This window comes from Sphingobacterium sp. SG20118 (assembly GCF_044740685.1).
Classification (GTDB): Bacteria; Bacteroidota; Bacteroidia; order Sphingobacteriales; family Sphingobacteriaceae; genus Sphingobacterium.
In genome coordinates this window covers 2,710,559-2,825,901 of record NZ_CP172826.1, presented here as the reverse complement: position 1 = coordinate 2,825,901, position 115,343 = coordinate 2,710,559, and the positions used below count along the sequence as shown (strand labels likewise).

The 115,343-nt window shown below is 36.2% G+C and carries 105 protein-coding genes and 2 pseudogenes (2 of these 107 running past the window's edge); 66 read left to right on the top strand and 41 right to left on the bottom strand.

Features of this window, described 5'->3' with window-relative positions:
- A protein-coding gene (gene nanU, locus ACFX5U_RS13160) for a SusD family outer membrane lipoprotein NanU (RefSeq protein ID WP_400261010.1) crosses the window boundary here: on the top strand, nucleotides 1-732 show its 3' portion. 804 nt of this gene lie to the left of the window's left edge; 732 of the gene's 1,536 nt are visible here — the last part of the coding sequence; its start codon lies beyond the left edge, outside the window; the stop codon is at nucleotides 730-732.
- Between the two features lie 87 nt (nucleotides 733-819).
- On the top strand, nucleotides 820-1,740 hold the full coding sequence (locus ACFX5U_RS13155; protein ID WP_400261009.1) for a dihydrodipicolinate synthase family protein: 921 nt from the start codon (nucleotides 820-822) through the stop codon (nucleotides 1,738-1,740).
- 76 nt (nucleotides 1,741-1,816) lie between these two features.
- On the opposite strand, the gene ACFX5U_RS13150 is transcribed toward ACFX5U_RS13155, so the two are convergent.
- On the bottom strand, nucleotides 1,817-2,347 hold the full coding sequence (locus tag ACFX5U_RS13150) for a GNAT family N-acetyltransferase (protein WP_400261008.1): 531 nt from the start codon (nucleotides 2,345-2,347) through the stop codon (nucleotides 1,817-1,819).
- A 402-nt stretch (nucleotides 2,348-2,749) separates the two neighbouring features.
- Between ACFX5U_RS13150 and ACFX5U_RS13145 the strand changes: the two genes are divergently transcribed.
- Genes ACFX5U_RS13145 through ACFX5U_RS13125 form a run of 5 tightly spaced genes read left to right on the top strand, consistent with a single transcriptional unit; the run spans nucleotide 2,750 to nucleotide 9,329 of the window.
- Complete coding sequence (locus ACFX5U_RS13145; RefSeq protein ID WP_400261007.1) at nucleotides 2,750-4,687, top strand: DUF1549 domain-containing protein; 1,938 nt, start codon at nucleotides 2,750-2,752, stop codon at nucleotides 4,685-4,687.
- 1 nt (nucleotide 4,688) lies between these two features.
- On the top strand, nucleotides 4,689-5,507 hold the full coding sequence (locus tag ACFX5U_RS13140; RefSeq protein ID WP_400261006.1) for a DUF1553 domain-containing protein: 819 nt from the start codon (nucleotides 4,689-4,691) through the stop codon (nucleotides 5,505-5,507).
- 5 nt (nucleotides 5,508-5,512) lie between these two features.
- Complete coding sequence (locus ACFX5U_RS13135; RefSeq protein WP_400261005.1) at nucleotides 5,513-7,006, top strand: DUF1501 domain-containing protein; 1,494 nt, start codon at nucleotides 5,513-5,515, stop codon at nucleotides 7,004-7,006.
- Between the two features lie 11 nt (nucleotides 7,007-7,017).
- The gene (locus ACFX5U_RS13130) at nucleotides 7,018-7,899 is read left to right on the top strand and encodes a sugar phosphate isomerase/epimerase family protein (RefSeq protein ID WP_400261004.1); all 882 of its coding nucleotides are present in this window, start codon (nucleotides 7,018-7,020) and stop codon (nucleotides 7,897-7,899) included.
- Entirely contained in the window at nucleotides 7,896-9,329 is a 1,434-nt protein-coding gene (locus ACFX5U_RS13125; RefSeq protein WP_400261003.1) for a c-type cytochrome domain-containing protein, read from the top strand. The genes ACFX5U_RS13130 and ACFX5U_RS13125 overlap by 4 nt, the downstream gene beginning before the upstream one ends.
- A gap of 212 nt (nucleotides 9,330-9,541) precedes the next feature.
- Here ACFX5U_RS13125 and ACFX5U_RS13120 read toward each other — a convergent pair whose 3' ends face one another.
- The 4 genes from ACFX5U_RS13120 to ACFX5U_RS13105 all read right to left on the bottom strand — a co-directional run bounded on the left by ACFX5U_RS13120 (nucleotide 9,542) and on the right by ACFX5U_RS13105 (nucleotide 15,623).
- On the bottom strand, nucleotides 9,542-10,045 hold the full coding sequence (locus tag ACFX5U_RS13120; RefSeq protein WP_400261002.1) for a GNAT family N-acetyltransferase: 504 nt from the start codon (nucleotides 10,043-10,045) through the stop codon (nucleotides 9,542-9,544).
- Nucleotides 10,046-10,290: 245 nt separating this feature from the next.
- On the bottom strand, nucleotides 10,291-11,973 hold the full coding sequence (locus tag ACFX5U_RS13115; RefSeq protein WP_400261001.1) for a RagB/SusD family nutrient uptake outer membrane protein: 1,683 nt from the start codon (nucleotides 11,971-11,973) through the stop codon (nucleotides 10,291-10,293).
- Between the two features lie 10 nt (nucleotides 11,974-11,983).
- The gene (locus ACFX5U_RS13110) at nucleotides 11,984-14,962 is read right to left on the bottom strand and encodes a SusC/RagA family TonB-linked outer membrane protein (RefSeq protein ID WP_400261000.1); all 2,979 of its coding nucleotides are present in this window, start codon (nucleotides 14,960-14,962) and stop codon (nucleotides 11,984-11,986) included.
- A gap of 391 nt (nucleotides 14,963-15,353) precedes the next feature.
- Complete coding sequence (locus tag ACFX5U_RS13105) at nucleotides 15,354-15,623, bottom strand: DUF2809 domain-containing protein (protein WP_400263596.1); 270 nt, start codon at nucleotides 15,621-15,623, stop codon at nucleotides 15,354-15,356.
- On the opposite strand from ACFX5U_RS13105, the gene ACFX5U_RS13100 reads away from it, so the two are divergent.
- Nucleotides 15,538-15,720, top strand: coding sequence for a hypothetical protein (locus ACFX5U_RS13100; RefSeq protein WP_400263631.1), 183 nt, complete (start codon nucleotides 15,538-15,540; stop codon nucleotides 15,718-15,720). The genes ACFX5U_RS13105 and ACFX5U_RS13100 overlap by 86 nt on opposite strands.
- Before the next feature lie 109 nt (nucleotides 15,721-15,829).
- On the opposite strand, the gene ACFX5U_RS13095 is transcribed toward ACFX5U_RS13100, so the two are convergent.
- Both ACFX5U_RS13095 and ACFX5U_RS13090 read right to left on the bottom strand, forming a co-directional pair.
- Nucleotides 15,830-16,822 (bottom strand): aldehyde dehydrogenase family protein, encoded by a 993-nt coding sequence (locus ACFX5U_RS13095; RefSeq protein ID WP_400260999.1) that lies wholly within the window; start codon nucleotides 16,820-16,822, stop codon nucleotides 15,830-15,832.
- Nucleotides 16,823-16,868: 46 nt separating this feature from the next.
- Nucleotides 16,869-17,213: pseudogene (locus tag ACFX5U_RS13090) on the bottom strand (hypothetical protein); the annotation flags it as partial.
- A 322-nt stretch (nucleotides 17,214-17,535) separates the two neighbouring features.
- Here ACFX5U_RS13090 and ACFX5U_RS13085 point away from each other — a divergent pair.
- Together ACFX5U_RS13085 and ACFX5U_RS13080 are read left to right on the top strand one after the other, a co-directional pair.
- Nucleotides 17,536-17,889: a lipocalin family protein gene (locus ACFX5U_RS13085; RefSeq protein WP_280566891.1), complete on the top strand. Its 354-nt coding sequence runs from the start codon at nucleotides 17,536-17,538 to the stop codon at nucleotides 17,887-17,889.
- A 329-nt stretch (nucleotides 17,890-18,218) separates the two neighbouring features.
- A complete protein-coding gene (locus ACFX5U_RS13080; protein WP_400260998.1) occupies nucleotides 18,219-18,461 on the top strand; it encodes a hypothetical protein in 243 nt (80 codons plus the stop codon).
- Nucleotides 18,462-18,823: 362 nt separating this feature from the next.
- Here ACFX5U_RS13080 and ACFX5U_RS13075 read toward each other — a convergent pair whose 3' ends face one another.
- Nucleotides 18,824-18,991, bottom strand: a complete 168-nt coding sequence (locus ACFX5U_RS13075) for a hypothetical protein (RefSeq protein ID WP_400260997.1) — start codon at nucleotides 18,989-18,991, stop codon at nucleotides 18,824-18,826.
- Between the two features lie 487 nt (nucleotides 18,992-19,478).
- On the opposite strand from ACFX5U_RS13075, the gene ACFX5U_RS13070 reads away from it, so the two are divergent.
- The 3 genes from ACFX5U_RS13070 to ACFX5U_RS13060 all read left to right on the top strand — a co-directional run bounded on the left by ACFX5U_RS13070 (nucleotide 19,479) and on the right by ACFX5U_RS13060 (nucleotide 22,497).
- A complete protein-coding gene (locus ACFX5U_RS13070; RefSeq protein ID WP_400260996.1) occupies nucleotides 19,479-20,354 on the top strand; it encodes an AraC family transcriptional regulator in 876 nt (291 codons plus the stop codon).
- Between the two features lie 121 nt (nucleotides 20,355-20,475).
- On the top strand, nucleotides 20,476-21,582 hold the full coding sequence (locus ACFX5U_RS13065; protein WP_400263595.1) for an iron-containing alcohol dehydrogenase: 1,107 nt from the start codon (nucleotides 20,476-20,478) through the stop codon (nucleotides 21,580-21,582).
- A 474-nt stretch (nucleotides 21,583-22,056) separates the two neighbouring features.
- Nucleotides 22,057-22,497 (top strand): SRPBCC domain-containing protein, encoded by a 441-nt coding sequence (locus tag ACFX5U_RS13060; protein WP_400260995.1) that lies wholly within the window; start codon nucleotides 22,057-22,059, stop codon nucleotides 22,495-22,497.
- Between the two features lie 172 nt (nucleotides 22,498-22,669).
- On the opposite strand, the gene ACFX5U_RS13055 is transcribed toward ACFX5U_RS13060, so the two are convergent.
- Nucleotides 22,670-23,788, bottom strand: a complete 1,119-nt coding sequence (locus ACFX5U_RS13055) for a glycoside hydrolase family protein (RefSeq protein ID WP_400260994.1) — start codon at nucleotides 23,786-23,788, stop codon at nucleotides 22,670-22,672.
- 706 nt (nucleotides 23,789-24,494) lie between these two features.
- Here ACFX5U_RS13055 and ACFX5U_RS13050 point away from each other — a divergent pair.
- Entirely contained in the window at nucleotides 24,495-25,337 is an 843-nt protein-coding gene (locus ACFX5U_RS13050; RefSeq protein ID WP_400260993.1) for an aspartyl protease family protein, read from the top strand.
- Nucleotides 25,338-26,392: 1,055 nt separating this feature from the next.
- Here the strand turns inward: ACFX5U_RS13050 and ACFX5U_RS13045 are convergent.
- Entirely contained in the window at nucleotides 26,393-26,671 is a 279-nt protein-coding gene (locus ACFX5U_RS13045; RefSeq protein ID WP_280566910.1) for a hypothetical protein, read from the bottom strand.
- Nucleotides 26,672-27,009: 338 nt separating this feature from the next.
- On the opposite strand from ACFX5U_RS13045, the gene ACFX5U_RS13040 reads away from it, so the two are divergent.
- From ACFX5U_RS13040 to ACFX5U_RS13020, 5 genes are all read left to right on the top strand, one after another.
- Nucleotides 27,010-27,594: an RNA polymerase sigma factor gene (locus tag ACFX5U_RS13040; protein WP_038699029.1), complete on the top strand. Its 585-nt coding sequence runs from the start codon at nucleotides 27,010-27,012 to the stop codon at nucleotides 27,592-27,594.
- Nucleotides 27,595-27,649: 55 nt separating this feature from the next.
- A complete protein-coding gene (locus ACFX5U_RS13035) occupies nucleotides 27,650-28,864 on the top strand; it encodes a FecR family protein (RefSeq protein WP_400260992.1) in 1,215 nt (404 codons plus the stop codon).
- A gap of 108 nt (nucleotides 28,865-28,972) precedes the next feature.
- A complete protein-coding gene (locus ACFX5U_RS13030) occupies nucleotides 28,973-32,572 on the top strand; it encodes a TonB-dependent receptor (protein ID WP_280566914.1) in 3,600 nt (1,199 codons plus the stop codon).
- Nucleotides 32,573-32,592: 20 nt separating this feature from the next.
- Entirely contained in the window at nucleotides 32,593-34,353 is a 1,761-nt protein-coding gene (locus tag ACFX5U_RS13025) for a RagB/SusD family nutrient uptake outer membrane protein (protein WP_400260991.1), read from the top strand.
- Between the two features lie 107 nt (nucleotides 34,354-34,460).
- Nucleotides 34,461-35,345, top strand: coding sequence for an endonuclease/exonuclease/phosphatase family protein (locus ACFX5U_RS13020; RefSeq protein ID WP_400260990.1), 885 nt, complete (start codon nucleotides 34,461-34,463; stop codon nucleotides 35,343-35,345).
- A 145-nt stretch (nucleotides 35,346-35,490) separates the two neighbouring features.
- Here the strand turns inward: ACFX5U_RS13020 and ACFX5U_RS13015 are convergent, their stop codons facing one another.
- From ACFX5U_RS13015 to ACFX5U_RS12990, 6 genes are all read right to left on the bottom strand, one after another.
- Nucleotides 35,491-35,781: a hypothetical protein gene (locus ACFX5U_RS13015; RefSeq protein WP_400260989.1), complete on the bottom strand. Its 291-nt coding sequence runs from the start codon at nucleotides 35,779-35,781 to the stop codon at nucleotides 35,491-35,493.
- A 240-nt stretch (nucleotides 35,782-36,021) separates the two neighbouring features.
- A complete protein-coding gene (locus ACFX5U_RS13010; RefSeq protein WP_280566926.1) occupies nucleotides 36,022-36,387 on the bottom strand; it encodes a hypothetical protein in 366 nt (121 codons plus the stop codon).
- A 124-nt stretch (nucleotides 36,388-36,511) separates the two neighbouring features.
- A complete protein-coding gene (locus ACFX5U_RS13005) occupies nucleotides 36,512-37,027 on the bottom strand; it encodes a hypothetical protein (protein WP_400260988.1) in 516 nt (171 codons plus the stop codon).
- A 23-nt stretch (nucleotides 37,028-37,050) separates the two neighbouring features.
- The gene (locus ACFX5U_RS13000; protein WP_400260987.1) at nucleotides 37,051-38,307 is read right to left on the bottom strand and encodes a hypothetical protein; all 1,257 of its coding nucleotides are present in this window, start codon (nucleotides 38,305-38,307) and stop codon (nucleotides 37,051-37,053) included.
- A gap of 28 nt (nucleotides 38,308-38,335) precedes the next feature.
- Complete coding sequence (locus tag ACFX5U_RS12995) at nucleotides 38,336-40,891, bottom strand: SEL1-like repeat protein (protein ID WP_400260986.1); 2,556 nt, start codon at nucleotides 40,889-40,891, stop codon at nucleotides 38,336-38,338.
- A 22-nt stretch (nucleotides 40,892-40,913) separates the two neighbouring features.
- Nucleotides 40,914-41,774, bottom strand: a complete 861-nt coding sequence (locus tag ACFX5U_RS12990; protein WP_400260985.1) for a WG repeat-containing protein — start codon at nucleotides 41,772-41,774, stop codon at nucleotides 40,914-40,916.
- 160 nt (nucleotides 41,775-41,934) lie between these two features.
- Here ACFX5U_RS12990 and ACFX5U_RS12985 point away from each other — a divergent pair, with 160 nt between their 5' ends.
- The 4 genes from ACFX5U_RS12985 (at nucleotide 41,935) to ACFX5U_RS12970 (ending at nucleotide 46,918) form a co-directional block, all read left to right on the top strand.
- Entirely contained in the window at nucleotides 41,935-44,241 is a 2,307-nt protein-coding gene (locus tag ACFX5U_RS12985; RefSeq protein WP_400260984.1) for a hypothetical protein, read from the top strand.
- Nucleotides 44,242-44,467: 226 nt separating this feature from the next.
- The gene (locus ACFX5U_RS12980) at nucleotides 44,468-44,878 is read left to right on the top strand and encodes an Rrf2 family transcriptional regulator (RefSeq protein WP_038698992.1); all 411 of its coding nucleotides are present in this window, start codon (nucleotides 44,468-44,470) and stop codon (nucleotides 44,876-44,878) included.
- A 46-nt stretch (nucleotides 44,879-44,924) separates the two neighbouring features.
- A complete protein-coding gene (locus tag ACFX5U_RS12975; protein ID WP_280566937.1) occupies nucleotides 44,925-45,773 on the top strand; it encodes an SDR family oxidoreductase in 849 nt (282 codons plus the stop codon).
- A 614-nt stretch (nucleotides 45,774-46,387) separates the two neighbouring features.
- Nucleotides 46,388-46,918, top strand: a complete 531-nt coding sequence (locus tag ACFX5U_RS12970; RefSeq protein WP_280566939.1) for a hypothetical protein — start codon at nucleotides 46,388-46,390, stop codon at nucleotides 46,916-46,918.
- Nucleotides 46,919-47,056: 138 nt separating this feature from the next.
- Here the strand turns inward: ACFX5U_RS12970 and ACFX5U_RS12965 are convergent, their stop codons facing one another.
- From ACFX5U_RS12965 to ACFX5U_RS12955, 3 genes are all read right to left on the bottom strand, one after another.
- Nucleotides 47,057-48,133 (bottom strand): hypothetical protein, encoded by a 1,077-nt coding sequence (locus tag ACFX5U_RS12965; RefSeq protein WP_400260983.1) that lies wholly within the window; start codon nucleotides 48,131-48,133, stop codon nucleotides 47,057-47,059.
- Between the two features lie 87 nt (nucleotides 48,134-48,220).
- On the bottom strand, nucleotides 48,221-48,826 hold the full coding sequence (locus tag ACFX5U_RS12960; RefSeq protein ID WP_400260982.1) for a GrpB family protein: 606 nt from the start codon (nucleotides 48,824-48,826) through the stop codon (nucleotides 48,221-48,223).
- 189 nt (nucleotides 48,827-49,015) lie between these two features.
- The gene (locus tag ACFX5U_RS12955) at nucleotides 49,016-49,378 is read right to left on the bottom strand and encodes a hypothetical protein (protein ID WP_280566945.1); all 363 of its coding nucleotides are present in this window, start codon (nucleotides 49,376-49,378) and stop codon (nucleotides 49,016-49,018) included.
- Nucleotides 49,379-50,223: 845 nt separating this feature from the next.
- Between ACFX5U_RS12955 and ACFX5U_RS12950 the strand changes: the two genes are divergently transcribed.
- Entirely contained in the window at nucleotides 50,224-51,588 is a 1,365-nt protein-coding gene (locus tag ACFX5U_RS12950; RefSeq protein ID WP_400260981.1) for a tetratricopeptide repeat protein, read from the top strand.
- Here the strand turns inward: ACFX5U_RS12950 and ACFX5U_RS12945 are convergent.
- The 5 genes from ACFX5U_RS12945 to ACFX5U_RS12925 form a co-directional block, all read right to left on the bottom strand.
- Nucleotides 51,583-52,590, bottom strand: coding sequence for an energy transducer TonB (locus ACFX5U_RS12945; protein ID WP_400260980.1), 1,008 nt, complete (start codon nucleotides 52,588-52,590; stop codon nucleotides 51,583-51,585). The two genes, ACFX5U_RS12950 and ACFX5U_RS12945, sit on opposite strands and share 6 nt — an antisense overlap.
- A 75-nt stretch (nucleotides 52,591-52,665) precedes the next feature.
- The gene (locus ACFX5U_RS12940) at nucleotides 52,666-54,399 is read right to left on the bottom strand and encodes a TlpA family protein disulfide reductase (protein WP_400260979.1); all 1,734 of its coding nucleotides are present in this window, start codon (nucleotides 54,397-54,399) and stop codon (nucleotides 52,666-52,668) included.
- 37 nt (nucleotides 54,400-54,436) lie between these two features.
- The gene (locus tag ACFX5U_RS12935; protein WP_400260978.1) at nucleotides 54,437-54,886 is read right to left on the bottom strand and encodes a hypothetical protein; all 450 of its coding nucleotides are present in this window, start codon (nucleotides 54,884-54,886) and stop codon (nucleotides 54,437-54,439) included.
- Between the two features lie 412 nt (nucleotides 54,887-55,298).
- Complete coding sequence (locus ACFX5U_RS12930; RefSeq protein ID WP_400260977.1) at nucleotides 55,299-55,991, bottom strand: DUF1080 domain-containing protein; 693 nt, start codon at nucleotides 55,989-55,991, stop codon at nucleotides 55,299-55,301.
- A 302-nt stretch (nucleotides 55,992-56,293) separates the two neighbouring features.
- Nucleotides 56,294-56,908, bottom strand: coding sequence for an MCP four helix bundle domain-containing protein (locus ACFX5U_RS12925; RefSeq protein ID WP_400260976.1), 615 nt, complete (start codon nucleotides 56,906-56,908; stop codon nucleotides 56,294-56,296).
- A gap of 342 nt (nucleotides 56,909-57,250) precedes the next feature.
- Here ACFX5U_RS12925 and ACFX5U_RS12920 point away from each other — a divergent pair, with 342 nt between their 5' ends.
- From ACFX5U_RS12920 to ACFX5U_RS12905, 4 genes are all read left to right on the top strand, one after another.
- On the top strand, nucleotides 57,251-57,610 hold the full coding sequence (locus ACFX5U_RS12920; protein WP_400260975.1) for a hypothetical protein: 360 nt from the start codon (nucleotides 57,251-57,253) through the stop codon (nucleotides 57,608-57,610).
- Complete coding sequence (locus ACFX5U_RS12915) at nucleotides 57,582-58,373, top strand: VWA domain-containing protein (RefSeq protein ID WP_400260974.1); 792 nt, start codon at nucleotides 57,582-57,584, stop codon at nucleotides 58,371-58,373. The genes ACFX5U_RS12920 and ACFX5U_RS12915 overlap by 29 nt, the downstream gene beginning before the upstream one ends.
- A gap of 65 nt (nucleotides 58,374-58,438) precedes the next feature.
- A complete protein-coding gene (locus ACFX5U_RS12910; RefSeq protein WP_400260973.1) occupies nucleotides 58,439-59,674 on the top strand; it encodes a sigma 54-interacting transcriptional regulator in 1,236 nt (411 codons plus the stop codon).
- Nucleotides 59,631-59,906 (top strand): hypothetical protein, encoded by a 276-nt coding sequence (locus ACFX5U_RS12905; RefSeq protein WP_400260972.1) that lies wholly within the window; start codon nucleotides 59,631-59,633, stop codon nucleotides 59,904-59,906. The genes ACFX5U_RS12910 and ACFX5U_RS12905 overlap by 44 nt, the downstream gene beginning before the upstream one ends.
- Before the next feature lie 190 nt (nucleotides 59,907-60,096).
- Here ACFX5U_RS12905 and ACFX5U_RS12900 read toward each other — a convergent pair whose 3' ends face one another.
- Nucleotides 60,097-61,062: a glycoside hydrolase family 43 protein gene (locus ACFX5U_RS12900; protein ID WP_400260971.1), complete on the bottom strand. Its 966-nt coding sequence runs from the start codon at nucleotides 61,060-61,062 to the stop codon at nucleotides 60,097-60,099.
- 298 nt (nucleotides 61,063-61,360) lie between these two features.
- On the opposite strand from ACFX5U_RS12900, the gene ACFX5U_RS12895 reads away from it, so the two are divergent.
- From ACFX5U_RS12895 to ACFX5U_RS12885, 3 genes are all read left to right on the top strand, one after another.
- Entirely contained in the window at nucleotides 61,361-62,428 is a 1,068-nt protein-coding gene (locus ACFX5U_RS12895; protein ID WP_400260970.1) for a family 43 glycosylhydrolase, read from the top strand.
- A gap of 23 nt (nucleotides 62,429-62,451) precedes the next feature.
- Nucleotides 62,452-63,537, top strand: coding sequence for a glycoside hydrolase family 43 protein (locus ACFX5U_RS12890; protein ID WP_400260969.1), 1,086 nt, complete (start codon nucleotides 62,452-62,454; stop codon nucleotides 63,535-63,537).
- A gap of 129 nt (nucleotides 63,538-63,666) precedes the next feature.
- Entirely contained in the window at nucleotides 63,667-64,764 is a 1,098-nt protein-coding gene (locus ACFX5U_RS12885; RefSeq protein WP_400260968.1) for a Fic family protein, read from the top strand.
- A 99-nt stretch (nucleotides 64,765-64,863) separates the two neighbouring features.
- Here ACFX5U_RS12885 and ACFX5U_RS12880 read toward each other — a convergent pair whose 3' ends face one another.
- The 3 genes from ACFX5U_RS12880 to ACFX5U_RS12870 form a co-directional block, all read right to left on the bottom strand.
- Nucleotides 64,864-67,935, bottom strand: coding sequence for an AAA domain-containing protein (locus tag ACFX5U_RS12880; RefSeq protein WP_400260967.1), 3,072 nt, complete (start codon nucleotides 67,933-67,935; stop codon nucleotides 64,864-64,866).
- Between the two features lie 413 nt (nucleotides 67,936-68,348).
- Nucleotides 68,349-68,594: a DUF2798 domain-containing protein gene (locus ACFX5U_RS12875; RefSeq protein ID WP_400260966.1), complete on the bottom strand. Its 246-nt coding sequence runs from the start codon at nucleotides 68,592-68,594 to the stop codon at nucleotides 68,349-68,351.
- Nucleotides 68,581-69,348: a hypothetical protein gene (locus ACFX5U_RS12870; protein ID WP_280566976.1), complete on the bottom strand. Its 768-nt coding sequence runs from the start codon at nucleotides 69,346-69,348 to the stop codon at nucleotides 68,581-68,583. The genes ACFX5U_RS12875 and ACFX5U_RS12870 overlap by 14 nt, the downstream gene beginning before the upstream one ends.
- Nucleotides 69,349-69,500: 152 nt before the next feature.
- Between ACFX5U_RS12870 and ACFX5U_RS12865 the strand changes: the two genes are divergently transcribed.
- The 12 genes from ACFX5U_RS12865 (at nucleotide 69,501) to ACFX5U_RS12810 (ending at nucleotide 79,690) form a co-directional block, all read left to right on the top strand.
- Complete coding sequence (locus ACFX5U_RS12865; protein WP_400260965.1) at nucleotides 69,501-69,863, top strand: winged helix-turn-helix transcriptional regulator; 363 nt, start codon at nucleotides 69,501-69,503, stop codon at nucleotides 69,861-69,863.
- A gap of 157 nt (nucleotides 69,864-70,020) precedes the next feature.
- Entirely contained in the window at nucleotides 70,021-70,542 is a 522-nt protein-coding gene (locus ACFX5U_RS12860; protein ID WP_400260964.1) for a Crp/Fnr family transcriptional regulator, read from the top strand.
- 171 nt (nucleotides 70,543-70,713) lie between these two features.
- The gene (locus ACFX5U_RS12855; RefSeq protein WP_400260963.1) at nucleotides 70,714-71,304 is read left to right on the top strand and encodes an NAD(P)H-dependent oxidoreductase; all 591 of its coding nucleotides are present in this window, start codon (nucleotides 70,714-70,716) and stop codon (nucleotides 71,302-71,304) included.
- Between the two features lie 11 nt (nucleotides 71,305-71,315).
- Nucleotides 71,316-71,792, top strand: a complete 477-nt coding sequence (locus ACFX5U_RS12850) for a DUF4405 domain-containing protein (RefSeq protein WP_400260962.1) — start codon at nucleotides 71,316-71,318, stop codon at nucleotides 71,790-71,792.
- Nucleotides 71,793-72,233: 441 nt separating this feature from the next.
- The gene (locus ACFX5U_RS12845; RefSeq protein WP_400260961.1) at nucleotides 72,234-73,160 is read left to right on the top strand and encodes a sensor histidine kinase; all 927 of its coding nucleotides are present in this window, start codon (nucleotides 72,234-72,236) and stop codon (nucleotides 73,158-73,160) included.
- Nucleotides 73,157-73,912, top strand: coding sequence for a LytR/AlgR family response regulator transcription factor (locus ACFX5U_RS12840; protein ID WP_400260960.1), 756 nt, complete (start codon nucleotides 73,157-73,159; stop codon nucleotides 73,910-73,912). The genes ACFX5U_RS12845 and ACFX5U_RS12840 overlap by 4 nt, the downstream gene beginning before the upstream one ends.
- A gap of 139 nt (nucleotides 73,913-74,051) precedes the next feature.
- Complete coding sequence (locus ACFX5U_RS12835; RefSeq protein ID WP_400260959.1) at nucleotides 74,052-74,207, top strand: hypothetical protein; 156 nt, start codon at nucleotides 74,052-74,054, stop codon at nucleotides 74,205-74,207.
- Nucleotides 74,208-74,307: 100 nt separating this feature from the next.
- The gene (locus ACFX5U_RS12830; protein ID WP_400260958.1) at nucleotides 74,308-75,225 is read left to right on the top strand and encodes a DUF6268 family outer membrane beta-barrel protein; all 918 of its coding nucleotides are present in this window, start codon (nucleotides 74,308-74,310) and stop codon (nucleotides 75,223-75,225) included.
- On the top strand, nucleotides 75,225-76,106 hold the full coding sequence (locus ACFX5U_RS12825; RefSeq protein ID WP_400260957.1) for a lysophospholipid acyltransferase family protein: 882 nt from the start codon (nucleotides 75,225-75,227) through the stop codon (nucleotides 76,104-76,106). The genes ACFX5U_RS12830 and ACFX5U_RS12825 overlap by 1 nt, the downstream gene beginning before the upstream one ends.
- 59 nt (nucleotides 76,107-76,165) lie before the next feature.
- Nucleotides 76,166-76,354: a hypothetical protein gene (locus tag ACFX5U_RS12820; protein ID WP_400260956.1), complete on the top strand. Its 189-nt coding sequence runs from the start codon at nucleotides 76,166-76,168 to the stop codon at nucleotides 76,352-76,354.
- Between the two features lie 543 nt (nucleotides 76,355-76,897).
- Entirely contained in the window at nucleotides 76,898-78,667 is a 1,770-nt protein-coding gene (locus ACFX5U_RS12815; protein ID WP_400260955.1) for a hypothetical protein, read from the top strand.
- A gap of 264 nt (nucleotides 78,668-78,931) precedes the next feature.
- The gene (locus ACFX5U_RS12810; protein WP_400260954.1) at nucleotides 78,932-79,690 is read left to right on the top strand and encodes a hypothetical protein; all 759 of its coding nucleotides are present in this window, start codon (nucleotides 78,932-78,934) and stop codon (nucleotides 79,688-79,690) included.
- Nucleotides 79,691-79,775: 85 nt separating this feature from the next.
- Here ACFX5U_RS12810 and ACFX5U_RS12805 read toward each other — a convergent pair whose 3' ends face one another.
- Both ACFX5U_RS12805 and ACFX5U_RS12800 read right to left on the bottom strand, forming a co-directional pair.
- Nucleotides 79,776-80,351 (bottom strand): hypothetical protein, encoded by a 576-nt coding sequence (locus ACFX5U_RS12805; RefSeq protein ID WP_400260953.1) that lies wholly within the window; start codon nucleotides 80,349-80,351, stop codon nucleotides 79,776-79,778.
- A 244-nt stretch (nucleotides 80,352-80,595) separates the two neighbouring features.
- A complete protein-coding gene (locus tag ACFX5U_RS12800) occupies nucleotides 80,596-81,363 on the bottom strand; it encodes a DUF4382 domain-containing protein (protein ID WP_400260952.1) in 768 nt (255 codons plus the stop codon).
- 125 nt (nucleotides 81,364-81,488) lie between these two features.
- Between ACFX5U_RS12800 and ACFX5U_RS12795 the strand changes: the two genes are divergently transcribed.
- The 3 genes from ACFX5U_RS12795 to ACFX5U_RS12785 all read left to right on the top strand — a co-directional run bounded on the left by ACFX5U_RS12795 (nucleotide 81,489) and on the right by ACFX5U_RS12785 (nucleotide 82,671).
- The gene (locus tag ACFX5U_RS12795) at nucleotides 81,489-81,662 is read left to right on the top strand and encodes a hypothetical protein (protein ID WP_400260951.1); all 174 of its coding nucleotides are present in this window, start codon (nucleotides 81,489-81,491) and stop codon (nucleotides 81,660-81,662) included.
- Between the two features lie 111 nt (nucleotides 81,663-81,773).
- The gene (locus tag ACFX5U_RS12790) at nucleotides 81,774-82,475 is read left to right on the top strand and encodes a flavin reductase family protein (protein ID WP_400260950.1); all 702 of its coding nucleotides are present in this window, start codon (nucleotides 81,774-81,776) and stop codon (nucleotides 82,473-82,475) included.
- 1 nt (nucleotide 82,476) lies between these two features.
- Complete coding sequence (locus ACFX5U_RS12785) at nucleotides 82,477-82,671, top strand: hypothetical protein (RefSeq protein ID WP_400260949.1); 195 nt, start codon at nucleotides 82,477-82,479, stop codon at nucleotides 82,669-82,671.
- A gap of 110 nt (nucleotides 82,672-82,781) precedes the next feature.
- Here ACFX5U_RS12785 and ACFX5U_RS12780 read toward each other — a convergent pair whose 3' ends face one another.
- The gene (locus tag ACFX5U_RS12780; protein ID WP_400260948.1) at nucleotides 82,782-82,958 is read right to left on the bottom strand and encodes a hypothetical protein; all 177 of its coding nucleotides are present in this window, start codon (nucleotides 82,956-82,958) and stop codon (nucleotides 82,782-82,784) included.
- Nucleotides 82,959-83,068: 110 nt separating this feature from the next.
- Between ACFX5U_RS12780 and ACFX5U_RS12775 the strand changes: the two are divergent.
- Both ACFX5U_RS12775 and ACFX5U_RS12770 read left to right on the top strand, forming a co-directional pair.
- Nucleotides 83,069-83,203, top strand: a pseudogene (locus ACFX5U_RS12775) (transposase); the annotation flags it as partial.
- A 120-nt stretch (nucleotides 83,204-83,323) separates the two neighbouring features.
- The gene (locus tag ACFX5U_RS12770) at nucleotides 83,324-84,562 is read left to right on the top strand and encodes a retropepsin-like aspartic protease (protein WP_400260947.1); all 1,239 of its coding nucleotides are present in this window, start codon (nucleotides 83,324-83,326) and stop codon (nucleotides 84,560-84,562) included.
- Between the two features lie 190 nt (nucleotides 84,563-84,752).
- Here the strand turns inward: ACFX5U_RS12770 and ACFX5U_RS12765 are convergent, their stop codons facing one another.
- Nucleotides 84,753-84,929: a hypothetical protein gene (locus ACFX5U_RS12765; RefSeq protein ID WP_400260946.1), complete on the bottom strand. Its 177-nt coding sequence runs from the start codon at nucleotides 84,927-84,929 to the stop codon at nucleotides 84,753-84,755.
- A 243-nt stretch (nucleotides 84,930-85,172) separates the two neighbouring features.
- On the opposite strand from ACFX5U_RS12765, the gene ACFX5U_RS12760 reads away from it, so the two are divergent.
- The 13 genes from ACFX5U_RS12760 to ACFX5U_RS12700 all read left to right on the top strand — a co-directional run bounded on the left by ACFX5U_RS12760 (nucleotide 85,173) and on the right by ACFX5U_RS12700 (nucleotide 101,975).
- Nucleotides 85,173-85,460, top strand: a complete 288-nt coding sequence (locus ACFX5U_RS12760; protein WP_400260945.1) for a putative quinol monooxygenase — start codon at nucleotides 85,173-85,175, stop codon at nucleotides 85,458-85,460.
- Between the two features lie 37 nt (nucleotides 85,461-85,497).
- Nucleotides 85,498-85,905 carry an SDR family NAD(P)-dependent oxidoreductase gene (locus ACFX5U_RS12755; RefSeq protein WP_400260944.1) on the top strand — a complete coding sequence of 136 codons (408 nt, stop codon included), beginning with the start codon at nucleotides 85,498-85,500 and terminating at the stop codon, nucleotides 85,903-85,905.
- A gap of 1 nt (nucleotide 85,906) precedes the next feature.
- The gene (locus ACFX5U_RS12750; protein ID WP_400263594.1) at nucleotides 85,907-86,344 is read left to right on the top strand and encodes an SDR family NAD(P)-dependent oxidoreductase; all 438 of its coding nucleotides are present in this window, start codon (nucleotides 85,907-85,909) and stop codon (nucleotides 86,342-86,344) included.
- Nucleotides 86,345-86,447: 103 nt separating this feature from the next.
- A complete protein-coding gene (locus tag ACFX5U_RS12745; protein ID WP_400260943.1) occupies nucleotides 86,448-87,197 on the top strand; it encodes an SDR family oxidoreductase in 750 nt (249 codons plus the stop codon).
- A 98-nt stretch (nucleotides 87,198-87,295) separates the two neighbouring features.
- Nucleotides 87,296-88,189 (top strand): helix-turn-helix domain-containing protein, encoded by an 894-nt coding sequence (locus ACFX5U_RS12740; RefSeq protein ID WP_400260942.1) that lies wholly within the window; start codon nucleotides 87,296-87,298, stop codon nucleotides 88,187-88,189.
- 1,158 nt (nucleotides 88,190-89,347) lie between these two features.
- Nucleotides 89,348-89,605, top strand: coding sequence for a hypothetical protein (locus ACFX5U_RS12735; protein WP_400260941.1), 258 nt, complete (start codon nucleotides 89,348-89,350; stop codon nucleotides 89,603-89,605).
- A complete protein-coding gene (locus ACFX5U_RS12730; RefSeq protein ID WP_400260940.1) occupies nucleotides 89,586-90,218 on the top strand; it encodes a hypothetical protein in 633 nt (210 codons plus the stop codon). Before ACFX5U_RS12735 ends, ACFX5U_RS12730 begins: the two co-directional genes overlap by 20 nt.
- A 119-nt stretch (nucleotides 90,219-90,337) precedes the next feature.
- On the top strand, nucleotides 90,338-92,308 hold the full coding sequence (locus ACFX5U_RS12725; RefSeq protein WP_400260939.1) for a hypothetical protein: 1,971 nt from the start codon (nucleotides 90,338-90,340) through the stop codon (nucleotides 92,306-92,308).
- A gap of 30 nt (nucleotides 92,309-92,338) precedes the next feature.
- A complete protein-coding gene (locus tag ACFX5U_RS12720; RefSeq protein ID WP_400260938.1) occupies nucleotides 92,339-92,632 on the top strand; it encodes a hypothetical protein in 294 nt (97 codons plus the stop codon).
- Nucleotides 92,619-93,158, top strand: coding sequence for a phytanoyl-CoA dioxygenase family protein (locus ACFX5U_RS12715; RefSeq protein ID WP_400260937.1), 540 nt, complete (start codon nucleotides 92,619-92,621; stop codon nucleotides 93,156-93,158). Before ACFX5U_RS12720 ends, ACFX5U_RS12715 begins: the two co-directional genes overlap by 14 nt.
- A gap of 88 nt (nucleotides 93,159-93,246) precedes the next feature.
- Nucleotides 93,247-97,467, top strand: a complete 4,221-nt coding sequence (locus ACFX5U_RS12710) for a hypothetical protein (RefSeq protein ID WP_400260936.1) — start codon at nucleotides 93,247-93,249, stop codon at nucleotides 97,465-97,467.
- Nucleotides 97,468-97,483: 16 nt separating this feature from the next.
- The gene (locus ACFX5U_RS12705; RefSeq protein ID WP_400260935.1) at nucleotides 97,484-101,350 is read left to right on the top strand and encodes an RHS repeat domain-containing protein; all 3,867 of its coding nucleotides are present in this window, start codon (nucleotides 97,484-97,486) and stop codon (nucleotides 101,348-101,350) included.
- A 52-nt stretch (nucleotides 101,351-101,402) separates the two neighbouring features.
- The gene (locus ACFX5U_RS12700; protein WP_400260934.1) at nucleotides 101,403-101,975 is read left to right on the top strand and encodes a TIGR02466 family protein; all 573 of its coding nucleotides are present in this window, start codon (nucleotides 101,403-101,405) and stop codon (nucleotides 101,973-101,975) included.
- An 8-nt stretch (nucleotides 101,976-101,983) separates the two neighbouring features.
- Here the strand turns inward: ACFX5U_RS12700 and ACFX5U_RS12695 are convergent, their stop codons facing one another.
- Both ACFX5U_RS12695 and ACFX5U_RS12690 read right to left on the bottom strand, forming a co-directional pair.
- Complete coding sequence (locus ACFX5U_RS12695) at nucleotides 101,984-102,739, bottom strand: class I SAM-dependent methyltransferase (protein WP_400260933.1); 756 nt, start codon at nucleotides 102,737-102,739, stop codon at nucleotides 101,984-101,986.
- Nucleotides 102,732-103,919: a cytochrome P450 gene (locus ACFX5U_RS12690; protein WP_400260932.1), complete on the bottom strand. Its 1,188-nt coding sequence runs from the start codon at nucleotides 103,917-103,919 to the stop codon at nucleotides 102,732-102,734. Before ACFX5U_RS12690 ends, ACFX5U_RS12695 begins: the two co-directional genes overlap by 8 nt.
- Before the next feature lie 1,225 nt (nucleotides 103,920-105,144).
- Here ACFX5U_RS12690 and ACFX5U_RS12685 point away from each other — a divergent pair.
- Entirely contained in the window at nucleotides 105,145-105,912 is a 768-nt protein-coding gene (locus ACFX5U_RS12685; protein ID WP_400260931.1) for a class I SAM-dependent methyltransferase, read from the top strand.
- Between the two features lie 1,065 nt (nucleotides 105,913-106,977).
- Nucleotides 106,978-107,613 carry an alpha/beta fold hydrolase gene (locus ACFX5U_RS12680; RefSeq protein ID WP_400260930.1) on the top strand — a complete coding sequence of 212 codons (636 nt, stop codon included), beginning with the start codon at nucleotides 106,978-106,980 and terminating at the stop codon, nucleotides 107,611-107,613.
- Nucleotides 107,614-107,659: 46 nt separating this feature from the next.
- Here ACFX5U_RS12680 and ACFX5U_RS12675 read toward each other — a convergent pair whose 3' ends face one another.
- Nucleotides 107,660-108,517 carry a hypothetical protein gene (locus ACFX5U_RS12675; protein ID WP_400260929.1) on the bottom strand — a complete coding sequence of 286 codons (858 nt, stop codon included), beginning with the start codon at nucleotides 108,515-108,517 and terminating at the stop codon, nucleotides 107,660-107,662.
- Nucleotides 108,518-108,530: 13 nt separating this feature from the next.
- Nucleotides 108,531-109,232, bottom strand: a complete 702-nt coding sequence (locus tag ACFX5U_RS12670) for a hypothetical protein (protein WP_400260928.1) — start codon at nucleotides 109,230-109,232, stop codon at nucleotides 108,531-108,533.
- Between the two features lie 36 nt (nucleotides 109,233-109,268).
- On the opposite strand from ACFX5U_RS12670, the gene ACFX5U_RS12665 reads away from it, so the two are divergent.
- The 3 genes from ACFX5U_RS12665 to ACFX5U_RS12655 all read left to right on the top strand — a co-directional run bounded on the left by ACFX5U_RS12665 (nucleotide 109,269) and on the right by ACFX5U_RS12655 (nucleotide 110,616).
- A complete protein-coding gene (locus ACFX5U_RS12665) occupies nucleotides 109,269-109,430 on the top strand; it encodes a hypothetical protein (RefSeq protein ID WP_400260927.1) in 162 nt (53 codons plus the stop codon).
- Nucleotides 109,431-109,654: 224 nt separating this feature from the next.
- Nucleotides 109,655-110,194 (top strand): Rpn family recombination-promoting nuclease/putative transposase, encoded by a 540-nt coding sequence (locus ACFX5U_RS12660; protein WP_400260926.1) that lies wholly within the window; start codon nucleotides 109,655-109,657, stop codon nucleotides 110,192-110,194.
- On the top strand, nucleotides 110,191-110,616 hold the full coding sequence (locus ACFX5U_RS12655; RefSeq protein ID WP_400260925.1) for a PD-(D/E)XK nuclease family transposase: 426 nt from the start codon (nucleotides 110,191-110,193) through the stop codon (nucleotides 110,614-110,616). Before ACFX5U_RS12660 ends, ACFX5U_RS12655 begins: the two co-directional genes overlap by 4 nt.
- A 186-nt stretch (nucleotides 110,617-110,802) precedes the next feature.
- Here the strand turns inward: ACFX5U_RS12655 and ACFX5U_RS12650 are convergent, their stop codons facing one another.
- The 5 genes from ACFX5U_RS12650 to ACFX5U_RS12630 all read right to left on the bottom strand — a co-directional run.
- Nucleotides 110,803-111,342: an AAA family ATPase gene (locus ACFX5U_RS12650; protein ID WP_400263593.1), complete on the bottom strand. Its 540-nt coding sequence runs from the start codon at nucleotides 111,340-111,342 to the stop codon at nucleotides 110,803-110,805.
- Between the two features lie 23 nt (nucleotides 111,343-111,365).
- The gene (locus ACFX5U_RS12645) at nucleotides 111,366-113,810 is read right to left on the bottom strand and encodes an outer membrane beta-barrel protein (protein WP_400260924.1); all 2,445 of its coding nucleotides are present in this window, start codon (nucleotides 113,808-113,810) and stop codon (nucleotides 111,366-111,368) included.
- Nucleotides 113,811-113,891: 81 nt separating this feature from the next.
- Nucleotides 113,892-114,509: a M56 family metallopeptidase gene (locus ACFX5U_RS12640; protein ID WP_400260923.1), complete on the bottom strand. Its 618-nt coding sequence runs from the start codon at nucleotides 114,507-114,509 to the stop codon at nucleotides 113,892-113,894.
- On the bottom strand, nucleotides 114,421-115,200 hold the full coding sequence (locus tag ACFX5U_RS12635; RefSeq protein WP_400260922.1) for a M56 family metallopeptidase: 780 nt from the start codon (nucleotides 115,198-115,200) through the stop codon (nucleotides 114,421-114,423). Before ACFX5U_RS12635 ends, ACFX5U_RS12640 begins: the two co-directional genes overlap by 89 nt.
- Before the next feature lie 20 nt (nucleotides 115,201-115,220).
- A protein-coding gene (locus ACFX5U_RS12630) for a BlaI/MecI/CopY family transcriptional regulator (protein ID WP_400260921.1) crosses the window boundary here: on the bottom strand, nucleotides 115,221-115,343 show its end. 282 nt of this gene lie beyond the right edge of the window; 123 of the gene's 405 nt are visible here — the last part of the coding sequence; its start codon lies off the right edge, out of view — the gene reads right to left on this strand; its stop codon occupies nucleotides 115,221-115,223.

Sequence of the window (115,343 nt, the reverse complement as noted above, 5' to 3'; positions counted from 1 at the left end):
TTCGATGTCAAAAGCAATGGTAATAATGAAATGATATTGGGTATTAGACATAAATTGAATGAAGCTAGTCTCGGGTTCATCAGTGACTTCGTCCCTAATGCAAATATTCTTGTTAATTTCTATGACTCATTATCTAATCGTAGTTTTAGCGTCACTCAGGATAATTATGGTGGTATTCTACGTGTCCCGACTCGGATCAATACCTATCGTAACTATCATGATTTAGATGAACGAAAAAACAGTTCTATACAGGCTGCTTATAGCAAGGATGATGTGGGAAATTACAAGATAGCAGGTTGTTTTCTATATAAGTATCAAGGAGAGCAAAATGCTGGATCAAGAGCTTATAGCAATGATTTTCCAATATACCGTTACGCAGATCTTTTATTACTCATGGCTGAAGCGAAAGTCATTTTAGGCGAAAGCCCAAAAGAGGAAATCAATCAAGTTCGTGCGCGAGCTTTTGGTAGCCATTATCAGGAAAGTATTTTTGGATATCCAAATCAAATTATCGATAAGGATCCAGTAGAAGCGATTCTAAACGAGCGTAAATTAGAATTTTTGGCAGAAGGTAAGTACTGGTATGATTTAAGAAGATTTGGTGATAAGTATGTCTTTGCACATACAGGTCTTTCTTCTCAGGAAGCATATAAACTCCTTTGGCCAATTGATCGCAAATCGCTTACCAACAATAGGGCACTTAAACAAACAGCAGGCTACCCTCAATTCTAACTTGATAAAAGCATGTGAAATTTTATTCTAATTCATACAAATCAGTATGAATTAGGATTTTTAATAGATCTTAAACATTTAAAATAAATGATAATTAAAAAAATCGAAGGCTTAATTGCTGCTCCATTCACACCATTTGATGAAAACGGTGATTTAAATTTAGAACAAATTCCCGCATACTATCAATCCTTAAAAAGTAATCAAGTAAAAGGTGGGTTTATTTGCGGTTCGACGGGCGAGGGAGTTTCCTTGACATTTCAAGAGAAAGTCGCAGTGGTACAGGCTTGGTCAACCCTAACAAAGACTGATCCAGATTTTAAATTAATTGTACTTTTGGGAGGAACCAATATTAGAGAATGTATAGAGCTGGCTAAAATTTCGGAAGAAGAAGGAGTCGATGCCATTTCATTCACATCGCCATTCTACTTTAAGCCTGCTAATGTTGGACAATTAGCGGCCTGTTGTGTCGAGATAGCTGCAGCAGCTCCAAATACTGCCTTTTATTATTATCATATCCCTGTCCTGACTGGAGGGAACTATCCAATGATCGATTTATTGAAAGCAGTAGATGGTGTCATTCCAAACTTTGCCGGTATTAAATATACACATGAAGATTTTATGGACTTCTTATCTTGTATGAATTTTGCTGGTCGTAAATACGATATGTTGTGGGGTAGAGATGAAAACATGCTTTCTTCTTTGATTTTAGGAGCAAAAGGAGCTGTTGGCAGTACCTATAATTATGCTGCACCGTTATATCATGATTTGATATCTGCATTTAATGCTGGTGATTTTGAACGCGCAAATGCTTTACAGCAAAAGTCTATCGATATGATTACGTTATTGGGTAAATATGGTGGAATATCGGTAGGGAAGACCTATATGAAATTAATTGGATTAGATTGCGGAAAATTTAGATTACCAATCAAGAATATGTCTCAGGAACAATTTGTAGCATTTCAATCTGATGTAGCAGAATTGGAATTCGCTTCCTTTTCTTCCAAATAATGAGATAGACTATAGTTTTTTTACGATTATAATAAATATGGTTGATGAGGGGCTTATGTGCATATACATAAGCCCCTTAGCTGTAAAATTCTTTTGCATATTCGACCATTCCATTTACACCTTTTAATACATTTGTTCTTAATTCTTTTACCATACAGTTTTCCTTAGGTACGTCAAAGGGTAATTGAATACCATGCTTTTCAGCTGGCTGATATCCAAATTTAGGATAATAGTTTTCATGTCCTAATACTACCACAGCACCATAGCCTAAAGTTGCAGCTCTGCTGTGCGCTGTACGGATGAGCTGAGCACCGATGCCTCTTTTTTGATATGCTGGTAGAACAGCCACTGGGGCCAATGCTAGTGCCAGATGTTCATCTATACCATTTTTTATCTTAATTTTTGTTAGTAATATATAACCTACTATTTCTTTATTAAATTCAGCTACCAATGATAATTCGGGCTCGAATACGTCCGAATCTCTAAGTTTTTGCACTAGAAATTGCTCTTGATGATCGCTATATTTTTCATTTTTAAATGCAAGTTCAATGAGATTGAAAACTTTACTAAAGTCCTCCTCCGTTTCTTTTCTGATTTCTGCTTCCATAATAAGTTGAGATTATTGAAATTCAATAGTCAATTGTAAAGTTCTATATTTTCAATAAAATTATAGAATTTAAGACATAAAATCATTCCAAAAGTATCAGATAAAGATTGTCCTCCTTTTTTAATTTCCAATTAGGCAATGCAATAAAAAGATAATCATTATTCTTCTTTCAATTATTGAACCAATCTAAGGGGTAATATAGTGTCAGTAATAGCAAATATGGTTGTAATATTTTGTTTTTATAACGTGTAATTTAGTAAATTAACAAAATGATGATTAATACAACATCAATCATCACTAACCTTTTTTATTATATACACCTAAATAACGAAAAAAGCGATAGGCCATTTTGAAAGCCAGTTTGGTTGTCCATCATACCTAAAGTTATAAATCGTATTGAAAATGAAAAGAAAACTTGTCGTCGTATCCCTCTTATTGTGTGCAATCGTTGCTATCGGATTGTTCACCTTTCAGAAAGAAGATTCTGTGGATTTTAGTGCTGATGTAAAGCCCCTTCTCAATAAGCATTGTATTACTTGCCATGGGGGAGTAAAGAAAAATGGGAATTTTAGTTTACTTTTTGAAGAGGAAGCCTTTGCTAAAACAGAGTCGGGAAAGCCAGCTATCATCGCAGGAGATGCGGATCATAGTGAATTTATAAAACGTCTTACCAGTGAGGACCCTGAGTTAAGGATGCCCTACAATGCTCCAAAGTTGACTGATGAAGAAATCAGTATTTTGACTAGATGGGTAAATGAAGGAGCGAAATGGGGAGAACATTGGGCTTATACTTTACCAGAACATGTTGAAGTACCGAAACCCTTTTCTTTTGCAAGCTTATTTGGTATGAAACCTAAAGGGATATCCAATAATATTGATTTTTTCGTACAGGATAAAATGAATCAAGAAGGCTTGACCTTTTCTGATCAAGCAGATAAAGAAACTTTACTACGTAGGCTCTATTTGGATATTGTGGGTATACCACCAACGCTAAAAGAAGTGGAATCATTTATTAATGATAACAGAGAAGAAGCCTATGAATTGCGAGTAGATAGTTTACTCGCCTCGCAACAATATGGAGAAAAATGGGCGAGCTGGTGGCTCGATTTGGCACGTTATGCCGACACAAAAGGCTACGAGAAAGATGCTTCTAGACGTATATGGCCATACCGAGATTGGTTGATAAAATCCTTGAATAAGGACATGCCTTATGATGAATTTACCATAGAGCAGCTAGCCGGTGATTTATTGCCAGAGCCTACTAAAGACCAGTTAATCGCTACAGCTTTCCATCGCAATACCATGAATAATGATGAGGGAGGAACAGATAATGAAGAGTTCCGGGTAGCATCTGTACTCGATCGGGTCAATACGACTTATCAAGTTTGGTTGAGCACCACATTCGAATGTATACAATGTCATAGCCATACATATGACCCTTTTAAATTTGAAGAATACTACAAATCTGTTGCATTTTTCAACAACACGCGAGATGAAGATACACAAGGTGATCATCCGAGGTTACGCTTTTATAAACCGGAGGATGAGAAACGTGTAGATAGTATCAAATATTGGTTGACAAAGAATGGTCATCAAGATTTAATTCGTTCGACCGATTTGTTTTTACAAACATTAGAACCCAAAATTCATGCACATTACAGTGATCAAGTAGAAAATGGTGCTTTATATGATACCAAATGGTTAGGGGTACGTTCAGGAGGAAGTGCACGTTTGAAAAATATTTCGCTGCAAGGTAAGAAGCAACTCTATATCAATTATTGGACTGATTTAAAAGGTGGAGTCATTGAAGTGAGAAAGGGTAGTAAGGATGGGCCATTGTTAAGTGAAGTACAGCTTCCTAATACTTCTGGTAGACAGGTGATTCAGGCAGCTATTAAAGATGAAGCTGGAGTTCATGATCTCTACCTCATCTTTAGAAATCCAAGCGCGGGAAAAGATCAACCGATTTGTATGATTGAGTGGTTTGCGCTACGAGAAGGACTACCTGTTGCAAATAATGTTGAATCGCAAAGCATGAAAAATACATTTTTACAGCTGATCAATACGAATCCTGAAAGTGTGCCGATAATGATTGAAAATCCAGCAGATATGCATCGAAAAACACATGTTTTCGAAAGGGGGAATAGATTGACATTAGGAGAAGAAGTGCAACCAGGAGTACCAGCAACTTTGAATGCATTTCCTGAAGGAGCGCCAAAAAATAGATTAGGTTTTGCAAAATGGATTGTGAGTAAAGATAATCCATTGACTGCACGTACCTTGGTTAATAGGGTATGGGCACAATTATTTGGAAGAGGGTTGGTAGAAACCGCTTGGTGATATGGGTACGCAAAGTATTCCTTCTATGCATACAGACTTGTTAGATTACTTAGCATTAGATTTGATGCACTCTAAAAAATGGAGTATGAAGAGCTTAATCAAAGATATAGTCATGTCATCTACTTATAAACAATCTTCAAGTTTAAAGAAGAGTGATGCTGATAAGGATCCTGCAAATATTTATTTAGCTCGTGGACCAAGATTTAGGCTTTCTGCTGAGCAAATTCGTGATCAAACGTTAGCTGTTAGTGGTCTGCTAAGTAAAAAAATGTATGGTCCATCGGTGATGCCTTTTCAACCTGATGGTGTTTGGATGACCGTATATAGTGGCGAGTCTTGGGCTACAAGTGAGGGTGAAGATCAATATAGAAGAGGACTTTATACCTTTCTGAAGAGAACAAGTCCTTACCCTTCATTTATTTCATTTGATGCTTCCAGTAGGGAAGTCTGTTTGGGCGATCGTATTCGTACGAACACACCATTGCAAGCTTTAACCACATTAAATGATCCAGTTTATATAGAGGCTGCTAAGCATTTATCTCGGCGGATGCAAAAAGATGGTGCAGGTAGTCCGAAATCTATAATTAGTCATGGTTACAAAGAGCTCATGTTAAAGAGCCCTACTGAAGATAAAGTCGTGGCATTAGAGAAATTGTATCAAGCGGCACTCCAAAATTTTAATAAGAAACCTGCTGAGGCCGCTAAATTTATGGCTGCTAGTGCAGATGAATCTAAGGACCCATCATTAACATCAAAAGCCGCCTATATGGTTGTGGCAAATGCATTGTTAAACTTGGATGAATTTCTAACAAAATCGTAAGGAAAATGAAAGATCTTAATAAATTATTTAGTGAATTGCAGCAACAAAAATTGCAAGCAGTCACGCGTAGACATTTTTTGAAAGACTGCGTGGCAGGTGTTGGAAGTATAGCGCTAGGTAGTTTTCTAGCAAGTTGTGGTGGTAATACGAATACGGGTGGAGCTTTTGATCTGAATGCTTTAAATCCCTTGATTCCAAAATCTCCACATTTTCCTGGAAAAGCAAAAAGTGTTATTTATCTGCATATGGCAGGTGCACCTTCTCAATTGGAATTGTTTGACTATAAACCGGTGCTACAAACATTACATAACCAACCTTGTCCGGAATCACTTTTGGCGGGTAAGAAGTTTGCTTTCATACGGGGTATCCCTAAGATGTTGGGCCCGCAGGCCACCTTTAAACAATATGGACAAAGTGGTGCTTGGGTATCGGACCATTTACCACACTTTAGTAAAGTGGTGGACGATGTCAGTTTCCTAAAGGCGGTACATACGGATCAATTCAACCATGGCCCTGCACAATTATTTATGCAGACAGGAAGTGCAAGACTTGGAAGACCGAGTATCGGCTCTTGGGTAACCTATGGTTTGGGATCAGAGAATAGTAACTTACCAGGATTTGTTGTTTTGACCTCAGGAGGGAAAACGCCCGATGCAGGAAAAAGTGTATGGGGTTCGGGTTTCTTGCCGTCAGTTTATCAAGGTGTGCAATGTCGTTCCAAAGGTGATCCTGTACTTTATCTTGCTGACCCCGATGGTATGGATAGAGACTTAAAGAGACATGCCATAGATGCCATCAATGAAGTGAATAAAGACGAATATGATACTTACAAAGATCCTGAAACACTATCGCGAATAGCCCAATATGAGATGGCTTACAAAATGCAGGTCGCAGTTCCAGAAGTGATGGATATCAGCCAAGAGCCTGCACATATTCATGAATTGTATGGTACAGAACCTGGGAAAGAATCCTTTGCAAATAATTGCTTGTTAGCGCGTAAGCTCGTTGAGCAAGGTGTGCGTTATGTACAATTATTCGATTGGGGCTGGGATAGTCATGGTACCAATGCTTCCGATTCTATAGATTATGGATTTCGAAATAAATGTAGAGAGATAGATCGACCGATGACGGCATTGATCATGGACTTGAAACAGCGCGGATTGTTGGATGAAACATTGGTCGTTTGGGGTGGTGAATTTGGTAGAACTCCGATGCAAGAAAACCGAGATAACAGCGATATGCCCTTCTTAGGACGTGATCATCATACCGATGCTTATACGATATGGATGGCTGGCGGTGGAGTCAAGCCCGGAGTGACCTATGGAGAGACGGATGAAATCGGTTTTACTGGGATCAGTGGTAGGTCTTCAGTGCATGATGTACATGCTACTATGCTCCATTTACTCGGTTTCGACCATGAAAAATTTACTTATGAATTTCAGGGAAGGCCTTTCCGTCTTACGGATGTAGAAGGCAACCTGATCAGTGCAATTGTTTAACTTATACCTGAATGAAATATTTATATAGCATCATGCTGTTTTGTTTGTGGGCTTTACCAAGTCAAGCTCAAGTGAAAGATAATCTTAAAATTAAGTATTACTGTACCAACTGGGGTACGGCAGAATCATGGGACAGTTACTGTGCCAAAGTGAGCCAGGCAGGATATGATGGTCTAGAGACTTGGTTACCTGCTGCAGGGCCCGATCGTACAGCAATGTTCGAGGCATTAAAGAAACATAAACTCTCACTTGGACTATTGAGTGGAGGTGGTGGTGCAAATTTTGAGCAGTACCTGAGCTCATTTGCCAAAAATGTCGAGGAGGCTGCTCAACAGAAACCTGATTATATCAATTGCCATACCGGTAAAGATTATTATACCTTCGAGCAGAATAAAGCATTGATTGATGCAACAACATCCATATCCAAAAAAACAGGTATTCCGATAACACACGAAACCCACCGTGGAAGATTTAGTTTTGCAGCGCATATCACAAAAAATTATTTGCAACAAATCCCAGAGTTGAAGTTAACTTTGGATATATCGCATTGGTGCAATGTTCATGAATCTATGCTATCTGATCAGAAAGAGGCAGTTCAATTGGCATTATCAAGAACAAGCCATATCCATGCTCGAGTAGGTCATCCTCAAGGGCCACAAGTCAATGATCCAGCAGCACCAGAGTGGAAATCCACATTAGACCAACATTTGGCATGGTGGGATGAAATTGTGAGACTTCATAAGGAGAATAATGTAGGAATTTTAAGGATTACTACCGAGTTCGGTCCTGCAGGTTATTTACCTACTTTACCTTATACACAACAACCTGTTGCTGATCAGTGGAGTATCAATGTATTCATGTTAAATCTTTTAAAAACACGCTATAAATCATGATGTTGTTTTTTGAAGAGTTGATGAATTTTACTGGTAGATGGCACCCTCTATTGGTGCATTTACCTATTGGAATGTTGATTGTAGCTTGTATATTGGCAGTCTTTTCAAGAAAGGAAAGCTATCGTACTATTGGACCAGCGATATCTTTATCTCTATTACTTGGCGGTGTTGCTGCTTTATTGGCATGTTTTACAGGATATTTATTGTCTTTACAGGGAGGATATGAACAGGAAACATTGGATTTTCATCAATGGTTAGGGATAGCTGTCGCAGTAATCAGTCTTTTTTTATACCAATTATATAGAGAGGGTACGCGCTATTCTTTTATTGAAAAAATAAAACCATATCGACTGTTGCTATTGTTTCTGATGTTTATTCTTATTGCTTTCACTGGCCATTTTGGTGGTACACTGACACATGGAAAGGGATATTTTAAAGATGCACTTCCGACGGCAATTAAAGAAGTCGTTGGTATCGAAGAACCAATAGAGGAGATGACTCTGCTGACTAATGTACAGGAAGCGCAAGTATACAGTGGGATCATTCAACCCATATTGAAACAAAGATGTGTGAGTTGTCACGGAGAAAAGAAGAAAGAGGGTGGTTTGGCTCTGCATGATCAAGTACATCTACTGAAAGGTGGCGATAATGGTACCGTATTGGTGTTGAATGATGCTGAAAAGAGTGAATTGTATGCCCGATTGATTCTGCCAGAAGGGCATGAAGGGCGGATGCCTCCTAAAGGACGGAAACCAATTACTGCTGAGCAGATAAAACTAATCGGTTGGTGGGTAAAAGAGGGTGCTGACTTTGGAAAAAAAACAAGCGAACTGGCGCAAACTGCTGAAATGAACGAAATATTAGCGAAGCTTGAAAAGGGGAGCGAACCTACTTCACCATTTGAGGAATTACCTGAAGCCAATAAGTTACCGACAGATTTTGTACAACAATTGCAGGCGAAAGGAATCAAGGTTTTACCTATTGATAAGAATAGTGAATATGTCGTTATCAATGCAATCAATTATCCTGAATTTAAAGATCAAGATTTAACTGACTTGCTGAAAATAAAAGATAACATCGTGCAATTGAAGTTGGGTAATACGGCCATTACGAATCAGGGCCTTAAGATTATTCCCGAATTTACCAACTTAATGAAGTTGCATTTGGAGCATACGCAGATTACAGATGATGGGTTAACATTTCTGGCTGGACATCAAAATTTACGTTACCTAAATTTATTCGCCGTTCCGGTGACAGATAAGGGTTTAGAAAAATTAAATAATCTACCTAAGCTGAACCAGATCTATGCCTATCAAACTAAAGTAACCGAAGCATCAGTAATGAATTTAAAAAAAGTAGCAAAACAAGTAATGATGGATACTGGAGCTTATGAATTACCTTTCTTAGCATCGGATACCATTCGTTTTTAAAGCTGAAAAGCGTGTTAAGAAATAAGTTTATTTGATTCAATGAAATAATAAAACTACTGTTTTTTTGGATCATTAAAGACTCTGTTCGTTAAGCTGTAATTCAAAGTTTAACGAACAGAATTTACGCAAGTAAGTACCTGTTTTATTTCGTTGTCAAGGATATTGAATAAATAACAATCTTGAAATGGAATTCCGTATGATTTTTGTTGAAATCAATCCTCACCGTTTCGCTTTAATATGAGTTTCTCTATTGTTGCCCCATTTTCATCTCCTTTGAAAATGCTTTTGAATCCAAACTTTTCAAGTAATCTTCTCGAGGCTATATTTTCTGGATGGATAATCCCAATAATATCTTTTTTCTCATCTATTGTCGAAGCTAATGCTAATAAGTATGCACATATTTTTGTCCCTAAGCCCTTTCTCCAGTACTCTTCTTTGAGTAAGTAACCGATTTCAAATAGTGACTTATCATCCTTATTGTACACGAGTTTACTGTCACCGATAATGCTATTAGTTTCTACATCACGTACTTGAAAATATCCTATAGCATCATGTTGTCGACCAAAATCCAATATATACTCAAATCTCTTTATAGCATTTTCTTTAGACATCCCTTCTCCCGTAATGTATTTCATATAGGTGTCTTCTTTTACAAGATTATAATAGTCCCTGAAATCTTCAGTTTTATACTTTTTAAAGTTGAGTGAGGTTATCATATGCTCAGTTCTTATTAAAATTTTGAGATGCTCAAAGTTAAACATTGTTAGCGCTAGCGCATCCTATACTTCATTACTTATTTTGTTGATGACATCATACGGATGCGTTTTCCGCTCGTGATGGTTAGATTCTCAAAGTAGACCAAAGCACGCTAATTCCATTATCTATAATAGATAATCATGATAAAGCCCTTAATTCATTTGAATTAAGGGCTTTATTTACTGAAATTATTGCTTATTAGGCGTTAATAACCTGGATTTTGTTCTAAGCTATTATTGCCAGAGATAGCTGAATTAGGAACTGGGAAACGGTTCAAATGATTGGCATTTGATGCTTTATGATCCCACCAATTTTCGGTAGTAAATGCTTTCCATCGAATGAGGTCTGTTCTTCTACGACCTTCTCCTAAAAATTCGATACTCCACTCATCAAGGATACGATATTTATCTAAGTTCGTACTTGTAAGCGGATTCGGATCTGTTGTATCCTTGAAATTTCTTTTTCTAACCTCATTATATAATGCTGCAGCTTTTACTTTGTCGCCTACACGAAATTCACACTCAGCAAGCATATAGTAAATTTCGGCTAATCTTATCGCTGGCATATCTGCACCCCATCTTAAGGTATTGTTGGCTAAGTTTGGGATAGGAACCTTAACCAGTCGAATGCCTGTATTTTCTTCACCTTCAGACATTTTGGAGGGTAGTTGAGCAATAGAGCTGTATTTTTCCCCTATACCCACTTCTGAGAAACGTGCCACCTGATCCACAAATGTTAAAGGCAGGTCCTTGTATTCCTCGCCACCAAGAATCGCTTCTCCTGTCGGAGTTAAGTGTGGGCCGACAATAAACATACCTTCGTAGTTTTCGGCGCCTGAATAATGAAAGGGAACTTTTCGCAAGTCTCCATTATCAAATGTCTCGTAGGGCGACCCTAATTTGAAATCGCTGGTATACAAACTTCCGTCAGGTTTACGCGAAGGACTAAGATGACCTCCATTATCTCCACCCATATCCTGCCCGAAATATTGTTTCGTATTGTAATGATAGAAGTTGGAATAAAACCAATTGTATTCTAGCATTTTAAATTCGGAAGGCATTGACCATATGATTTCAGGTGAAAGGTTGTTCTTAAATCCATGAACACCATTCCATGTCGGATCTAGTTGGTAATCGCCATATTCTTTATTGATAATCGCTTGACTGATTGTTTTACTTTCTTCATACATCGGTTTTCCGATATAAGCCTCTGCATTGAAATACAATTGTGCCAACATAGCGGCAACAGCAGCTTTTCTGATTGCACCTTCTTCTTTGTCACCAGCTTTTTTGGATGGTATGATGTCTATTGCTTGTTTCAGCAATTTCTCGATATGTAAAAAAAGCTCTTGATCTGTATTCCTAGGGAGAGATTCTTGATCCAGAGATTCAAAAATTGGCATTCCTCCAAAATAATCAAGACCTCTTAAATAGAAATAAGCTATTAATGCATCCAATTGGGCTAAATCCGCAGCTTGTTTCTCTGCGGTCAGTGCAAATTTGGTATAGTCAAGTTTTGATAGATCATTTTTTGCATCAAGAGCCAGAGCAATCCCCATCAGTGTACCTCTCCAACTTTCCGAAATCCAACCGTCATCTGCTGTCCATTTATGATAGTGATAACGTTCATTTTCACCGCCATTATACCAATGTCTACCCTTTGTACTGATTGCAAAATTGTCCGCTGTATATTCCTGTAATCGCCATCTATCTTCTCCAAGATACCATTTAGCATGTGTAAAAGGTCTGAAAAGGGCGGCCTTGATATCTTTCTCACTTTTGTAAAAGGTTTCCGGAGTTACCGAACTATAAAATTCTTGATCCAACTTAGTACAACCTTGGAGTAATAGACCAGCGGTTAATGTTAATATCGATATGTATTTTTTCATGCTTTTCTTTTTAAAAGTTTACTTGTAGTCCCATCATAAAAGTTCTGGTTTTTGGATAGGCATTCCTTTCTTCAAAACCTGGTTCGAGTCCATTGATATTGACCTCCGGATCTAAACCTGTATAATTTGTGAATACAAAAAGATCTCTAGCGGTCGCATATATACGAAGTGCCTTTATTGGTTTGATTTTATTGGCATTAAAAGAATAACCGAAACTCAGGGCATCTACTTTTAGAAAGGTTCCTTTTTCCAACCAATAATCACTTAATTCTTTCTCTCCTTTAATATCTTTATGTTTGTCAAAAGCCTCCGATAGCACATTTTGAGATTTCACATTTGGTAAACTGTAATACATGTTGATCATATTGAAGACATCATGTCCAATCCAACTGCGCATGTAGATACTGGCATCCCAGTTTTTATAGGTGAACTGATTGTTCCAAGAAAGCTGAAGTTTTGGTATAGCATTGCCCACAAACGATTTGTCTGCTTGTGTTTTACTTTGTTCCCGCACATCAAAAGCCTGACCATCCTTATCATACAGTTTCCAGTACCCATCTTCAGTAAAACCGGCAAATTTCCAAATATAAAAGCGACCGATATCTTCGCCAGGGTACAACCTTACAGCTGTTCCTGGAGATCCTGGTGCAGGAAACCCTTTTTTATCGATAAATGTTTGATTGCCCCATAGCGAGTTGAGTGTACTCTTATTGTGAGATGCAACAATTCCTGTAGTGTAGGTAAAGGTTTCATTTGAAACGGCTTTATAATTGAGTTCAAATTCGTAACCTGTATTTTGCATGCTACCCACATTCATGGTTGTTTTGTCATGAATTGCTGGCGGTTGAGAAACACTGATTTCGTAAATCAGATCATCTATCTTCCGTTTATACATATCAAAGCGACCACTTACTTTATTATTCAAGATTGAAAAGTCCAGACCTAAATTATACTCTTTTTTTACCTCCCATTTAATATCAGCATTTTGATTGTGCATCACTCCGTAAGTCCTAAACCATTTGTCATCTTGCAAAAACCAGGTGTCGGCACTGTACATACGGCGGGCTACCTTAGCATCAAAGCCTTCATTACCTGTTTCGCCATAGCCAGCTCTCAATTTTAGGTCGTTTATAAACGAGACATCTTTTAAGAATGATTCCTGCGATATGCGCCATCCTGCTGATAGACCAGGGAAAAATCCCCATCTATTTTTGGGGTCAAATTTACTAGACCCCTCATATCGTGCTGTTGCGGTAAGTATGTAGCGATCCAAGTAAGAGTAGTTTATACGACCAAAGAAAGCAGCTAATTTTACCCATGGGTTTTTCCATGAGCCCATACCAGCTCTACCAGCTACAAGATAACTACCCGTTTCCATGTCATTCTCTTTGATTCCATCTACTGGGAAGTCAGAATTTTTAGCAGAAAAACCTTGCCCATTAAAATCTTGATAACTATAACCAACTACGGCATTGACACTGTGGTCGTCCCAGCGTTTATTATAATTCAATGTCCATTCAAATACACGGTCAATATATTTATTGTTATATTGCTCTGCATACCCATCTACATTATTTTCTCGCGAAATACGATGTTGTGAAGAACGGTAAAAGCTGCCGTGTTCTGAGTTACTTTTTATTCCAATAGTAGCACTTGTATTTAAATGTTCGCTTAGATTAAGTTTCAAAGTGCTATTTGCCAAGAGGTATTTAAATTGTTTAACATCAGACCTTAGTTTAGCTTCGGCAACTGGATTCCAGGTGTCATACCCACCAACCAATACGTTGTATCCACTTACATCATTGATATCGTAAGGAGTTTCTGTAGGATTTAGCACCATAGCCATATTAAAGATATCATTATTGTTAAAAATATCATTATTGCTGCTAAAGGCCTTCGCTTCATTGTAACTCACATTTGAATTGAGTTCAGCAAATCCGTTAAAGAATTTAAATGAAGAGTTGATACGTCCTCCAATTTCTTCCCGTTTTGAGGTAATAGCCATCCCCGTCGCATCTCTTTTCGTAAATGTTGCATAAATACTAGCGGTTTCAGATCCTCCATTGATATTGACGACCTGTCTGTGGCTAAAAGGGTTGTCGTTAGTGACTTCATCATACCAATCCGTTTTGTGTCCGAGGTCTTTTCCTAATCCATACTCCAGGAATTTTTTTGCAGAAAGAACCTTTGGTTTTTTGCGAATCGTTTCCATAAAATACTCAGAAGTAAAAGTGACCTGTGCGTTTCCTACTTGGGGTCTTTTTGTCGTGATCAGAATAACACCACCTGATGCTCTTGTTCCGTAAATAGCTGCAGCTGAAGCGTCTCGAAGTACGTTGATTGATTCGATGTCTTCCTTAGCTACAGAATTGATATCTCCTCCAGGGACACCATCGATGACGACCAAGGGACCTTGAGAAGCTTTCACCGAGTTGACACCCCGCAGCTGCAATGATATTCCAGCATTTGGATCCGTACCATTGGTGGAAACAACACTTAAGCCGGGGACTTTCCCCTGTATAGCGAGTAAGGGCGAAGCAGAACCCGCAATCATATCTTTTTGTTTGATTGTCGACACAGCACTGGTAAGTTCTTTTTTATCAATGGTACCATATCCCACTACAACTGCCTCTTCTAGATTTTGGGACATATCCTCCATTTTTATTAGCAGGTTTGGTTCACCGCTATAGTGAACTTCTTGTGTCATAAATCCAATCATCCTAATTAAGATGATATCATTTTTTTTGACATTGGTTAGTTTGAAATTTCCAGTTTGATCTGTGGCTGTACTCTGCGCGGTACCTTTTACATGCACTGTTGCACCTGCTAATGGAGTACCGGTTTGGTCCGTAATTTTACCATTAAGTGTTGACTGGACGACGTTGCTATAAATGGCAACAGGCGAAGCAAGTGCTGTTATTGCATAAAAATTTGTGCTGAATAGCAATAATTTGGTAACTACTTTAAAATTATTGATTTTAAAATTCATAGGCTTAAAGGTTTACAATAGGTTTTATCGATTATAATAGCATGAAACTATTACTTTTAAGTATTACTAGCGAAGGCATTTATACAGTTGGTAAATGGCAGAAACTGCCTATGCCGTCGGCGAAACAAATAGTTAACAGTTCTCATAATTAGTTTGGTAGTTTCATTTAAGTTGATAATTTTTTAAAACTTTAACATGATGATGAGACAATTTGATCATCTTTTGAGACGATTTGTAGGATTGTTTCCTATTTAGCAATGGGAGAGATGCTATTGTACAATTTTATAATACATAAGGTCTAAAATCAAAGAAATAGAAAATTATTCTAAGAATGCCTTTGAGTGGTATAGATGGAGGATAGGTTGATCAGAAATGTAAAGGCAAAATTTAGCTATTCATGTTCTTTATAGCAACGAGCTGTAAAACAAGCCTTGTCACATAAATATGCTATAGAAGCCCCAAACATATAGGCTAGTAGATCGGACCATAAGAATCCTTGCCCAAATACTAAACGTAAGAGTGAATGACTTCTTATATAAATAAAAAAAGGAGTTTGGATTAACTGTAGACATTCAATGAAAAAACAAAATGTAACCGCCAAGAAGAGCGAAAATGATTTAGAACGTTTAAAAAATAGAAATCGACAGAGCCAATATGCCATAACAGCATATAGCATGTCACCTGTAATGGCAGGAATAAATGGTATCTTTCTTATCACTAAACCCAATATTATTGTAGTTATGGCGAGAGCGAGATAAGTAGTTTTAGTGTTTTTCATACTTCTGAAAATTTTTAATATCCCGTAATGGAAACATATGGAAAATTGGAGGTTTTAGGATTATCTACGTAGTATTTTAGTGATTTTTTTCACAAGACCTTTTTTATCCACTTTAATTTGTTTTCTGTATATGGCGGATATTTAAGATTTGGTTCACCCCAATTCGCCTTTTTTAATACAGATTTTTGATGCGTAAAACAACGGAAACCTGCTTCTCCATGATAATTGCCTGTACCTGAATTTCCAACACCGCCAAATGGAAGATACTCACTAGCTACATGCATGATGGTATCGTTGATACATCCTCCTCCAAAAGATAAGATGTTCAGAAAAGCATCCTTTTCTTTCGCATCATTACTAAAGAGGTATGCAGAAAGCGGTTTTTCTTTGTCATTGATTGTTTCTAAGACCTGACGAAAGTCGTTGTAAGTTAATACAGGTAGGATAGGACCAAATATTTCATCTTGCATCACGGTGTCGTCCCATGTTACGTCAGACATGATTGTGGGTGCAAAATGCAGCTTTTCAGGATTGTGCTCACCATTTTTGTAATATACTTTATCAGCATTCATCATTTTCTCCAGACGATTGTAGTTGTGTTGGTCGATGATACTCACATAATGATCAGCACCATCATTGTATGGAATCTTTTCGAGTATTTCTTTGATTATCTGTAAAACATTGGTTTTAATCGATTCGTGGACATATAGGTAATCTGGGGCGATACATGTTTGGCCCGCGTTGAGAAATTTACCCCAAACCAATCGCTTGATTGCAACCTTCAGATTTGCTGAAGGTGTTAGGATAGCCGGCGATTTCCCCCCTAGTTCCAAAGTAACGGGACATAATTGTTTTGCCGCCGCTTCATAAACGATTTTGCCTACCTTAGGACTTCCTGTGAAAAAGATCTTATCAAATGCGAGTGCTAATAATGCAGTCGTTTCAGGTATCGCTCCAGTAACGACATGAAGGTATTCTTTTGGGAAATTTGTATTGATAAGCTCCTCCATGAGATACATGGTATGCATAGGAAGTTCGCTTGGTTTGATAATAGCGGTATTTCCTCCGGCAATAGCACTCACCAAAGGTGTTAAGGTCAATTGATAAGGGTAGTTTCCATGCACCTATAATCAGGACCGTGCCGAGCGGGTCATGGTAGATATAGCTTTGCCCAGGGATATTTGTCAAATTTGTACGCACGCGTTTTGGTTTTGCTATACGCTTGAGATTTTTAAGATAATAATCTATCTCAGCATAGATGATGCTCAGTTCATTGGTATAGGTCTCAAAACGTGATTTTCTGAAGTCCTTGTAAATAGCATCGTAAAATAACTCTTCGTTTGATTGGATAAGGTTTTTCAAAGACTTGAGTTGTTCTTTTCTGAATGCAATGGATCGTGTTGCTCCTGAATGGTAGAATCGCTTTTGTGCTTGTCGTATGTTTTGATAATTCATATCCCTGTTATTTTGGATGCGATAAATTCTAATTGTGTTGGACTTTTAAAATGCTAAATCGCAGAAAATCCTTACACAGTTAGATATTAACTATGGACCTAAAAATAAGGATAGTTTATTGTAATTCTATTTAATTATTGTTTTATGATGCAATGTAAAGTCCAAACGTGCTGTCTTTTTTTACATATAATTTTCTAATTCATTTAGTTGGGTTATTAAAGAACGATTTCTCCCGTATCTTGCAGCAAGATTTAATTTATTTTTTGGTTCAGTTTTTGAAGTCATGCAAATCGTGAAAGAGGAGAGATCTTGTCAGTTGGTTCATACTAAATTTTCAAATATGAAGAGTAACATTGTTTTTAAGGGGATAATTGGAATGCTGTTTTCAACAGCACTGTTTGCTTGTAATACTGTAAGTATCGAAGGGAATTGGGTAGAACCTATTCCAGGGATGGAAGAGTCTATGCAAGGGGTAAGTTTAAAAAAGGGAGGTATGGCTAATTCCATTAACATGGCGACTCTTGAATATTCAACGTGGGAGAAAACAGGTGATAAGTTGATTCTATCGGGTAAAAGCATAGGTAATCATCAAACCAGTGCATTTTCAGATACTTTAACCATTCAAGAATTAACGCAAGAAAAATTAATATTAAAAAAAGGCAATCAAATTATTAAGTATACCAAGGAGAAGTAGTAAAGGTTTTTCTGTAACGGTAAAAGCTACAGCATATACCTATCAGGTTGCTGGCTAATAAGATAGGGTTATAACAATAAGAGGAGCAGAAGAAAAACCTGAAGGTTCCGTTAGGACGTAGGTCTTATGCTGAATTTTGTAAAAAACTTAAGCGCTTATTTATTGATTAATTGAAACGTTAAGCTATTCATAGGAGAGTTTTGAGAAATCTAACCACGAATAAGAAGGTAGGGTAGTGCGCTAATTATCAGTTGTTTTATCATTATCTTTAGCTATAATGGTTTAAAATGCTTTTACTCTTTGTATCTTTGAGAGATAAAATTAATAACATGCCAAAAGAAACAAAAAAAGGACTCTATCGAGGGATAATAGAAAGAGATGCAAAAGGTAATTACTTCTGTGGTCCTTATTTATTGGATTATAAATTAACAGAAGCTAATTTTAGATTAGGCGATAAAGTTAGCATCAAAAAATTAATTGCGAATACAAGTGAGCTAAGTGTTGGCGATTATCCGCAAAAATCAGTTAAATTCTCATTAGCTGGTGAAGACGACGAAGAGGAAGAAAATTAATTGATACTGGTCTGAGTTCGATCCTCGAACTTAGACCAGTGTTTACTTCTTCAACTTTAGTCTGCCCTGTTATAATCTTTTATTATTCCTATACATACCCCCTGTTTTCTTGTTGATTTCACCCTCTTTCCTAATGAGGCATATCTTCAATAAAATCTTGCTATTTGAAGTATTTGGGACAGAAATATTGGCATTGAGAATAATAAATGATAGTAAAAATTGTTATCTTAATTATTTTGTTAGTGTAAATATGCTCATATATAACTATGTTGAATTTATATTGGAATGTTGGAAATACGTATATGCTAAATCTCGAGACATAGCCATAAAAGATGATTTTTTCCTTGATGTATTATGAATTTTTAAATAATTGATTCTCCAAAAGTCAATAGATTGTTGTTGGGGTCGAGTAATGAAAATTCCTTTTGCCCCCATGGTTTTGTTGCTAAATGACCATTCGGGTGAATTGAAACACCATTAACCAAGAGTGATTTGTATAGACTTTCGATGTCATTTGTTCTGATATACACTTGTCCATAATTTTCTTTCAGATTAAGGTTTTTGAATTCAAAAAAATGGATTTCAATATTGTCATTTGTAAATGATCAAGTAATGGTCGTAATCATCAGATAGTTGAAAACCTAATAATTTTTGGTAATAGGATTTTGTTACCGCTCTATCGTGCATGGGTAACTTTGGACATATTTGTGTTAGCATAATTATAAAAGTTATGTAAGTAGAATATTGCTGGGGTATTTAAAAAATTATTGAATCGTGCATTTAAATTCCTATCTAATATAAGATTAATGCTTTGTTATTAAGAGCTCAAACAAGTATGAATCAAAGTAAATGATCCGTGATGAAGGCCTCCTAATTAATGGAGTTGATGTCTTTTTTAATTTAAACCACTAACTGACGTATTTATCGATCAAATATTGAGGTTAAACTTTTACGTCCAAGTGTTATTTGTTTTTTTAGATTTACCTTTTAATTCTATAAGAAACAAAAGAGCGTATTTTGAAGAAGTTGAAGATAAAAGAGAATATTCAAAAAAAGGAAGACAAGGATTTATCTTTCCGGGTTTTTGATCTTACTGCAGAAAATTTGCATCAATATACAACACCCCATAAGAAGGACCATTTCTGTATTCTTGTCATGGAAAATGGTAGTCTGCAGATTCGTATTGAAGATAAAATACATAAGCTTAAAGCAGGTAAGATAACAGTTGTATTTCCTGAGCAGGTAAGTTTAGTCTCCGACTTTAGCACAAATTTAAAGGGGAAAATAATTCTTTTTGAAGAAATATTATTCTGTTCCGATATTTTGAAGAATGAGTTGAGCACCTATAATGTTAATCTATCTACACAATTGAATTGTACTATCCTTTCGGTAGAAGATTTTCAACAAAGTTTGGGTACGATTAAAACCATTCAAGGAATTTATCAGCATCCAAGCCTGGTTAAAAAGGAGCAAGCTAGATTCCATATTAAGATTTTTCTGCTCGGCTTAATTGAGTCTGTACACGGTTTACACCCGATTTTGTATAAGGAAACCCTCGATAAGCCCATTTATATCCGATTTAAAAAACTTTTGAATCAGCATTATAAACAGAACAGAACTGTTCAGTATTATGCAGAACAATTAATAGTTACTCCAAAACGATTAAATGCAATTACGAAAAGGCACTGTGGCGAAACAGCGATCCAATCCATCCATCATAGGATCTTAATGGAGATTAAAAGGCAGTTGATGTTCTCCGAACTTTCACATAAAGAGATTGCTTTTGACCTTGGTTTTAATTCTCCATCGGCATTAAATAAGTTTGTAAAATCCAAATTAAAAGAAACACCAACTCAACTTCAGCAGGAACTGTCGCAAATGTATAACGGATAGTCTCGTTTGTATAACGTCGAAGATGCATATAGGCATACTTTTGTGTAATAAAATAACAGAGAAATGAGTAAATTATTTATTGCAGGAGAAGTTTTCCATGGCGCTGGGAGTCTAGAAGAAACTGAAGAACATAAAGGGTAAGAAAGCAGTAGTTGTTACTGGTGGTAGCTCGATGAGAAATAGTGGAACATTGGACAGAGCAGTTGCTTTTCTTGCCGAAGCAGGAATAGAAGTTAGTATCTTTGAAGGTGTCGAGGAAGATCCTTCATCTACAACATGTTTAAAAGGAGCTGAACAGATTCAAGCTTTCGGACCTGATTGGATCATTGGATTGGGTGGTTGTTCAGCAATTGATGCAGCTAAGATCATGTGGGTTTTTTATGAGTATCCAGATATTGATTTTGATACCATTACGAAACCCTTTACGGTTCCAGTTTTAAGAAATAAAGCTAAATTTATTGCTATTCCTTCTACAAGCGGTACGGGGACGGAGACCACAGGGTTAGCCGTAATCACCGATAGAGAAAAAGGAGTGAAGTATCCTATTGTTTCTTACGAACTTACGCCAGATATTGCTATCGTAGATGGGGAAATCTGTGCTTCGATGCCAGCGCATGTAACATCAAATACTGGTCTTGATGTGCTGACACATTGTGTAGAGGCCTATGTTTCAAATATAGAAAACAATTATGCTGATGCACTTTCAAAAGGTGGCCTCGAACTTGTTTTTGATAATTTGAAGGAGGTAGTGAAAAATCCGAATAACATTAAAGCGCGTCAAAATATGCATGATGCATCATTTATGGCAGGCTTAGCATTTAACAATGCGTGGTTAGGTATTGTACATTCGTTATCTCATCAAGTAGGTGCATTGTATGGTATTCCTCATGGGGCATCCAATGCAATTTTTCTTCCGAATGTAATCCGCTACAATGCTCAGGTAACCAACCGTTATCCCGATTTGGCCAAAGTAATTGGTAAGGAAACTGCCGAAGATCTTGCTCAGGAAATTGAAATATTACGTTCGGAGGTGAATAACAAATCTTCCATCAAAGAATTTGGAATTTCAAAGGAAGTTTGGGAGAAAAATTTGGACTTTATTGCGAATAATGCACTGATAGATCCTTGTACAGGTTTCAATCCTCGCGTCCCTACATTAGACGAGTTGAAGTCTATTTACAACGCTTGCTATGAGGGTGTTGTGTTCTCGGAAGAAGTTGTGAAATAAATGTTATTCAGTTTGACCTAACCATTCATATTGGTTTGTATATGGTCAAGACGGAATTAAATTAAGAACAGGAAATCAATATGATTTCCTGTTCTTTTTCAACAAGTTTGCATACAATTGTTTCAAGTTGAATACATCTATATCTACGTACCGAAATTATTAGTGCTATTCATCGATAGAAAGAATAGATCTAGCAAATCTCGCCAGCCCCATATGCTGATATCCTATCCGTGTACAGTAAACAGGGGAGAGTTTAATCCTAGCATGAGTCTGTTTTAACCAAATTGTATAATAATGGGAGGTATTTTAGCTATAGAAACAAAGCAAATAAGTCAAGTTAAAAAATGATGTCAGTTAAATGTTTTATAGCGCTTTGTACTTTAAGATTTAATTGCGAAATTTATAAAGCTAACGACGAATATATAGATATCTAAAATAAAGCTAGCAAAATTACTTTTCTTAAAATAGCGCAAGATGAAAAAATTAGAATTCAGTATCGTTATTAATGCCAATCCCGAAAAAGTTTGGCAAATTATCATAGGCAAAGATTCTTACGGGAAATGGACTGCACCATTTGCTGCAGGTTCAAGTGTCGAAACGGATTGGAAAAAAGGCAGCAAAGCCTTATTTCATGATGGTACAGGAAATGGTATGCTATCAGAGATTGTTGAAAGTATTCCAGGGAAATTTCTTTCCATACATCATTTAGGAGAAGTAAAAGATGGGGTCGAAGATCCTACCACTTATAAAGGTGAGGAGTGGGGAGATGCATTGGAAAATTACACCTTAAAGGAGGTTGGCGATACAACGGTTTGGCTGGTTAATATGGATATGAATGACCAATATGTGTCATATATGGAAGACACTTGGCCGCTGGCAATGGCTAAAGTAAAAGAGATGGCTGAAGAAACTTAAATTTCACGCACAAAATAATGATAATTAATTTTAAAAAAAAAGAGTTCGCAATTTGCCGAACTCTTTTTCATTTGTATGAGTCTAAGTGACCGATAAACCTTCTGTAGAACCTGAGAGCACACTTGGGTGACCTATACTGTCGAAAACAGTGGAAAGCTGAACAAATCTTTTATTATTTAAGAGGAATGACCATATTCCATGTTTTATCAAATTGATAGGGACCACTTCCTGATCCTGTGGCGGCAAAAAGGTGTGTAGCTTTTCCATTTTCAAATAATAGAAAAGGACGCTCAAAATTAGCTTGGATAGTAGTTGATCCATCATCCCAAAGAATCTTTTTGGAATATGCTTTTACCTGATCAGCTAAGCGCCAAGAGACACCGTCGGTTGAAAAAGCATGTATACCACCGCCTTCTTCTCCACAAATATGTCCAAATCGATCTTTCATAATCAACTCATATTCTTTACCATTCCACCATACGAATGGGTCTTCCACATCATTATCATGCTTCTCTTTGGTGTGGAACGAGAAAATAGGATTGTCGGACAGCCTTTCAAAGGGCCCTTTGAAACCGGAGGCTTTTGCTGCACCCAATAATAAGGGGGGATCGTAGTTAAAGGGCGATGATTTATAAAGTAAATAGACGGATCCGTCGGGTAATACGACAGGAGAGGGGTTGGACGTGATAGAGGCATCCCACTTACCTTTCCTGGGATTTAGCATGGGCTGGTCCGCACGGATCCATGGCCCTTGGATGGATTTGGAATAGGCCATTCCGATGCGCTTGTTCATCCAGGCTTCTTTAGCTAATCCTGTGGCCCAAACATCTTCATCATATGCTGGCTGCGGACGATCATAAGTATTGCCGAAATAATAAAGTACATAATAGCCATCTGCCTTGACAATCCGGGGGTTATGAGTGGTAAGTCCATCAAAGAATTGACGTCCACGTGCTGGTAATACAACTTCAACAAAATGATAAGGCCCTTCAGGTCGGTCAGAAACTGCCCGTACAACCTGTGAATTAGTAGCCCAATTACCGAATCCATATTTTTTGCTCCATGCTGATGCAAACATATGATAACGACCATCTTCGCCTTTGATTACCGATGGATCCCATACCCAATGGTCGTCCATGGAAAATCCTCCTAATTTTGGAGCTGGTAATAGTTTATCGATAAAAGCTCCCTTATCTTCTTGCAATGTCGTGAGTGAAGCTGATATCAATAGGGGGGTCGAAGTAGCAACCGCTAAGGTTTTTAAGAAATTTCTTCTTGAAAATGCTTGCATGTGTATTAAATTTATGGATTGGTTATTAATGCATATAAATTTATATAATATTTTGCTAAATCGATATAATTATTTTAAAAGTGGTATATCTTATACAAACCATTCAATTGAAACCATATTACTGAGTGAAAATCATAGTGTGCACAGTGTTTTACAACCTTCCTCACTGAATGATGTTTTTGTAAATACAGTTAGTGTTAAGAAGGAAGCTACCGATTTTCCTAGTTTGGTGCAATACGTTCATTACGATATCCAATTAACTGGAATAAGCATTACTAGATCACTGAACTCACTTAATTTCGATTAGTATCCGTCATTTGCGTAGACTATAACTTAAAAATTATGTAAAACTACGAATTCGAGGTAACCGATTGTTCAAAATATACGGTTCTATGTATTTTAGTAATACCGCGCTATCCTTAATTTTGATTAGATTATAAGTCATTATATTTAATCTATAAATTTTTTATTATATTTATATATCTAAATATAAGGCTTTAACAGTTTGTAAAGAAGGGAACAATTTTAATTATCTATAGTAAATAAATCTTATTGTGCTTGATTACTCCGAAGGCTAATAAATACTAAAGAGGACGAAGCTATCTCCAAAATTTAAACATTAATTCAATTTTTATTTGAGCTAACGTATTCCAATTATCAGCCGTTAGACAAAACAAAACATTAATAGTAATTTAAAAAGGCGGCAATGAATAAAAAGATTGTTACAATAATTGGACTTATTATACTTTTATTTTTTTCTACAAAAATGAATGCACAGATTCCTTTCGAAATCAACAAAAGCGGACATATTATCATTAAAGCTAAAATAAATGATGTAGAAGGGAAATTTATCTTTGACACAGGGGCAGGGTTAAATGTTCTTTTTTTTAACTTTTCTCAAAAATTAAAAAATCAAAAAACAAACAATTTTTTTGTTGGGCACAGAGCCACTGGAGAACAAGTTAACCTTGACTTGTACAATGCGAAAAGTGTTAAAATCAATAATAAAGACTTTGACAATCAACAATATGCTATTATAGACCTAGAAGCAGGAGACATAGACGGTCTGATTTCATTACAACCTTTTCGAAAAACAGCAATTACTATTGATTATATCAACAATACAATCCTTTTTGACAAGTCGACAAAAAATGAAAAAAGTATGGATATTCAGGTAGGAGATTACGCAGGGAAAGCTATTGATATCTTTACCTATGTGCAACTGAACGACTCCTTGATAATCCAAACTTTATTGGATAGCGGAGCTGGGAAAAATTCATATTGGTTCAGTTCCAAATTTTTGGAACCGTTGGCATTAAATAAAGCAGATTTTAAAACCGTCCCCATTACAAGCGACTTTAATAAGCAAAATATATATTACACGGGGAAACTAGCAAAATTAAATACAGTAGATAAACAACTACAACTAGAAGAGTTAGACGTTGCCTTTGTTGAGGGGTTGATATATGAAGGCAAAACTAGTATAGATTGGTTAGGTAAAGTTTTGACCATAGATATTGCAAAGAAGAAAATATTTATTTCAAATTAATAAGCATAGCATATTTTTCTATCTTGACAACTACTTAAACTGTTTTTGCATCAGCCAGTGAACCATACTTTTTACAAAACAATTTTCGCTTAAAATTTTATCCAGAATTTTATCTCCCTCTATAAACTCATAGACGCTAGCCAATTTAAATGCTAGTTATGCAATGAAGAAAAAGATTAAAATTGACAGAATATTTGAAATGAGTGTTTTTCGTATGTCGAGACGATTTTGCGGTCAGCTAGGTTCCATGTTCTCAATAAAATTTTGAGGAAATCTTATGAAGCCCTCTCGAATGCAAAGCTCGTAACGACTAGCAATTAATTCGTACGTAGCACAAGCAAATAATAATTTAAATAAAAAGTAAGATGACAAAACTTCTGACACTAAAACACTGGCAACTTTTCGGACTTCTAGTGGGACTTCCAATGATTTTACAGCTCATCACAATAGGTTACATGTTGACAGGTAGCAACCTAACATTTATTTCTTCCGCGTTTCCAATTCTGCTTATTTTAGTTATGGGGCTTTTTTTCGGGTGGCTATATACTCTTGGAACAAGTCTTCATAGGAAACTTCCAAAGACATCGAAGATGAACTTGACTAAGTTTAAGATTTTTGTTTTTATTCCTCTTGTGTATATGTTATTCTTCTCCGTGTTTATGTTCGGTGGTATATTTGACATTTCTGTGGGCGAACATCCAAATCTCGCAATTTTTGTTTTAATAATTCCACTCCATTTATTCTCTATGTACTGTATTTTTTATTGCCTTTATTTTAATGCAAAAGCACTCAAGGCTGTTGAGTTTCAAAGGACTGTAACCTTTAACGATTGTGCGGGAGAGTTTTTTCTAATTTGGTTTTTCCCCATAGGGATATGGATTATTCAACCCAGAATAAATAAACTATTCGATACCAATAACACAATTAATGCAGATAGGGAATAACGAAAAAATGGAAAACCATATTATGAAGGTACAATCGTTGATTGGCATCTCGTAATCTCTGATAAAAGATGAAATCAATAGCCAGGTGCACGCTATTGATTTCATTCTTAATTATTTCAATTCTATGATTTTGTTACTTTGCGATGGTTGTTCTACTTCTTGTTCAATAGAAATAGTAAGCTTTGAAAATACTGTTAATATGGCTAAAATGATAAGAGCTACAGGAAATATAATACCAATAACTATTGCCAATAGTAGTGAAATATGAACGTATACTTTTCCAATACTAGAAGTAATCTTTAATTTGGAATTTTTTAGCGAATCAAATGCTCTTTGAAAAACATTTGTGATTGTTTTGCTATTGATTTCGAAGTTTGTTTTAGTTTTCATGTTAAATCAATTTATGTATTTGTTTATGATTCAAAAGTAGTACTATATATTTTCAGCGATTATTGAAAATAGGTGGACGAGGAGAGAAACTCGGTAAACGATCATTTTTGCACGGTCAGTAAGCGTATATATAGAGATGATTATAAATAGTATCCCATGTAATGGAGTCCCCTGGGTATCTCTTTACATGGAATAATATAAATGGTAATTTCGAATGCAAAATAAATGACAATTTGGGATGTAGTGATATAATTTCATTTTGATATAACCTTATATTTATATAGATTTAATATCAGTTTCGTTACTTTAACCAAAAATAACCCAAGAGTCATATTATAATGGATGTGAAAGGAATTTCGTGTAGTTTAGATGAGTTTAATCGCTTTAAATTAGGAGATGAACGTGCTTTCTATAAGATTTTCGAATATTACAAGCCCATCTTATTCCAAAGATTATGTAGACTTTGTCCTTCCCATATTGATGCTGAAGAGATATTACAGGAAGTCTTTATTCAACTCTTTGTCAAGCGTCATGATATACCAGATGTTCAAGCAATTTATCCTTTTCTATTTATCGTTGCAAAAAGAATGGCTATTTCTGCATTTAGAAAAGAAGTCGTTCGTCAACGGTTTCAATTAACTCAGTACTCGCAATGGGACGAAGCACATGATCAGTTGGGAAAACAGATTGAAGATAAGGATTTGATTGTGTTTTTAGATACTATAGTTAACCAATTGCCCGCGCAACAGCAGCTTATTTTTCGGATGAGTAAGATTGATGAACTCAGTTATTCTGAGATATCAGATAAAATCGGGATTTCAAAAAATACGGTACGGAATCACCTTGTTGCTGCTTATCATTTTGTCCGTTTAAGGCTAGAAAATATCTTGTTTTTTATATTTTTTATAAAAAACATCTTTTGACTAGTCCATCTTTCATTTTAGTGCGATTAATATCATAGCGTACAATAAATACAAGATGTCCAAAGTAGAAGCTTATAAAAAACTTATCCGTCAATTCTATGCAGGGTCCCTTGAAGGAACTGCGAAGGAAAATTTTGCCAAGTATTTTGAAGATTCAGAGTTTTTGGAAGCTTGGGAACAGCTGATGGAAGAAGAATTGGATGAGAATACTTCTTTTAAAGAACCCGATTCAGCTTTTTTATTTTTCAAAATAAAAAATGATGAGCGCGTAAAAGATGTTTTAACCGATATACCAAATCATTCATCTTCCAAAATTAAAATAATTAAGAGCATAGTAGCTGCAGCAGTAATGTTATTGGTCGGAATAGTAGCTTTCCTAATTTGGAATGAGCATAATAAGACTGATAATTTAGCATATATCCAAATTGTAGATGCGGAGCTGGAAGTTTTACCAGGGACAAATAAAGCCCAAATTATTTTAGAGAATGGATCACGCATTGACTTGGAAAAAATTAAAGGTGATACTGTTATCGATAATGGCGATTTTGAAATTGTAAAAACTGCAGATGGTTCCATATCTTATCGCGCAAAATATCCAAGCAATGAAGTGTCAAAATTGGTATACAATACCATTGTGACACCTGGAGGGGGGGAGTATAAATTAAATTTACCAGATGGGACAAGGGTTTGGTTAAATGCTAAGACAGTCCTTCGATATCCTGTTCAATTCAATAAACAGATCCGGGAGATTGAAATGACTGGTGAGGCCTATTTTGAAATTGCGAAACAAATTTATCAAGGAAAACGCGTACCATTTATCATCCATACGGGAGCTCAAAAATTGGAAGTACTAGGTACAGTCTTCAATTTGCAAAATTATGGACAAAATATTGTCACCACATTATTAGAGGGTAAAGTGAAATTGAACTTTAAGGATGGTAGTCAAGAAGAACAGTATTTATTACCTGACGAACAAACCACATTTAATAGTGCTGATCAGCGCGTAAAGAAAATACAAGTTGACCCTTTTTATTTTTCTGCTTGGAAAGATGGGAAATTTGCTTTTGAAAAAATAGCAATTGAAGAAGTGATGGCAACGATAAGTAGATGGTATGATGTTGAAGTTATATTTAAAGATCAATTGACCGATTTTCAATTCTCTGGAACAATTTCCAAATACGAAGATATTAATCGACTACTTCAAACTATTGAGTTGGTGGGAGGTATACATTTCCAATTAAAAGGAAGGAGAATTTATGTAATGAAATAATGACATATGTGAAAAATTTCAGGAGCGTTGCGACCGCCCCTGAAGTTTTGTCTTTTAAAAAGACAGAGGCCGAATAAATCTTAACAGTATAAAATCAATATCAACCGTATGCAAAAGTACAAAAAAAATCGGTGTGGAATGCCTATGGATTTTAGGCAAACCTTCACCATTAACCCATTGGCTATGAAATTGTCAATCGCACTGCCATTATTATTTGCCACAGCTTTACACGTGAGCGCCCTTACTTATGGTCAGGGTATAAACATGAAGAAGCAAAATGTTAAACTGGAGACGCTACTAAAAGAATTACAAAAGCAAAGTGGTTTCAATATTCTGTATAAAGAATCGCTCGTTTCCAATACAAAAAGAATAGATATCAATTATCGTAACGTACCATTTGAAACTGTACTGAAAGATATTCTAGTCAAGTATCAGATCAAATATAAGATTGTTGATAATAATGTAGTGTTGAGTAAAGCATTGCCGATGACTGCTATCTCAACTGGAATTTCAGCTCCTGTAGAACTTGTCCAACAACGTAAAATTAAGGGGAAAATTTTAGATGCAGCTGGTGAACCATTAGGTAATGTAACGGTTTCCGAAAAGGGTACGACAAATAAAACCGGTAGTTCTGAAACCGGACAATTTGAAATTCAATTGTCAGGTAATAATGTACAATTGCAATTTTCAATTGTAGGTTTCCAACCGCAGGAAATCACTGTAAATAATCAGTCAGATTTGATTGTTTATATGAAGCCTGCGATTACAGCGATGGATGAAGTTGTTGTGGTTGGTTACGGAGAGCAAAAGCGTGTCAATTTGACTGGAGCAGTTAGTCAAATATCAGGTAAAGAATTTGAGGATAGACCCGTCACCCAATTAACACAGGCATTGCAGGGAAGTATTCCAAATTTAAATATTGTATTTGGATCTGGAAAACCCGGAAACAGTGGTACTGTAAATATACGTGGTAATACCTCCATTAATGGCGGAAGTCCACTGATCCTTATCGATGGTATATTAGGTACATTAGATCGCGTCAATCCAAATGATGTGGAATCGGTGACGGTATTAAAAGATGCTTCCGCAGCTGCAGTATACGGGGCACGTGGAGCATTTGGAGTGGTGTTAGTAACCACTAAGAAGGGAGGGAAAGATGGTAAATCTACTATTGATTATAGTAATAACATCGGATTTACCAAACATGCTACTAATACAGACTTTATAACTAGTGGATATTGGAATGCCAAACTCAATGATGATGCGATGTACAATGCGTTGGGATATCGTACCACACGATACACCGATGAGGATTATGAAGAGTTATTAGCTAGAGTCAATGATAAAGTAGAAAATCCTGATCGTCCTTGGGTCGTTGTTAAAAAAGATGCAAGTGGCCAGGATATAAATCGCTATTATGGCAATTTTGATTGGTTCAATTACCTATATGATGAAACTAGACCAAAGAGTGAACATAACCTTTCGTTCTCTGGGTCTACAGGAAATACCAGATATGCACTGTCCGGATCAAAAGCTAGTGAACAGGGTATTTTTAATATTGATCCTGATCAGTTTGGGAGATATAATTTAAGAGCTAATATCGCCAGTGATGTTAAAAAATGGTTGACTATAAGCAACAGTACTCACTTTTTTAAATCATCTTATGATTGGGCAGGATTGGAAAATAATTTTAGTACGGTTGCTAATAATGTCAGTAACAGTCCAACCTATCATTATCATGCCATGTATGTTCCACGCAATCCTGATGGGACATTAACAGGCTATTCAGGGATCAATAGTTATCCAATCGGTTATGGGCTGCACAATGCCCTTGAAAGTGGCAATATGAAAGGGTACACCCGCGGTACAGAGTTTACCAATATGACAGAAGCGGTTGTTAAGCTTGGCAAAGGTCTGAGTGTTACCGGTAACTATTCCTACCGTGAGTATAGATCTGATTATTCCTACAGACAGACGAAGCAATTTTACTCCAAGTATCCAGGAGTAATGGAGCTGTCTTCTCTTTCGCAGTTAAATCAAGATAAACTGCGAGAAAGTATGAGTAAATATGCATGGCATTTTATCAATGTATTTGCTACTTATAAAAAAGATTTTGCGGATCATCATTTAACCGTAATGGCAGGATTCAATCAAGAGGATCGGGCCTACAAAAGAATCGGCGGAATCGGACAAGATTTACTTTCTGAAAGCTTAAATGATCTAGACTTGGTCATTGGCGAAAAACAATTTGAAGGTGGTGCGGATGAGTGGGCCATCCGAGGTGGGTTTTATAGATTAAATTATGATTATTTAGGGAAATATCTGTTAGAGGTGAGCGGACGCTATGATGGTACTTCGCGTTTCCCTAAACATAGTCGTTTCGGATTTTTCCCATCTTTTTCTGCAGGTTGGCGCATCAGTGAAGAGAAATTTTTCCAACCGTTGAAAAACACCATCAATAATTTAAAAGTGCGTTATTCTTATGGATCCTTAGGGAATCAAGAAGTAAGTACCTATGCTTATATCTCATCAATGGGTACAGGTCAGATCTCATATCTTGTCAATGGGCAAAAATTGAATGTTGCTAATAATCCAGCACCTGTAGTTCCAACATTGACCTGGGAAGAGATTACCACCAGTAATCTCGGTTTGGACTTCAGTATGTTCAACAATCGGTTGGATTTTCAATCAGACATATACGTACGGCAGACAAAAGGTATGCTCAGTAGAGGGAAAACACAACCTGCAGTTTTCGGAGCAGCAGAGCCTAAAGAAAATGCTGCGGATCTCAAGACCAAAGGATTTGAAGTTTCTTTACTATGGAAAGATCAATTCGCTGTAGCGGGAAAAGCATTTCATTATTCTGTGCGCGGTATGCTATCCGATTATCAGGCTGAGATTACAAAATTTGCTAATGATGCAGGTCTGTTGAACAATTATTATACAGGGCAAAAATTAGGTGAAATATGGGGTTATAATTATGATGGATTTTTTAAATCTACTGAAGAAGCCCAAGCCTATGCTCAGACTGTCAATCAGGATCAAATTAACAGACGACGTGTACAAGCACCTACAGCAGATCTTCGGATGTTGCAGGCCGGCGATATTAAAATTTTGGATTTGAATGGAGACGGTATTATTAATGCTGGCGATAATACGTTGAACAATCCTGGAGATCGGACTATTCTCGGTAATGATCAGCCGCGTTATTCCTATGGCCTCAATTTATCTGCCAACTGGAATGGAATCGATGCTTCGATTTTTCTTCAGGGAGTCGGTCGCCAAAATTGGTATCCAAATCTCGAAGCTCAAGCATTTTGGTCCGTGTATGCAAGACCTTATGATTCCTTCATCCCAGCTGATTTTCAAGATAAGATTTGGTCTCCTGAAAATACTGATTCCTATTTTCCATTCTTAAGGGGCTATACTGCTCAGAATTCGGAACTATCTGTTGCCAATGATATGTATATCCAAGATATCGCTTATTTGAAACTGAGAAATCTGACTATAGGATACACACTTCCTGTTTCTTTGACAGAGCGTGTACACATCAATAAATTGCGTGTATTTTTTAGTGGGGAAAACCTACATACCTGGACTAAGTTAGAGACAGATTACATCGATCCAGAACAAGTGATGACAGACAATACAGGAAGAAGTTATCCTGTAGGTCGAGTATTTTCATTTGGAGTACAAGTTTCATTGTAAATCGCATAACCAATTAAATAATGAAAACGAACAACACCTATACAAAATTTGCGGCATTCGCAACAGTTCTTCTCCTAAATTCCTGTAACGATAAATATCTCGAGCGTTACCCTTTATCTGAGCTAGCTCCAGAGAATTATTTTCGTACAGCATCAGAATTACAAACCTATACCAACGCTTTTTATAGTGATCTGCCAGATGCACTAGCTATTCATTATAACAATCCTAGTCAAGGTGATGATGAGGCTCGAAATACATTAGCTGCCGAATTTCAGGGCACGCGAACTACTCCTTCTAGTGGCGGAGGATGGTCTTGGGCTGTCCTGCGCAAGATCAACTTTTATTTAGCTAATTCACATAAATGTCCTGACGAAGGAGCGCGTTTGCAATATGACGGAGTAGCTCGCTTTTTTAGAGCATATTTCTATTTTGACAAAATTCAGCGATTCGGCAATGTGCCTTTGTACGAAACCGTGAACGAACTAGATGATCCTGCCATGTTCAAAGCTAGAGATTCTCGGAAAGTAGTTTTTGCAAAGGTTTTAGAAGATCTCGATTATGCTATTGCAAACTGTAGCGATACGAAAAGTGGACAACTTATCACCAAATGGACAGCATTGGCCTATAAGTCTAGAATGTGTCTTTTCGAAGGTACATTTCGCAAATATCATGGTTTAGGAGATTGGGAAGCCATACTGGAAGAGGGAGTAAAAGCTGCTGATGAGCTGATGAAATCTAATATCTACAGTATCTACAAAAGCAATGTGAATACGGCTTATCATGAACTTTTTATTGCAGAGGATGCCATTACTTCTGAGATAATCTTATCCAGACAGTATAATGCTGCGGTACCCTATGTGCATTCGGCCAACTTTTATATCCTGTCAGCATCTTATGGCAGACCAGGAATGGTTAAGCAATTGGTCAATAGTTACCTGATGAAGGATGGTACTCGCTTTACTGACAAGCCAAATTTTGAAAAGATAAGTTTCTATGAAGAGACGCAAAATAGGGATCCGCGCTTATCTCAGACCATTCGTACCCCTGGTTATAAAAGGATTGGTGCTACTACTACATCAGTCCCTGATTTCGCAACATCAGTCACAGGATATCAATATATCAAGTATATTCTAGCTCCTGCGTTTGATGCTGGGCAGTCGAGTAATGATATGCCCATTATCCGATATGCTGAAGTATTATTGAATTATGCTGAAGCAAAAGCTGAATTAGGAAATTTGACGCAGTCTGATATCGATAGAAGTATCAAACTACTGCGTGACCGTGTTGCGATGCCTAATCTTTTGCTAAGTGATGCGATTGCAACTCCAGACCCATATTTATTGGCAAGCTATCCTAATGTAACTAAAAGTGGACAGACAGGTGCTATATTAGAGATTCGTCGGGAACGTCGCATTGAACTGGTGAAAGAAGGTTTACGATATCAAGATCTATTACGTTGGAAGGAGGGTACAAAGGTCGCACAACCTTTCTATGGAATGTATTTTCCGGGAGCAGGGGAATATGATTTGGACCAAGATGGTAAGTTGGACTTAGTGATTTACCAAGGGACAGCACCAACAAGAAAGCCAGGTGTTCAATATCAAAAATTAGGAGAACTTGTATTAGAAAATGGGAATAATGGTGGACGTATCGTCAATTTACCAGACATTGATAAAAAATGGATAGAATCAAAAGATTATTACTATCCGATTCCTACCCAAGAACTTCAATTGAATGATAAATTGGAACAAAATGAGGGTTGGGATAAATCAGGGACATAGTTGCTGATTTATCTAGTTTTCATGAGTAAGGTCACCGAACCTTACTCATATCTGTTTTATTAATAACAAATAAGAATGGAACCTGACGGTTCTCTAATGCTAATATTATGAAAAAAAATATATCATCTAACATGTTACTGATCCTGTTTATGGTGATCAGTGCCCAGATTTCTGTTGCACAAGAGCACTTGAAAATCGTATCCTATAATGTGCTTTACGGACTTAAAAAAGATTCAATCAATATTGATCGATTTATCAATTTTACGAAAGATTGGAACCCTGATGTGATTGCTTTTGAAGAAATGAATGGATACACTCAGAAAACATTGGAACAATTGGGGCAAAAAATTAAACATGATTATGTCTTGCAATCTAAAGAAGATGGTTTTCCAGTTGCCATAACATCAAAATATCCATTGGTCAATTTTCGTAAAGTCACAGAAAATATGTGGCATAGTTACATCTATGCTAAAATAAAGGGAATTCATTTTTTTGTAATCCATTTTTCACCTTTTAACTATCAAAAAAGATTAAAAGAAGTGGCCGATGTGTTGGCTCAAGCAAAAGAAATTCCTGAAAACGAACCTATTTTGATTATGGGCGATTTCAATTCGCTAGATGCATCTGATCAAGAAAATTATGATGACAAAGTTTTGGTAGGTATGCTGGGAAATGAAGTAAAACATGAACATATTCGTAATCTTAATAATGGTCAGATTGATTATAGCGTGTTAGGGAAACTAAAAGATGCAGGATTTATAGATACGTATCGTTTATTACATCAAAATTTTGAAAGTACGGTACCTACATTTAAAGATGGAAACGGTCATATTAAACAAAGTGATACAGGTGTTCCAAAACGGATTGATTTTATTTGGGCTAATGCTAGAGCTGCTAAGATGGTTGTTAAAAGTGGTGTTATAAAAAATGAATTTACCCATTATATATCGGATCATTATCCCACTTATGTCGAGTTGGATCTGAAGAAATAACAAAAAATAAGCTAGACGAAGGAATCCCGATATTAAAATATGTCGGGATTCTTTATTGTATCCAAACTGGTCTACCTTAAGTACAAGATTGATTCATTTTATATCTATTCGTCTGGGTAGTTTCTATGAGATAGTCTGGTCAGATCTACGCAATATCGCTTCTTCTAGCAATTTCTTTCGCTTCGTCCCAGCAACCTGCACAAAGTATTTTGTAATCGCATGCCAAGAACCATTGCTCTTGTTCTGTGTCATTGGTAATTCTTGCTAATTTTCCTTCGCATTCATTGCACCATGCATCAGGTCGGCCAAGATCACCATCATTATATTCATGAAACCCTACCTGAGATTGATTTAATAAGCTATGAGCTAAATGTGTGCAAAGTAATCCAACCTCTTGTTCGCCATGAATGCTACAGACTGTTTTTTTATTATCCATAAGGTATCTATTATTAAATGATCTGTAATGCAATACAAAATATGAATACGGCTAATAACAGAACGAAGAAGCCGGAAACAAAGAATGAACGTACATAGTAGGATCCATTTTTCTCTATTTTATTAATCAGATGATAGACCCAAATGATGAGAGTGTATAGTATTCCTGCGCCTAGAAATAGGAAAAATGCAAGTTGTATGAGGGCCCCTTCTAGGTTTAAAGTAGCTGCTGATATCATGTTTATTTTTTTAACGTTAATTTACCAATTAGATATCCAATTAAAGGAATAATAAGAGAACAGATTATAATGCATACAACTGATGCAGATTCATTAACTATGGTTTCTATAAATTCGATAAATGGAAATAAATATGAATTGATTCCATATTGAAAAAGAACAATTAAAACAGTACCACCACCTTGGCTACCACCAAGAATATTAAATTTAGCTCCAAGAATTTCTATCGCATATATACTAGCGATTCCTAAAATAAAATTCAGAATAAATACCCAAGAGATAGATAATATTCGTTTCCCTTTTTTAGCATTTAAATAGCCTCCGGATCCCAAAAATAAGATAAGCAATGTAGAAATTAGATATTGCATGCCTTTATTATATTCAAAAGAGATGATGCATATACTGAACAATATATTCAACAAATAAAAGCAGATTACATAGTTGTAGGAAATCTTTTTTATGCTACTCATATCCTTTATCTTTTAATGGTTTTCAGCTTCCGCTAATCGTTTTTTCGGACAACAATCGTTCTTTTGGGATTCTGCTACCAGTACGTTGATTTAATCTTTCTTCGTACAACTCAATCTTAATTACTTTAATGCCATTTGGAATTTTGAATTTTTCTTCTTTCGTATAATTGTAGCCCATGACATTGTTACCTTCTTTTCCAGGCGGGTGTTTAACCATTACAATATGTTTGAGGATCAGTTGGTCTTCGATAATTTCCTTTTCTAAACGAATCGTTTTTACTTGAGAAATAGACATACCCCCAGAACTAATATTTCCCTGCAATTGATATTTTAATTCAGTACCTTTTTGATGGACAATATTTATTTGCGGCTCTAAAATGTCTATAATAGGAACTCGCTGTCTATAGCGTACATAAGCTCCTTTTTCTGTTTGTTTACAAGCAGAAATGTATTTTGTCAAAATTGTTTCCACTTTCAATTTGTTCTGTCCAAAACAGTTCATAATGGGAAGCAGTAAAAGTATATAAAGTAATTTCATGACCAATGCATCTTTAAGATGGCTTAACAGTTATAATAAGGCTCAGGCATTTCGACTTTTATGCCAAGTAGCTGCTCTATTTGCAAAGCATATTCATCCAAGGAATTCAATTCCCCGTAATAAATGCCTTCCGAATAGCCTGATTTAGGTTGTACGCTCAATTCTACATAGCCACCACCTTTGGCTGGAAGCACATTTTGAATGGTGATATAATCCACGCCTGTCAACTGATATTCAATTGCGTATTGATCACCAGTAAATCCGAATTTTTCATTGGCTACATCTAGCCAAAGCGCCTGACGATGCCTCGCTTCTTGATGAATTAAATCGGGAATAGTGGTTACATTTGAATTCTTTTGGTACTTTGGTAAGAAATTCATATCTGATTTAAACGTAATGATTTTGGTAGTTTCGGGTTTTAAATCATCGCGAGGTTGAAGCAGAACATCGGCGTAATCTCTGAAGTTATCGATTCCTAAAGTCGTACTTCCATCATCATAACCGTATGCTGCATCATAGGTGTAGGACAACGTTAACTGCATGTCTAGCATATCAAACCTCACATAACTTTGATCTGCTCTTTCGTAACCTGCCTCATCTAAATCGGTTGGAATTTCCTTCATCCACAAATCACGAATTTCTTTGTAGCTATCATCGCTATTTGTACTGCTATAAAGCGAAGTAAAATATGCCTGAACAGCAATGTTTTTTTGATCGTTATCGTAATAGAATTCTAGATCTTGAATGATCATCGAACCAATGCGAATTGGATAGTCTATTTTGAAATAATTAGAACCAAATTCTGATGCGTAGATATGACCGATATTTAATGTTAAGAATTCATGATAGGTCGTGTCCCAAGAGATAAACACAGCAGGTTGACACAAGACTTCAAACCCTTTCGAAAAATCGTTGTGTACAGTAGTTTGGATTTCGTAGTTTTTGGTTTGTTCCTTGATCCAAATACGGTGTTTCTGTTCTTCCTTACTATTTACAGTATTAAAGAATAAGGTATCATCAAAACCAAAACGTTTTGATAATAGGGGATAAATGTTCGAAAAACCTTTTTGTGTGATGCTTATATAATGTTGATGATAATCAAATAGGAATAAAAAAGGTCTATCACCCAAAACCTGTATATACGCGTATTTAAGTTTTAATAAATCGACAACTTCTTCATTTCCATGATCTTCATAAAAGAGCTGATCACCTTTAATGCAGACATTCCCAGGTTCTGTTTCCTTAGGAAAGGAATTATTCTTTTTAAATAGATTGAACATAGCTCTTGTTTTATGCTGATTAGCCAGTTTATTTCTTAAATATCTTTTTGAAAAAGGATTCTTTTTTAGGAGGTTCTAACCCTAAAAGTTCTCGATCGATTTCAATCTCGTTTACCTCCGCATAGTGCAACCAAGCATTAAATAGCACTTCATTCGCTAAATCCGATGCTGCGCGATAATGATACAATAATTGTTTTACAGCATGTGGATAATGATTGATTTCCATTGCATTTTCATAATAAGAGATGGCTTTTTTAAGGTTTAGCTTTAATCCTCCCAAACCTTGCTCATACATGAGCCCGTAATAGATCGGTGAAAATTCTTCTTCGCGATCTTTTTTTAGTAGTGGTAAAACTTTTTTGTAATCCTCTTGCGTAAAATAGATGTCTGTTATTTTATCCGAATTAAATTGATACAATTTTTGCGCTTTCAAATAATACTCAAGGGCTTTATCATAATCTTGTTCAACAAGCTCTCCATAATAATATAAATCTCCTAAATTGCTCCAGCCCAGTCTATTTTTCAATTCACCTGCTTTGCTGTAAGCCTCAATCGCTTTCGTTATATTTTGTTCAATTCCGATACCATTCTGGTAATGATAGCCTAAGTTATTCCAGGCATTTCTTTCTCCCAAAGTGGCGGCTTTCTTATACAAATCGATTGCTAATGGCAAATTCGCATGCAGAGTTTCTTCGGTATTGCTATAGATAATTGCTAATTCCGTCATCATTTCAGGATGATTGCGTGAAGCACCCAGCTTATAGACTGCGATGCCTTCCTCAGTTTTATTCGCTTTAAAGAAATCTACTCCCAATTGAAATAAGCTATCGTCATCAAAATATTGAAAATAATCTTGACCAATATTAGATTTCCATTGCTCATAAAACTGATCGAAATGGGCTAAATCTTTGCCCCTTAAATTGTATCTCCGATTGTATAATTTCCCTATTTCTTCATCCGCTACTTTTCTGATTTCCTTCTTCGAGTTTAGGCAAAGGAGTTCTTCATTTTGATAGAGAAATAATTTATCGGTTTCCAGGTTGATGGCTTCGGATATGTAATCGTACCTTGGACTCAATAGATTGATTTCCCCATCCCAGTAATGAACCCCCTCTTTTTGATGCACACTTAAGTAATGTTTTTGGAGGTGCTCGATTTTAAGATAATCGGTATGAGGATGAAGCAACCAACAGTCGTTTTTAGCATCAAAAACACCTTTATCCAGGGAAGTTTCTATGATGTAGACATCTTGGAAGAAATTTGCTAAATAATCGATCTTTATTTTTTGAATATCAAATTCAGCTAAACATAGTTTATGATTAAGCGTATCGAAAAGAAACCATTTTTTAGCTTTTCTATAAGCAAAAGATTGGTAACCTGACAGGGTGATTATTTGATCGATGTCTGTATCTAATAGTTCACCATTTGCTTGTATAATTTCCGTTTTTTTCTGTCCTTTATTTGGCTTTACATAGAAAAAAAGGTGTGGTAATGTTTGTAGTTCATCTTCTACATATTCACCAATAAAAACGCCATTTGCATTGAAATATTTGCGTTTCGAAGATCCTTTAATTTTTGAAAAGAACAGTTCAACTCCCTCGAATTCAAATGGAGTTTCACTTTCTTCCTTTATAAGTTGTTCATTTTTATGATTGATGAATAAGTATTGATTATCCTTTTTAGCATTGAAATAATCCCCGAAAATATGTTCCAGTTCCTCATAAACAATCGGAATAAGCAATTGATTCTTCGTGATATCTAAAAGCCCAAATATATTATTACAGGAAACAGTCCCTACTTTTTGTTCAAAAGTATAATCGTAATTGATGATTTCACCATAATATATTTTAAATGCATCAAAAGCTTCCTCATAAAGAGGAGGGACCAGTTCGGTTCCTTGTGTATTGAGGTAGCCAAACTTGTTGTCTTTTTGTATGACCGCAATACCATCTATAAACTCAAATATTTCGTTATAAATAGCAGGGACAATGCAATTGCCTTTTGCATCTTTTAGTCCTTTTAAGTTGTTTTCTTCAAATATTTCGGTGTAATTATGTTTGTAAGCTTCTTCATTCCAATAGCCCAAGCCATAATTAATCCAATCAGTTTCTAATGCTTCTAAAAATGTTTTATACCCGAAAGTCTCCAATAGCTCTTGTAAAGGAGCCAGACTTTGTGACGCAATCGCTAATTGATATAGCTTAATCTGTTCTTGAATTTCAACTACCCATTCTTTAACTTGTACCGAATGTTTCTCTTCCTTCATATGGAACACATCAGTTCCATCAATCGAGAATTTATCGTAAGGTAGCGCTTCTAAAAAAGTAAATAGTCCGTTTACGGGTTCATAATAGGCTTTTTTATAATGCAACTGGTATTCATCAGCCAATAAATTATAGAATTGTCTTAACAAAACAATGCCTTGCTCACGATCTGCATAGAGTTGCGTTCCTTTTGCCTTATTATTGACACCAAAAAGTGGTATGAGCAATGGGGGTAACACATAGTTCCATTCACCCAAATAGTTTGGGTAATGTTCTCCAGAAGTAGAATCGATATTGTATATGTAGATGCGGTGTGCCATAAAATGAAATTAAATAGGATTATTAATAACGAAGACCATTGATGTCGATCTGGTGTAAGTCATTCAGGTCTTCATCAAGAGCCACGTTAGCAGTGCCTTCGGTAAAAACAGAGGCGTAGGTGTATTTACAAGGAATAACGACCATTCCTAGTTTATTTAAGTATCCATATTTTCTATCTTTCATAGCTAAAATCAACTGGTCATTAGTTTGAATATTCATGTAATCATAGTTTGAAGCTAACTGCTTTAATGTTTTTATATCATAAAGACTGATATGTCCATTTTCTACAACTGTGAATAATTCATTTGTATTTTCTTCTATATTTTCGAATTTAGCTGGCACTACAATTTCTCCCTTTTGGTTTATTAATCCTAACTTTTCATTTATAGTAAAAGTAGCGAGTTCATCGATCATAAAGGTTAGCATATCATACCTAGGTTGAATAACAATACTACCGTCCACAATCAAGCCATATTTCCCATTTTCGCTGAAGATATATTGATTAAGTTTACTGTCGTAACTGAGATAATCGTATTTTAAAGGCATGATTTCAATACCATTTAAATCAATAGCGCCATATTTTCCTTTTTGATTTGTTACAATAGCGACATTATCCTTAAAAAATGTCATGCTATAATAGATGGCAGGAGTCAAAATATGATCATCACCGTCTTTTAATCCGAAGAACTCACCCATTTCATCTTCATAATAATACCTGTTTTTGCCTATTAACTGATAGGTTTCAACCGTATCAACACAGGAAGTTAATATTTCTTGAGCTTTGGTTGTCTGACAATCGATCATTAAAAAAAATATAAATGATAGGCCGAAATAGGTCGGTTTGTTTTTCATTAAAGTCCAATTAATAATATCTGAATGCATTAATTCATTTTTAACAGAAGTTTTTCGTTGTATCAAAGATAAGAAGATTCGCTTTTTAAAATAGTAGCTGAAACTGGGGATTTTTTGAAAGCTGTTCATTCACTAACTTTGTTTATGATATTTTAAATGTAAAATCATTATACAAACAAATTAGATACTAATGAACATAGCGGAGTTAGAAGATTTATATACTAGAGGTGATCTAGCACAATGTATCGAAGAAGGAGAGCAACATCTTAAAAATCATCCTGACGATACAGCAGTATTGTTTTTAATGGCCGTTGCACATCACGATTATGTTTATCCTGGACACCCTGAGCTTGTATATGACACGATGAATCAATTTACGGTTCCTTATCTTATAAAAATAATAAACCTCGAGCCCGAAAATTCAGAAACACTACAACATATGCTAAATTATACGTTGAATAATGATTATAATTTAGCTTATATAAATCTTTCCAAAAGACACATTGCGGCCGAAAATAGTAACGATTATATCGGTTATGCGCAACGTTTAATCCAAGATTCTAGCCATGCAGCTTCTGGTTATGATTTCTTAGTTAGGATTTATGAATCTGTTGGAGAAGAATCAGCTGTTTTGAAAACATTGGACGAAGGAATGTCTTTCTTTGGCACATATTTTACAGCAGATAGAGAGCAGCGGGATCAGTATAATTCGATCTATCTGATGAAGAAGATTTATCTGCTACAGGAAAAGAAATTAATATCTCCCAATGAAATCGTTAAGATTATAGCAGATCATATACAGCAATTTGCCAGCGCCAATGACAGCGACTACCTATATCTTGCAGAAATAGCTTTCGAAAATGAAGATATCGCAGTGGCAAAAGCTATCTTATTGAAATTGATCAGAGGTGCAAATGATGAAGAGGATGTTTTGAATGGGCTAGTGAAATGGCACCAACGTTTTGATAAACTGATTAAAAATGGACTTGTTGATGATGACGTATTTTATTTCCAGTTAATCGTTGAGCGTAATCATTTTGAAAGGTTGCATTTAAAAGCTGATTTTTATTATCACCATGCGCTTAGGCTAATGGATAGGCATTCCGATAAATTTTCTCCGTATCATTTTGCAGGAACTTATTTACATGAAGAAGCACGCCACGCAGAAGCATTACCACTCCTGAGCAAAGCAATTGAGCTTAAAACAACATCTACAACCTGGAGGCGCTATTTTGTGTCTAAGTATTTAGCAACGGGGGCAATTGACTTGGAACTTCCAACATTTGAAGATCTACCTCGGGACCTTTACAATGACGGCGTTGAACTCAGCGAATTTATTGCTGAGGAAATTACAGATCCAGAGGATCTTGCGTTGTTTCAAGCAATGTTATCGGGGCTTTATGAACAATCTTTTCATGCTTTCCAGTCGTATTTTGAAGAGGATAGGTATGAAAGTGATTATCTAGGTACCAGACACAATTGGGCCATGTGCTGCAATAATTATGGTATAGTACTTATTAAACATGAATGTTATGGGACTGCAATCGATGTGACAACTATTGGCTTGCAACATAGTGAATTTGAAGAACTCCATCATACTTTATTAGATGCGTTAATAAAACAAGAAGATTATGTCGATGCAAAAGCTGCGTTAACAAAATTCTTTAGCATTTATACAGCACAAAGTTCAAACTTTTATCTATATCTAAAACACCAAGCGGATTATTTAATTGTCAAGAATGGCTTAGGTGAGACTGAAAACAGTGTTGATGAAGCACAGAATTTGTTATCTCAAATCTATCATCACTATGTCGTGAATCCAGATATTTCCGATTATGATTTTAGAGATTATGAAGCTGCGAAAAATGCTGTAGAAGGAATCCTTTATGATATTTATGAAGATGAATCACAAGAGGTTAAGATAGCTTATTATACTCTTATTGCCGAGCAATATCCGCACGAACCACATCCACCCTATGTGCTGATGCAAATTTACAATGAACTGGACGACTACAAAAACGTCAACCATATGGCTCTGTTATACTTAGCCAATAAGAAGGAATTTATCATCAATGCCTTTGATAAAGCAAAAACGTTATATATGATCATGAAAAGTCATTATTTTATGGAGGAGTATTCATTAGGAATTGACTTTTTTACAACGCATGATTTGTTTTGTGAAGAAACATTTGACGCACCAGAATATCTACAATGGTTGCTATATGGAATCAAATTATTTGCAGTCGAAAACCAAATTGAGCCTTTGCTTAGGTACTCCAATAAATTAGCGCATATCTATGAGACTGAAGATTGGGGATATGATGATACGTCCGAAGAAGTTCATCTATTGGTCGCAAATGCTTTATATATCAGTGGCGATTTGAAACAAGCGCATCAACGTCTTGACCTTGTATTGGGCTATAGTGATCATGCTGCTCTGGCAGATGAATACAAAAAGACCTGGAAAAAACCAGGTTTATTCTCAAAATTCTTTTAGTGGTATCGATGTCTTCGTTTTTTTATTGAAGCTAAATTACAATACAAGTAGCACTCTTAATAAAGTACTGCTTGTATCGCAGAATAAATTCTGTTTGTATTCTTCGCTGTATTTTTTTCTTGAATATATCTCTGTTTTACGTGAATTATATTTATAATGTCATATAATTTTCAATTGTAATAAAAAGTATTACAATTGAAAATTATGTTTTTATATTTGTATCGATATGAACAATACAAGATTTTCAACGGCCCTACACATACTTACTTTATTAGCCGATAGCGGCGAGGATTGGGTGAATTCGGATTGGATTGCGGGTAGTATTAATATCAATGCTGCTATGGTGAGGAAAGAATTGAGTACGTTGCAAGATGCGGGGTTTGTTATAGGACGTAAAGGCAAGGAGGGAGGTTCACGTTTAAACAAATCGAGTAGTGAAATTTCCTTAGCAGATATTTATGTGGCAGTGAAGAATACAGAAGTACTAGGTAAAAAGAACTTGAATACAAATCCTCAGTGTCCCGTTGGTAAACAGATTAATAAGGAATTGGATAAGTTGTTTTCTGACACAGATCAACTGGTTATTAACGCGTTAAAAGGGTTGACATTGGAAAACTTCGCAAAGAAGTTCCGCTAATTTTTTTGGCTTTAAATGTAACAATAATTATTACAATATAGAATTTATGAAAATAGGAATTACAGGTGCAACTGGTCATCTAGGACGTCTAGTTGTAGAAAAATTAAAAGAAAAAACTGCAAGCGACAATTTAATTGCGCTAGTTCGCGACACTCAAAAGGCTGCTGATCTCGGTATTGAATCACGTTTGTTTGACTATAATAAGCCAGAGACTTTGACCGATTCTTTAAAAGGGGTCAATCATTTATTATTAATATCTGGAAATGAAATTGGACAACGTCAGACTCAGCATGAGAATGTGATTAAGGCTGCAAAAAACGCAGGGGTAGAATGGATTGTTTACACGAGTCTTTTACATGCTGATACTTCTTCATTGGTATTGGCAAACGAGCACCTATTGACTGAGGAAGCTCTAAAATTATCTGGAATAGCATTTACTATCTTACGTAACGGCTGGTATACTGAAAACTACACTGCTTCTATTCCTGCAGCTTTGCAAAACGGAGCTTTAATTGGGAGCGCAGCACAGGGTAAGATATCATCTGCTGCAAGAGTTGATTATGCCGAAGCAGCAGCAGTTGTCTTAACCAGTTTGGATCAACAAAATAAGATTTATGAATTAGCTGGTGATGAGGCTTATACTTTAACAGATTTAGCGGCTGAGGTATCAAATCAAACAGGAAAAGTTATTCCATATAAAAACTTAAGTGAATCAGATTATGCAGCAGCTTTAATTGGAGCTGGTTTACCAGAAGCATTAGCCACAGCTATTGCAAGTTTTGATACTGGAGCGGCAAATGGTGATTTGTATAATAATGAAAAACAGCTGTCTGCTTTGATAGGTCGTCCAACTACTCCACTTGCATCTGTTGTAAAAGAAGCTTTAGCTGGATAAAATTAATAATATTTTCTCCATAAAAAAGAGCATCATCCTAGATGCTCTTTTTTATGGAATGCTAACTAATAAATCAAGTCGACCGGTCACGGTGTTAAGCCAATCCCAATATTCATAGAACCCTAAGTTCTTTTAAGTACAATTTGGACTGTAAGCGTTGTTCAATCTTTGTAAGAAGATTAGCGAGATTATTTTTCTGTGAAATGACATTGATAAAGAGTTTCATTTTCTAAATAGAGTGAATATCTAATTCCAATGGGCAAAAAAGCATATGTACTGCTGTAAGCAATGTTCTGTATTAAACAGATGGTGTAACATCTTGAAATACGATAGAAAATAAAATTTAAGATTGTCACATGGCGATTTTTTTCACTAATGATTCTAAAAATTTAATAACACCAGAGAATATTCGGTTTACGCTTTTCGTATGCAGAACGATGGTCTTATTGAAAGGTTAGCAAGTAGCATTACCAATGAAAAAAAACAACTATTGGGGAATATAAATAATGTAATAGTAACTTGTGTTAATTCTTTGATAATTTGTATATTAGGGTTTGAAATAAAACAGGGTAGCTGAAAACTGTATAGAGTAAGCATTAACCGAGTTTATGATTATGAAAAGAATTTTCACCACTTTAGCGAGCACTGGTTTACTCTTTATTTTTTTATCTAGCAATGGAGCCATTGATAACAAAGCAGTCGTAATCCAGCCAAAAGAAGAAACTTCCCTAGTCGGTGATACGAGTGTCACTACTTTAGTGTTGGAAAAAATTGCAATTGGAGATGCAAATACCAAAGATGCATTAACAATGAATGAAAAAGGACATTTATCTGCAATAGGAAAGGAAGTTGGAGTGCTTTCAACAAATGGCGAGTTAAAAGATAGTAAGGGTAACCTACTAGCTAAGATGACAGGTGAAACATTTACTGACGCAGAGGGAAATGTAATTTCAATAATTAAAGAGGACGGAACTATTATAAACAGTTCGGGTAAGGATCTATCCTGGGATAAAAATGGATTGCTCAAAAATAGTGAGATTGAAGTCTACCTTACTCCCGCAAACACAAAAGCAAAACGTGCGGCATCTATATTGCTATTTAATTACTTTATCTTTACCAAAAGCCAGCCGCAGGAAACTAAATAAATTGAAATAAAAAAGAAGATGATAGACGCTCTTCAATAGGAATCCACTCGTAAGAAGGGATTTCTTATAGGCATTATAATCTAATTATCTCACTAACATAGTTTAAGTGATACTATTGCTATTGAGAAGAATCCTTAATTAAAGTAGGGTAGCTTTCAACTGAATTTTTATGAAAGCAGGCTTTTGCTTTTTCCCATTTGATGGAGCTGAATTTGTAGGATAAACTTCGGCATAAAAGGTTTCATTATCCACCCAAAAAGCTTTTGTCTGGTCTGCAATTTTGAAGTTAGTAAAGTTTATATACAACAGGTCTTCTTGATCAGAGACTTGCTCCGAGTATTTGTTGATTGCAAAATCACTTCCTACACTATTATTTGAATTGACATAGGAAATCCATTTTTTACTCGGGATAACTTGTGGATAACCACCGGTAAATGTTTTGAAATTTGCTTCGGGTTTTACACTATAAAACGAATAGTACATATCGTATGCTTCTGCTGAGCTTTCTTTGAAAACCTCTAAATCAAGGGAAGGAGACTGTCCTATATATTCATTGGATAAAATTCCATCTTCTGTAATGATATTCTCATGTTGTACAATCATGATTTCTTTTGCGTTTTCAGTATACACCCAGTTTCCATCTTGCAGTTTTACTTGCGGATTTTTCACTAAAACTTCATCGGCTCGATTTTTAGAAGCTGTTTTAAATTCTTGTTCTGACACTTCTGTTATCGTTCCGAATTTACTGAATGATTTATTTTCAAAATCTTGTGACTTTTTCAATACGCTACTTCTGATCTCATAAAGATTTACACCTTGTAAAGTCAAGTCAAATGCTGCGGTGAATTCTGACTTCAAAACAAAAGCTTCAATGCTATTCGAAATATTATTACTAATGCTATAATGAATCGAATAGAAGTCATCAAATTCTTTAAATCCATAATAATTATCGAGCTTATTATAAGCAATTTTTAGGTGAGCCGAATCTTTATTGGGAGCCACAAAAAACTGAATAGAATCAAGCTTGGTAAATAATTGAAATGGTACATCTTGTACATTATCTACACCTTTAATCTTTTTGAAATCGGTTAATGCTATGTTTTTTTGCGTAACCACAGCTTCTACTTTATTAGTTTCAGACGCTTTGTTTCGCGGATTACACCCAACAAAAGCAATAACCATGGATGAAATGAAGAATCGAAATATAGTTTTCATTTTTTTGTTTCTTTTTAACAAAGATATTATTATTCATATTAGCTTAATATGGCTGAAAACAGGGATTTATGGATTGGTATATTTGAACTATTTTGCCTCTGGTTTAAGGGCTTTATTTTGCAGTTCGATTTTTGATAAGATTTCCTGATTGAAACCTACCTTTTCTAGAATCTGAAGAATGAAAGCTGTTTTTGCTTCTACATAACGAGCTATGTCATTGGGATACCGAGCTGCTAGTTCTGTTTTTAATCTCCCATATTCCTGAGCTTCTTCCAGGTGCGTACGCAGATAATCCCTTAACCGTAAATGATTATTTAAACTGTCACTATTTTCAAGACAAACATACAGATGATGTTGATGCCATTGGTAACCCGAACCATCAAAAGGTGTTAATGGTGAATCTCTTTTAAAAGCTTCTCTACCAGGAATTCCCATTTCACCACAATAAGTATAACCTAGTTTTTCAAGGATAGTTTTAATCTTATCAAATCCATCTTTATTGTTGATGATAACATCTATATCGATAATGGGTTTAGCTGAAAGACCAGGCACAGCTGTGCTACCTACATGCTCAATGCTATATATGAGAGTTTTCAAATAATCGTTAAGGACTGATTTTAGTTTTTCAAACTCCGTAGCCCAATTTGTAGTATATCGTTCAACAATAATCCTTTCTATCTCCTTATTTTTCATGTTATATTAGGATTGAAACCCAAAAATAAGAAATAAATATCAAGGCTACTATCGGGACTAATTGAAAAATATTCTGATAAGGATACCTTGATTACGTCTTCACATATTAGCTTTCATTGCAGATAGAAATTTGTATGACTAAAAAAAATAAGGCATAGCACGCTCAGTAGTTTGTCCACCCTTACTAGGTTATAGTTGCTCTATGTTTTGAATTACTTTGGCAGAATGGTTGAAGATCTTCACCTTAATAACACGAGTAAGATTTGATGAATTTGTGAACTTTACATGCTCACTGTCATCAACATTTAAAGCATATTTATTATCCTGATCCATATTTAGTTCGGTATCATGAGTTTTCAATGTGATATTACCATTGGACTTAGCTAAAGCCTCAAATGAAAATGACTTCGCATTTTCAGTCGAAATTACTAATGATGAGTATGCTGGAATAGTAGTATTTATATATAATGAATGCCTATCTTTCTTACCTAGATTAGTTATTTGACAAGATTGCATAATTAATATGCTTAATAATATAATCGACCACTTCATAGAATGAAGATATATTAAAATTTATCATGAAATTATGACATATAATTTCATGACATTAAAATGACATTACAAATGGTGAACTACGATTATCATATGCAATATCATTTATCTTCACCATGTATCGTGATTTCAATTTGCAATGCGATATTTAGATTTTTTCACGGTTCCATGCCAGTACTTTTACACCTTTCGAATAATGTGTTAAGTCAGGATCGTTTGTTAATTCCAAATCACCAATTTTGAAGTTCAAGGCGATTTGTTTCACAGAAACGGATTCAATTTCTCATTCTTTATGATGAATTAGAACAACCTCAATTATTAAGTAAAATAGCAAGAGAAGCCTCAATAGTCGTAAATAGAGAGAATAGCGCTTTAGGCTTATCTATTCTAATCATCGAGGATGGTTATGTTATTCAAAAGTTAGCAGATGAGTCTAAGCGAACATTTAAAAAATCAAATCCTTCTTCAATACTAGGTCTATAGGTGATCCATCAGAAAAGAGGTGTCGGAGTGCTCCCGAATAACTGCACATTGTATTCATGAGTGTGGATTGTTGCTGAAATGTCCCCAATAAGTATCTAACTTTTTGGGGGCACTTCAGTAATCATTGTGGCTTTATATCAGTATTTAAAAGGTGTTTTACGATATGTTTGGTATAACCAAATTAAAGCTTTTTTAATAAACTTTAAGATTTCCATAGAATCCTTTTTATCAAGTGATAAGATTGTTACGATTTATGTTACTTAATATTAGTGGTCTATCATTTTTTTCGTGCAACAATACAATTAGTGGCATATAACGATTGTTTTTTTTATATTAGAGTACAATTTTAACCCGTTAATCAAATGATGGAAAAGTCTCTTCTCAAATTTACGCTTTTGTTCTTTTTAAGCTGGATATTTTTGTTTTCAGTATCTGCTCAGTCTAGGTTTCCGGAGAATAAGATTTACCAAGACCTTTTAAATCAAGCAAAGGAAGAAGACAAACCCATGTTTCTTGTCATTCACAATAATGGCGATCAGTTTTTACCTTTTAAAACCCCCATTTCTCAAACTTCAATAGATTTGATTCACAAAAAATTTATTACAGGAGAGGTAGAACTTAAACGAGATGATATTAACCATCCGCTAAATAAGACTTTTTCACTCAGTTCTCCGATATATCTTTTTACCGATAAGGATGGGTACCCTATTTTACGACACAATTTTCCGATAAAAGATGATCGTGCTTTAATGCAGCTCATTGATTCTGCTCATACCATTGCCCAAGGCGAGACCCTTGGCAAGTTGATAGCGCAATATCGAAAGGGTATCCGAAATAGATTATTATTGACAAAATTGCTGACACAATATCAGGGTTTGGACTTATATACCGATCAGCAGGTCTTGAGTGATTATTTTGCACAGCTTACCATACAGGAATTGAATAATTTTGAGACGGTCATATTTTTACTAGGTAGTGGCCCCATATACAATAGCAAGAATTATCTCCTAACCCATACCAACGACAAAATGGTGGATAGTCTTTATGCAACATTACCGGCACCACAGCGCAAGAAAATAAATAACCGTATAATTCAACAGACATTTAGGGAAGCATTGAACAAGAAAGACATTTCTTTAGCACAAAATATTGGCTATTTTGCTTATAATACATGGGAATCGAATTATTTACGCGGAGAAAGTTCAAGAAGATTTCACCCATTAGAGTATACTCGTCTTATGAGAGACTCAATTAATTATATTTCGATGGCAAAAAACTATTATGATAATAGTTTTTATCAGATTGATCCTGATTCCATGGCGCGAATAGATTTTGTAACCTCTCGACACATTAAAGGTTCTCCACTTAAGACTGTTCTGGATAGTGCAGAGCAAGCAATCTTTAATCAAGGTGCTGACAAAAGACGTCAATATTATAAAGATGAACAAGCACGGAACTTAAATTATGGTTCTGAGCAAATTCTGAATTTCGGAAAAAAGAATATTCAAGCTCTATTTGATGCAATTCGCTGGCAACAGAAAGCAATCGCACAGCATCCAGGCAATGGTCGATACCACCACACATTGGCCCAATTGTTATACCATGTCGGTTTCTACGCTCAAGCAGAGTTCGAACAGCAACAAGCCATTCACCATCATAAGTCTAACAAAGAACTTTATCGTCAAATGCAAGCTGTCTTGAAACAAATGCAAAGTAGAACACTATAATTTTTTAGGTGCTGGAGTTAAATTCAATCGGATGGGTAAAAAGTAATGTACACGAACTGGAATACCGCGTTGGTAGCCGGGTGTCCATTCTTTTGCTTTCTTGATGACATCAATACCTTTATCTCCTGTGCCATAGCCAAGGTCGTTTACTACTTTAAAATCAACAGGTACACCTGTTTTATCTATTACAAAGCTAATCATCACCTGACCGGAAACCATAGCCTCTAATGCTTCTTTTGGAAATTCGTAATTCTGTCCTACAAACATCATTAGTTTTTGTATTCCCCCCGGATATTCAGGTTGTATTTCCCGGTGTTCGTAAGGGTGTTCTTTTCCTAGGCTATCAGTTGTTGTACCTTTGGTCAAGACACCGTTGTCATACGACTCTTTAAAATGATATTTAGTTTTACTAAAAGAACCTTCCCAATAGCCAGCACGGAGACCTCCCAAATAGCTGCCACGTTCAACATCCTGACCATTTTTGAGCTCTATTTTACCATTCCCATCTTTTATGCGGACAGTACCTGTCGAATCTGCATAATGGATTAACCGGCTGTTCAAGTCAGTAGATAAGAACTCATTAGGGGATTCGTTTAGTTTGAAGAAAATTCTGCTTTCTTTTAAAATTCCGTTTTTATAATATCTTTTCACGGTATCTGCCAATTTATTTTCGGCATATGTCGTAGTAGATTCTAAGGTTCCATTATCATAGTACGTCTCCAAAAGACCTTCAAAGAATAGCCTGCGCGGATCAGCAATCTTAACCCACCCATGGCGCTTTAGATTTCCATTAGGATAGTAATCATTCAATTCATGTAAGCCAGCTTCATTAGGTTTTACACGTAATATATTTGTATAAGCAGCTGAATCCTTAATTGAAGTGAATCCACTATTTTTTTTTAGATAGGTTACAATCGTTTCCTGAGCTTTAATTGGATTAGCAAAGAAAAGTAGCATCAAGTATGCTGCATATTTGATTAGTTCGAAAAGAGAATGTTTCATATGATTATTTGATATGCTTATAATTTCAAATGTACAAGATTGATTGCGGTGATCATTTCCTTCAGCTCATTTGGTTCAGGAAATCTCATTTGTATATAGCTTGGATAACTCCGAAACCAAAGACTCCCAGTCGAATCCAAATTCCGTAGGAATCAATTTTCCTTCTGGTGTTATAATATATTTGCTTGGATATCCACGCACTTTATAGTTTTGTTCTACTTGGGAGTCGGACATCAGCACGGGTATTTCATAATTATTGTTCGATAAAAAACGTTGCACTTTTTCTTTTGTATCGTTACAAGCTATGCTCATAAAGTCAATTTTGCTCATTTTATCCTCCTTTAGCGCCAAGTAATATTTGTTTAGTTTGGGCATTTCTGCAACACAAGGACCGCACCAGGTGCCCCAAAAATCGATGACGGTCCATTTTTCACTAAATTGCGCGGATGAGAAATCGTTATCCTGAATATCTTTAAGTAAAAAAGGTGGCGCATCTGCAAGTTTGGGAACAATCTCTTTCTTGAAAAAATTACTGAAACTGTTCTCATCATAATTTTCCCGATAAAAAGTTGATAGGCTTTTAAAACTACTAGCAGGATTATTAAGAAATTCCTGTATATAGCTTTGAAGAGCAATATCCTTCTTGCCCTTCTTACTTAATAAAGCAAGGTAATCCTCATTGTAGTTTTCTTTTGACTTCAAAAATACGCGATCATAGAAACTTCCATATTCCCTTTCAGTTCCATTTTTTGGAGAATAGTAGGCTGCTTTTTCCAATAAAAGGACAGCCCGATCTTCTTGGTCTACTGGCGTCATTTGATATGCTAGATAATATGCATAAGCCAAATGTGCTTTTTGTAGAAACCGTTTCTTATTTGACTCGTCTTCATATAGAGTACCAATTTTATCGATGATTTGCTGCATCATCTGTGGGTCATATCCTCCATGTTCAGAAAGAAGCTTCTGAATCAAAAGAGCATATCGACTGGCATTTCCCTGATTCCAGTAAGCGTCATCCAAATTTAGCACTTCATTTTGAATTTGTTTAAGGCTATCTATATCCTGTGTTTGCATTGCTGCCAACCAAAGGTACATCGGACTAGCCGCTACTCGCTCTCTATCGCTAAATTGATTGGCAATAAGTTGCAGCTTTTGCAAAGAGACACTATCAAGAGACATTATATGTTGGCTTAGCGAATGTTGCAGATAATCGAAGAGTTGTGTATCATTCAGGAGTGGTATGATTTCTTTATAGTCGTCGTCTGAGATATTATTGAATGAGACCTTGTTGCTGAGATGATAAGTTCCGGCTATCATCTTTGGAGATATTGATGCTAAGGCTATATAGTACTGTTTATTCTGCAACTTTTGTAAAAGCCCTAATTTATTTTTCACGTAATCGCGGTTGCCGGCATATTTTAGATCGTATAGATCTATATAACGTTGTAATTTAATACTATCCGTTTTATCTTTAGTATTTACTGCGTTGCTCCAATAACTACCTTTTACGAGCATATCATAATAATCATTTTCAATTACTGGTGCCGTATATTTGTTAACGAGTTGTATTGAGCTTGTAAAGTGACTGTTTATATTCATTCCATTCTCATCTACAAATGAATAGTTAGATTTTCGATTTTCACCTCGTACAAGGTGCGTTTTAGGATCAAAGCTAGTACTTCCTTCCATTGTTGAAGAGCTATCGCTTTGTGAATAGTTGACTAAAATTACCGATTTATCCTGCTTTACGAAATGATATACAATACTATTTTTTGTAATATCTGATGTCTTCAATCCATGTTCATCCAACGCTGATATTTCTGCAAAATAGAGAGCTTTTAGAAGCTTATCTGTAGTCTGAAAACGTACTGCTTAAGACATTTTTAGCAATATCATCTTTTATTTCCCATGCAGTAAGTTGTTGCTTTATTTCATCCTTCCATTTAAGTGTATCTATGCTTACCACTCCTTTATTGACCATAAATTGAAATGGTCTTATCAAACCATAGATATTGGAAATCGCTGAAGTCGAGGTCAAGAAATTCTCCCCTTTATCCAAGTCTTCAGTAGAAAATATACGGTTTCCATTTTTGTTCTCAAAACCAGCTATGCGCATTTCCATTAGATCCCCTTGGTGAGATAGCTTCTTTACCTTTTTTAGTGCAATATAATAGGTTTTTTCGTCCGCATTTCGGTTGAAACTACTGTTTTGTTTTACGATATAATGAACTGTTGGTTTCTTTTGCGCCACAGACACTTGGACACACAAACTGACCATTAAGAGTAGGTACTTCATCGGTTAATTGATTAAATTACCCTAATTTAGGAAATTTAATAGATATAATTATGCTTCAGGCGAATTTAAATTTCTATTTAGAAAATTTGGATCTAAATCAAACCTTGTGAAAATTTCCTGACTATAGGGTCAAAGGGGTTTATGTATTTTGCGATTTGCAAATCACAAAATAGATTTATAGCATTATGTTTTGAAACCTAAGCATAAAGGAATGAGCTTACATGATATCGTAATCCTGTTCAAGATTACAACCATTTGTAACGACTGCCGGCAGTTAGTTTGAGCCTTTTACCGTCCCGATTATGAATCGTGATGCGCTATCCTGTAAAGTTCTAAATAAGAATATTAGGTGTTAACAAAACTCACAGGAAAGTGTGAGTTTTGTTAATTTGCAAGAACTATTATTATCTTTTTATTTTGAAATATGAGTTATTGGAGTTAGTAAAACCTTACGGAATTCAACTTCAGCTCCTTCAGCTTGCAGGGCAATCTGTCCACTGTTTGCTGTACAGTCGTATCCCTCATTTACAAGGTCGCCATTTACCCATACTTTTATAACTCGGTCTAAACATTCAATCCTCATGCTGTTCCATTCACCAAGCGGTTTCTCCGAATGATCGGTAAGATTCAAAACTCTTCGTTTTTTACCTTCTGTAATGCCCCATTCAGCTTGCTCACCACGGCGCTCAACCATATTTGGCACTTTAATATCCTCTACAATACACCAAAAATCTCCCGCATTTTCATGCATCATCTGTACTTCAATAGATTTTGGAAACATTTCATAAAGTGCGCGAGGGGTGGAGGCATGCACCAGTACGCCACAATTTCCTGGTTTGCCTGCAAAACGGTATTCAACATCCAGACTATAATTCTTATACGATTTATCGGTTATAATATGACCATTTGGTGTACCCATGCTTACCAGCATCCCGTCTCTGACAAGAAAAGGACTTTTTACAGTCGTATTTTTGTCCATTTCTGGAACATCGATATGCCAGCCTGTTAAGTCTTTGCCATTGAACAGGCTTTTTGATTGAGCACATGAAGATAAGGAAAACGCTAAGCTGCTTATAAAGCAAAAAGCTGAAAAATAGAAGTTCATATTTGGATTAGGTTTGAATGATTATCGTTAAAACAAACATACATAATAATTTTCATAGGAATAAAATAGGAACATAAGTTTTTACTTACATTCATTTGTGCTCTAAACGATTGAAAATGCTTATAATCTTTTAACGTTGATTGTTATAAGTAACGTTTATGTTCTATTTCAGACCCGCTTCGCATCGTGATTTTGATTTGCGCGCTACCAAAAATTTTGTTTTTGAAGCTGTAGATAAGTGAGAATTGCAGTCTGGAGTAGTAGCTATTGTCTCTTTATGGATATGAATTTGCACCCTTCAATTAGTTTAGATTATGATCTTTTGGAACTTTTGCACCCATGTCAACTTTAGCGGAAAACACCAAAATTTGAATTAATATAGCAATAATGATTAGGATCACAATTTCGATGTAAGACATTAACCTACTCGTACTTGTCATACTGATTACTTCGTCTAACTTTACTTTTCCTTCCTCCAATTGAATCGACGATAATGTCTCCAGAGTTTGACGTGCTTGTTTGCTTATTTCTATAGCTTTAACATGATCTGTGGTATTAACATTTTGTGTTATTTGTTGAATGTAGATTTTAAATTCATTAAAATTGACATTTTCTTTATCGGTAAGGACTGTTTTTTCATAAAGAGTATTGAGTTGATTGATTTTTTCCAATTCCAAATTAACTTCTTTCGATGAATAATTAGTTGCAGATAATAAGATAAGCAATTTCTCTATGCGATTTGAAAGCTTGTTAATATAATCAGCCACCACCAAGCGATCCGAATACAAAGACGTCACCGATTCGTTAATTCTTTTGACCAAGTGTTGCTCCTGAATATTGGTCAACATCACCAAACAAAGGACGGAGAAAAACAACATCGCAGCCTTAATTTTATTTTTCACCGTAAATGTCCACATTGGTTGTATATTATTGTAATAAAAACTAAAGAATAGCAATTTAATAAAAATTAAGCTAAAGAGGAAAACGTAGTATTTTTATCCACTACTTGAACATCGATATGTTAGCCTGTTACGTCTTAACCATCAAACTGACTTTTTGATTGAGCAAATGAAGAAATGGAAAATGCTAAGCTGCATACAATAAAAACCGCGGATAAACATCTCTTTCTGCAAAAGACTTTCTTCAAATCTTTAAGGACATATGATTCTTTATAAGGATTATTATTTCGTAAATTCAGCCTGCGAAGCTATTCCGGTTTTACGATGCGAATAGCTTCTTCATGCTAATAAAATCAATCCATGAAAAGCATTAAACGAAATAAGGGTTTTTTCTTTAAGCAATATGACGAACCGTTTCAAACGCCTTTTGATAAATTATTTGATATTTTCAAAGAACTGATTACCCACACCTCAGGTGATTTTGATGAAGCTATCGATTGGCTACGGCAATTGGACAAAGAGTTCAAACTGACCACCCCAGAGTATACTATAGACGATTTCATTGCAGATCTGAAGAATAAGGGATATATCAGAGAAAAATTGGAAACCAGGTGGCAATGGTGGTTTAGATATTACCTCAAAGTTGGAAAAAGCTTTACGACAACATGCGTTAGATCAGATTTTTGGAAAGATGCGAAAAGGAAAGTCAGGCAATCATAAAACCAATTACCAAGGACGCAGTGACGAAAATATGGGCGATTTCAGAAGCTATCAATATGGAGATAGTCTCGAGAAAATAGCCTTGACCGAGAGCCTGAAAAATGCACAGATTAATCATGGGATAGGGGAGTTCGCTTTATCAGAAAATGATCTGGTAGTCGAAGATACGCAGTTCAAATCACAGATGAGTACGGTGTTGATGATCGATATCAGCCATAGTATGATTCTATACGGCGAAGACCGGATCACACCTGCTAAAAAAGTGGCCATGGCCTTATCAGAACTCATCCTGACACGTTATCCTAAAGACTCACTTGACATTATCGTCTTTGGTAATGATGCTTGGCCTATCGCGATAAAAGATCTACCCTATCTGCAAGTGGGACCATTTCATACCAATACTGTCGCTGGTTTGAAGTTAGCGATGGAAATACTCCGACGCAAGCGGCATGCAAACAAGCAGATATTTATGATTACCGACGGAAAACCGAGCTGTTTAAACATGCCGGATGGAACTTATTATAGGAATTCTATGGGTTTGGATCCTTTTATCACCAGCAAATGCTATAGCATGGCAGCACAAGCCCGAAAGCTGGGCATACCCATTACAACCTTTATGATCGCTTCAGACCCCTATCTGCAACAGTTTGTCGACGAATTTACGGCGTCAAATCAGGGCAAGGCATACTATACAGGGCTAGGAAATCTCGGCGAAATGATTTTTGAGGATTATGAAGAGAATCGCAGAAAAAGAATACGATAAACAATTAATTGAACGATAAAAGGATATACATCTTGCGCAGCATTTGCGCTTTATTATAAGAACATATGGATTACACGAAGATTACAACATTTGGCGCACTGAAGACTTCTGATTACAAACCTAAGACCATAAAAGAAGAACTGCGTCAGAATCTGATTACAAAGATAAGCAACGGCGAAACCGTATTTACCGGAGTGTATGGATACGAGGATACCGTTATTCCAGAACTTGAAAGAGCTATCCTCTCCAAACATAATATTAATTTCCTTGGTCTTCGCGGTCAAGCGAAGACACGCCTAGCCCGGCTTATGGTTAATCTGTTGGATGAATATATACCCGTGGTACAAGGCTCAGAGATTAATGATGATCCCTATAGCCCGATATCGCGCTATGCAGTTGAACTTTTAAAGGAAAAGGGTGATGAAACACCGATAGATTGGTTGCATAGAAGTGATCGTTTTGCAGAGAAACTAGCAACGCCAGATGTCACTGTAGCAGATTTGATTGGTGATGTCGATCCTATCAAAGCCGCAAATTTGAGATTGAGCTATGCGGACGATCGCGTGATTCATTTTGGCATGATTCCACGAGCGAACCGCTCGATATTTGTTATTAATGAACTGCCCGATCTTCAGGCCAGAATACAGGTAGCACTTTTCAATATATTGCAAGAAGGAGATATCCAGATTCGCGGATTTAAATTACGCCTTCCGTTAGATGTACAGTTTGTGTTCACCGCAAATCCGGAGGATTACACCAACAGGGGAAGTATCGTTACGCCCCTAAAGGACCGAATAGGATCACAGATATTGACACATTACCCCGCATCAGTTGAGATCGCGAAGACCATTACTGCACAAGAAGCTAACTTGGAAGCTGCACAAAAGGACCACATATACGTTCCTGAATTGGCGCGTGAATTGATTGAGCAGATCAGTTTTGAAGCGCGCAATAGCGAATATGTTGATGAAAAAAGTGGTGTCAGTGCACGTATGAGCATTACAGCATTTCAAAATTTATTAAGCACCGCTGAATTGCGTATGCTCAAAAATGGATCAAGAGCCACGGCAGTACGCTTGAGCGATTTTATGGGTATCGTGCCCGCTATAACTGGTAAACTTGAGCTCGTTTATGAAGGAGAGCAGGAGGGAGCCGCTGCTGTCGCGCTTCAGTTGATTGAGGATGCTGTTAAAAGTCTGTTTCTTACCCTATTTCCCAAGATTGAGAAGTTTGAAAAGGAAACTGAACGCTATCCGTATGATGACATTGTTCGTTGGTTTCTCCGAATCGGATGGTATTGAGTTGTCCGATGAACTTACAGATGCAGATTACGAGCGCGTATTGGACGAAGTGACACCTATCCGCAGTTTGATACAGCAATACCAGCCACAAACAACACCGGAAGATGGTTATTTTCTGACCGAATTCATACTATGGGGGCTGACGCTAAATAACAAGTTGAGCAAATATAGAGTAGGCAGTGGTCTGCAGTTTCAAGATAAGTTTCAAGAATATCTAAGAAACAATCTCTAGAAAACTTATCATTGGGTGATTGGAGTGCTCAATTTCGACACAAAACCTTTCATACAGCATCCGCGATAGGATGTAAGGGGCATTTCATAAATCGAATATGATTTGCGCAACATGTGGAGAATAATACACTTATTCTCCACATGTTTAAACGTTAAGTTGGAGTCTTAAAAGTACCTTGTTGTAAGATAGTTTATCGCACAACCACCGGTCTGATTGGCTTTCCAACGATGCTGATAATACCATCAGATGAAAACACGATATCATTGATGAAAGCTGTACGTGGCGCTACACTGCTGTTGCTGGCATGTGCATGGTAGATATATTTATAGCCACCGTCAGCACTTATAAATGGAGCTCCATGACCTGTACCTACTAGTCCAGATGCTGAGGGGTGGTCTCGTCTAAGGATAGGGTTGCCACTATATTTTTTCCAAGGACCTTTGGGAGAACTTGCTGTTGCATAGCCTACGGCGTAATCTTGGCTTTCAAAATGATTGGCGGAGTAAATTAAGTAGTACGTGTTACCTTTTTTTATGATAGACGGACCTTCTGCAACTGTAGCTTGTTTTTTTTCCCATGGCTCACTAACGCTAATACATTTCGTAAGAGTTTCGCTCTTTATGCTTTGTAAGTCATCGTTCATCTCCGCCATCCAAATTACATTTCCATCTGTAAAACGGACATAAAATAAATATGGCGTCCCGTCATCGTCTAAAAAAAGAGAAGTGTCGATTCCCTTTTCGGCAATAATAGGTTTTTTCTCTTCTTGAATAAAAGGCCCCTCGGGGCTGGAGGAGGAAGCAACACATATATGTTCATCAACGGAATAGAACATATAAAACTTTTTTTTGGAGGTTACATAGTACACTTCAGGTGCCCAAAACCAGCGTGTACCCCAAGAGTCTTGAGGAGAGAGGGCTAGATTTTTGCTTCGTTTCCAGTGCTTTAGGTCTTCAGAAATATACACTTCAAAACCATCGATTCGGGTACCATACGCATAGTATTTACCTTCATGAAACAATACATAAGGGTCTGCAATAGGCAGTTTACTGTCGATTTGCTGAATAGGCCTATCATTTATGCTGCCCTTACTATATAGGGATAACATAAGTAATAAGCATGTAAGTGTTAATAGTCGATAAGGAATTTGTATCATAATTTTTATTTTTTTCTTAGGTAAATCTGTAATTTCATCAATAAACTTTATATACATCAAAGTCAGTATTAAAAAATAACTTAATCCTCATAAATGATACGATTTGGGTTTATTTTGAATAAAAAAGGCACTTTTATGTAAGGCTTATTCTATATTTTTGTTTTACATTGAATGGTTATTGGGACCCAATGCAATTATAATCAAATATATAAAAAAAACAAAAAATACAAAGGAAAATATTGATAATTAGGTAATTAACATTATTTATGTGTCAGGTCCTGCGTGTATACAGTATGATATGGATATACAATTAAGACAACACTATAGCTTTTTACTCTATTCGATTGGGATATTGTCCATGACGTATTCCTGTGGTGTATTTGATCGTAAGGCTCATGTTGCAGGAGACAAGAGCAGTCAATATATGAATCCAGTATTTGAGCCCATTTTGGCAGACCCTACGGTCATAAGAGATGTAAAAACGGGTTCTTTTTATGCCTATGGAACCGAAGATAATTGGGGAGATGGTAAAGGGAATCGATTGATGCCTATTTTAAAATCTGAAGACTTGGTTCATTGGAAAGAAGTGGCCAATGTATTTCAAGATAAACCTCATTGGAAAGATCGGGGTGGTCTATGGGCACCTGATATCAACAAGATAAATAATCAGTATGTCTTGTACTATTCTTATTCGCTATGGGGAGATCCCGATCCAGGAATTGGGGTGGCAGTAGCAAATAATCCAGATGGACCATTCGAGGATCGGGGTAAATTGTTTGTGAGCAGTGAAGTTCAGGTGCCCAATTCTATCGATCCGTCACTTTACGAAGAAGGGAACAAGAAATTCCTGTTTTGGGGAAGCTTTGGTGACGGTCCTTCTCAAGGTATACACGGTATTCCGCTCACATCCGACGGCACAGCAGTGATTGATTTACAACAGAAGTTTAAAGTAGCCGCTGGAGATTGGGAAGCAGCTATGATACACAAGCGGGACGGATATTACTATTTATTTGGGTCAAAAGGAAGTTGTTGCGAGGGTGCAAATAGCAAGTACCATGTTCTAGTAGCACGATCTAAATCGTTGAAGGGACCTTATTTAGATCGATCCGGAAAAGATATCAATACGCGGGGGGCAGGGACAGTTGTGCTCCAAGGGAATGATAAAATTGTAGGACCAGGACACCATAGTAAGATCATAAAAGACGATAAGGGGACGGATTGGCTACTTTACCATGCCATTCAAAAGCATGAAGGAAAGGTATCGAGTGGTGCTAGTCGACGTATGTTGATGTTAGATAAAGTAATATGGACAGCAGGGTGGCCAAAGATTGGAACGGGAGAAACCAGGACAATCGCTGGAGCATAGTCCTGTATTTAAAAAAATGAAATATGATAATTAAAAATTTACGCTTATCCTTATTGATTGGATGTTGTTTGCTATTTATTTCCACTTTACATGCCCAATCAAACAATCCGTTGGATGTTGCTTTTGGTGATCCATTTATACTTTATGATGATGATACCGACGCTTATTATATGTATGGTACAGGAGGAGTTGAAAATGGATTTGTAGCCTATGCCTCTAAAGATTTAAAAAATTGGGAAAATAAGGGAACAGTGTACACAACTCGGCAAGAAAAAAGCTGGGGAACCAAAGACTTCTGGGCTCCAGAAGTATATAAACGAGGCGGGAAGTATTATATGTTTTATAGCGCTCATTGGAAAGATAATCCCAATGAGGAACTGGAAAATTATAGGATCGGCATTGCAACGTCTACAAGTCCGACAGGACCATTTATAGATATCACTGGTCGCCCGTTATTTGATCCAGGATATCCCATTATTGACGGTAATGTATACTTTGCCGAAGGTGGGCGACAATATCTTTACTATTCTAGATGCTGTTACAAAAACCCAGTTCAATCGGAGATCGCAGATTGGGCGAAGCAGGAGGGTATGTTTGATGAGATAGAAGAAAGTTGGATATATGGCGTTGAGCTTGCATCGGATTTTTCACATGTTATAGGTGAACCCAAATTATTGTTACGCCCTCCTGCCTCGCTAGCCGATAAGCAATCTGAATGGGAGAGTCGATCTGTCACCTCGGGCGAAGTAAATAGAAGATGGACAGAGGGTTCCTATCTCTTCAAGCATAATGAACTTTATTACATGATGTATTCTGCCAATCATTTCGGAGGAGAGAATTATGCTGTGGGTTATGCAACGGCCTCGAACCCACTAGGGCCATTCGAAAAGTCTTCAACGAACCCTATTTTACAAAAAAACACCTCCACTGGGGGATACGTGTCAGGCACAGGACATAACAGTGTATTGAAAGATAAAGAGGGCAAAGTATGGTGTGTCTACCATGCACGTACTGCTAAAACCGGCAGTCAACGCATGGTGTTCTTAGACGAATTGAAGATTTTACCTAACGGTCAACTGATCGTAGACGGACCGACTGTCAAACCTTAACTTCTGGTTACGACACTTTTACCGAAGGAGGTTTCTTTTTCAGTATTTTTTAATTTGAGCCGATTATTTTTATTAATCGGCTCAAATTTTTATTATATTTGAGTTGAATATAAATTTAATCGGCTCATTATGTACAATTGGCAATATAAAGACTGGCCTAATTTTAACTATTTAGAAGGGAATATCCATGATATAGCGATTTCTTTTGCAGGGGAGTTAGGGTTAGTTAGTGGGTTGGTAACAGCTTTAAATGACGATTTGAAAAAAGAGACGATCATTGAAATTCTTATTTCAGAAGCAATAAAAACCTCAGAAATAGAAGGAGAGTATTTGAGCCGGATCGATGTGTTGTCCTCGATCAAGCGTAATTTAGGGCTGACAGATAATAATACAGTTAGTGATAAACGTGTGGCGGGTATTGCAGCGTTAATGAGCAAAGTTAGAAACGCTTATAAGGATGATTTGTCTATTGCCATGATTTTAGACTGGCATAAAGTTCTGATGGATTCATTTTCTAATATTCATGCAGGACAATGGCGGCAAGGAGAAGAACCGATGCAAGTAATTTCTGGAGCTTTTGGAAAGGAAGTTGTTCATTTTGAAGCTCCTGCTTCAACACAAGTATCGAAAGAGATGGATAGTTTTGTTGAATGGTTTAATACAGTTGAATTATTAAGTACAGATAAGGTAACTAAAGCTTTAATAAAATCGGCTATTACACATTTGTATTTTGAAAGTATTCATCCATTTGAAGATGGTAATGGTCGCATTGGGCGAGCTTTGGCCGAATATGCCCTATCATATTCTTTACAAAACCCGGTTTTATTGTCCATCTCGAAGATTATAGAAAAAAATAAGCATACCTATTACGAAGCATTAAAAAATGCTCAAACAAGCCTGGAAATAACCGAGTGGATTAAATATTTTGCACAAGTTATTTTAGATGCACAAATTGATGCAAAGCAATTGGTAGAATTCACCGTAATAAAGGTAAAATTCTTTGATGGCTTTAAAGATCAATTGAATGATAGAGAATTAAAAGCAATTAACCGTATGTTTGAAGCTGGAGTAGAAGGATTTGAAGGAGGAATGACAGCAAAGAAATATGTTGCTATAACCAAAGCTTCTAAAGCAACAGCGACAAGAGATTTACAACATTTAAGTGAAATTGGAGCATTAGATTTGTTAGGAGCTGGTCGATCTGTTCGGTATAAGTTGGTATTGTAGTGTTGTTTATAATTTTGAACATTTACTTGTATGCGGCCAGCGAACTACATGTATGATATTTCTTGATCATCAATTTCATTATAATAAACAATCTAAAAACTACTGTAGATCCTTCGCCATAGTGCTGAAATAATCGCATGTTGCCCACAGTTTTTTGTTACCTATAACATAAAAGCGTTTCTGTGCTCTTGTTAATGCTACATTGAGCATATTCGGTTTTTGAGATGCCCAGTTTCGAGCACCAGATGACTTTGGGTCACTTCCTAATACAAGGAAAACAATATCTGCTTCTTTCCCTTGAAAGGTATGTATAGTCCCACAAAAAACTTGTTGATGCTGCTTAAATTCATTTTTACAATAATCAGCGACCGATTTAAATGGCGATATCACATAAATATGTCCTTTGTAATCCATTTTGTCAATCAATCTGGAAATTTTGTGTCTTAAAAACGTTATTTCTTCAACAATAACGTGCTTATTCTGTGGCTCGGTTGTGGTTTCAATATGAAACCAGGTGGATGGACCAATAAACTCTTCCTCCGAATTTGTTTTAATAGCTTTGACCATTTGATTGCCATAGGCGATATGATTAGCGATTGAAAACATCGGTTCATCGCATCTGCGGTGGGTACGTAAGGGAAACCCTGTCCAAATTTTCTCTTCCGAATTACCCACCTGCATATAGGTACCGGCAAGTGAAACACGATCCGCCAACTGTTGGACCGAAGTTTTACAAGGAGACCAGTCTACATGCACATTGTTTTGTTGTCTAAGTTTTGTAACCAGGTTTTCCGGTATCGTAACAACAGGTTCGACCTGTAATGGATCGCCTACTATAATGCAACGTTTAGATCTATGGATCAATCCGGCTACCGATTGCGGTGTAGCTTGACCAGCCTCATCCACAAGTAGCCATCCGATCTGCTCCGTATTTAAATTTGCAAATAATCGGCTAGCGGAAGCTAAGGTAGTAGAAACAACCGGAACACATAGAAAGAAAGTATCCCACAGATTTTGAGCCATATCGCTCTCGACTTTTACCCAGCCAGATGACATCATAAAATAAGCGTTCAGATTATTCTTGATTTTTTTAGCATTTGCTAATATTGCATCATGGTGGAGCTGCAGTGCCGTAATGAAGATATCACTTCTCAATTTAGCTATTTTAGCCGAATGATACGGGTTTAAAAGCTGTATTTCATTCAGATCCTTTTGTAGCATATCGGAATTGAATAGGTTTTTTGGCTCGATTCCATAAGTAGAAGAAAGCTCATCTTGCAGTATCTCATACGCCAAAAAGAACTGTTCTAACGATGCTAATACTTTCTTATTGTTAGCCTCCTGCGTCATTAATTTAACCATCGCAGCATTACTCAAAGAGAGATGATCCCTAGTCCTTTTTAAGCTAAGATTTCTCGAATTTAAATCATTCATTAATTCCTCAGCTTGCAAATTCCATTGTTTGAATTTATTGGATTGAAACAACTTGTGGAAGAAGAAAAATAAAGGTTTTCTTACGGTTTGCAATTTAATTAGATCCTGTAGGCGGTTCACATCCTCTTCAATCTGATCTATGAGCGCATTTATCGTTTTCTCTTCCTCTTTCAGACTATGTAGATTTTCGGCTATTTCGTTAGCCTCAACGCGTGTGCTATCTTGAATCTTCTTGTTATTGATATATTTTGGCAGTTGCGTATGAAAAGATGAAGCCAACTTTTTGAATGCTTCAAATTCATTTAAAAGACTCATAAATAAGCTATTCTTTTCATCAAAGCTTTTCATGTACGCATATGCTTGATCATCCTCAGCATCTTTATACAAGCTATAAAGAAAATCATGAAAGGCCGGCTCACCATCTGCATTGTTCGCTTTCCAAAATGCCTGTCTAAAAGAACTTCTATTTTTACTATTTCCCAGAGCTGCTGCCAAAACTCCCCAACTTTCCTCTTGGATCAAGTTTTGAGAAAAGTCCGAAAAATAATCAGCATTTGGAAACTCCTTTATATCAATTTTACTCTTCAGTGGCAGTTCTTTACTGATGTTTTCAACAGCAGCATTGTTATTGCTCGCCACTACGATACCAAAATTGTTTCGAAGAGCTTTATTTAGCGGATAAGTATAGAGGTTGAAACCAGACTCCTGTTCAATTATCCTGTTGCCACTATCAAAGATATTATGACAACCTAAGGCAGAAATTACTTTAGCCCTTTCCACAATAACCTCCGCTATAATATCTTTCAGCAGTGTTGTTTTTCCGGTACCAGGAGGGCCATTTACACCTTGTAAACCACGCTGTTCACGTAGGTTGGCAAAGATCGTATTTACAGCACCCAATTGTGCCGTATAAAGACCATGCGCTATATTTGAGGGCCATCGACCAGCTGACATCAAACGAGGGGCGATGCTTTGAAATAAATAATCTGGACTCCCTATTAAATCTTCCCTTTTCTCTTTCAAGGGATTTAAATGAAGGTAGCTTTGTAAAGCTTGACCTAATTTGTCTTCTTCGATACCTGAAAGGTAATTTAAGTCGTCCAGATAGAAGCTGTTGAATAAGCTCAGGTTACCCTCACTATCTTTAGGAACAAGTTTTTCCAAAACGTAAACGTCGATTTTTTTTGCAGACCATTCACTAAAACCGCTTACATAAGCAATTTCTTTTAAAAGATGATCCCAAGAAATCGATTCCTCCTGTTCTAGTTTATCTTCATTATCGTTGTTAGATTTGAGATTATAGCGTTCATAAAAGTCATTTTTAGACTCCATGATTGCCTTTGGTATTGTAGATAGGTGGCGATTCTTTTCTAAGGCTTTTATACCAAGAAGGTAGCTCGATACCATGTATTCTTCATTTTCGATTTGCCCATTTTCATTCAGCATCAGCGCAGATAAGCTACTAGCGCCAGTAACTGGAGTTTCCCAATCATTAGAATCTGTTATACCTAATAGATCATTTAAGTGATTGACAATGGATGTTTTATCAATCTTTCCAAAAATCAGCGTATAGCGCCACTTATAATTTTTCTTAACTGTCCTGTTTGTATTATTCCAAGGTAAAATTTCTTTTTCATTTAGGATGCGGGCTTCATTATCAAAACTAGGAAGATCAAAAATCTCAACGTCTCTCCAAAATTTTAGAATATCTTTTTGTTTCAAATCTGACTTATTCAAACGTTAATATATTAGCAGGTACATGTTAATCTCCCTAAGATAGAGATATTTTGGATACCATAGCCCTTTAAGGTCAAAACCCCAGAAAACGTTCTTATTCTACACTCAATTTTCGTCTGATTTCAATACAAGATAGATTATTAAACCTTTTTAGTAAGAGTCTAAATTTTTCCACTGATCTTTGTTGATCTTCCAGCGTTTGATACCTCTATCTTTAAAGTCACTTAACACTCAACCATTTGAAATTCATGTATTTATTGTGATTCCATTGGTGCTATTTACGGATAATAAATGCATTTTAAAATTTATGTCTAACCTTATTTCCGAATAATAATGAGTAACTAAAAAAATATAAGATAAAAATGGCAATATAGTGTTCCAAAAAGAAACTAACTTTTAGGAACACTTTTTTTTTATAAATGTGTTTTTTTATTTAAAATCTTGCGTGTTATTTTATTAGCAACTGGCAATAGGAGCAATACGCAAGAGTAAACAATAGGTAATGAAAAAAACCATGATTTAAAAAGTTCACCAATCCAATTTTCAGATGAAACCTCTTCAGTAAAAATTGATAAAACTGATATCACAAAAGTTGTTGGCAGAACCACAAAAAAGGTACTAATTATTCTGTAGCGTCTATCTTTCTTAGAATTTACCATTGTCATTTTTCCGTTTTTCAGGTATAGGTATAGTTTCAACGACGTCCCAATGTTCTACAATTTTGTCTTCTTCAATCCTATACAGATCGTAGAAAGCAACGTTTTCTCCTTTAAAAGAACCTTCACTTAATACCAGAACAAAATTACCCTCTCCAAGTACTTTATGTATTTTATTATAAATTTGAGATTTCCCTTCCTTTTTCCATTGTTCCAATCTATTTAGAAATTCTTGTACCCCATCACCCATGTGTGGATTATGTTGAATCAATTCGTCTCCCATGAAATAATTTGACACCAACTCAATTTGTCCATCAATAAGAATGTTTTGAACGAAGTTTTGCGCAAGGGCTTTGTTAACCTCCGTTTTAAGATGATCTTTTGCCTTGGTCTTTCCATCGGTCATTGTTCTTCCACTTTTATTCAATTTTTTTGAATTGATTTCAAGATTATCCCAATGTTCAACGCTTACACCATTTTCAAACCGATGAATGTCAAAAGCGACAGTAGGTTCAAAAAGAAAATAGTCTACATGAACAAATCCAATGTCACCATCTTGAAATTTGCGAACTACATTCGTATAAACCTTATCCATAGGCATATGTTCGTGTAAATCCAAAATTGCTTTAAAGCCTGTTGCTACATTTGGATTGTGTTGCTTGTAAGAATTAGGATTGATCAATCCTAATTCTGCCAACGTTTCAGTTTCGATGCTATTTTGTATAGCTTCAGCTTTGTCTCTATTTGATAATTCCATTTTATAACTATTAAAATTAATTGTAAACAAAAGTACTGACCTTATATACCTGAAAAAATATAGGTGAAAATATTGATATAGGGATAATATTATCCCTATATCACTTTAGGTGAAATATGCCGTAAATTTGTTCAGAAAATTAGAAGTTAAATATGTACGAGAAAAAAATACCAAAGGATTTTAGCTGTGGCATCAGTATAACACTTGAGATTATTGGAGGAAAATGGAAGCCTTGTTTAATTGATTCTATCAATCAAGGAATACGAAGACCGAGTCAGTTAGCAAAAAAACATCAGCTTGCAAGCAAAAGAGTTTTAAACTTACAACTAAAAGAATTGGAAGCGTATGGTGTTATAAGAAAAGTAATTTATCCAGTACTTCCACCTAAAGTAGAGTATTTTTTAACTGAAGTAGGTGAATCTCTTTTACCACTGGTTGAAATGATGGAAAATTGGGGAGGTGAGTTTATGGGTGAATTTGACAAAAGACAAGAGCATATACACACTGAATTATAGCCATATAGAACATGAAAATAGCGTAAAGCTGTATTGTTGAAACTTTTCGGACTATATATTGATAAAAAATACGTGGAGCCAATACCTGGGTGATAAATCTTTGTAACTTTATGTAGTGTATAAACAAATTAATAGTAATCATAAATGACTGTAAACAATGACAGGTGAGTGGGATAAATTTAAACATCTTTTTAAGCGGCTGGAAGTTCCTGCCAAAACAATTCTTTTACAGGAGGGAGAAATTTCGAGAACTATGTTCTTTATTGAGAAAGGTTGTTTGCGGACTTGGGTCAATAATGACGGTAGAGAAATTACGACCCAGTTTTTCTTTGAAGGTGATAAAGTGTCCTCTATTGAAAGTTTCAGGGCAAATCAGCCGAGTTTATATAGCATCGAAAGTTTAGAGCCGTGTATTTTACAAACTATTTCTCAAAAGGATTTTCAAAATGTTTTAGAGCATTTTCCTGAAATCAAAGAGGAAATGCAAGAACATCTATTCAAACGACTTTTAAACGCTCAAAAAATTTTCTATTCCTATCTTAAAAATAATCCTCAAAAACGTTACGAAGAGCTTATTAAAGAACATCCATATATTATTCAGCGTATTCCACAACATTATATTGCATCTTATTTAGGTATTACATCAGTTTCATTAAGTAGAATACGAAACAGGCGATAAGTACATTTACACGCAAACCTTATGATTATTTTTGTCTTCGTGAAACAAGGTTCGCAAATGCCATATAAATAAAAATCCCTTAGCAATCGCTGTTCGATTTCTTAACAATTGTTATCGTCTAAGGATTTACTACTTCCCAATTTTACAGAATAAATTTAAGCAATGTAAAAAATGAATGTAGTAATCGTATTTAACCATCCTTATGAAGGGAGCTTTGGAAACGCAATTTTAAATGCAGTGACAAACGGGCTTAAAGGTGCAAATCACGAAATTGACCTGATGCATCTTGATAATGATGGATTTAATCCCGCAATGTCAAAGGCAGACCTGCAAGCCTTTGTAGAGCACAAACCTGTCGACCCACAAGTAATTGATTATAATGAGCATTTGGAAAGAGCAGACCACCTGATTTTTATCTTTCCTATTTGGTGGGATTTAATGCCTGCAATGACCAAAGGATTTATTGACCGGGTTTTAAGTCCGGGAGTTGTGTATGATCACCACCCAAGAGGTTTTGGATTAGTTCCACTTTTAAAAAACCTGAAAAGTGTAACCATCATCACTACGATGAATAAACCCAAAATAATGTACTCCCTGCTCATTGGAAATTTAATCAGAAAAGCGATGTTAAGCAGTGTATTTAAAACCATGGGTTATAAAAGACTTCAGTGGATCAGCTTTACCTCAGTAACATCAGTAAGCCAAAAGAAAAGGGAAAACTGGCTCATCAATCTTGAAAATAGATTTTCAAAACTCAACTAAATCCCTATACGATGAAACTGAACAGAAGTTATATTACCCCATTTATATCCGTAGTTTTTCTTGTCGTTGGACTTTCTGGGTTACTCATGTTTTTTCATTTATTTGACGGTTATACAGAAGTTGTACACGAGCTCTTGGGTATTTTCTTCGTTGTATGTGCCGTTTTCCACATTATGCTCAATTGGAAAGCCTTGAAAATCCATTTCAAAAAGAATGTTTTCATTCCTGCTGGATTAACTGTAGCAGTTGTATCCACACTATTTATCGTTCAACAACAAGTCAATCCGAAAGTGGATACTATCCTTTTGGAAAGAATAATAAAAGGGCCGATTGATGATGTTTTCAAAGTATTGCGGGTGGATTCTGCCGAAGCCGTTAAACGATTACAGGCAAACGGAATTTCCATTGTCGGTGCAAAGACAATAGAAGAAATCTGGATTAATAACGATGCCGATCCCGAAGAAGTAATCGATTTGATTACGGAATAAATAACTCTATAAATTATGAGCGTATCTATTATGTATTGATTGCCCGTCTGAAAAATCGGAATAAATAGTAATCAATATTTTGTAGAAGTAAGGTTTTGATTGTGAGGTATTATTAGTTTAAAAACAAGTAAAAAGATACTCAAAGTATTAAAGGTAGACTATGCAGTTGCTTAGTATCTACACAAAAGTAACAGGATATATTATGGCATAAGTTTACAGACTTGGAAAAGCGTATAACCGAGAAAGAAAATAATATGTTAAATCCATTCACTAAAAAATGAAGTTCATCGGAAAAACGAGAGATTTGTCGCAAACCTAAAATAGAAATTATATTTTTGAGAGATGGTTCAGATTAAAAAAATAGCTATTAAAAACCTGCTTATTTTCTTCTTCTCCACATTGATTTACGCTTTGTGTCAAATGCTATTTAGTGTTATTTTGATGAAGGAAGATTTATGGAGCAATTTTCATATCCAGTTGTCGGCACATTACATCGTCATCTTAATGATGTGTATCGCAGATTACAGATTATTATTGTTCTTAAATAAGTATCTACCATATTCCAAAAACATATTATACCGCATTATGGCCGGTCTTGCAGGGTTAACTTTGATATGTCTGATACTTTTATGGGCATTCAATTTTCTAATCTATGACGTGTTTCTTATTTCTAAAGAAGGTATGCCATCTTTTTTAATAAAGTTTGCATTCGGAATGGCTGCAAATATTCCCATACTATTAGTATTTGAGTTAATCTATTACTTCCAGTCTGAGCAAAAAGCCATAGCTGATTCTGAAATAGCGAAACGTCAAGTACTGTTATTTCAGCATGAAACGTTGAGAGCCCAGATTAACCCTCATTTCTTATTTAATTCATTGAATGTACTGTCATCATTGATATATGTAAATCCAGATAACGCCAATAAGTTTACAAAAGCCCTTTCAAAGACCTATCGATATGTACTTTCCCTAACCCGACAGCCCGTAGTTTCAGTTGTAGAAGAGTTGGATGCATTGGATTCGTACCTTTTCCTTATGAGAATGAGGTTTGAAGATTCTTTTACTTTCACAGTAAACAGAATAGTAAGCTGTGATAATTATGAAATTATTCCACTTACACTACAATTACTTATAGAGAATGCATTTAAACATAATATCGCAACAGAAGAATCTCTGTTGAATATAAAAATCACAATTGATAGCGATTATATTACGGTTGAAAACAATATCCAACCATCAATGGATGTGGATAAAGGCGGAATTGGTTTGAAATATATCATCAAGCAATATAAATTGTATGCAAAAGACGTTACTGTTGAACATACTCAGCAGCTATTTATTGTAAAAATCCCTTATATCCAGTCATGAAGTACCTGATAGTAGAAGATGAGCGGTTCGCATACGAAGAACTGAAACGTATGATGACAAAATTACGCCCCGCTTATTTGTTGGAGAAGCAAACTAAAACAGTCATAGATACCATCGGGTTTCTGAAAGAATCTGCTGTTGATTTAATTCTTATGGATATTCGTCTTGCAGACGGTAACTGCTTCGAGATATTTAATCATGTAGAGGTCACCACGCCCGTTATATTTACTACTGCTTACGATGAACACGCTATCAAAGCGTTTAAGCTTAACAGTATCGATTACTTGTTAAAACCTTGTGATGAAAATGAATTAGAGGTAGCATTAACTAAATTTGAGAATATCTTTCACAACCATCCGAATAAAACCAGCCCTAAGAATTTAGAACAGATATTATCGTTCAAAACCAAAAACCGTTTCCTAATATCGAAAGGGGAAAACTATCATTATGTTGAAACTACGAATGTTGCACATTTTTATAGCGAAGACGGAGTTGTTTTCCTGCATACATTCAACGATAGGCGTTACATTATTAATTATACGTTAGACCAATTAGAACAACAGCTTGATAGCCGTTTGTTTTTCCGTGTATCACGTAATTGCATCGGGAATGTAAAGGCCATTGAGAATGTTGCCAAATACTTCAACAGCCGTCTGAAACTTTCCTTTTTACCTGAATGTCCAAATGAAGTTTTAGTTAGTCGCGTACGTGTTCCGTACTTCCTGAAATGGATGGATGGGATTGTAGAATAGTTCGGTACAGACAATTCCATTCCATACATGCTGCATTTCATTTATTAGATTCTAAAACCCATCGCTTATAGATTTCATAATTGCGCCGTTCGTTGTTCTTTTGTTTAGAATTTAAAAACAATATTAAAATTTTAGAACAATGAAAAAGAGCATAATAGCATTTATTTCCGCAGTAGGAACACTGTTTTTATCCACTCCATTATCCGCACAAGACAATCCCATATCAGTTGGTTTCAACCAGAACAGCAACACTGATTTTATTCAGGCCATTTTATTTCGCAATTCATCGTTTTGACTCTAAAGTTCACAGCTTATCACTTTCTACCCAGCTTCAATCAGCGTTGCTTTGCTTAACATAAAATAGAAATCATCGTCAATACAAAACTAAAAATCGAATGAAATTAAAGTCATTATTATTGACAACGTTGGTAACGTTGCTATATCTACACGGAAATGCACAGGAGCTATCTTTCAAGACAGAATACCTCGGGAAATCTGGATATTACTACCTGCCTCCAGGTGAGAAACCAAGAGAGAAAATCGGAGATGGAAAAGGCTCAGCAATGGTTTACCAAGCATCAGCCAACATTCCATTATCCATGAAAATGAATGAAAATAATCAGTCTACGGCCTGGGGTATCGGTCTTGGGGGGGCATATGTTTCGTTAAAAAACCAAAACTTCTCGGAACAGATGGTATCCGAAATCATGAACTTACAAGTAGGAATTTATCATTTGCGACCGTTGAATGAAAAATGGTCTCTGAGGGCTAGCCTTGGGATGGGTGTATTTAGCCCCTCAACTGATTTTTCAAAAGTCAGCTTCAAAAATGTACTTGGAAGCGGCGGAGTTGTCTTTATTCGCCACCTTAAACCCAATCTGGCCATTGGTGGCGGTGCAGCAATAAATAGCACCTTAGGTTATCCCATGATATTTCCTGCTGTTTACCTGAAGTGGAAAACCGAAGGTAAATTTGACCTGAACATAGAACTGATCGAAGGTTTAGACGTATCGGCAGGTTATGAATTCAACGAAAAATTCAAGCTATCGTATGCCCTTGAAATGAACGGACAAGTTGCCTTATTGAAAAAAGACGGCAAAGATGTGATATTCTCACACCAATATATTGTTACAGGCTTTCGTCCGGAAGTCAAGGTTGGCGAAAAACTATCTGTAACAGGCATGGCTGGGCTCAACATATATCGTCCAGCATCTTACAGCGATAGAAACTTGAAAGGTGTTTTTGCGTCTGATAACGATTATTATTTTTCTGTTTCACCCTATGCGTCAGTCGGCTTAAAGATAAAATTTTAATGATGGACAATCTGAAGCAAACTCTGCGATTTTTTACATATAGAATAGGCTATACAGCCATCTATACGATAAGTCTGTTACCGATGTCATTCTTGTATGCGATGGCTTCATTTACTTTTTTCGTTGCTTATTATTTAGTTGGGTACAGAAAAGAAGTAGCCATTCAGAATATTGCGCGTTCATTTCCAGAAAAGCATTACGGAGAAATCCATGCAATCGTAAAAAAATTCTACACTTGCTTTGTGGCCTATTTTGCTGAAATGATAAAAGGTGTTTCTGTCCCGGCAGAAACACTTGATAAAAAAATAGTATTTGAAAACCTCGAGTTAGTGGATCTATATATAAAATCAGGACGCAATGTTATCGCCGCCATTGGGCACTGCGGCAACTGGGAAATGTTAAATCTTTTACCTCACAAGGTTCATTACGACGTTTATGCGGTATACAAGCCACTGAGCTCTAGGGTAGTGAACAGTCTTATGGTCCAACTTCGTTCCCGTTTCGGGATGAAGTTAATCCGTGACCAAGCGGTAACACGGTATATACTATCCAACATCTCATCTCCAGCCTTATATCTTTTTATTGCAGACCAATATCCAAAGATAAAAGATGAAGCATACAGATTTACTTTGTTGAATCAGGAAACATATTTTTTTTCAGGTATGGAAAAACTGGCCCGTACAAGTGATGCGGCAGTCATATACCTTCATATCACACAACTTGCAAAAGGCAATTACAAGGTAAGTTGCGTACCCATAAATGCAAAAGCAGCGTCTACAAAAGTGGGCGAAATAACCCAAAAGTATGTTGAGTTGCTCACAGAAAATATCAAGGAAGAACCATATGGCTGGCTTTGGACACATAAGCGGTGGAAAAGATGACTCATTAAAGTAAAATACCTTTGAGAGAGGTTGAGAACAAATTCGGAAGTAGTAATATTATGGATATTCAAGAATATTTATTAGATAAGGCAGAAAAGCTGGAAATAGCTAAAGGCATTGAAAAGGGAATGGGAAAAGGTGAGCGTGAAAAAGCTATTGCTATTGCATTCGAATTTAAAAAATGGGCCTACCTACAGCAGGTGTTGCTAAGGGAACCAGACTTTCCATTAAAGAGATCGAAAAACTGAAATAAAACAGAGTTTTAAAACATACTGGACCGATAGGGATGACCAATCGGTTTTTTTTTCATTTATTTTTACTTTTTTTCGCAAAATTATTAATAATAATCGTAAAAAGAAATGTGATTTTTTTTTTCATTTTTAAGTAATAGCTAGCTTAAATAATAGCAGAGGATTAGGTGGAAATCAGACTTCTGCAGAAGCATAAGGCCATTGAAAAGCGAAGCCCATTTTACTTAACAAATGGGTGGTTAAAATAGATAATGTACGATTTCAAAAGAAATTAATCACTTCCGTCTTAAATTTATTTTAGACGCGTGTTTGCATTGAAAAAAAACATCTATTTCGATATGGTTTCAAATTGGTCCTTTAACTCGGTATATATAATTTAGTGATAGGGGTGATCTATAAGTGAAACAATTACTTGCATTTCAAAATTACAATAAGGAGCTGATAAATAGCTTCTTTATATAAAAAATAAACAGTAAGTTTATAACTAACTTCTTATAAATTACTGTTCATAATCTTTATCCTGTTTTTTTATAAACCCAGATGAGCATAAAAAATAATTGTCTTTTTCCAACATTCGTAGTGCTGCGGTTGTCACTGATTATGTTTTTGCTATGTGGTGCCCATAACCTAAGTTTGGGGCAGGGGCTCTCCGTTCATACCGATAGAACTATATATTTTCCTGGAGATACAGTTTGGTTTAAAGCCTATTTCAAACACGGAAATACATTTGACGAAGAGGTGAAGAATTTATATTTCTCTCCATTTTCAAACGCTGATGGTGTTTCGACTCCATTGCAGGAAAGTGTTTTATTCATCGATCGTGGGGTAAGCGCAGGACAATATATTATACCACGTGACTTCACCAAAGATGAACTATACCTCAGTTTTTTTACAAAAAGAAGTTTAGATACATCCCATGATCGACTCATTAAAAAACTCGCTGTTATCCAAGAAGGAGTTACAGAAATAATCTCCAACGAATCCAATTCAAGCGTTGATAGTCTGAATAAATCAATTGTAAAAGGGGAGCTGATCATGCCATCAGTCATTCTTGATCAGTTCTCAGCACAACCTTTAGGTGCAAACCGTATTACATTAAACTTAAGTGATTCCGAGGCTGCCAATCTATCCATTTCAATTACCGATATTTCTATTCCAACGGCCAGCACACAAAATATAGGAGCAGATTTTCAAGCTACATCTTCTTTAGATACCATGCCGGTCATAGCGGATTCGGTCTTATACCTTCGAGGGAAACTAGGAGTTAAAAAAGACTGGACAAAATATTATGAGCGTTATCAAAAGATCCAACAGAAAGATGTAAAAGCAGGAAAACCGAGAAGAGGATTGTCCTTGTCCCTACGGATGTTGAATGATAGTCTAGTACGCTATCGTGAAGTTATTTTTGACAAAGATGGCTACTTTGGATCTAAAGAAATTGTTTTTAGTGATACCATAGAAGTGCGAGCTGTACAGGTTTATGAAAAGATGAAATTTTATGATTTTACAACAGAATATTTTTTCAATGATTTAGTCGGTCAACACGATTATAAGTTGAACAAGAGTACGATACCTAACTTACAGGACAGCAGTAAACGAATCAAATTATCCACTTTTTATCATCCAGATTATACAATCGATGCTAGTGGAAGACGTGTGTTAAAGACCGTGAATATAAATCGAAAAGTCGATTTAAAGCTACAACAAATGGCCAACAAGCTTTCTCGAGGGTGGTTTGCTCAGCATCCATCATATCTTGATATCGATGTTCAAAATGATTTAACTATTCCTGCTTATATCGATACCCTGGAAAGTTTGATTGATTATTTAAAACTAAAATACCCTAAATTAAATGCTTCAAAACCTGTCATTCTTGTTAATAATAGTGAATATAAGCCTAATGATAGTTCGGGATACGTACCCAGTACGATTCAAGAGATAAAATTGATTAGGTTATATGACAATTACCCTAGAAATCCAGTTGGACGGGGCGCAATCATGATCTATGCCGATATAGATGGTCGAAATAGGTATAGCGGCCAAGGTGTGACTTTACATCAAGTGGCGGGCTATATGTCTACCTTACCGTTTTATTCTCCTCAATACAATACTGCCGAAAAACAAGTAAAAACACCTTATGATGATCGATTGACTTTGTATTGGAATCCCTATATTCATTTGGATACTACTAATTCGAGCATGGAGATATTATTTCACAATAATTCGAACGCTAAAGGATTTCATGTCGTTATTAATGGCATGACAGATAGTGGCAAACGGATATATTACAGTAACAGCTTTATAAAGTAATGCAGCTCAAAAATCCTAATTGGTCGGTCTTGATTAAAATAAATTGATTACAGGAGTTGCGAACTTAGTCAGCAGATAAAGTTCGCAATAATAAACAACTAAGGGATGATATATAGGTTCATTTAAAATCTTATTTACCGATTCTTTAGCTGTGGTACCAAATTATGGAACTCTATAATTTTTTTTGCCTTAGCCTTAACTGAGCCAATAATAGTGCTGTTTTGAGTTATAAAAATTGTATATTTAAGGATTAATCATACACACATGGGTCGTTTATTTCTCCTATTTATTTTTGTATTCGCACTTTCCACAACTACAGTAAAGGCTGAAATCTTTACTGAACAGAACCTATTTTCCCATGCCGCTGATAGCCTTAGTGATAACATGAAAAACTACATTATAAAATCAGCTATTTCAGATGGTTTCGATAAAAACGATATAAAAATTACAACTGATAGCTGGGGTAATATTATTGTTTCGGATGGGTGGTACAGGAAAATCAAATACAAGCAAGACTATTCTGGTAATCTTACAAAAGAGACTGATAATGGTTCTAAAACCATTATTAAGGAAGATTACTCGGGCAATATAGTGGTGAAAAATGATCATGCTACTCAGTCCACAGTAAGTAAAAATATAATGGGTAATTTAGAGATAAGTGACGACAGAGGATACCGTACGAGGGTTTCAAAAGATATCATGGGTAATTTAGAGATAAGTGACGACCGAGGGAACCGTACTACAGTATCAAAAGATATCATGGGTAATATAAATATTCGTGACGACAAAGGAAATCGTAAAACATTAACTACTAATAGTTTTGGAGGAAAAACAATTGCTGATGATAAGGGTAATCGCATCTCTCTAAAAAAGGATATATTTGGAAATTATGATGCTAGTGACAGTAATGGAAATAGCGCGACTATAAAAAAAGATATTTTTGGAAAGATAATAATCGATGACCCTAAAGGGATTTTGGGTAATGCAGGACTGCTTATTATGGATGACTTATTTAAAGATTAGCTTTAAATAAGTCATCAAGATCGGCCACTTATATAGGTAAACTTCATACAGCGACTTGAATCTACTAGTGGTTTTTTTACTGAATTTATTTCCCTAACCTAAAACCAAATGATAGCCCTACCAAAGGAGTAAATTCAGTAAAACTATCGTAAAAATTCACGCCAGGACCGATGCCAATATTCATCATAAAACGCTCTCCATAGTTGCGTTGTATACCCCACATAGTTCCAAGTGTAAAGGTATAATCAGATACATTGTTAGTTTTCAAAATTGCAGGGCCAGCAGCTCCAACTACACCAGCAACATAATTTCCTGAATTATGAGCTATTTTTTTCCCTTTTTTAAGCCTTTTATTTAAATCGTAATAATGTCTGATTTCCATATCTAGGTTAGGTCTAATCGAATAACCCCATTCCGACTTTTTCTCATGGTAATCATAGATGGTTATTGAGGATTTCATATATGAAAATCCAGTGGATATAGGCCCTGAAAAATGTAGCGTTGTTTTACTGCCTAGACTCTTTTCGTAAGTTATATTTGTCAAAACATTATAAACAAACTGATGTTTCTCCACTTTAGCTTCAGATTCCACCTTTGTTTGAGCAAATGAAATACTAGCGGAAATAATCGTCAAAAGCAATGTGAATGATTTTCTTTTCATTTATTATATTTTTTGCAAAATTATTAATAATAATCGTAAAAAGAAATGTGATTGTTTTTTTTCATTTTTAAGTAATTGCTAGCTTAAATAATAGAAGAGGATGAGGTGGAAATCAGACTTCTGCAGAAGCATAAGGCCATTAACTGTTTGCATAGACGGGAAATGGATGATGGAATCAAAAAAAGGAACTTATCAGACAATAAGCTCCTTCATTATAATAACTGTTAAAGTTCAGTAGCATACGCTATTGTACCGATATGTTTCCGATGTCTTTAACACCTCCTTTTACAACTTGTACACCCTCAATACTTTTGTTGATATAACCCGCTACCGAAGGTTCGATATTTACCTTATAGGTTCCTTCTGGCATTCCCGGGAAATAGAATTTTCCGAGTGAATTGGCTAATGTTCCTACAGTATCTGTTCCGCTGATGGCAAATACGTGTGCCAAAGATGCAGCAGGACTAACAGTACCGGCTATAGCTCCAGAAGTAGCTACAGGAACTGCACGGATAACTGGTTTTAGCAGGTATTCACCATTACCGGTTTTTACGATAGATTTTGAGGCATCAAAATCAAGCAATAAGGTATAGGCTACATCAGGAATCAGCTCATCCTGTACTTTAATTTTAACACCAGAAGATTGTCCACTTGGTGTTTTTAGTGGATGTGCAATACCGTCAACCCAAATTTGATTTCCTTCGTCTTCAAGTTTGAGTCTGATTTCTTGGATCATGCCCGATGGTACATCATCACCTGCTATTACCGTATCTTTTCCCATCGTATAATCCAGGATATTAAACGGATCCCCCTCAACATCGATGCTCTCACTTCCTGAGGTCGTGCGAATCTCAATTTTATCAATGTTTAGATGAATTGCATCATAATAACCGGGTGCGTCTGTTATTTTAACGGTTACGGGGGTTCTTTGTGTCGACGGACTGTCGTCTGTGCTACAGCTGCCTAGCAACGCTACGGTTGCAAGTGCAACAATAATTGAATTTGTTTTCATAGTTAGTGTAACTTAATATCAACCAATTTGGCAAAAGCTATGCCAATCCCTGATTTGCTTGTTTCATTGGGTAATCCGGCTGTTGAAATAAGCTCAAGATTATTTATATACTCCCTAAATCGGTGATGTCAGATGTTTTATCTATTTATTTTATCAAAGAAAACAAAAAAAATCTAACGATGCGTCCATATCCCGGATTAGAACATAACTATTATCCTGTTGACGAGAAACTGAACAACATAGGGGAAAGTGTTTGGGATGAGGTGATTATGGATTTCACTGACTGGGATTTAAAATAGACAACAGTTTTATTGAAATACGCAAAATATTGTGTTATTTAGTTTAAGTATATGTTGTCCGTCATTTTGCAAACGGAAATAATGCCTTTTGCTCACCTTAATAAAATCTGAATGAGGTTAAAAACTTTTGATGCTACATCGTTATCGCCAGCGGAAATGCAAGGTTATTTGCACGCAGCCATTGCACCCCGACCTATATGTTTTGCATCCACTATTGATAAAAACGGCGAAGTTAATTTAAGTCCGTTTAGTTTTTTCAATGTGGTTAGTATGAATCCTCCGATATGCGTTTTTTCGGTGACAAGCAGGGCGCGGGATAATAGTACTAAGCATACGCTTGAAAACGTTTTGGAAATACCTGAATGTGTGATTAATATTGTGAGCTATGATATGGTTCAACAAACCTATTTAACAAGCACCGACTATCCAAAAGAAGTAAATGAGTTTTCGAAAGCAGGGTTTACTGAATTGCCTTCAGAAACGGTAAAACCACCCAGGGTAGCAGAATCGAACATTCAATTGGAATGTGCCGTGAATGATGTGATTTCGTTAGGGAAACACGGAGGAGCAGGTAATCTGGTTATTGCAGAGGTAAAACGGATTCATATCAATGAAGATCTTTTGGATTCAAATGGCAAAATAGACCCTCATAAAATGGATCTGGTGGCTCGTTTAGGTGGTGATTGGTATTGTAGGGTAACCAGCGATAATTTATTTAAAATTGCCAAACCCATAGATAATGCAGGAATAGGTATCGGCGTAGATGCTTTTCCTAAAGAGGTAAAGAAACTCCAGCGTATTAACCGGGAATAATTTGGGGTTATTGGCACTTGTTAAATCGCTACCATCCCATGAAGAGGTGGAAGCCTTTAGCAAAACTGAAGAAGTGAAAGAACTTCTTGATGCTACCATCGACAACCACATCCGCACGACACGCCAGCATCGAAAAGCTAAGCATTTGTTAGATAACGGCCGTGTAATGGATGCGTGGAAAGTGTTATTGATGTAACCCGTACACCTTGTCCATTCCAATGGGAGAGATCTCATTTCTGGTGCACGAAGCCTTTCGCGCACCAGCGAAGCTATGTAAACAAGACCATAGGAGTATAAAAACTATTTCTAAAGATTATATTTAGTTAATATATATTCTAAGTTATATACAGATACATCTTTTTCTACAATATTTCCATTTGGGTCGATTAATATACCTGTGGGATATTTAACGATACCATAAATTTCGGTCAGTTTGTTTTCATCTGTTGAAAGTATATTCTTCTGACCTCCTCCCGAAAACATGACGTATTTAAAAGTAGAGAATTCGGGATTGAATTACTAATTTTAGATAGGAGGAAAAACTATAAATAGATTGAAATAAGTTATGCTTCGCATGAGCTTCTTCCGGTGAGTTTACTGAAGCACAGATTGTTTTTCCAATCAAACAATCCGAAACTGGTATCCGTGTCGAAGAGGTTTGCCAAAAAATGGGTATTAGCGAGGCTTCATGCTGCAATTGGGAGAAGAAATACGGTGGGCTAGGAGTTTTGGGAAAATAAAAGAAATTCGAGACTATAATAATAGATAATATCCAGTGCATTTTTAAAAGATGGTGGTTTAATTTTAATGAATATATGAAACAAATGAAGGTGTTTTACTTAGGTTTATTGATTTTTGTTAATCTAAATGTTTTTGGGCAAAGTCATGATAACGAGTTTAAAAAAGTTTATAATCTAATCCAACAAAAGGATTTTTTTAAAGCTAATGAGCTATATGGTGTAAATAAAAACAACTTGTCGACAATGCACCAAACAATTGTTGAGGTTTTTCTTGACAACGCATTTAATCTATTGCAGCAGTCGAATCAAAAAATTTCTTACATGATGAAGTCCAAGAGTGTATTACCTGATTCTTTATGGGTTGAATTATATAAGATAAAGGAGGATAATTCTGTCAAATTATTTGATTACAAGGAAGCAAAAAGTAGCTTAGAGACCATCTTAACAGATTATAAGAATGCCCTCACTACGGATGAGAGAAAAGAGCTGAAAAATAATCTAAAAATATGGAGCGCACTAAAAGATGAACCGGCTCAACAGGTCAATATCCATGAATCTGATACTTTGAAAATGATTAAAGATAAGGCCGGGTTAAATAATTTAGCAATTATTACAACAGAAAAAGATACCATCCCTTTTGTTTTTGATACTGGAGCAAACCTATCAACAGTTTCAGAATCAATTGCAAAAAAAATGCATATGAAAAACATTCCAGTAGACATCGAAGTTGGAACGATGACAGGAGAAAATGTTTTAGCCCATCTTGCAATTTGTCCAATTTTGAAATTGGGAAATGTTGAAATTCGGAATATAGTGTTCCTTGTTTTAAAGGATAGTGATTTGAAATTTGATCAAATAGATTACCATATTAATGGTATTCTTGGGTTTCCTATTATTGAAGGATTACGTGAAATACAGATTACGAATGATAATCAATTTATAATTCCGAATAAAAAGACAAAAAACATCCAATACTCTAATATGGTATTAGACGGTTTAACGCCTTTGATATCTATTGAAGGAAGAAGTTATTCTTTTGACACGGGAGCGAGTCGAACCATTCTTTACCAAGCTTATTATGCAGATAAGCAAAAGGAAATAGATAATCACTATACAGCTACAAAATTAAACTTTGCCGGTGCTGCTGGAGCAAAAGAATTTGATGGGTATATAATAAATCCAATTTTTAATGCTTTTAATAAGGAAATCGAGTTAAAGGATGTTCAACTTTTGAAAAGTAAAATAAATGAGAAGGAAACGCTTTATGGTAATATTGGCCAAGATTTTATAAAACAATTCAGTAAAATGACTCTAAACTTTGATCAAATGTTTATCATATTCGATTGAGATTTCCTTAGCCGTAATTTTAAAATTTATAGTTTAAGGTCCGTTAGTTCTTTTCTTGTAGATATAGCATCTGTATGGTTATCTACCATCTCCATTCTACCACAAATAATGAAACCAAGTATGGGTCTATCTTTGCGTGTTCAAATTGGATAGGGCAGAGTTTTAAATTTTTCTCTTTTTGAATTAATGTTTAAGTCGTTTTGCCGGCTACGAAAGTTATGGCATTCTCAATATCACGTGATAACTTGGCGTTTATTTCATCCATTTCTGATAAAAACATATTATTTTGACCAACAAGATAAACGGTTTTTTTAGGTGTTATCAGCGGAGTTCCCGTAATAGATTTATTGAAATTCGAATAGTTCATATCATCTTTCATATCAAATGAATAAGTGTTATAAATTAATTTCAAATAGGATTTATTTACTTTTTCATTATCATCAACAATTTCTTTATCATCAATAATTTCTACACCATGAACTGTAAAGCCCAGGGTTTAGTTGTATGGGTATGCTTTGGTTTGATATCTACAACTTTTTGTTTGATACCGACTATAATCTAGCATAATCCACTAGCTATCTTTGTATTGTAAATTTAAAGCAATTAATAAATGATAACATTATTAGTCAATCTAAAAGCTAAAAATCACGAGGATGCAGATTATCTAAGGGATATTTTAAAAAATCTAGCTATTTCAACACCTAAGGAAAAAGGTTGTATTGAGTATAGTATTTACCAAGAATCTGATAACGCACTATCCTTTCAGATACTGGAATCCTGGAATAGCCAAGAAGACATGGAAGGACATGAAAAGGTTTTGAATGATTCTGGACTTTTGAAAAAAGCCTCTGCACTTTTGGTTGGTGGGCTAAATCAAAAGAAAATAGAAAAAATATAAATTGAGACAAATAGTAATGAACTCTAATAAAAAAAAGATGAAAACAATATTGATAACAGGAACGTCAAGCGGGATTGGAAAAGCAACGGCAAAGAAATTTTTAAACGCAGGCTGGAACGTAATTGCGACCATGCGATCTCCTGAAAAAGAAGAGGAACTTAAAAACTCCAATGCTATGTTAGTAATGAAGTTGGAAGTTACCGATATGAATAGCATCCAAAAAGCCATCGATGCCGGAATAGAGAAATTTGGAAAAATAGATGCCTTGATGAACAATGCAGGGTTTGGTACATTCGGTGCTTTCGAGACAGCAACACAGAAACAGGTTGAAGAATTGTTCAACGTCAATGTGTACGGATACCTGAGCGTGACCAGAGCAATTTTGCCGCATTTTCGTAAAAACGGAAAAGGCACCTTACTTAATGTAAGTTTCTCAAGGAGGTAGGATAACCTTTCCAACCTGTTCGCTATATCACGCTACAAAATTTGCAATAGAAGGTTTTACGGAATCCCTATCCTATGAATTGATATCCGAGAATATCGAGGTCAAAATAATAGAGCCAGGAGCAACAGACACCAGCTTTGTAGGCTCTGCCAATATGGGGGGAAATGATTCTATTACCAACTATCAAAAGTTCGATAAGATCGCCCTTGAAACCTATGGCAAGCTTAATGAAAAATCCCAATCGACCTCTGATGAAATTGCTGAGGTCATCTTAGAAGCAGCCAATGACAAAAGTGGCCGATTGCGCTATATAATTGGGGAAGACACCAAACGCTTGTTAAAGGCACGTAATACAATGACAGATCAAGAGTATGTGGACTATATGCGCGGAACTTATATTCCGGAGTTTTGGGATAAGAAAATCAATACTTCGATATAACCGAACAAAAGTTTACGGAGCAAGACTGTAGAGAAATAAAAATGAATTCGTTTGAACGTCTTATAAAAGAGAGGTTCGAACGAGTTCACTAAAATAAAAAGAAATGAAAACTACAGGAAATACCATTCTAATTACTGGAGGAGGCACCGGCATGGGTCTCGAAGCCGCAAAACAATTCGATGTTATGGGCAACACTGTAATTTTAGTTGCACGAAATGAGGGGCGATTGAAAGAAGAAGCAGCTAAATTGAATAATGCTTCTATTATAGTATGTGATCTATCCATCGAAAACGACCTGGATAGACTGGTCAATACAGTTAAGGAAAAGCACCCTAATTTAAATATGGTGTTCTTGAATGCTGGCATCGCAACCAATTACAAATTATTTAGTCGTAATGATTCTTACAAGGTTAGTATTGCTGAAATGGTGACGAATTACCATTCAGTAGTAAAGCTTACCCAAGCTTTGGTGCCTATACTGACCGATAGGGAAAATGCGGCCATTATAATTACCACTTCTGGAGTGGCTTTTGTTCCCGATTTGCAGCACCCCACCTACAGCGCTACCAAGGCCGCTTTGCATTCTTATAGCCTCACTCTGAGGTTGGCTTTGGAACAACAAAAATCAAATGTCAAGATATTCGAGTTGATGGCGCCATTGGTGGATACTCCTTTTGCAAAAGGCATTGATTCAGACCAAAAAATGGCAGCAAGCAGGGTTATTCAAAAAATGATAGCGAAGCTTGAAGTAAACGAATATGAAATGCACGTTGGTTTGACAAAAGATATTTTTGAAAAGATGAAAGTATCCACTCAAGAGGCATTACATTTTGTTAATGGGATTACTGGATAAGCTTTACTTTAAATTATTCATAAATAGTTATTACATTGTAGATATTTAATGTAATAACTATTTTATGATAGTATTTCGCTCACCGTAAATTTCTTATTTTGGAAAAAACAGAAACATTCAAATCATTTTATGAAGATAAGTTTGGAGAGCGTTTAGATATACTCTCCAACGACAATGCAGATTTCTTAATGGTTCCTCATGACGGGTGTATTGATGGGAAACCCATTCTATACCGACGACGTAATTTTTATAAAATTTCCTTTTTAGACGGTCGTTTTATAGTGCATTATGGTGATAAAAGTATCGAAACAAAAGGAGCAGGACTTGTTTTTTTCGATCCTAAAACTCCTTATACCATAGAATCATTGGAGGATAGTACAATGGGAGGACATTTAATCTTTAAGGAGTACTATCTAGACAGCTACTTTAGGAATCACATAAGTAAATTACCAATATTTTCAAGGGATCTTAAACCCATTTTTAGTCTTGAGCAAGAGGAAATAGAAAAAATTATTACACTTTTTGATAAGATAAAGAGAGAACACAATTCGGGTTATGAGTTCAAAAATGATTTGATTAGAAATTATATATCCGAGCTATTCCACTTTGCGGTAAAAAAGAAACCTTTAATAAACACGCATACCCCAACAGATGCAAAGACACGTCTGGCCAAAGTCTTTATCGAACTTTTGGATCGACAGTTCCCAATTGAAGATCCGGGTGATCCTTTTGTATTCCGGTCTCCCAGAAAATTTGCAGAAACCTTGGGTGTGCATGTAAACTCCTTGAATAGAGCAGTTCGCGGTTATACAGGAAAAACAACAAGTGACTACATATCAGATAGATTAATGGAGGAAGCGATAATACTATTAAAACATACTGATTGGAACATCGCAGATATTAGTTATGGATTAGGGTTTGAGGACCCTTCGCATTTTAACCACTTTTTTAAGGATAGGACGCAGCAGATTCCATCAAACTTGAGAATTTGAAAGGGAGACTATGCCAATATTTAGAATTCTACCTCATAAATAATTAAATCATAATTGAGGAAAAATGTCTGACTTCTACTTAAAAATCATTGAATATGAAATACTCTTTACAAAACCTCATTTTAGATATTCACTAGTCTAATAACTCAAAAAAAGCTACCTAACTTTATTTAAGTAGCTTTAATATTAACATCAACCAAAAAATCAATTGATCATAGTAGCAAACTCTTGTTTTGATATCCTCACTTTTTTAAGTTTAGAATTCCAGTCATTTTCTTCATCACGATACCCTAAAGCAAGTAGTACAACACTTCTTTTACCAAAATCTACTGATACATCCTATCAACCTATCGTACTCCGAGATGAAGTGCTTTTAGATTTGAAAGTGATTGGGGGTATTTAAGAAGATATGTAATCATGTTTGATGACTAGATTGTCCGATTAGGTGGCGGATTTAAGAGTAAGCTTAAGAGATACTAATTAATAAATGTTAATAGTTGATTGTTTTCAACGACTTACATTCATGTTCCATGTTTTCCGTCAATATAGCATTGTTAGTTAGTGTATATGCTATATCTATTGTTATAATGTTTTTACTTATAGTTTATTAAATTCACCGTGTTAATGTTTCAACATTAGTTGTTGTTGTTCTTTCTTAAAAAGGTTCTTGAAATAATGATAAGGCTTAAAAAAAGGATAATTAATTTCATAATAACTTGTTTATCAAATCATTATTTTCGATGTAGGACCTTTGATAATGAACTCCAGTCATAGTGTTAAAGATACAACTTATTAGCTTTAGCCGACTACCTGTTAACAGTAGAGTCATACTGGTGATGAACAGGACGAACTGGAAGTCTGAGTAATTACCTTCCACATTTTGATGTTGAGGCATCTTATGGAAACACTTCTATTTTATTAATTTTCAGACTATTAAGTAAAGTAAGTGACACCTTATTACCACGAAAATAGAAGAGTATAAACCATTTGTTACAAACAAAAAACGTAAAAAATTAGCCCTGATTAGTAACGTGAAGGGTATATTAAACTATTAAACACATTTTTAAAAATAAATATGTTTAATAGTTCTTTTTTAAGTAATTTTAATGTATTGAATACAGCGTTGTATTTTTTTTTAACCATTTAAACATATAAACTATGTCTACTATCTCTCCTGATGTGACTGTAAGTCCGTCTAGTCCGCTTTATATTACGGACACAAACAATCAATTTGGTACAGTAACGGTTTTGCCTGGAGGACAAATTTTTGTCCAGACTACGGCTAAAATTTCTATTGCTTCCTTAATTAAGTCAACGGCAGTGTTAAAAGCAGAGTCCGTGCAATCAAAAATTGGTGATATCAATATTCTTGGGCAATCCGGCGCTCCTGGAGTCAATGGTCAAGCTGGAAACTAATGCGGCGAATGGTGTCGATGGCCAGAATGCAAGTTGTAATTGGGCATCTGGTTGTAATGATGGCTCTGCCGGTACGAATGGCGCTGCTGGTGGCAATGGTGGTAATGCAAGTGCAGGTGGGAGAGGCGGTGATTCTCCTGCTACTACGATGCGTATTGGTCAAGTAGACGGTACGTTCACTGTGGTTGGCGGTGGTGGTGATGGCAGTAAAGGTGGTGATGGAGGCAACGGTGGTAACGGTGGTAACGGCGGTAAAGGCGGTAACGGTAGTAGCTCTGGTGCTTATTCGCGTAATGGTTACGACGGTGGTAATGGCGGTAAAGGCGGAAATGGTGGTAATGGTGCAAATGGTGGCGATGGTGGTAACGGAAATGTGATCAATATAACCTATGAAAGTTTAAGCCCAGGAAGCCAGTTTATTCCTTATCCAATTGCAGGAAATCCAGGAGATGGCGGAAATAGTGGAATTGGAGGAGGAGGTGGCCTAGCTGGTGCTGGCGGTTCACCTGGAGGAGCTAATGGAACTCCTGCAGACTCTGGGAATGGTGCAACAGCAGGAAATAAAGGTACCAATACGGGCCAGTTACCTCAAATCAATATTCAGCAAGGCTAAAATTATTCTACAACTATTATTTTGAAATAAATAGTAGTCAATAATCTACGGCTGATTTTTAATTAGCCGTAGATTTTATAGTATTACTAACTTTTATATTATTAATCTTAAAAATTTATATGATTCGTAGCTTCCGTCTAGGTCAAAAAGTTCAGCGTCTTATTTCGCTTGCTGATCAGCTCAAACCAGCCAACACTCCTTATTTAATGGATAAGTGCTATCGGCTTCTTGATATACACTCCGATTCTGAAGATTTTAATACAGCTGCTTCTTGCCTTAACAACGATGGTGTGCCCTTACAGCTTTGTCTAACATCTTCGAATAAAGGAATATCAATGCGTATCATTGCCGATCCTGGTGCTTATCATAGTGATCCCGAACAGCGTTATTCTTCATCCATTGATACATTGTTATATTTCATTGATGAGAGTCAGTCTATCGAACTGAAAGAAATTGCTACAAAAACAATTGATATGCTTCTTCCAGACAATATGGATGAACGCAAGATTTATAAACAGGGGTTTGTTTGGATTGGCGTGAGTCCACAAAAACCTGGTATTGCCTTTTACCTAGAAATGGCTCCGCTAAAACATGAAAAGGGATGGTTCAGAGTAGAAAACTGGCTTATGCATATTCTACCTAATACGAACGAAGCAATAGTTATCATAAACAAATTGAAAAAATACTGCATTGTAGCCAGTGCAGGACTAGAAGGAAGTACACTTGAAAATTCAAGAGCTAAAATTTACTTCCGGATGCGAGAATCGTATAATTTTGCCGACCTAAAAGAGATCGATCTTTTTTCATCCGAAGCGATGAAAGATTTTATGACTATCGCAACAGCACAATATGATGTAGATTCTGAGGGAATGGTCATGAGTATCGGATTTAACTTACTTACCGGTGTACTTGTTGATGTAAAAACTGACTTATGTGGCCACTGCCTAAGATATAGTCCTGCTGAATGGTCTTCAGTTATAGCAACTTTATCCAAGCGCTATTCAATTTCATCACCAGATATGGAACTGATATTGAATAGCAAGGAATATCAAATTGCTTTTATCGGTTTAGGGCTTACTATTGATCATACGCCAAGACTTAATATTTATATAAAACATGGTAGTCAAATCGGTATACCTGAATCGGACGAAATATCGGGGGCTCTGAAGGATTCAATGCGTTATCTGATAGCTGTTCAAAATAAGAATGGCAGTTGGGACGACTATTTTCTACCTGTAGGTCAATCAGATCAATGGGTTACGGCATATGCAGCACAAGCATTGGCACAATATGGAAAAAGAAGCGGTAACATCGATGCGTTGAACGCCGCAAAAAAAGCAGCAGAATGGCTTTCTGATAACCGTAGTTATCAATCAGGATGGGGCTTTAATGCTGCTACAGGGCCTGACGCAGACTCGACAGGAATGGCTGTCGCCTTGTTTGACGAGCTTGACCTTCCTGTGAATGAAGAGGATCGTTTATTTTTCCGACGTCATTGGAAAGAAGGTGAATGCATAGCAACATATACAGAGCCAGAGGCTTGGGCTTCTGGTCATTGGGACGTTACTCCATGGGGATATCATGGTATGTTACCCGAAGATAAAAAAACTTTTCTTGCTCCCTTTCAAAGTGCATTAGGTGCAAACCGTATGCATACTGGTTTTTGGCGATCTTATTGGTGGCGAAACCCTTACTACAGTACTTTTATTACGTTGGAAGTATTAGATAAACTAGGTATGGAGGAACCGCATGAAGCTTATAGCTATGATCCATCCCAGATACAAATAGACAATGCTTTTGACTTAGCTTGCTATATTGGTATTGAATGTCTTAGGCAATATCCAAATCAAAAAATAGGTGCACATATAAGAGCATTACTTAACTGGCAGGCGGACAATGGACAATGGTATGGTTCAGCAAATCTGCGCGTGACGGATAATTTCTGTTATGAACCATGGAATAATCCTTCGGGTACTTATTACGAAGATAGAAAATCAATCATCACCAATGCAACAGTTATGAGGGTGCTTTCAAAAACAATTGCTTCGAAAACACCGTTAAATAGCGAAATTATGTATAACTGGATGTAACTACCTAATTTTATTAAAATCAAATCAATCATGTTACGAAAGTTATTTATCGACTCGAATAATGAGGCAGCTTTTCATAGAGATGGATATATAGTTTTGGACCTTCTGAAAGAAGAAGATGTTACCAAACTAAAAACGGCCTTTGGAATTGTGGAAAAACAGCATAGTTTTGATATAGCAGCCTCCGTGGTGCTTCCGGACTTAGAAATGCGTCGCTTTGTAAACAAAAGTATTACACCAATTTTCGAACAACGAGTACGACCTCTACTCAATAATTATAAGATCATTCTGGGTAGCTTCGTCGCTAAATGTGGAGGTTTCTGAGCAAAGCAAATTTCCTTTGCATCAAGATCCGACATTTGTTGAAGAAGAGCATCATGTTGGACTTAGTATCTGGTGCCCCTTGATTGATGTCGATATGAGTAATGGTTGTCTTGGGCTATTGCCAGGGAGCCATCGTTTAAATAATCTATATCGTTCACCTTGCATGTTACCTTATACTGAGATCGAGGGGATTCTTGAATCTGAGTATATGAAATATATTCCTATGAAAAAAGGGGAAGTATTATTGATGAATACCAGAACAATACATGGTTCTCCTCCTAACTTAAGCAGCACAATAAGACCAGTTGCCGCAGGTGTAGCGATACCTGAACACTTGCCGGTGTTATGTTGTTACTCAAGTATGGATGAAAACGCTAAAGAGACAACTGTATATCAGGTTCCAGATGATTTTTACTTGAGGCACACCATGACGACATTCCCTCAAGAAGGAAGATTATATAAAACCGTATCAAATCATATCGAATCTTTATCAATTGAAAAAATAGAAACACAGTTTAGTATTTAAACAGGACAATACTGTACGATCATTTTCAGCCAAAGGAAATGTAATTCACGTATCTGATAAAGAAATAGTAAACCAAATTCAACTAGTTATGGCTAATAAATCGACAAACACCAGTGCTGCTCAATCTGAAACGCCTGCTTTACACTCTTTTGAGTTTGATAAAACGGCAATAGGAAAAATTAAAAGTAGTGTAAACAAGTTTCGTGGCTGTGTATCCATGCCGTTAGATCTTTTAACCTTACCGGGTCCAGAAGGACTTGATGTTAAGCTTTCTGTTCTCTATTCAAGCAATGTGAAAAACAATTTGAATACTTGGAATACAGAATCCCCTACAGGCGTCCTGGGTATAGGCTGGCAAATGCCTATTGAGATGATTACGGTAGATAAGGGTGGAAGCGGGTCAGTAATAAATGATACCTATTATTTGGTATCAGGTGGCAGTGCTAATCCTATGGTAAAAATAGGTGAAACTGTTGATGGCAATTGGATATTCCAACTGCGGAATTTCGAGTTTTGGTCGGTACAGTATAATCCTTTTCAGCAGGTATGGGTCATAATAAAAGAAAATGGATTTAGATACACTTACGGTGAGGGCCAAGATGCACAGTCGAACGCTACACAGTGGGGGGTAAGGTGGGGGAATTGGATGGGAGCCAGTAATGTAGGTGAATCACAAGTCCTTTATCCCCTGGTTTGGAATCTTGCATCTATTGTCACGCCATTGGGTCATGCTGTTCAATATCAATATATCAAAATACAACAAAAATTAATTTCCTCTGGACTTGCTTATACACAGGCTTCTTATTTAGAGAAAGTAACGGATAGTTACGGACGGATAATTAGATTTAGCTATGGAAATAAATTTGGATTGCTTAACCCAGGAAATTCAAGTGAAGGCCTTTCAATTATTGAATATCAACCTAGGCATACCCAAATTGCTCCGCCTAACCCTAGTGCATACCAAGATCGCTTTGAAACTTTGTTTTTAGATACAATAGATGTTGAAAACGCAGATGGTAGTCACCTTTTAGGCTTGAAGTTTACCTATGACTTTATGAATAATGCAGCTTCATCAGATCCTAATTATTCGTTGCTATACAAAAGGTGCTTGCAATCTGTATTTCAGTATGTAGATAGTGGAGTAACACTTCCTGCAATTAATTTCGAATACTTTCCTACCCATATATCGAGTATAAATCCCGGAGCATTAAGTGCTGTTGTTTATCCTGAAGGAGGTAAGGCGTCATTTGAATATAAAGTGCAGACCATTACCTCTACCAATTCATCAAAAAAAGTACAAATCACAAATCCTATTAAAGGAAGTATTCCACGTGTCTGGTTCGGGTCTAGCTATGTAGTTTTTACCTATCAAAGCAACAGTCAGATACAAATAAGAGTTCAGTCATGGAATGGGCAGTGGGTAAATCAAAATTTCATCATTAACAAAGCAGCAGCAAACGATAGTATAGCGGTGCAAACACAAGAAAATTTCTTTTCTCTTTCTATGCGTAATATCGCTACAGGTAATGATGAAGTGTATTTATTCCGAAATGACGATGCAGGGTTGGATCTCAAATTTGGGAACTGGATCATGTACAATGATCAACCTTTTGTACTTGCTGTAAAACCTGGCTCCAAAGCCCGCTCTACCTTTGTGGCAGGTAATAGTTTTGTAATAGCTTACAACACGGACTATACAACCTCAAGAGTCCAAGGCTTTTCTTATAACTGGCAAAATGGAAGGTGGAGTGGAAATGAATCACTATTACTTCCCGATTCTTCAGATTGTACATTTGCAGCGATTACTGCAGCACAGAATTTCTATGCAGTTAGCTGTTATATTAAGGATTCAAAGCAGGTAAAAAACTATCTCTTTTACCGGACTGCAGATGGCACTTGGAAGTTAGGAAATACCTGGTTTTTAAATAACACGGATATCGTCATTGATGACTCGAGTAATACAGCTTACTTGGTCATATCTCCAAGTCCTAGTTCCCTTGTATTGACTTTTGCAACATCTGCTACAAGTACTTCGCTTAATTATAGCTTGCGACTGTACAATTGGGATGAGAATTTTTTTGTTTTGAATTCAGCTTCTCCTGGATCAGCGGACTCGAGTTCCCCTATCGTAGATAACATGTCACTTTATCAAATATTCAAAACATCTATTGTTGGCTCTACAGTGGCAAACAATCTATTGTTTTTGCGCAATATTGGTGGAAATCAACGGTATGGGTCTGTGTGGGATATGAAGAGTTTTACAGTTTCGAGTTCATTAACCAAACTAAATGTAGCCACTGGCGATGATGTAAACATACTTTCTCCAGCTAGTGGGGGAATGGTGAATCAATGGTCCACCTTTAATCCAAATTCGGGTAAATGGTCCATATTACCGAATGTGCCATCAGGAAACAACCCTACTATTTCGGGGGATTATATGACTGTTGGAAAAACAATATATTTCCGTGGCTCAGACGGTAACTGGAGAACGATACCAACACAACTTACTTATTTAAATTACCCACAAAGTATTCAAAACATAGGTGCAAGATATATTAATTATCAAGATAGTGGTGACCAAACTGCATCAAGTTATTTAATAGCATTAAAAAATGGCACTGCACAACAACCACAAAAATTAAATAATGTCAAAACATATGTACCAGAGGATACATTAGGTACCATATTGGCTTCCGAACGTTTTTTGGTTACCTATCCTTCTTCCGCAAATTCTTTTGACGAAAGTACTACCATGGATTTATGGAATTTAGATGAAATTAATTTTGACCTGAATGTTTCAGATACTCCTGTGGCTAATCTCGTTATCGAAGACAAGTTTGATTCATCTCAAAGCTTCTGTCAATCTTATTATTATGCCAATTCAGCCGAAGCACAAATCGTATTCAATGGTTTGATAGGCACAGCTCAATATCCTTTAGTAACAATAGTGCCAGGTATTAAGGAAAAAACAGCCTTACCTTCATCTACCCCTGAAGGAAGTAGTCAGTTTTATTATTCTAATGGGCTAGCACAACAAACATCGCTTTATCCAAGTGGTGGACTTCAGAATTACCAGAATATCCTAAACGGAATTCAACTAGGACAAAAAGATTTTGATAAAAAAGGATCCTTAGTCGCTTATCAATTGAATTATTGGACCGTTTATTCTAAAGACAGTACAGGTAAATTTCTTTTGGGTGGTTATGCTCGTTGTGAGAAGACGGCTAATATGAAAGATGGTATTCTACAATGGTCAAGAGCAACTTATGATAAGGTAACGGGCTTGTTGTTATGGCAAGAGAAATCCTATTTTGATTCTGACGGAATAGAGAAGAACCTTCGTGCAGAAACGGTTTATGCTTATCAGATTCCCGCCTACGCTACTGTTTTCAATAAATTGCACGTATTCACAGCGGTGGCCATGACGACTCAAAGTGTAGCACCGGCCGACAATACGTCAAGAAACTATATCAAAAGTCAGGCGACTACTTTCCGAAACTGGGCCAATAGTGATATTAGTATTGATTGCGCTGAAACAGGTCTTTATAGGTTAGCGCCATATCAAACATTTGATTGGACAATACCGGGAACAGCAGCACCACAATTCCCACTTGACGAAACAGGGACAGAATGGCAATTAAAAGCAAAAGTAATATCCAGATCAAGTACGGGTTATCTGATTAATGAACAAATAGATGGCCAAGGCTTAATTTCTTCTTTTATTTATGATAAAAACCAACAAACACTAGTTGCTAAATTTCCAAATGGTAGCTTATCTGGAAGCGAGGTTAGTTATTATGGCTTTGAAGATTATGAAACAAGCCAGAACTGGACTATGGGCTCGGGGGCCTCAATTATTCCAAATAGCGAAAATGAAGTTATAGATGCGCATACCGGTACCAATAGCTTAAGTATTACAGCTGCTAGTACAGGATCTATGGGCATACAAGGGTCGTTTACACCATTACGTCAAAATCAACAATATGTGTTTTCAGCTTGGGTTAAAAAACCTGTAGCATTCAATAATACATTAGGTAATGCAAGTTGGAAAATAGAAATTACAGGCGGAGCAACACTTGAATGTGATTTTCCCGATACAGAAGGACAATGGCTGTATGTATCTCAGCTTATTACATTTCCCAATCCTGAAGGCAAAGCCAATGTTTTGATATCTTGTGAAAATGCAAATGAAATAAGCAATGTACTCATAGATAATCTGCGATTTACACCTTTAGCCTGCATAATTGAAGCATATAGTTACAAAAATATTTTAGCAAAACCTACTGTAGTTTCTGGGGCCCAATGGTGAAACTACCCGTAGCGTTTTGAATCGATTTCAGCAGGAAATCATATCGACCAATGCCGCAGATAGAACCGCTGTACTTAAGAGTAGTTATATGTCTAGAAGCGGAAATCAAGGTGTTTTTTCAAACCTTGATCCCAACAATTCTGTTTCTATTGCAGCAACTACAGGTGGGCAGCTAACCGAGTTTACACACGGTTTAGAATGGACTACCGCATGGCAAGGATCTGATGAAATCTGGGAAGTAAGTGATGCTGTTCTAAAGCAACAATCAGCTGGGGTCGCAGGGACAATAACTTGCATAGATAGTGCTATTAATATAGATTATGGATGTACTATCGTATTCAATCTATTGGAGCTACCAAGTATTCCATTGGGGGTGAAAATAGGGTCTGCACTTACCATTCAATGGTCTCCTCAATTAGCAACATGGCAATTGCATGATGCTTCAGGAGTGAATTTGCTCCCCGCAGTAGATGCTCGTGCATTCATTATTCCCAAAAGTACCTTCGAAGCACAGCTTCAGGCAGGTACATTATCCATAGCACTATGCAAGGCATTTAACAAAGCAGGATTTTTACTTTCACCCGAAGCTGTTATCAGTGCAGGAGCAAATATGGAAAATGGCTGGACGATCACGAGTAGTAAATACCGATATGCTTTGCGGGTAGATGGTGATGATATCGCCGTTTACACGATGAATAACCAATGGTCTATATTGGTCAATGCGTCAACAATCGTTTTTTGGGCAAATGGAAAAATGATTTTCAGTTATGCTGAGTTAGCCGATCTTTCAGGATGCCCTACCTTTTTCTTTGGTAATCAGGTTGCTATTTCCCAAATTGCTACCGCCGCAGATCCAATGGCAGGTATTTCTTTTGACGATTCCAATGGTGTGAATATTCAGACGCAGCAATATGCAGCACAGCAGATGGTTATTGAGCAGTTGATATCGGATCATATGGGTCGATTGGCAGTGAAGACAAAACCAGCGTACGTTACTCCGCAGCAAAATCCTCTGTTTGCTTATTGTAGTGAATTTGCAAAAATGGACTGGAATATAGGTACTATGACTGGTCTGATAAACAGTTTCTATCCCATAGACAATGGATATCCATTTTTAAGACAAGTATTTGAAACATCTCCTCTTTCCCGTGTCATTGAGGAAAGTGTACCAGGCGAGGCGTTTAGGGTAAATGGTGGTAAATCCACACGAACAACTTATACCGCAGTATTACAGCAATCTGGATTACCTATTTACTCGAAAAAAATAACCGTCAATCCCAATGACAAAGTTTTTTATGAAGTAAGTACATTATTGGAACAGGTGATCCAAAATGTTTCTGTAACCGGTATTGAAATAAAAAATGAGACAAGTTTTGATGATGCAGGAAATGCAAGCATCCTTCGTGCACCAAATTATTTCAATCCTCCAGCAAATTCACAACAAAGCGACTGGGTAACAAAGCAGATTTTTGATTATCGTAACCAATTGCTCTCTTTACAAGAGGGGGCAAATTCGGCTACCAGATTTATTTATGACTCTTCTGGGAAGGTTCGCTTCAAACAAGATCCACAAGGAGTCAAAGACGGAAACTTTGTTTATACAAAATACGACATTCTTTCTCGTCCCATTGAAACTGGATTTATTGTTGGTTCATGGGATGAGCAAAAGCTACAGCAGTACGCGAATACAGAACCATCATGGCCACAAAATTCACCTACATGGCGACAACGTAATTTGTATGATTTGGGCAGTGCTCATACGATAGGGCGAATCGCGTGCATGCAAGCCAATAATAGTAATGATGGAATTGCAGATGTCATGGAAAGTCTACTTTATGACATCTTGGGTAATACGATTTCTAACACATTAACCGTACATTCTTTTGATTCCGGAACCGATAAGATTGTTCATTACAAATACAATGATATCGGGACTATTCTTCAAATAGAATACCCATACGAGGAGTATGCTTATACTGTTAATTATCAATTAAACTCATTGAATCAGATCGTTTGTATCACAGACGATATGGTATCAAGTGTTCTCGGTTCTTCCGTTGATACAATTGGTACTTATAGCTACGATGCAGCTGGAAAGCCATTAGAAAACCAATTGGTACTTGCACAGGATGCAACTATTAAACAAACCTATGGCTTCAATTCACCTAACTGGTTGGAGAGCATTAACAATGAAAGTTCACAAGAAAAAACACTGTTCAAGGAATCGCTCACTTATACCGCAGGAGGTTATAATGGTAGCGGGTATTTTGACGGTACGATTGCCTCTGCTACTGTTCAGGTGAGTGATCAGGATGCTGAACAATACCAATATGCTTATGATTCAATAGGGCAAATACAACATGTACAAAACGTAACGACACAGTCCCAAGTTGACCTAGAGCCGCAGATCAATTATGATGCAAATGGCAATATTTTGAATTTCGCGGGTAGTCAGCAGTATAGTTATAATTATGATGCCAGCAGTCAGCAACTCAACAATGTAATGGAAAATGGTCGTGCACAAGCTCTGGCCCAATTCACTTATGATGATAATGGAAATGCAATATCGCTTAATACAAGTGATTCTGATCTTACTAAGGCACTTGCATTGACCCTTACTTACGACCCCGTATCTATGCTTGCTGTAACAATCAAAGATGGTCTACCCGGAGGAGCTAATTTAAACCTGTTATATGGTTGTCGTCGTGAACGATTGGTCAAGACCGTAACTGGTGGAGCGACTACAGCCGGTTCAAAATTATATGTAAGAGGTACCAGCACGATGCCATTACAAGAAACTTTTATTGCTGAAGATGGAAAAACCAGAACTTCGGTGAATTATGTTTATGGTCCAGGAGGTCTTATTGCCATGCGAAAATTCAACGGTGCAGCAGTAGAATCTTATCATATCCTAAAAGATCACCTGGGTTCTGTTAGGGCAGTGATCGATTTTATGGGGACAATAGTTGCATCCTATCAATATCAGACATTTGGAGCGCTTACACATATACAAGAACCTATACCTGGGTTTTTAAACTATCTCTATACCGGTCAGGAATATGATGTGGAAATAGGCTTGTATAATTATAGAGCCCGTTTCTATTGTGCTGCTATCGGAAGGTTTATAGGAACTGATCCTGGTCGACAATACTTTAGTCCGTATATATATGCTTCTAACAATCCTGTGTTGTTTATTGACCCTACAGGTATGTATTCTATTGGCAGTGTATTTAGTGCTATAGGAGGCATATTGCTCGGCGCCATAGAGATATTGATTGGTGTCGTTATTGACGTCGTAGCTGCAGTTGTCGAAGTGCTTTCGCTAGGGTTGGGTACACCTGCAGCAATTGGTTTGGCGGCACTTTCAGGTGTTTTCTATGGAGCAGGTATCAGTGCTATAACCTATTCAGCTTTTAACTTTGATGATTTTAGTTGGAAAGATTATGGCATACAAATGGGTATTGGAGCGCTTACAGGTGCCTTTACCGGCGGCTTTGGTGCGGGTATAGGTATCGCGGCCAAATCTGCACAAGTTGCTCTCAATGAGTTCGCTGCTTCAGCACGTTTCGTAGGAAGTATGATGGAAGGAATTGGGGAGGCTGGTGCAGCAACGGTTCTGAAGGGGGGAGCCTGGATAGGAGAAAAAGGAGGGGTATTAGCAGGGCTTGCTACGAATGGACCTGTCGCCTCTGGCTGGGGCACATTAGCAAAAGGGATTGGAACTGGTATCCTGAAGAGTGAAGTTATTGGAGTTTCTTCTAATACGAGTCAGAACCTGGCACTTGGAAATGATTGGGATGCCGGTCTTTCACAAGTCCTATTCCGTTCGGCACTCAGCGGATCTATTGGTGGAATGCAAATTTCAAACAGAATTAGGTACTAACCATAACGTATATAAATTGTATAAACATTTTTATCATTCTAAAAAACAACATATGCCTGTAGAATTTTTTTTTCCAAAAACATTTTATTATAAAGATGAACTAATAACTGAAGAAGCAAATGAACGGCTGGTAGAAGCCGTTCATTTGGTAAGGCAGGAATTTACATTATCTACTCGATCTAATTTATATACGACCTATGGGACCATTTCCAATATCCTGACACAAAGTTCTTTTAATGCCTTGCATAAGACAATCATTGACGAAATTAACGTCTATTTGAATATCCTTGAAACACGGCCCAACGTTCAATATCGGATTACAGATTCATGGATCAGCATTTCATCACCAGGAAATTATGAGCGTATGCACACGCATGACGGGGCATACTTAAGTGGTGTTTATTATATAAAAACTGCTCCTGAGTGCGGCGATATCATTTTTGAAACACTATCTGACAACTTATGGGCATCTGCTCGTACCAAACCTGAAAATTTCAATTCAGTAAGCTATACTTCTAAAGACCGTCGCCTGATTCTATTCAATAGTATGGTGCCGCATTCCGTTGGACAAAATCTATCCGCACATGAACGTATTGCTTTAAGTTTTAATGTCGCTATTGTATAATAGCGACATTAACGGTGGTTTTTTTTCAAACTTGTCAACAGGTAGGCTATTACTGAATTTTCAAATCCTTCAGCGAGTTCGTCCATTTTCTCGATTTGACGAAGGTAACTGCAAAAACCTATTAAAGTCGAAGCCTTGATATCGCTACATTGCAGTATTTCAAAACCGATTTCGACACATGCTGCTTTATAAATATTGATATCTGTCACTAGGTTTTCTGCTGGTACAGACCAACTACCTACCCATTCTGTATTATGAAACAACATATCTGAAAAGATAAGTTGACCACCAGGACGAAGCATGCGATATGCCTGTTCCAGAAAATCTTTTCTAGTATTAAAATGAAAAGCAGCTTCGACGGATATAATGAGATCGAAAGATGCTGCAGGAAAAAGCATTTTTGTAGCATCCATCACTTGAAAATCTATATCCGGATTTGTTTTTTTTGCAAAAGACACTTGTTTTTCGGATATATTAATACCAACTACCTGTGCGTCTTTATATAATTTTGCGATAATCCCGGTCCCAGATCCGAGACCACAACCTATATCCAGTATTTTCTGTGGATTTAAACAACGCTGTACCTGATCGAGATGTTTTATTACCAATGACTCACATGCATCTTTTAATCTTTCAGGATTAGCAGACCATTCACCCACATTATAAAATCCCGATTTATCATACATTGTTTGCATCGCTTCTGAAAGAATATTATGATCATATTTTTCAATAAACTCGTTAATGGGAGTTGATTCTTTATTCATGATTCCAATTTATGTCTAGTAAAATAGAAGAAGGGCCACGTTGCACTCCGAAATGACTCCAGCTTATGTTTTCAGGAATAAGAGAAAAAGAATGTATGTGTGCAAAAAAACGATGCAAACCAATGCCACCTTCTAATTGGGCTAATCTTGCTCCAATACACCTAAATGCTCCGACACCAAAACCCAGGTGTGATGGTCTTCGTTCTAATATCAGTTGGTCTGCATGATAAAATTTTAAAGGATCTCTATTGGCTGCACCAATGCTCAACTCGAGTATACTTTTTGCTGGAATGAGATGGTCTCGAATAGTTATTGCTTCTTTGGTAATTAATAAAACAGATTGAAGCGGCGAGTCATACCGGATCAGTTCGTCTACACTGTCGATCGCAAAGGATAGACTTTCCCGCAACATGGATTGCTCTTTCATTTTGTTATTTAATGACACTAGCGCATTTCCCATAAAATTCATCATATTTTGATGTCCTGCATAAAAAAGTAAAATGATCAATGAAATAATAAAGGGTTCATGTAATTCGTCACCCGAACAAACAGCAAGTAGTGCACTACATAAATCATCTCCAGGTTTTTTTTGCTTCAGTATGATAAGTCGTTTTATGGCAGCAATGAATAATCTGCCCTGATCGTTTTCTGTATGATCTCTTAGCGTTTCATCAATGAAGCTCAGATATCCTCCCTTCATATCAGATATGATTTTTGATAGCTCTTCAATTTCGTCTTCTTGTATACCAATTAATCGACTGATAGTTCCGAAGGTAAATGGGTGAGCATAATCATTCATAAATTCAATAGATGAAGAAGAACTTAGTCTTTCAAGAATCATATCGGCCTGTTTTCGAATCTCTCCTTCATCAACGCGCAATGTTTTGGCAGCAAGCTGATGCATAATCTGTTTACGAAAAGCAGGCGTATTACCCGGAGCTAATGCATGCAGAGTCTGGGCAATAGACTTTTCAACAGGGTGCATATTGAAAAAAAAATCGCTATCATGTCCCCAATGAGAACAACGCACATCGTTTAATAACATCATTACATCGTCGTGTCGTGTAATCATCCATGTACCATCTGTTTTTTTAAATATAGGGTATGTTTCCTGTATCCATTTATACCAGGGATAAGGGTTTTCAGAAGAATAAGTTGGTGGTTGTATATTTTTGGTCATTATAAATTAGGTTAAAACTTGATCGATCAAGTTCGCACATCAAGATACCAAATTAGGAGGTAAGTTACAACTTAACTAGAATGGCAGCAAGCAATTGGGTAGCTGTAATTATATCCGTGTTACTCGTTCCAAGTCTTAAGGCATTGTACTTGGTGCAATATACAGCCATAAACTTAGTTTCATCTTCTATATTTGTTTCTCCAATATCAAAAGTAAGATAGCCATTATAATGCCCTTCGCCTCTGGTAAAATTGAGCCTTCAAGCAAATGCAATCAGGCAGCCCGCCACTTTTTCATATTCTTTTACCTTGCCTCTGTTATGCTGTGCAACTTCTATAAAAGCCATAAATGGCTCGACTATCTGTTTCTTTTCCGGTGGCTCCAATGAGATAGACAAGTCAAATCAGCGCATTAGCGCTTCGTCTAGCATCTCCTTTTGGTTTGTAGCGGCTATGACCATACTACTTTGTGGTAGGTAGTCAAACAGTTGCAAAATGGTGTTGATAAGAAGTAATGTATGTTTTTGACTGATATTCATTCTTGAAGACACTTTCCGTTCGTGCCCTAGCTTCTAAATGATTTTTATTTTATGCAATTCTGCAATTCGATTGAGATTCCCTTAGCCGTAATTTTAAAATTTATAGTTTAAGATTTGTTAGTTCTTTTCTTGTAGATATAGCATCTGTATGGTTATCTACCATCTCCATTTTACCACAAATAATGAAATCAAGTAGAAACAGGGGAGTTTACCAAATTGAGAAGGCTTTACAATGACCATCCTATCTTAAAGCTTTCAAAAGTATAAAAATCCCTACTATCGATAAATTTTTTTTTAATTAATATTTTTTTATTATTTTTAGGTATAAACTTATAATATTAAACATTATAAATATGAGCAAAAACCTGTATTCGCACTATTTTTAACCATCAGCGTGATAAGTCTATCTTGTAATAAAAGTACAAGAGAAGGTTTCGAAAAGACATCTACAGAGGTAGTTTTACCGAAAAAACAACTTGTTACCAATAGTAATGTTATAAATCATTTTTAAAGCAAGAAATGCCGGACAGGATGTTATGGACTGTATAAGTGATGCATATAGCAACTATGGTTGGTTGTATGGGACGCTAGTGATTCAAAACATATATTTTTTTAACAAGTCTTATATTCTATGCGAAAAATTAACCTAAGTAATAAGAAAAACTTTTAAACTAAATCACTATTAATATGGAAGAAAATCAAGTTTTATTTAATGGATTGAGATCGCAGATGTATAAGCAAGCACTTCATGACTACCCTAACGCAAGGGAAAGTGATGTAACTGCGATGAAAAAATATCTTGCCCCTAAATCAGACGAATTTATTCTGGAAGCTGGAGCCGGAAGTGGATTCTTTTCAGGAATATTAGCAGATATGTTACCCCATGGTAAACTGATTGTTTCTGATCCTTCGAGTGACCAATTGGAAGGAATTAAAGAGCTTAATAAACACAATATAGAATTTGTGCAAGGAGGAGCAGATGAAATTTCTCTAGATGCAGAAATAGTGGATGCAGTTTGGAGTTTCGGAGCTTTACATCATTGTTTTGATAAAACTAAGGCTTTGGATAATTTCGGCCGTATTTTGAAAAAGAATGGAAGGTTGGTAATTGGAGATATATGGTCTTCAACAAAACTTGCCAACTATTTTGACCGACATGTGGCTAAACATTGTGTTACGGGACATGAAGTTGCATTCTGGAGTGATGGATTTACAGAAACGCTTTGCCAAATTAATGGATTTTCAAATCCAGAAATTTATGATCTCCCATTACAATGGAAATTTGCAAAAGAACAACAAATTGGCGATTTTATCTATAAGTTTCATGCAATGACTTCCACTACTCCTGAAGATTGTCTTAATGCAGCAAAAGAGTACCTAGGGATTCAGCCACAGGAAGATGGTACATTTCATCTTAACTGGCCAATGAAAATATTCATAGCCACAAAATTATAAGCTATTTTGATTGAGAAGTCGATTATAATTTATTACTATCAGTCGAAAATAAAAAATCAACCAATATAATTTCCTTAACCCTAGTGAAAACTAGGGTTTTATTTTTTTAAGGCTGATGAAAGAACGTTAAAAATTATTTAATATTCAATTTTAGCTAAGTTGAGTGAGATCGATAAATTAATGACCTCCGTCCAAAAAACTGGAGTATTTAAAAGTAGAGAATTCGGGTTGGAATTAACTATTTTAGATAGGAGGAAAAACGATAAATAAATCAAAATTATGCTTTGCATGAGCTTCCTTCGGTGAGTTTACTAAAGCACAGTTTGCTTTTACAATCAAACAGTCCAAGATCGGCATAAGTGTAGAGGAGGCCTACCGTAAGATGGATGGTAGCGAGGCTATATGCTTCAATTGGAAGAAGAAATACGGTGGAACTGTAATTGGATATGTTGCGGTTTGTTAAACCGCTACCATCCGATGAGGAGGTAGAAGCCTTTTGCTAAACCGATGTAAAATCAATTCCAGTACTTTATCATCTAGGGAATTTATCCTTATATAAAATTGATAGCGAATATATTGTATATTTAAGTATACTTTTCTGTTTGATAGCTCAAAAGTATAAAATATAGGCGGCCTCAGGCATTCCCAGATTCTACCTATTCTAGCATACTAACTGGATGTAAATGTCAACGCATTTGAGATTAATACCAACAATAAACCTATAAGCATAAAAGTAATAGAAAGTAAAATAATAAATGATGAAAATTAGAATCCTTAGCCTAGTTATAATTGTATTACTTAGCAATAATTTGTTTGCACAATCTCAGCCCAGCTATGATACTGTATCTGTGGGTAACATGAAACAGGTTATCTCATATAGTGGTAATAAAGACTTACCGCTTATACTGTTTTTGCATGGAGGCCCTGGAAGTTCAAGGATGAAACAGGCAGAAGTCTTCTCTCACATGCTCCAAAAACATTTTCTAGTAGTTCAATGGGATCAGAGAGAAACTGGCAGGACACTTGCGTTAAACAAATCGTCAGTTTCCCATTACCTTGAAATTAATGGAGGATGATACGCATGAATTGATACAACTACTATTGAAAAAATTTAATCAAAAGAGATTGTATCTAGTCGGAGAATCCTGGGGGACTGTTCTTGGTTTCAAAATGGCAGAGAAATATCCTGAACTTTTAAATGCTTATATGGCATTTAGCCCAGTGGTTCATCAGTCAAAAAGCGAGCAAATTTTGCTTGAAAAATTAAAACTTGATGCAAAAGAGAAAGGTCTAATTCAAGCTGAACAAGAATTAAATACCGTTAAAATTCCTTTTAGTAATTATGAGCAACTATACTACTCTAGAAAATGGATGTTTAAATACGATGGTCAGGCTATTGCGGATAAAGATACTATAGCCCTGAAGCAATACCTTAAAGTTTGGTCAGGTACGTGGTCATCAACTTGGAATGAGGCTATTCAGCAAAATCTTTTTGTGGAGCTACCCAAGATAGACTGTCCAGTGTATTTCTTTATTGGGGAAAAAGACTTTCAAACAAATTTCAAGATTGCGAAAGACTATTTTAAAGCTTTACAAGCACCGAAAAAGAACATCTTCATATTTGAAAATGCAGGACATTCAGTCTTAACAGAAGAATCGGAACGAGTTCAGAAAATAATTATAGAAGAAATTTTAAAATAGCACTATCAACAGCAATATTTGAATGCCTTTTTTAGGCTATATTGCTTTATTTTTGTTTTATATTATATTGAAATCTCAACACTTTAAAATTCCAGAGCGTTAGCGTTTGTTTTGCAACCAATTCGTTTTTTAGGTCACTAATAATTAATTCATCTCGAAATGAGCGAATATACTTTGACCAATATCCATTCTTATAATCTTTTAACAAAAAGTAAAAACCTGCATCACCAAATCTTTGGCCAGACGAATCCAATATTAATTCACCATTATCGCCAATTTTAGGAGTCATAATAACTGTTGCATTTCCATTTGGTAATGGAAAAACAGCCTTTACACAGTGTATTCCAGATGGCAATCGACAGATTCCATATACACCCGAATATACTGTTTGTCCTGTTGCTTCAATTGTTCTGAGCCAAAATACATATTTTACCTGTTTGGTATCTTTATCCAAAAGTGAAATGATTTCACTTGTGATAGCTTCTGAATCTCGGGTATTATGTAATGGAATATTGAGTTGATTTAATCTATGGCTGAATAATTTTTTCAACAAAAAACCAAAACCTTTAAAAACGGTAAACCACTGCACCGAAAAATTTAAGTTATAAAGTGAAGTTTTTTCATAAAAATCGACCACTTTATCCGACAATAGCGCGTATTGAGCAGGTGTAAGGGACAGCTGATCCATGGAAGGTATCAATCCCTGTGCTTCGGACTCCTTGTCAATAATCAAATTTTCTTTTTCAGCAAGTTGATCGATATAGGTTTTATTAATTACTTCCAGTTTACCTATTGGTCCCATTAACCAGTCATAATTTTCCACATCGATTTTACGTCCCGACAAAATTACCCACTGTTGTGTTATCCAATCTTGGATCATCTGCATTGGATATGCTAAGCTCATCTTCGTAAAAAAGTTAGAGATTTGGTATTAAATGTGTACGTCCATTCCACTCACCATATTCTGATAAAGGTTTGAAACGCAACGTAGTAAATTCCATATGAAAATCTTTTCGATCTCTTTCTTTCATCGCATGGATATGTCTTTTTGGTGCGTGTACATTGCTACGGCCTAGCACCATATCTGTCATTTCTTTTTCGGATTTCCAAACTGAAAATGTAGAAATTGTTCTAGGGAGTCTTATTGAAGCCAAAGAAAACGTTGTACCTGGATGATCCCTAACCAATTTTTCTACTGGTCTTCCCCAATGAATGAACCTAGGAATTTCAAATAATTTCATACGAGCTATTGTTATCGCAACTACAGGGGCATTGGAAGGTTCTAGTTCAATAGGATTATGTGGAATTTTGAATTGATTTATTTTTCCCCATTGTCTCAGAAAAGTTAGTCTCGTGTGCCACCCCTTGGACAATACGTGCCCAAATTTGTTTTCGATTAAGAATTTGTTAATTGAAGCTTCATTTTCCCATTGCGCAAATACAGCAACTTGTTTATTAAAGATGCGAGAACGTGACCATATTGCAGACCCTAATCTCATTGTTGTCATACATTCCATATGAATCAAACCTGTATTATTTATTGTCTTTGGTGGAAATAAGATTACTTTCAATGCAGAAAAATAGGATGTTTTTACGAGATGGTAAGTGAATATGCTCATATTCAAAAGTAAGTAAAAAAACAAAAAGGAGAGCAGTTGAACTGTAAAACAAACACCACAATCTTGGACGACTCCAATGATTATATGGTGGCAAAAGTGACCCTACAATTTGAAGGGTTTACCAAGACCGATTTAAACACCTTGGTCAATGATGGCGGCAACTGGAAAGTATCCCAATCCATCAACTCGTACAAGTAAGTTAAGTTTAATTCATATGTATAGTAAAAGCCACGTCGAGAGATGCGGCTTTGTTTTTTTGTGTCCAGAAAGCAAGGCTAGGTTAACAAGTTGATGGCTATCTTTTGAATGCTAGCCGACAACAAACGTTTACAAACGACTATAAACGTTTAATAACCGGCTAATAATTTTAGTTTTATGATGTTTGCTTTATGTAATTAATTATTTAAGTAAATCCTAAAATTATGTTAGCGTATTCAAAACCCGTATTTATTGATCCAACCACCGATGAAGGATTCAAGCGGTTATTCGGAGACAAGGTCAATCTGATCAACTTTCTAAACATCATCTTTCGCGGTCGTAAGACCATCACAGATCTTACTTATCGGGATACCGAGCGTATCGGAGCTACCGAAGAGATCGGTAAAGTTATCTTTGATCTTGTGGTCCAGATCAGTACAGGGGAGGAGATCATCATCGAGATGCAGACGAGTACACAGACCAACCTGAAGCAACGTATGCTGTATTATGCAAGTAAGGTCATTTCAGACACAGCACCCAAAGGCAACCGCAAAGCCTGGGGGTATGCCATTCCCGAGGTTTATACTATTGTACTGATGGATGGTTTTCATATGCCAGGAGGTGATCATAAAACATATTTTCATGATACCTGCCTGTGTAATAGAGATTCAGGACAAATTTTTTACGAGGGATTGGGGTTTATTTATATGGAATCCCGAAGGGAACTATCATTCCATCAAGATATATTATTGATGATAAATTGATTAACTTTGTTAAAAGCGAAGCTGAGGTTGAAGACGAACTGGACAAAGTATTCTTTATGCTTAAGAATATGTCTACGTTAAAGACCTTGCCAAGGATTATGAATTCCGGAGTATTTCAACGATTCTTTCAGTTGGCCAGCTACGCAAAATTGACAAAGGAGGAACGAACTATGTATGATATTAGTTTAAAACGTAAGTGGGATGCTGAAGCAGTGCGGATGTATCAACAGGAACAACAAAAACAACTGGTAGGATTAGAAAGACAATTGAAAGAAGCTAAAAAAGCAATTGTAAGTGCTGAAGCCCAGGGGGAGCAGAGAAAAGCCATTGAAACAGCTTTGAGGTTTAAAGAGATGGGTTTACCTGTATCAGATATTGCTAAGGGTACCGGCCTTTCCATCGAGGAAATCGAAAAACTGTAATAGAACATCGTTTTAAAATATACAGAACCGTTTGGGATGCCAAGCGGTTTTTTTTGTGCCTTTGTTATTTACGTGTGGGTAGAAGCGATGGCAAGCCTTATGCGTATAAGATGGAATCATATTAATAAGTTGAAACATAAAACAAGCTTTGGCAGTTATTTAACTGCCAAAGCTTTTTTTTCTTCTTCAAGCAGATCCTTCCAGGATCGGTGTATCTATTTCGGGCTTGAGCGCTTTGAGCGTTTTAAGAGCAAACAAACTGCGTTTGATTGCATTGTTCAATGTTTTCTGGATGCTGTAGTAGGAGAGTCCCTTAGCACTCTCTATCGGTTTAGCACGAGATACCTTTTTGTCAAATCCAAACTGGTCTTCTTTTAGCACAAGGTTGATCAATTTCTCGATCTGTTCTTTTTCCGGTAGCTCCAACGAGATAGATAAGTCAAATCTACGCAATAGCGCTTGGTCTAGCATTTCCTTTTGGTTTATAGCGGCTATGACCATACTACTTTGCGGTAGGTGGTCAAACAGCTGCAAAATGGTATTCACCACACGTTTCATTTCACCATTATCTTGGCTATAGTCACGTACCTTGCCCAAAGAGTCAAATTCATCGATAAAGCTGATGCAATCCTCCTGTGCAACCTTACGGAACATCTTCGCTAGGTTTTTACTCGTTTCACCCAACTTTGAAGATACGATAGCGCCAAGATCCATCACGATTATCATTTTCAAGTTTCATTGAAAACAAGTTATTGTTTTACCCGATTCTTTTCATCATCAGCACCTTTCGAGTCATATTTTTCAGGACTAGCTATAGTTTTTCCAAACCTATAGCTCAGCGTTAATAGAGCTCTTCTTGTGTCACCAATATTTTTATAATTTGCATCAGTTGACTTCAGATTGTTAATGATTCCTTTATTGATGTTTGTATAGAAAAGATCGTTCATATTAAATTTGACCGATGCATTTTGCGATATTTTCTTTGACACCCCCATATTAATTCCCCATTTACTTCCATAAACAAATTGAGCATTGGTTATTTTTGATTGGTAATTTCCGTCAAATTGAATAAGCCAATCGCGTCCCGGTTTGAAGCCGATCATTCCCTGTAAATATCCATTTATTCCTTTGTTGTCGAGCATTCCGGTATAGAAACTACTTTTAGCATGTACATGCGCTACTTCGCTATAGAGCTGGAAGTTTAACCATGTCGTTGGGCTAAAACTTCCATCAAGAGAAAAACTTAGCACTTTCGTGCTACCGATATTATCCGGTCGGCTATAATATATTTCATCAACAATTTCTATGGTCTCATTGGTTTGATTTTTAGTACTGCTGTATGCAACTGTACCCGTAATACGTTTAAGATAAATATAGCTTAGCTCCACTTTATGAGAATAAGCAGGTTTCAAATTGGGATTACCTACTAAATAGGTGAATTTATCCAGCGGAGATATAAAAGGATTCAGGTCTTGAAAGTATGGCCGGTCAATCCGTCTTCCAAAATTCAATCTTAGCTGGTTAATTTCTAAACTATCCAGTTTATACAGCATAAATAACGTTGGGAATAAACCCGTATAATTTCGTTTAAAAGAAGAATCTTGTTTCGTTATATTTCCAAATTGATGCCCCTTAGACAATGTATTTTCCACTCTTAATCCCATCTGAATGCTTAAATTTTTATAATCCTTATTTAGGTTCAGATATGCCGCATTTATGTTTTCGTTATACTTGAAGCGATTTGTTTTATCATAATCTGGAACAGATTGATTTTTTAAAGTGAAAAAATAATCCGCTATATTGTCTGTTTCTGTTATACTTGTTTTAAGTCCCGATGCGATTTTTATATTTCCTTTTAAGGGCAAAGTATAGTCCGTTTTTGCAGCATAAATATTTATATGAGACAATAACACGCCATTCAGCAGCTCATGCGAACCATTGCTTCCATTTTCCAGGTGTCCATCATTCATAAAAGATTGGTCATTGCCTATTTGATAGGTTATATAATCAAGGTCAACCGCTAGATCCGATTTAGATTTTGTAAACAAATGCCTGAAGTTTATATTAATACTTTCATTTGTGTACTTACTTTTTTCTGTATTTCTTGCCAATACAGTAGAATCCAATTTGCCACCTGCGTCACTGATTAGACTTTTACTATTAATATTGCTCGTCGGGTAGCGTAGATTTCCCCCTACATTAATACCCCAGGTTGTTTTTTCCGAAGCATAGTAATCTAGGCCAACAATAGCGTTAAATCCATGTCCGGTTTTTCTAATATTGGAATTCTGATTAAAGAATGAGGAGATCGCTCCACCATCATCTTTATGCGTCCTATTTATCACTAAATTTGTGAAACCATTTCGGAGCATGTAACCAAGATTTCCATATACATTCAATTTCCTATTCTTATAATTAAAGTCAAGTCCATGATTTGTAGTTGTGTACTTATGTTGCCCTATGCTGGAATTAATACCCATGTTAAAACCCCTTATGTTCTGTTTTTTTGTTGTGATATTGATAATTCCAGCATTACCCGCTGCGTCATATTTTGCCGGGGGATTGGTCATTATCTGAATTTGATCCAGTGATGATGATGGTAGCGATTTTAAGTAGCTCTCCAGATCCGCCCCGGATAAAAAAGTAGGTCTATCATCGATAAATATAGCAACACCCGATCTTCCTTTTAATGTTATCGATCCATTCTGATCTACCCGTACACCTGGAGCTTTTTCCAGTACATCAAGGGCAGATGACCCAGAGTTACTAATCAGTGCATTTACGTTGACAACTGTTCGGTCTATTTTCTGTTCTATAAAAGATTTCTGCTTTATAATGAGGACCTCTTTAAGCGCAACCGGATTTTGCTCAATAGTGATAGGAGATAAAAGGATGCCGTTATTGGACGCGTCTAGTACGAGCACTTCACTTTTATATCTGCTTTCCCCTATATAGCTTATGATTACCGTATAGGAACCCAATGAAATCGGAGCAAATTTGAATCCTCCATTTTTTTTTGTCATTTTAATTTCGACTATCGAGGAGTCTTTTGCAGCATAAAGACTTACGGTAGCTCCCTCTACAAAATCCCCTTTCTTATCGACAACACTACCTGAAATACCCGTAGACAACTGGGCCACCATCTGAGTAGCTGTAATCAGTATGATGATTATTGTTATTATAAATTGTTTCATTTAGGATGTTGTTGCGGTTAAATTTTGGACATAGGTATTCCACCCCGCTAAAAGCAGGTGACAATACCAGTAGTGAGAAGCTTAGTTAATACTTACAGATTGCGTATAATTGAGTCGGTCAGACGGGTTTTGGACATATTTATTTAATATATACTGATGTAGCTTTGCATTTTGCTTTTCATCATTGATAAATAGAGCCTTATTCGTAATTCGAATGGTAAATTTGTTTTTATTAGGTATTAATTTTCGGTTCATTAAGTCCGCTACCATTTCCTTACCCTTTACGCGTTCACCTTTGGTCGGTTTTGATTGATCATTTATACTTGTAGGTGCTTCCGTATAACGGGAGGGAGGAGATATGGTAAATGCCACCGTGATTAGTACTGTACATACGAAACAGATTGTGATGATCAGTCTTTCTATCAGGTTTAGAGATGAGTTTTTAGTTCCTATTATCCTTTTTACCCGATTTAATAGCGATCCATCATTTCCTGTCAATGCCATACTCCAAGTAGGAGTTGTTCCTTGATATTCTTCACACGCTACGAGTGCCTGGACATATTCAAGTTTGTTACCCGTTATTGTGACAGCTATATCATCGCAACAATTTTCACGTTCTTCTCTGATCAACGATGAAATCCATAATACAGCAGGGTTGTAAAACAATACAATTTCCGTTAAACTTTGCAGTAGATTCATCAGAAAATCTTTTCTGTATATATGGGCCAGTTTCATGTGCTATTATAGCTTCTACCTGCTGTACGGATAGCCTATTTATTAAACCTATCGGCATCAGGATAACAGGTTTTAAATGCCCTATAACCATGGGTACCTGTGCCAGTCCCGATTCGACCAAAGAAATGCTTCTGGTTACACCAAGTCGTTTGCAGAGCGCAGTCATTGTTTGGAGCCAATATGCATTGGCCGGAACAATATTAGTTTTTTTAAGATTATATATCGTATGCATACCAGTAGCCATCCGAATGGCCTTTATACAGATCACTAAAAACCAGATTAAGACCAGGAATATATAATAATCCGTTAGCTTGTTTATTGCAGTAATGCCCGAACTCGCGACATTCTGTATATAATCCGCTTCAGTTTTTTCTATCATATTTCCAGCATGCATCGTTTTAGGTATAGTTCCCAATATCTTATCCGCTACATTAAACTGATATATAAATGTCAATAGCGTAGTTGCTGTGAATAAAATCAATGCTCCAGAGAGTAACATATAACGAATTCGTGCAGTGGTGTGATGTCTCAATAATAAGATTATTCCTCCAAATAATGCAAGTATGACACCTTGCCATAATGAATGTATGATGGTATTACCTATAGCTCTTATTAAGAGATCAACAAATGTTGCATTTAATGATGAGAGTTCCATAATTCCTGATTTTTAAGTTATCATTTCTTATTATTATCAAGATTCTCGATTAAATCTTTGATGGCCTGCAGATCCTCTTGAGAAGTTTTTTTATTTCCCAGTAACTGCATCACCAAGTTGCTCGCTGATCCCTGATAAATAGT

Excerpts from the sequence above, each read along its gene's own strand:
- ACFX5U_RS13155 (WP_400261009.1), top strand. The coding sequence starts at position 820 with ATGATAATTAAAAAAATCGAAGGCTTAATTGCTGCTCCATTCACACCA.
- ACFX5U_RS13150 (WP_400261008.1), bottom strand. The coding sequence starts at position 2,347 with ATGGAAGCAGAAATCAGAAAAGAAACGGAGGAGGACTTTAGTAAAGTT.
- ACFX5U_RS13145 (WP_400261007.1), top strand. The coding sequence starts at position 2,750 with ATGAAAAGAAAACTTGTCGTCGTATCCCTCTTATTGTGTGCAATCGTT.
- ACFX5U_RS13140 (WP_400261006.1), top strand. The coding sequence starts at position 4,689 with ATGGGTACGCAAAGTATTCCTTCTATGCATACAGACTTGTTAGATTAC.
- ACFX5U_RS13135 (WP_400261005.1), top strand. The coding sequence starts at position 5,513 with ATGAAAGATCTTAATAAATTATTTAGTGAATTGCAGCAACAAAAATTG.
- ACFX5U_RS13130 (WP_400261004.1), top strand. The coding sequence starts at position 7,018 with ATGAAATATTTATATAGCATCATGCTGTTTTGTTTGTGGGCTTTACCA.
- ACFX5U_RS13125 (WP_400261003.1), top strand. The coding sequence starts at position 7,896 with ATGATGTTGTTTTTTGAAGAGTTGATGAATTTTACTGGTAGATGGCAC.
- ACFX5U_RS13120 (WP_400261002.1), bottom strand. The coding sequence starts at position 10,045 with ATGATAACCTCACTCAACTTTAAAAAGTATAAAACTGAAGATTTCAGG.
- ACFX5U_RS13115 (WP_400261001.1), bottom strand. The coding sequence starts at position 11,973 with ATGAAAAAATACATATCGATATTAACATTAACCGCTGGTCTATTACTC.
- ACFX5U_RS13110 (WP_400261000.1), bottom strand. The coding sequence starts at position 14,962 with ATGAATTTTAAAATCAATAATTTTAAAGTAGTTACCAAATTATTGCTA.
- ACFX5U_RS13100 (WP_400263631.1), top strand. The coding sequence starts at position 15,538 with ATGAAAAAACAAAATGTAACCGCCAAGAAGAGCGAAAATGATTTAGAA.
- ACFX5U_RS13105 (WP_400263596.1), bottom strand. The coding sequence starts at position 15,623 with ATGGCATATTGGCTCTGTCGATTTCTATTTTTTAAACGTTCTAAATCA.
- ACFX5U_RS13085 (WP_280566891.1), top strand. The coding sequence starts at position 17,536 with ATGAAGAGTAACATTGTTTTTAAGGGGATAATTGGAATGCTGTTTTCA.
- ACFX5U_RS13080 (WP_400260998.1), top strand. The coding sequence starts at position 18,219 with ATGCCAAAAGAAACAAAAAAAGGACTCTATCGAGGGATAATAGAAAGA.
- ACFX5U_RS13060 (WP_400260995.1), top strand. The coding sequence starts at position 22,057 with ATGAAAAAATTAGAATTCAGTATCGTTATTAATGCCAATCCCGAAAAA.
- ACFX5U_RS13055 (WP_400260994.1), bottom strand. The coding sequence starts at position 23,788 with ATGCAAGCATTTTCAAGAAGAAATTTCTTAAAAACCTTAGCGGTTGCT.
- ACFX5U_RS13050 (WP_400260993.1), top strand. The coding sequence starts at position 24,495 with ATGAATAAAAAGATTGTTACAATAATTGGACTTATTATACTTTTATTT.
- ACFX5U_RS13045 (WP_280566910.1), bottom strand. The coding sequence starts at position 26,671 with ATGAAAACTAAAACAAACTTCGAAATCAATAGCAAAACAATCACAAAT.
- ACFX5U_RS13040 (WP_038699029.1), top strand. The coding sequence starts at position 27,010 with ATGGATGTGAAAGGAATTTCGTGTAGTTTAGATGAGTTTAATCGCTTT.
- ACFX5U_RS13035 (WP_400260992.1), top strand. The coding sequence starts at position 27,650 with ATGTCCAAAGTAGAAGCTTATAAAAAACTTATCCGTCAATTCTATGCA.
- ACFX5U_RS13030 (WP_280566914.1), top strand. The coding sequence starts at position 28,973 with ATGCAAAAGTACAAAAAAAATCGGTGTGGAATGCCTATGGATTTTAGG.
- ACFX5U_RS13025 (WP_400260991.1), top strand. The coding sequence starts at position 32,593 with ATGAAAACGAACAACACCTATACAAAATTTGCGGCATTCGCAACAGTT.
- ACFX5U_RS13020 (WP_400260990.1), top strand. The coding sequence starts at position 34,461 with ATGAAAAAAAATATATCATCTAACATGTTACTGATCCTGTTTATGGTG.
- ACFX5U_RS13015 (WP_400260989.1), bottom strand. The coding sequence starts at position 35,781 with ATGGATAATAAAAAAACAGTCTGTAGCATTCATGGCGAACAAGAGGTT.
- ACFX5U_RS13010 (WP_280566926.1), bottom strand. The coding sequence starts at position 36,387 with ATGCAATATCTAATTTCTACATTGCTTATCTTATTTTTGGGATCCGGA.
- ACFX5U_RS13005 (WP_400260988.1), bottom strand. The coding sequence starts at position 37,027 with ATGAAATTACTTTATATACTTTTACTGCTTCCCATTATGAACTGTTTT.
- ACFX5U_RS13000 (WP_400260987.1), bottom strand. The coding sequence starts at position 38,307 with ATGTTCAATCTATTTAAAAAGAATAATTCCTTTCCTAAGGAAACAGAA.
- ACFX5U_RS12995 (WP_400260986.1), bottom strand. The coding sequence starts at position 40,891 with ATGGCACACCGCATCTACATATACAATATCGATTCTACTTCTGGAGAA.
- ACFX5U_RS12990 (WP_400260985.1), bottom strand. The coding sequence starts at position 41,774 with ATGCATTCAGATATTATTAATTGGACTTTAATGAAAAACAAACCGACC.
- ACFX5U_RS12985 (WP_400260984.1), top strand. The coding sequence starts at position 41,935 with ATGAACATAGCGGAGTTAGAAGATTTATATACTAGAGGTGATCTAGCA.
- ACFX5U_RS12980 (WP_038698992.1), top strand. The coding sequence starts at position 44,468 with ATGAACAATACAAGATTTTCAACGGCCCTACACATACTTACTTTATTA.
- ACFX5U_RS12975 (WP_280566937.1), top strand. The coding sequence starts at position 44,925 with ATGAAAATAGGAATTACAGGTGCAACTGGTCATCTAGGACGTCTAGTT.
- ACFX5U_RS12970 (WP_280566939.1), top strand. The coding sequence starts at position 46,388 with ATGAAAAGAATTTTCACCACTTTAGCGAGCACTGGTTTACTCTTTATT.
- ACFX5U_RS12965 (WP_400260983.1), bottom strand. The coding sequence starts at position 48,133 with ATGAAAACTATATTTCGATTCTTCATTTCATCCATGGTTATTGCTTTT.
- ACFX5U_RS12960 (WP_400260982.1), bottom strand. The coding sequence starts at position 48,826 with ATGAAAAATAAGGAGATAGAAAGGATTATTGTTGAACGATATACTACA.
- ACFX5U_RS12955 (WP_280566945.1), bottom strand. The coding sequence starts at position 49,378 with ATGAAGTGGTCGATTATATTATTAAGCATATTAATTATGCAATCTTGT.
- ACFX5U_RS12950 (WP_400260981.1), top strand. The coding sequence starts at position 50,224 with ATGATGGAAAAGTCTCTTCTCAAATTTACGCTTTTGTTCTTTTTAAGC.
- ACFX5U_RS12945 (WP_400260980.1), bottom strand. The coding sequence starts at position 52,590 with ATGAAACATTCTCTTTTCGAACTAATCAAATATGCAGCATACTTGATG.
- ACFX5U_RS12935 (WP_400260978.1), bottom strand. The coding sequence starts at position 54,886 with ATGAAGTACCTACTCTTAATGGTCAGTTTGTGTGTCCAAGTGTCTGTG.
- ACFX5U_RS12930 (WP_400260977.1), bottom strand. The coding sequence starts at position 55,991 with ATGAACTTCTATTTTTCAGCTTTTTGCTTTATAAGCAGCTTAGCGTTT.
- ACFX5U_RS12925 (WP_400260976.1), bottom strand. The coding sequence starts at position 56,908 with ATGTGGACATTTACGGTGAAAAATAAAATTAAGGCTGCGATGTTGTTT.
- ACFX5U_RS12920 (WP_400260975.1), top strand. The coding sequence starts at position 57,251 with ATGAAAAGCATTAAACGAAATAAGGGTTTTTTCTTTAAGCAATATGAC.
- ACFX5U_RS12915 (WP_400260974.1), top strand. The coding sequence starts at position 57,582 with ATGCGAAAAGGAAAGTCAGGCAATCATAAAACCAATTACCAAGGACGC.
- ACFX5U_RS12910 (WP_400260973.1), top strand. The coding sequence starts at position 58,439 with ATGGATTACACGAAGATTACAACATTTGGCGCACTGAAGACTTCTGAT.
- ACFX5U_RS12905 (WP_400260972.1), top strand. The coding sequence starts at position 59,631 with ATGATGACATTGTTCGTTGGTTTCTCCGAATCGGATGGTATTGAGTTG.
- ACFX5U_RS12900 (WP_400260971.1), bottom strand. The coding sequence starts at position 61,062 with ATGATACAAATTCCTTATCGACTATTAACACTTACATGCTTATTACTT.
- ACFX5U_RS12895 (WP_400260970.1), top strand. The coding sequence starts at position 61,361 with ATGGATATACAATTAAGACAACACTATAGCTTTTTACTCTATTCGATT.
- ACFX5U_RS12890 (WP_400260969.1), top strand. The coding sequence starts at position 62,452 with ATGATAATTAAAAATTTACGCTTATCCTTATTGATTGGATGTTGTTTG.
- ACFX5U_RS12885 (WP_400260968.1), top strand. The coding sequence starts at position 63,667 with ATGTACAATTGGCAATATAAAGACTGGCCTAATTTTAACTATTTAGAA.
- ACFX5U_RS12875 (WP_400260966.1), bottom strand. The coding sequence starts at position 68,594 with ATGGTAAATTCTAAGAAAGATAGACGCTACAGAATAATTAGTACCTTT.
- ACFX5U_RS12870 (WP_280566976.1), bottom strand. The coding sequence starts at position 69,348 with ATGGAATTATCAAATAGAGACAAAGCTGAAGCTATACAAAATAGCATC.
- ACFX5U_RS12865 (WP_400260965.1), top strand. The coding sequence starts at position 69,501 with ATGTACGAGAAAAAAATACCAAAGGATTTTAGCTGTGGCATCAGTATA.
- ACFX5U_RS12860 (WP_400260964.1), top strand. The coding sequence starts at position 70,021 with ATGACAGGTGAGTGGGATAAATTTAAACATCTTTTTAAGCGGCTGGAA.
- ACFX5U_RS12855 (WP_400260963.1), top strand. The coding sequence starts at position 70,714 with ATGAATGTAGTAATCGTATTTAACCATCCTTATGAAGGGAGCTTTGGA.
- ACFX5U_RS12850 (WP_400260962.1), top strand. The coding sequence starts at position 71,316 with ATGAAACTGAACAGAAGTTATATTACCCCATTTATATCCGTAGTTTTT.
- ACFX5U_RS12845 (WP_400260961.1), top strand. The coding sequence starts at position 72,234 with ATGAAGGAAGATTTATGGAGCAATTTTCATATCCAGTTGTCGGCACAT.
- ACFX5U_RS12840 (WP_400260960.1), top strand. The coding sequence starts at position 73,157 with ATGAAGTACCTGATAGTAGAAGATGAGCGGTTCGCATACGAAGAACTG.
- ACFX5U_RS12835 (WP_400260959.1), top strand. The coding sequence starts at position 74,052 with ATGAAAAAGAGCATAATAGCATTTATTTCCGCAGTAGGAACACTGTTT.
- ACFX5U_RS12830 (WP_400260958.1), top strand. The coding sequence starts at position 74,308 with ATGAAATTAAAGTCATTATTATTGACAACGTTGGTAACGTTGCTATAT.
- ACFX5U_RS12825 (WP_400260957.1), top strand. The coding sequence starts at position 75,225 with ATGATGGACAATCTGAAGCAAACTCTGCGATTTTTTACATATAGAATA.
- ACFX5U_RS12820 (WP_400260956.1), top strand. The coding sequence starts at position 76,166 with ATGGATATTCAAGAATATTTATTAGATAAGGCAGAAAAGCTGGAAATA.
- ACFX5U_RS12815 (WP_400260955.1), top strand. The coding sequence starts at position 76,898 with ATGAGCATAAAAAATAATTGTCTTTTTCCAACATTCGTAGTGCTGCGG.
- ACFX5U_RS12810 (WP_400260954.1), top strand. The coding sequence starts at position 78,932 with ATGGGTCGTTTATTTCTCCTATTTATTTTTGTATTCGCACTTTCCACA.
- ACFX5U_RS12805 (WP_400260953.1), bottom strand. The coding sequence starts at position 80,351 with ATGAAAAGAAAATCATTCACATTGCTTTTGACGATTATTTCCGCTAGT.
- ACFX5U_RS12800 (WP_400260952.1), bottom strand. The coding sequence starts at position 81,363 with ATGAAAACAAATTCAATTATTGTTGCACTTGCAACCGTAGCGTTGCTA.
- ACFX5U_RS12795 (WP_400260951.1), top strand. The coding sequence starts at position 81,489 with ATGTCAGATGTTTTATCTATTTATTTTATCAAAGAAAACAAAAAAAAT.
- ACFX5U_RS12790 (WP_400260950.1), top strand. The coding sequence starts at position 81,774 with ATGAGGTTAAAAACTTTTGATGCTACATCGTTATCGCCAGCGGAAATG.
- ACFX5U_RS12780 (WP_400260948.1), bottom strand. The coding sequence starts at position 82,958 with ATGTTTTCGGGAGGAGGTCAGAAGAATATACTTTCAACAGATGAAAAC.
- ACFX5U_RS12765 (WP_400260946.1), bottom strand. The coding sequence starts at position 84,929 with ATGAACTATTCGAATTTCAATAAATCTATTACGGGAACTCCGCTGATA.
- ACFX5U_RS12760 (WP_400260945.1), top strand. The coding sequence starts at position 85,173 with ATGATAACATTATTAGTCAATCTAAAAGCTAAAAATCACGAGGATGCA.
- ACFX5U_RS12755 (WP_400260944.1), top strand. The coding sequence starts at position 85,498 with ATGAAAACAATATTGATAACAGGAACGTCAAGCGGGATTGGAAAAGCA.
- ACFX5U_RS12745 (WP_400260943.1), top strand. The coding sequence starts at position 86,448 with ATGAAAACTACAGGAAATACCATTCTAATTACTGGAGGAGGCACCGGC.
- ACFX5U_RS12735 (WP_400260941.1), top strand. The coding sequence starts at position 89,348 with ATGTCTACTATCTCTCCTGATGTGACTGTAAGTCCGTCTAGTCCGCTT.
- ACFX5U_RS12730 (WP_400260940.1), top strand. The coding sequence starts at position 89,586 with ATGGTCAAGCTGGAAACTAATGCGGCGAATGGTGTCGATGGCCAGAAT.
- ACFX5U_RS12725 (WP_400260939.1), top strand. The coding sequence starts at position 90,338 with ATGATTCGTAGCTTCCGTCTAGGTCAAAAAGTTCAGCGTCTTATTTCG.
- ACFX5U_RS12720 (WP_400260938.1), top strand. The coding sequence starts at position 92,339 with ATGTTACGAAAGTTATTTATCGACTCGAATAATGAGGCAGCTTTTCAT.
- ACFX5U_RS12710 (WP_400260936.1), top strand. The coding sequence starts at position 93,247 with ATGGCTAATAAATCGACAAACACCAGTGCTGCTCAATCTGAAACGCCT.
- ACFX5U_RS12700 (WP_400260934.1), top strand. The coding sequence starts at position 101,403 with ATGCCTGTAGAATTTTTTTTTCCAAAAACATTTTATTATAAAGATGAA.
- ACFX5U_RS12695 (WP_400260933.1), bottom strand. The coding sequence starts at position 102,739 with ATGAATAAAGAATCAACTCCCATTAACGAGTTTATTGAAAAATATGAT.
- ACFX5U_RS12690 (WP_400260932.1), bottom strand. The coding sequence starts at position 103,919 with ATGACCAAAAATATACAACCACCAACTTATTCTTCTGAAAACCCTTAT.
- ACFX5U_RS12685 (WP_400260931.1), top strand. The coding sequence starts at position 105,145 with ATGGAAGAAAATCAAGTTTTATTTAATGGATTGAGATCGCAGATGTAT.
- ACFX5U_RS12680 (WP_400260930.1), top strand. The coding sequence starts at position 106,978 with ATGGAGGATGATACGCATGAATTGATACAACTACTATTGAAAAAATTT.
- ACFX5U_RS12675 (WP_400260929.1), bottom strand. The coding sequence starts at position 108,517 with ATGAGCTTAGCATATCCAATGCAGATGATCCAAGATTGGATAACACAA.
- ACFX5U_RS12670 (WP_400260928.1), bottom strand. The coding sequence starts at position 109,232 with ATGAGCATATTCACTTACCATCTCGTAAAAACATCCTATTTTTCTGCA.
- ACFX5U_RS12660 (WP_400260926.1), top strand. The coding sequence starts at position 109,655 with ATGTTAGCGTATTCAAAACCCGTATTTATTGATCCAACCACCGATGAA.
- ACFX5U_RS12650 (WP_400263593.1), bottom strand. The coding sequence starts at position 111,342 with ATGATAATCGTGATGGATCTTGGCGCTATCGTATCTTCAAAGTTGGGT.
- ACFX5U_RS12645 (WP_400260924.1), bottom strand. The coding sequence starts at position 113,810 with ATGAAACAATTTATAATAACAATAATCATCATACTGATTACAGCTACT.
- ACFX5U_RS12640 (WP_400260923.1), bottom strand. The coding sequence starts at position 114,509 with ATGAATCTACTGCAAAGTTTAACGGAAATTGTATTGTTTTACAACCCT.
- ACFX5U_RS12635 (WP_400260922.1), bottom strand. The coding sequence starts at position 115,200 with ATGGAACTCTCATCATTAAATGCAACATTTGTTGATCTCTTAATAAGA.